This window comes from Thalassovita taeanensis, assembly GCF_900110775.1.
GTDB classification, from domain to species: Bacteria; Pseudomonadota; Alphaproteobacteria; order Rhodobacterales; family Rhodobacteraceae; genus Litorimicrobium; species Litorimicrobium taeanense.
This window is the reverse complement of record NZ_FOEP01000008.1, coordinates 1-112,253: the sequence shown is the minus strand read 5'-3', so window position 1 is coordinate 112,253 and position 112,253 is coordinate 1. Positions and strand designations below refer to the sequence as shown.

Below are 112,253 nucleotides of genomic sequence, written 5' to 3'. Positions count from 1 at the left end.
ACCTACCCAGCCTCACTGGCTGAGGACCTCAAGACCGAGCGAGCCATGGCGCTTGGGGCCGCGATGGCGCTGCATCCGGAGGCCACGCTCGATCTGACGCTCTTCAAGCTGGTCAGTGACGTTCTGGCCAGCGGCATGAGTGTCACGCAGGCGATCAAGATCGAGGCCCGCAAGGAATACCGCAGCCATGCCAAGATGGACGAGATCGACGAGACCTCGCTCGAGCAGGTGGCCGCGGCACATGATGCGCTTGATCTGTCCTGGCTTGACGACACCCACCCGCCCGCCGATCAGTTCGCGGCGTTTCGCGCGCTGGAGGCAGGGGAGAAGGCCAAACTCGTCGCCTATGCCACGGCCAGCACCACGCAGTCCTGCTTCGCGCGGGATCCTCGGCGCGACAGCCTGATGCATGATTTCGAGATCGAGATCATGCCCGACATTCGCGCGCATTGGACGCCGAACGCGGCGCTCTTCAACCGCTTCAAGAAGGCCTGGCTTCTGAAGATCCTCGGCGAGGATCTGGGTCTGGCCCAGGAGGCGGTGACGTTGGCCTCGTCGAGCAAGAAGGAGATCGTCGCCTTTTGTGACAAGCTCTTCGCCGAACCCTTCGCCACGCTCAAGGACGCGCAGCGCGCTGCCGTGGCCGCCTGGTGCCCGCCGATGATGCAGACCGCCGGTGTCGCCTGTGACGAGGCGGAGCCCGCTGCGGAAACCCCCGAGCCTGACAGCGAGGTCGCGCAAGCGGCCTGAGCCATCACGCGCCCCGCGCGAGGCATTCCCCGCGCGGGTCGACCCTTCCCAACCGAACAGAAAGACATCCCCATGGCTATTCTCAAGTTTTCTGCGTCCGCTGTTGCGGCGCAAATCGCACATGCGCGCGCCTGCAAAACCTTCCTGCCCAATTGGAACGGACCCGTGGGCGGGCCCGCCCTTATCCTCATCGTGGGCAACGGGGTGCATCTGCGCTCGAACGGCATCGATGGCACGACCACCCGCATCGTCACCACCGAGCAGGCCGATCCCTCCTTCGCCTTCGCCGATGGCATGAACCCGTTCCGGGATACCGACTGGATGGCGCAGCGCCGCATGGCGTTTCGCGACCTGACCGGTCAGTTCTACACCGACATCCTGGACGACGTGCAGGTGCTCATCGACCGGGGGCGGGGTGCGATCCGGCTCGCCACCGATGGCCACAGCATCCGCGTCTTCGTGCGCCGCGCCTCGGACTACCTCATCGGCGGAATCTACGAGGTGCCCTCGGGCCTCGGCGGCACCTTCCGTGTCATCCTCAAGGATGCCTGCGACACCTTCGCGATCGTGCAGAACTGCGGTAATTGCGAGGATTTCGACGCCATGCAGCCCTACCGCGTGCCGCTCGATGCCCTGATGGAAATCGATGACCGGAGGGCGGCATAATGGGATGGCTTTTCTACACCGACGGCCGCGTTAAAACCTACGTGGATGAGAGAGAGGAGATCACCCGGCTCTGCACTTTTGAGGGCGAAACGCGCAAAACCGAACTGGTCAAGGCCTGCAAGGTCGGCTCAACCTGGTATGCGGCGGCAAAGGTCACCAATCTCGACGGCACCCCTGTCGAAGACACGACCTATGTCACCGATGCGGATGGCTCCATCACTTTCGGGGCTGTCTTCCTCACCCGATACGATGACGGCTGCTGGGGCTACAAGGACATGGAGGAAAGTGCTGGCCCGAACGAATCTCGTGCTCCGCTTGGGCTGATCGAGCTTCTCTCCGACCTGAAAGACCCGGACAGCTACGCCCAGGACTGGCGTCAGCGCTGCCGGAATTGGACTGCGATCCCGGACTACGAGGAAGGCGACAAGATCAGGCTCGCCACGCCCGTGACGCTCACCGATGGCAGTACATGCCAGATCGTCACCGCGACGCACTACAAGCGGGGGCGGCAAAAACGCCGCTGCTACCGCATCGAGGAAACCGGTGGGCTCGTACGCCTGTCGAAGGCCTCGCTTGCGGGCTCGGAGCTGCTCAGCTCCGCAAAAGGCGAGGCCAGTCCTGTGCTGGCGGAGTTTCTGGCGGGGCGAGAATAAGTCAGCGCCGGACGGTTCATCGACCTGCCCGGTGACAGCAGATCCTGCGTCGAATCTTGACTAGGCAATGCAAATGCATTACCTATCGCAAGCAGCAAAGACCCCCATTCTTTCAGGAGACTGCCATGACAGCCCTCGCACAAGATGTCTCGAAACTCACGGATCGGTATCAGACGACCGTGCCGGCGAGTGTGCGCAAACAGCTCAAGCTGGGCAAGGGCGACCAGATTCGTTACTGCACCGAGCCGAGTGGCAGGGTCTATATCGAGCCCGTGCGCAGCGACGAGGAAGATCCTGTGCTCGGAGCCTTTCTCGATTTTGTCGAGGCCGATATCAAAGCGCATCCGGACCGCATTCGGGCGTTCGATGGGGCTTTGCATGACCGTCTTGCAGCACTGGTCGGAGACGTTGACGTCGATCTCGATGCGCCGCTATCGCTCGAGGATGAATGAGCGGCGATAGCGTGCCCGCCCAAGCGCCCCTTGTCGTAAACGGATGGTCGATTTATGCGCATCCGCTCTTTCTGGACCAGCTCGAAGGGCTGATCGAGGAAGTCGAGGCGCGTAAGGCACGCGATCCCAAGACCTGGCGCAAGAAGAATTCCACGAAACGGCTGGCCGCCATCTTCAAGCTGGTCACCGAGGCCATACCGGCAGATCCGGGTGCCGCCGCCTTCCGGCAAGGCGGCACACTCGGCGATCACCGCAAGCACTGGTTCCGGGCGAAATTCTTCCAACAGTATCGGTTGTTCTACCGGTTCAACAGCGATGCGAAGGTCATCGTGGTGGCCTGGGTGAACGACGACAAGACCCTGCGCGCCTATGGCAGCAAGACGGATGCCTATGCGACGTTCAAAGGGATGCTGGAAGATGGCAACCCACCTGACAATTTTGACGCGCTCCTGAAAGAAGCCGCGGCGGCGGACAAGCGGTTCGAAACTTCCCTTGAAGCGGCGCCCGATCGGTAAGTGGCCTAGGATGATTTTCTGCGACCCTAACGGCACCGCCGTTTACGATATCACGCAAGGTGATGTAACCTCACGCCTTAACACGGTTGGAGAAAACGCAATGGACGAAACGGGAAAGGAAGGGCCACTTCTTGGTCTCGATGAGCAATGCGCGTCCCAGATGAAGCGGGGCCGTTTGCCAGTCGCGGTGCACGTTGCAGACATGCCCCATGGCCTTGGCAAGCTTCTGGATAAAGCTCTCGAGGAGCATTTCCATGGCCGCTGAAGCGAATTCTTATGACGCCTGGTTTTGCGCGCAGGTGCAGGCCGCGCTGGAGGATGCACGCTCGGGAACATCTCAAGTTCAGGTGATGCAGGCCGCACAGGCATTGATTGATGCGAAGCGGCAGGTCGAACCCAAGTCCTGACCAAGCCTTGGGGGCAGCGCGGTCTGACCCCGCCATCCTGAAAAGCGAAAGCGGGCTTTTTGTCCTTTGGAACTCAGACCCTGATCCAAAGGAAAATCCCCATGTCCAGGCCCAAACCGGCAAACCCGGCTTTCCCAATCTCCGACGCTAACCTCACCTCTGCCCTCGCGCAGATCGGCGCGGAGGTCGACAACCAGCCCCTGCGCAGTTCAGCGCTCGCGCGTATCATGCGCGAGACGTTCCATGGCAGCGATGCCGGCGGTGCCTGGGACTGGCGCATGGCCTATGACCTGATGCAGGCCGCGGCCATCCAGGTTGTGCTGCGTGGGGACGGTGCAGCAGGTGACATCGCCGCTGCAAAGCTGCTTGCCTCACGGCTGCTGACGGAAACCCGCCGGTCAGAGCAGCAGATCCGGCTGCAGCAATTTTCCACGCCGTTGCCTTTCGCGGCAATGGTCGTGCGGGCGGCAGCCATTCGCAAGGGCGAGACTTTGCTGGAGCCCTCGGCTGGCACCGGTGCCCTGGCTACTTTCGCCGCCCGGGCCGGTGCCACGCTTTTGCTCAACGAGATCGACCCTTTTCGCCAGCGCCTCCTGCGCGCGGTTTTCGGCGGCGAGGTGACGGGCCATGACGGCGAGCATATCGACGATCTGCTGCAGACGCCGGTTCTACCCGACGTCGTGGTGATGAATCCGCCCTTCGCCTCCTCGGTCGATCGCTCCCGAGACAAGCACATCGCCGCCAAACATCTCATCGCGGCTGCCAAGCGTCTCGCGCCCGGTGGGCGGCTGGTGGCGATCATGCCGCCGGGATTCACGCCCGAACGCGATGCCGCGCATTGGTCCCGCGCCTGCGGTCTCCTGACGCCGCGATTGGCGCTGACGATGCCGGGACAGGTCTATCGCAAGCTCGGCACCTCTGTCGAAACCCAGCTCATGGTCTTCGACAAGGTGCAGGAGGGCGGCGAGATAATCCGCGCCACTTTGTGCGATCTGGATGAAGCCCTTCCATTTGTCGATGCCGTGGCCGCAACACGGACCGAGATGAGCCCGGCCCAACGGGTTGAAGCGATCCCTCATGCTCGGCCGAACGTTCGATCATCTGTCCCGCGCAAGACCGCTGCCGGTGTTATCACCGCCCCCACAGCCAGGGCCAATGCCGTCCGTCCGCTCAGCTTCACGAGCCTTCAGACCCCGCGCAACAACATGCCCATCTCGGACATCTATGCGCGCTACCGTCCGCAACGGATCGAGATTGCGGATGCGCAGGAACATCCCACGCCGCTCGTTGAAAGCATCGCCATGGCCTCGGTTGCCCCGCCCATGCCCTCAAATACGGGCCGTGATGACTTGCGCCTGCCCGCACGGTTGATCGAGGAGGGAGATCTCTCCGAGGCGCAGCTCGAGACCATCATCATGGCGCATGACGCCCATGGGCGCGACCTGCCGGGTCGGTTCGCGATCGATGACGACCAGACCAAGCTGACGCGCGCCGATGATGACCCGGATGCACGTGCCTATCGCCTTGGCTATTTCCTCGGCGACGGCACCGGTTGCGGCAAGGGGCGCGAATGCGCGGGGCTCATTCTCGTGAACTGGCTGGCCGGGCGCAGAAAGGCGATCTGGGTCTCCAAATCCGCCACGCTCATCGAGGACGCCATCCGCGACTGGACCGATCTCGGCGGCTCGCCAGCCGACATTCAGCCGCTTTCCAAATGGAAACCGGACCAGCCCGTCCCGATGGGCGACGGCATCCTCTTCGTCACCTACGCCACGCTGCGGTCCGCGGGCAAATGCGGCACCACGCGACTGAGCCAGATCCTCGCCTGGATGGGTGAAGACTTTGACGGCGTTCTTGCCTTCGATGAGGCCCATGCCATGCAGAACGCGGCAGGGTCTGAGCAGGGCAGGGGGGTCAAACCCTCCCAGCAGGGCCTTGCTGGCCTACGGCTGCAACTGGCAGCACCCCGCGCCCGCGTCTTCTACATCTCTGCCACGGGTGCCACGAGCGTGCACAACCTCGCCTATGCCGCGCGTCTCGGTCTCTGGGGGCAGGGCCCTGAATACCCCTTTCCAAGCCGCGAGAGTTTCGTTTCTGCGATGGAAGCCGGCGGTGTCGCCGCCATGGAGGTGGTCGCGCGCGATCTCAAGACGCTCGGGCTCTATACGGCCCGCGCCCTCAGCTTCGACGGCGTGGAGTATGACGTGCTCGAACACGCGCTCACCTCGGCCCAGATCGAGATCTACGACGCCTACGCTGGAGCGTTTCGCACCATCCACCACAATCTCGAAGCGGCGCTGACTGCGACCGGCGTCAACGACGCCTCGGGCGAGACCAATGCCTCGGCCGCACGCGCCTCGGCCAAATCTCGCTTCGAGAGCACGAAGCAGCGCTTCTTCAATCATCTGCTGATGGGCATGAAGGCCCCGACCATCATCCGCGCCATCGCGGACGATCTGGCGGCGGGCAAGGCTTGCGTCATTCAGGTGGTCTCTACAGGCGAAAGCCTGCTGAAACGTCGGCTTGAGACGATGGACCCGGAGGACGAGCTGGTCGAGGGCGCGCTAACGCCGCGCGACTACGTCCTGGGATACCTCGAACAGGCCTTCCCGATTCATGCGCAAAAGCTCGTGGAGATTGACGGCAACATGGTGGCGGAACCTTTGCGGGATGAGACCGGCGCGCTCGTTGTCTCGCGCGAGGCGCTCGCCCTGCGCGATGCGGCAATGATGGAGTTGATGACGCTGGCCCCGATCCCCTCGGCGCTCGATCAGATCCTCTGGGCCTTTGGCGACGAGGCTGTAGCAGAGGTCACGGGCCGGTCCATCCGGCCCCTCAAGGCCGAGGATGGCCACCTCTTCATCGAGAAACGCGCCGCCAGCAGCAATTCATCCGAGACCCAAGCCTTCATGGACGGCGAGAAGGATATCCTTATCTTTTCCGATGCGGGCGGGACGGGCCGGTCCTATCATGCGGCACAAACGGCGAAGAACCAGAAGCGGCGGCGGCACTATCTACTGGAGCCCGGCTGGCGCGCGGATGCGGCCATTCAGGGGCTTGGGCGCACCCATCGCTCAGCACAGGTCAGCGCGCCGTTCTTCCGGGTCTGCACCTCCGATGTGCATGGCGAGAAACGCTTCACGTCAACTATAGCCAAACGCCTCGACCAGCTGGGGGCCCTGACCAAGGGTCAGCGCGAGACCGGCTCGCAGGGCATGTTCCGCGAGGAGGACAATCTCGAAAGCCCGATCGCGCGGGCCGCGCTGCGTGGGTATTTCGCCGATCTTGCCGCCGGGCGCGCTGAGGCGATGAGCTACGAGAGCTTCACCGACTGGACGGCCCTGCGGCTGATCGACAAGGACGGGGTGCTCCTTGAGGAGCTTCCCCCGATCCAGCGGTTTCTCAACCGGGTGCTTGCCCTGCCCATCCACATGCAGAACGCGCTCTTTGCCGAGTTCATGCGCCGGATTGCCGATCAGACTGAACGGGCGCGCGCGGCGGGCACGCTCGATCTCGGCGTCGAAACCCTGCGTGGCGAAAGGATCGAACAGGTCTCCACAGAGGATCTCTGGACCTGCCCGAAATCCGGTGCCGTGACGCGGATCATCGGACTTGAGGTGACGGACCCAGTGTATGTCCTGGGCGCCGAAGAGGCCATATCGCGCAATCCCGACAAGCTGCCGATGGTTAACCGCGCCTCCGGTCGCGCGGCGCTCATCTCGGCGCGGCCCATGCAGATGTATGACGAGGACATCGTCACGCTGATGCGCAAGGCGGTGCGGCCAAACGGGTCGAGCTATCTCGAAGAGGCACGGTTTGAGTCCTCGGCTTGGGAAGAGATCGACAGGCCTGAGTTCGCACGTCTTTGGGATGCCGAGGCTGCGTCCCTGCCAAAAACCACCACGACCAAGCTCTACCTGCTGACCGGGCTGCTGCTGCCGATCTGGAAGGACATTCCGACCACCAATGAGCGCATCTACCGGGTCACGCCGGACGGGGCGACGGCGATGATTGGGCGCACTCTGAGCGAGGAAGGGGCGGCCGCGCTGCGCGCCCGCTTCCTCGTGTCCAACCCGCAAACACCGCAGGAGATGTTGACCGCCGCCCTCGGCACCACCGCGCCTGTGGATCTGGGCCAGGGTCTCACCCTGACCCGTCGCCGCGTCGCAGGCGAGATGCGCCTCGAGCTTGGCGGCGCGGACAAGGGCATGATCGAAGGCCTCAAGGTCATGGGGTGTTTCACGGAGATCATTGCTTTCCAGCTGCGGGTGTTCCTACCGCATGGGGACGGGATCGACACGGGGAGCATTCTGGCCCGGATCGTGAGGCAGGAAGCCGCCGTGACGTCAGAACAAGCCGCCTGAAAAGTTAAAGCGGGCTTTATGCCGGGCGTCGCGGATCGGGGTTTGCTCGGTCTGCGCTTTCCGGCCGCGCGCTGACCAATGCCACGCCCGGCCCCCCAAATTCAGACAAGAGGACGGACCCATGACCAATCCCCAGATCGATTACGCCGCGATTGCGGCTCAGTGGCGCGCGGAGCGCGAAACCACCTTGAAGGCATCCCGAGCGGAGCTGATCGCGCAATTGCGCGCGCTTGGCATCAGCGAGGTCACTGCCGAATACGAAGGTTATGGCGACTCCGGCAATGTTGAGGATGTGACTGTGCAGCCTGCGGAGGTCCAACTGCCGGAACCGCTTGCCACCGCCGTGGGCGATTTCGCCTGGTCGCTCGCCTATCACCATCACCCGGGGTTCGAAAACAACGAGGGCGGCTACGGCACGCTGACCTGGGACATAGCAGCCGACAGCATCACGCTCGATCATGCGGACCGCTACGTTGAATGCTCGCATAGCTATGACGAGGGGCTGTGAGATGGCGCATCCGCTTCATCATGCCGAAAGCTCGGCCCGGAAATTCGGCGGGGTGCCGTCTGACTATCAGGCTGTGCACGATTGGTTTGACGCCTCGAAAGAGCATCTCGCGCTCTTCACGCACCGAGCCATGCGCCACCACGCTCAAGGCCTGTTCGAGGCCGAACGTGTCTTCGGCCTGACCCTGACCAATAGCGCAGGTCGAGAGATCCCCGTGCGCTGGATCGGCGAGCAGCATGTCCGCGAAGACTGTCAGGGCCGCATTCCGAGCATGGCGGACTGGCTTCGACGGATCCAGCCCGAGCCATGGATGGCAAATGGCCACATCGACCGGCATGTCGGCAATGAGCCCTGCGGCGACCCAAGGGTTGCCTGGGCCTCCGAGGTCGCCGCCGGAAGAACGGTTCTTGGCCTGAAGGATTGGATGGCGTCGCGCGCGACGCAAGCCACGCAAAGCGCCTGACAGCTCTTGGCCGTTTGCCAAACGAATACTGCATGGAAGCCCGGTTGGAAGATCGGGCTTCTTGCGTCGTTTCCCCACCATTCTTCTTGAGGAGGATCGCATGACACTCGAAGCCATCAAGGCGGCCGTCGATGCCGGCCAGACCGTGCATTGGGCCAATACCGGCTACGTTGTCCACAAGGACCGGCTTGGGCAGTACCTGATCACCTATGTGCCGAACGGCAGCTGCATCGGTCTGACCGACCGGGGCGGGCACGGGTTGAACGGAAAAGAGGTGGAGTTCTTCATCGCGCGGTCGGAGGACAGCGTTGAAAATCCGAGCAGCCAATCAAGACCAGACGGACAGGGGAGGGGCGCAGCACCCGGAGGCGCGGGGGCATTCCCACTCGGACGGCAGCTCTGACCAGTGGGCGGGGCTGAAAGGAAAGCAGGCTTTCTGATTTGTGATCCCAAGAGGGGTCGAGAAAGCAATCCCGGATGCGTTGGCAAGAACGTCAGGCACCGGCCAATCCAAAAGGAACCATCCCATGTTCGCAGGAACCCTCACCCGCAATGTCGAGACCGCAGCCGCTCAGTACACCGGCATGATCCACTCGACGCGTTTTGACATCGCCATCCAGTTGGAGGCGCGGGCAAAGATGTCCGAACGCAGCCCGGATTTTGACGTGACGGCAGTCAACAAATCAGGCCGCAAGGTGCGCATCGGCACGGCCTGGAACGAGACCGGCAATACCAGCGGCAACCCCTACATCTCGATGCAGATCGATGTCGGCCTCGGCCCGTTCCGGGTCAACGCGGTGCAGACGAAAGAGGCGCGCGCCGCCCAGAGCGGCGCATTCGAGATCATCCCGCTGGTCTCGAACGGCCTGATGAAATCCGGCTCGATCTCGGGCGAGCTCACCGCCATGGACGCTGACAACGCCTTCACCGGCTACATCGCCAACATGATGTTCGATCTGGAGTTCATGCTGATCGAAAACAGCTACAAATCCGAGAAGACCCACCCCGATTACCGCATCGAGGTCAGCTCGCCCCGGGGCACACCGATCCGCGTCGGCTCGGCGTGGATGGCCAAAAGCAGCCGCACGGGCAATGACTACCTGTCGCTTCTGATCAACACGCCCGATGGCGACCTGCGCGTCAACGCCGTGCAGAACGAAGAACAGCGCGGCGGGCAGACCTTCTCGATCATCCCGTTCATCGACAGCGGTGAGCAGCCGCAGGACGCGGGCGCGGGGCTGTCGCTGGTCGCGTGACCAGTGCGTGAGAGAATACAATCTGAACCGAAAGGGGAGCCGTGGGACCACGGTTCCCCTTTTTCCATGTCCGTTTGCGTGAAGGACGTCACCCGCTTGCGATCTGGTGTAAATGCGATACAATAATATATTATCGCAATATCGAGGGCGGGCGCGTGGCGGCTAGATCAGGGACGGTTCCATGGTTCGAGAGCTTTGATGTTGAGGCAGAGGTTGCAGAACTCCTTGCTCATATCGAGCGCTGCACTGGATTTTCGCTACCCGCCCGAAAGCGTGAAGTCATCATGACCCATGCAAGGGCGAAGCTCGACAGGACAAGGCAGGCATATCTAGACGCCAAGGCGGCGGGAAAGTCGGTGTCCACGTCGCGCCGCGCTTATCTGACCGACTTGCAGGACACGGTCTTCATGGCGATCCCGGAAGAGAACCTTGCGCGGATGCCGCTGAGCGAGCAGGTCCTGAACGACCCTTCGTTTTACGCGGACGCCATGCATAACGCCGCTGCGATCAGCGAAGATGAGCTTTTCATGGCGCGGTCCTCTTCGCTGAAAGACATGACGGTCCAAGACGCCCGGGCCTTCGTCTCGAAGCTTTGGCACAACACGATCGATGACAATGCGCGCAAATACGCCGAAGCCCTGAAGCGTCCCGAGCGTGAAATCATGCCGCTGCGGCCGGGGAACACCGTGTAAGATCGAAGCCATTCTCTTGGCTTGAGCCGTACCGAGGTTGGCCGCCTCAAACCCCCCTTCCTGGAGGTGGCATCCTGTGCAGCGCGCGAAAGCCGTTGAAGGGCTTGCGGAGACGTCTACTGTCGCCGCCATGATGAACCGGGATCACATGCGCGCTTTTTTTCGGCGCGCTGCGGCGCTTGCCGCCTTTGTCGCCCTGCTCTGGGCGGTCCAGGTCATCAATTGGATCACCGGCTACGGCCTGAACCCGGCGTTCGGGCTGATCCCGCGGTATTTCGGTGGGTTGGATGGCATCATCGCGATGCCCCTCCTGCATGGGAGCTTCGCGCACCTGATGGCCAATACGCCGCCGCTGCTGGTGATGGGTGGACTGCTGGTGGCAACAACCACGCGAGTCTTGCTGCCGGTGAACGCCGTGGTGATCGGCTTCGGCGGCGGTCTCGTGTGGCTGTTCGGCAGCTCGGCCATTCATATCGGAGCGTCAGGGCTGGTCTTCGGCTGGTTCGGCTTCCTCGTGGTGCGCGGCCTCGTGGATCGCTCGCTGATCACGCTAGGCGCGGCACTGGTGGTCGGTGTCCTCTATGGCTCCATTCTCTGGGGCGTTCTTCCGGGCCAATCCGGCGTCTCGTGGGAGGCGCATCTCTTCGGCGCCATCGCGGGCGCGGCCGCTGCAGTCCTTGTCCGGACGCATGTCCATGCGCCACGCTTGGGCGACGTCGATCTGGAATGAAGCAGTACGCCCGACGTGGTCGGTCCGTAGCGGACTTTGCCGATTTAGTCAGGTGCTGCGACGCAGCTTCACCAGAGCGGACGCTGTGCAAAATTCGGTAATACTGACAATATCAAAAATTCAGGCGAACCCTAAAGGCCCACTCAATCCTTCGACACTATGTCAAACACAAGCTTGTTGTAGTTTGAAGCTTTGGCAAAGTAACCCAATCTGTGACGGCGGTCGATTCTATTCAATCCTCTGTGGCCGACCGCGCTAGACCAGGACAACCAATCGGATTGCCCAGCACCCAAATGGGCGTCGCGAAGCTCTACTAATCCGTACCTCAAGTCGGGTATTTCGAGGAGTTTAGCTCTGGAGATCGATGTGGCGTTTGGATGATTGTTCAGCCTGTCTATGATCTCTGCCGCTGAATTGGTGTTCAGAAGCCGATCTTCAAGAATGTGGGTCAGCCAAAAAAGCTGGAACTCGTAGATCATCGCGTCATTGTCACGAAGTAGTTCCAAGACGAATGCGGCTATGGCTTCCTCGTCTTCCGCCTCACGGCAAAATGAGTGAATATTCTTGAATAGGTGTGGGAAGCGACGCGCTATGTCTGCAAGACGTTCAATCGCTTCTTCGGCATGCTCTGCCATCAACGCCAGCACGAGCTCTGCGTCCTCTTCTTCGATATCATCTTGTTGTAGTAGGCCTCGCAGAAAACCCATTTCTTCATCCGACAAATCCTGCTCGACTTCGACCTCTTCATCGGGAATACCATCATAGTCGGTGATAACTACACGCCGTCTTTGGAGTAGCTGTATCCTTACGTCTTCGATCGCATCCTCAAGTTCAACGTTCTCCCGCACGCCGTCACTGGTTTTGTTTGGATTCAGTGAAAGGCCTTTCTCACCCAACAAGCGCTGGATCGTAATGAAGTCATGACGAAGATCACGCCGCGAGTCGGAGAAAAGTACAAAATCGTCCATAAATCTAACAACCGCATTGCTGCGCAATCCGTGAAACTGTTCGACAAAACGGAGAAAATCATTGCCTATCATTTTCGTTGGGTAAATGCCCTGTGGCAGACAATCGACTGACCGCCCCGTGTTTATTTCCCGAAGAAACTGACCAAACGCCTGGTAATCCTGTTCGGATGCTCCGGTTCTGGACAACCAAGAAACGAGGTCATGGTGGTAAACTGAGTTGAAATAAGCAGCGACATCGAAGCTCAAGCTGTATCTGAATTGATCTCGATACGCAGCAATGGCCCCCTTATATCCTCGATATGATCCCGAAGGATTGAGTGGCTCACCATCTTGAAAGCGGTAGCCAAAATGCTTCTTGTGCTCGTGGTAGGGCGCTCTGAAGCGGGTTCTATTTCGTAAGACGAGATCGTAAATAAAATACTCCGCCACAGGGTCCAGTTTAACGGTTCGCCTCAGGTGAAAACCGGGCTTGCCGGCATAAACCCTGGTTTGCGAACGGAATGAAAAAGATTCCTGATCGGGATCAAGGCAACGATTCAAAAACTCGGCAATCTCGGCTTGACCATTTTCGATCAAGTAGCGGTTTGTCGACATCGGGAAAAGCATTCGACGATAGTCAGCTGAGTAGAAATCGAACATCAATACTTCCTACTATTTTGATCAAAAATCTTCGGTCAATGGGGCTGCTTCGGTTTTGCCCCAAAATTTCTGATACTTCGGGCCGTGGCTTTCTGGTTGCTGACCTTTTTCGGGTTTGCTCATCATGATCGGCAACGGTGCGGGTAAATCGGGGCCGACAATGATCGCCTCGCCTTGTGATAGAGATGGGATAAAGGCGGCGGCGCTGCGATCAAGATCACCGCATGCCCTTTCAATGGTTTCCCGGTCTCGCTCATTGGTTAGCCGATGTACAAAGAGGGTTCCAAGTTGACTGAGAACATCCTGTGGCACATCTCTGGGACGCTGCGTCGCGACAACGGTGGTCAGTCCGTACTTCCTGCCTTCCTTGGCGATGAGGCCAAAGGCATCGAGGTTAACGCTATTCTGGTCATCGCCGACAGACCGGCCAATAAACTGGTGAGCTTCATCCAAGAAGCAAACAAGCGGATTTTGTCGAAAACGCCCCTGCCGTGCGATGCCAAGCAGATAGCGTCCAATAGCGTTCAGTAGCAACTCACGCGCATTGTGCTTAAAGCTCACGTTTTCGAATGAAAGCACCAAAGCCCTCGCATCTGGATCATCAAGAAACCCCTCGATTTCTTCGCATATATCCAAGCCTTCTTGAGAAAAAAAGCATGACATATCAGGAGAGTTCAAAAGCGTCTCGATCCGAATAACCAAGGTATTGTTGTAACCTACTTGCTTCGGGTCCACCCCGCCAAATGTGCCGTCCGTGTTAGCCGGGAACAAACACTCTTTGCCAATTTGGTTGGAAAGCACTTTGAGATCGAAGTCACAGTCATCTGCCGCCAACTGATCGGCTAGCATCAGCTGAGCGCGACCAAGCGGTTTCCTCTGTTGGTTTGCTTTCGAAACAGTTCTGTTCTCGTCAAGGTGGATGAAGCCGACTGTTTGGTCGTTGTGTTGAACTTCTATTCGAAGAGCATCGCTGCCTTCGACGGCATGCTGCGGAAACCGCACTGGGTCTGCCAACAGCAGTCGAGCCAGTCTCAAGCTGATAATCGCACTGCGAAGAGTGGGGCCTTGGCTTTGCCCGGTTGGTCTGAGCAGGGCGTTCAAGTCAAGCTCGGACAGCTTCTCACTCGGAAACCGCGCCAAGCGGCCTTCAGCGGCTTGGTCATTTGAGAACTCAAACTCCCGTGCGGTGGCTACCTTTCCTGCGAACTCTCCCGTTGGATCGAACAGAATACACTTGCCACCTATACGCACGATCTCATTGACGAGGCGGGACACTGTCCAGCTCTTCCCCCCGCCTGTCGCACCAAATACTCCGCAATGACGACCGAACAATTTCTCCGGCGGAATGCTGAGGGCGGCATCATCCAGCCCAGATAGGTTCCCCAGCTCGACGAGCAACGGTGCACTGTCTCCCTTCATATCGCCTTCCAAGGCATCCTTGATGGAATTGGACAACGCTCCGCCTTCTGCGAGGTAGACTCCATCACCGACCCTTGGCTGCGTGTTGATACCGCGCGTCACTTTCCGAGTGGTCTTGCTGACGGTCGCCAACAATTGAACACGCCCCTGCGGCTCTACCGTGGGATCGGTTTCGATCTGGTGCTCAAGGACGTTTCGTTGCCTGTCTGGAATGCCAACCTCCGTCACGCGTCCCAAGATCGCTGAGCGATCGCAATCGACAAACACGAAATCACCAACTGAACCCTTTGCCAGTCCACGCCGCCCGAGGGCTGCAAGTGCATTCGGCAAGGTGAGTTCTACAGCACTGGCCGTCACCCGTGTGACCGTTCCGATGCGCTTCGACGGGTCGATCAGGGAGGCAAGCTCGCTCATGCGCCATCGCCCTCGCGCAGCTTCTCAAGCCGATCCCGCAAGAGCTGGCGATCCGTCTTGCCCGATATCATTGGGAGAGCATCGGCAAGGTCTTCGAAACGACCGTTCAGCATAGTGATGCGCGTATCGCCCTGCTGCACAAGACGCGCAATCTTGCTTTGGTAGTGGCGTTGTCCACCTAGATCGAGGTCAATTTCCTGCACGTCTTCATCGAAGAGCTTTTGGTGCTCTACGAACCCACGATCACAAAGCACAAGGCGAAGCGACAGGTTCGTTTCGATGGCTGACCAGATCGGGGCGCTGATGTGATCATCAGCAAACCCGAAGCCTGAGACGATCAACGTTGTATCGGGTTCCCGCAACGCTGCCTGCAAGGCCGCGAACATGTCGAGATAGGGGCTTCCGAATGCTTCCTGATATTTCGAAGACCGAGGATAGATCAGGACTGGCTTGCGGTCCTCGCCGGGGGCATCGACGCTTCGGATAACGACTTCATCGGAACGTCGCCGCCAATCCACTGACCCGTGCAGCTTGTAGAGGTGAAACACGCCGTCGAGGTAGTCGGCCTTCGTGCCCGATGCGGCTCGCCGCACGATGTCATGGTCGAAGTGATCACGGTTGAACCGCTGTTCGGCACTGTGGGAAAAACCGTCGATCAGCACGACACCGAGACGTAGACCTGCCGTCTCAACACACAGATCGTAATTCGTGGTGAACAGCTTCACTCTGGGCTTTTCCGGAGATCGGCGGGCGAACTTCTTCAAGAATGCCAATTGCGCGGGCAAATCCGTGCCCGCGCCAACAAAACCTACCTTGCCCAAGATCGTGTTCTCAGCAACGCGAACAAACTCGATCAGCTCATCCAACCAAGGCCCATCAGCGAAATCAGGGTCGTTTTTCGCCCGAATATTGAGCAGCTCAATTTGCATTTTGCAGAGGCTCAACAGGCTTTCGATATCTCCGGCCTTCTGCTTCCCCTCGCTGTCGTTCTGCGGCAGGCCACCCATTACTTTCTTTGCGAGATCGTCAAACTCTTTGTGGTCGACCAAATTTCCTTCGGAAACGGCATCTCGCACAGCATGCCACAGATCGCCCATCCCCGGCGCATTCGGCCCGCCTTCGTTCTTGGCCGAGAAGGACGCCCCAGACCCCAACAGCACCACGACATTGGTTGAATGCAGCGCCGCCAACAGAGCCTCTTCGACCTGATCCTTGCATCCGGCCTTGGGTTTCTTGCTGGGGTCGTCCGGGTCTTCCTTCTCACCCTCCCAGCGCAGCCACTTGCCGTCGCGCGTCAACAGGCGCAGCAACTCCTTTTTTCCTACCAGCTCTCCATCCCAAAAGTTCTTCAAGTCTTCCACCTTAGAATGCAATTCTAGGGTGAAGCTAGATTAGTTGTTCAGCCGGGTAAATCATCCATGAATCATCGCTCACCAAGGTGTTCGGCGCATTAGGGCCGCAAGCGCACCAATGACGGCTTTTGAAGTGGAGCTTTTTCGGCTTGCACTAGCTGTGAATGACGACTTCCCGCCCATCACGTCGAATGCTTGGACAAGTAATCCGTATAGTCGGCAGCGGCGTCGCCAGCACATCAACCTTGGGCTAAGCCTTGCGGCCTCCCCAGCTCGGCTTCGCGTGTCGCAGGGGAGAACGGCCCTTCGGTCCGTCGCGCATTCGGCCATGCGGCCTCACCGCGGCGTCGCACCCGGCATCCCGGTTTGCCCGCCTCGCGAGCACGTCACTCCCCGGCCGCTCCGCCGGATTGCGCTCTGGTCTGTTTTGCGGGGCAAAACGATCCCGCCGCTTCATCCGTCTCCCGCGTCCGGTCAGGCCGTTTGCCTGCTCGGGTCGGGCAAACCTACCGTCAAAACACACACACATGAATGCGGAAGCATATCCTCCGGATGGCCCCCAAATCAGCCCGCGTCAAGGATCGCAAAACTTTTCGGCGAGGTTGGTGCCAGTGGCGCGGGGCGGTCCCGTGCGCGAGCGCGCGCATGTGTCGGGTGCTGCGCGCGGAAAACTTTTGCGCCCGGCAAGCCGGCGGCTGCGCCGTCCCTGACCCGGGCAGATTCGGAAACCAGGCATTCGGCCATGCCTCCACACTCACGTGGTGGCCTTGCAACCGAACACTGGAGACCAGACATGGCTTACGACACTGCAAACACCTACGAGACCATCGAGCTTTTCGGACTGACCGAAAGGGACGCGCAGTTGCCGATCCCGGAGGATCACGTCCTGACCGACCACATCATCCGCGAGAGCTTCGAGGCTTTGCTCGGGCAGTTGCGCGGGACCGGGCTTGAAGCAGAAATCGAACCGCTGGCCCATGGGCTCGCGACGATCCTGCAGCGCCGCAAGGTGGCGCTTGGCAAGGAGGTCGACCGCACCGCCGACAAGATCGGCGCGCTGGCAAAATCCCACGACGGATCAGAGATCGCCGAGACCGCGCTCGAGGAGGCGCAGGCGCGCTTTCTGCAACTGCGCGAAATTGTCAGCGCCATCGAGGTGATGAGCGAGGCAGCGGCGGAATGCTACGAGATCGAGACGGGCCACGCCTTCATTCCAGCAGCCGGGTCGCGCGCAAGCGTCCGGGCGCAGGAGACCGGGGCAGTCTTTGAGGCGCGGCAGCTCCTCGAGCGGCACGACCGCGAGACTGCCGAGAAGTCGAAAGTCGAGGGGGTTCCCCTGATCGTCTCAGGCGCCACCGACTGGACCGATGTCGATGTGATCTTCAAAACGCTCGACAAGGTTCGCGAACGGATCAAGCAGAACCGCAACCAGGAGATCTTCCTCTGCCACAAGGGTGGCAAGCATGGGGCGGAGATGATTGCGGCACGGTGGGCCCGGGCACGCGGCGTCGCGCAGGCGCGCTTCGATCCGCGCTGGTCCGCGCACGGGCGGGCGGCACCGTTCAAGTGCAACGACGAAATGCTGGACGACAAGTTCGCGGCGACGGGGGTTGTCCTCTTCGGCGGCAACGGGGTCGCGCTGAACCTCGGGCAGAAAGCGGAAGCGAAAGGCCTGACGGTCATGCGGGTTGCGGACCCGGTGAAGAAGGCGTCGCAGGAGTGAAGAGAGGGGGTCGCGCTTGGCGCGGCCCTTTCGTCATGTCTCACGGCGCGTGCGATCGGTCACGCGTGATCGGCAGTCTGCGGCGGCCAGCACCGTTACCCCTCTACCCAGTCCGTCAGAGTGCGGCCCATCCGCATCGGTATGGGTTCGGGATGGTGCGCACCTCATGCACATCGTCAGCGGGGCAAGACGCGAGGGGTCGAGACGTCCCACTTGAGGCTGAAGACCCGCACGTCCCTCGGGTGGTGTTTCGGAACATCGCACCCACGCGGGCGGACTTTGTCAGCACCCCGGCCAGGTTCGGCGGGACGCGGATGGTGGCGCCGGCGTGATGGCAGGGGTCATCCGGATCACTCCTTTTTGCTCATAGATGTGGATCGCACGGGGTCGGCCCAATCGTGCCCTCAGCTCACGCTTCGGCAAGCACAAATACGGCTTCCACGGCGGGCCGCGGACCCTCCGCATTTGCGCTTGCGGCTGGGCCTCTTGCCCCCGTGCCGGGTGATCCCCATCGCAACAAGGAGTAACCCAAATGACCAACCACTACGTCGCCACCGTCCCCGTCAAGTTCACCGACACCGATGGTCAGGAGCGCACCCGCTTCCAACGCGTGGGCGCCATGTTCCGCAACACCCGCAACGGGGATGGCTCGGAGTTCTTCAGCCTCAAGCTCGACTTTCCCGTCGCGGTCTCGGAGCTGGTGATGTTCCCGCCGAGCGCGAAGGATCCCCAGGACTGAATCCTCTGACGAGGATGGGCCGCCCCAGGACGATCCGGGAGCGGCCCGATCCCTGTTCCAGGGATGCCAGTTCCGGCGCGGGTGATCGCCGGCAGCGACCTCTCCTTGGTGCCGGTCGCTGCGCGATCAAGGGACCGACTCCCCCCGGAATGATCAGGCCGCGACAGACCGGCCAGTCAGCCTCAAGGGGGCCATCCACAAAAACCTATCGGCCAGGGCCTCCCGGTTTTTGCGGCAGAGATTTGGCAAGCCAAATCTGGCCCTCCTTGACCCTGCCTGTCCGCCCTGTCGGTGGGGTGTGCGCCCGCCCGCGGTTCCGTCCGAAAACATGCGTGTTCGGCCAGAGCCTCGGGCGGGGCTGGCGGACGGGACCCATAGGACAGGTGTCGCACGGTGGTGAGGGCGGCAGAGCCGCGTCCCTGCGGGCCGCGGCGTGAGGCGGACACCAAGGCTGCCTGAGCCTGAATGCGACGCAAGTATATAATTGACAGCTAGGTATATTATCGTAAGGTGGGAGCAGCCTTGGTGGAAGGTGGCAGGAAATAGGGGGTCTTTCTTCGCATGTCTCGCTCAAAACGCCTCACAGATGCGGACCGCATGGAGATCGTTCGCGAAGCTGCGGAAGGCGTTTCCACTTCAGTGCTGGCGGAACGCTTTGGCGTGTCGGTGCGGGCGATTCAGTACACGCTCAAAGCCGATGCCGAGCGCCAGACGGATGCCGCAATTCCGGTCTCAGCGGTCAGTGTGAAGGTCACGGCGGCGGAGCTGGCGGCGCTCGACGCGGTGTTGGAGAAGGCGGGGATCAAGAGCCGGGCCGAGGGGCTGCGGCGGCTCATTCAGGCGGCAGGCGGGGTGTTCGTTCCGGACGCGCAGATGGCGGCCGAGATGGCGCGCTACCGCGCTTCACTGCACGAGGTCGGCAATGGGGTCACGCAAATCGCCAAGCAGATGACGCAGGCCAACCGGCAAGGGCAGGGGGCCGGGGGAGGCACGAGTGCCGAGTTCACCGAATTGCGCCTTGCCCAGATGCGCGGGTTGGCGCGGTTCATCCTGGATTCCGCTGACGAGATCGATCTGCTCCTGCGCCGCCGTCGGGACGCGATGCAGCTGCAGGCCACAGCCGCCTTGAGGGAGTTTGCCCATGCGGCTGAATGATGCCGTCCATACCGTTACGGGCGAGGTCTTCCGGGACGGCTGGAGCCGCATCCGGGGCTCGATGCAGGGGCTACACGTGGCCAAGCAGACCCAGCTTGTGCGCGCGGCAGCAGGGCACCGGCCAGCGGTCTTCAAGGCGATCCGGGGCGGGGGCACTCACAACAAATCGCAGCTGATGAACCAGCTCGATTACCTTACAACCAAGTCCACCCATATCGTGGACTCGAGCGGGTTCTTGGATGGCAAGTCCAAGCTCGAGGCGGGTGACATCAAGGACCTGACCGAGCGCTTTGCCAAACGGTGGGATGCGGGCTTCAAGCCCAAGCTCGGACAGACCACCCACATGCTCATGTCCTTCCCCATCGGCACGCGCGGGGAGGATGTGCGCGACATCGCAACCGATGTGGCCGAGCGGTTCTTCCAGACTGACGCGGGGCATTTCGACTACATCATCGCGGTGCATGAGGACCGCGATCACCCGCATGCGCATCTGGTGCTGAACCGCCGCTCGCAGGAAGGCGAGTTCTTCTTTCTGGGGCGCAACCACCGCTTCAACTACGACGATTTCCGCCTCGCCATGGTCGAGGAGGCCGAGAAGTATGGCGTTCGGCTGGAGGCCACGCGCCGGGTGGATCGCGGGGTTGTGCATTACCCGGCCCGCACAAGCGAGGTTTATACGGCGAAAGAAGAGGGACGCGCACCCCACGAGCGCGAACGCGTGGGGGCCGACCTGACCCGGACGCTGGCGGAGATCGCCAACACCAGAACCGTCTACCATTCGCTTGCCGCAGAGGCCTCCCGGGAGGCCCGGGAAGACATCGCCGCGGCACTCTTCCGCGCGGGCGAGGTGCTGGCGCATGGCGGACAGATGGACCGAACAGGAGATGTGTATATGGCCGAGGATCAAAGCTTCGAGGATCTGAGAAGCCTCTATGCGGAAAAGCTCGCGCGAGTGCAGGGCATGATCGCCGAGAAGTCTGACGCGGAACGTCCCGTGCTGGAAAAACGTCTCATCGAGATCCAGACGCAGGTCCAGCACATGCAGCCCTTGGGGCTGCGCTCGGGCTCGCTGTCAGAGACCCCCTCGGAGGGCGGGATCTATTCCGAAGCCAATATCGACGCCAGCCAGCGCGAGCGTCTGGCAGAGCCCGATCTGAGATCGCGCATTGACGCGGCACTACACGGCACTGGGATCAGCACATCGGAAGTGGTGGCCCGGATCGAGACGGGCGCCTCAAATGCAGCGCTCGAGCATCAATGGATCGCCAATGATCTAACACGCGTGGCTGAGGCGCGGGATCTGAACCTCGAGCGCCGCGCCGATCTGGAACAGGCGCGCGACATTCTCAATGACGTGCATGTGGAACTTGGCACGCTGTTGGAGCGCGAGAACGTGCTGCGCCGGGATGGCGTCATGGAAGCGGAACCGATCAGTGAGCGGTTCCATTATCACCGGGACGCGGTCCGGGCGATGGAAGGGACAATCCGTCAGGAGATGCGCGCAGACGGCCTGACTGCGCAGCAGATCCAGGACCGGGACTGGGAGGTTGTCTCACGGGCGGAGCGCCGGATCGAGACGGAGCAGCGCACGTATCTCGAAGCACACCCGGACCTGCTCGCACGCCCCGGCGATGTGATCGACCGGTCTGAGCCCTATAGGGAGACCATCACCGATGCGGCCCGCGCCAGCGAGATCACCCGCGAGGTCGACCGGATCATGGAGGGACGCGACCTCCGCACGCCCGTTGCAGATGCTGTCACGGATGACTTGCGAGCGCGCTACCCGGACATGCCGTCCCACCTCGCCCGCGGGCTCGGCGCGACCTATGCGGCTGTCGTCGAGATACGCGACACGGAGGTCATCAATCAGGTCCGCCGCGAAAACGAGTTGCGCGAGGGGCTGGGGGTTGGCACGCGCGACGATGTCCTCGCTGCCCGCGGTGAAAGTTCAGCGCAGTTCGAACGTATCGACCGCCTTGCAGACGAGATTGCGCGTGTCCTGGACCATGAGCGGGCCGGGGAATTGTCCGCGCCCTTCGAGACCGAGGCGGAGCGGGACGCCTTTCGCGACGAGATCGCGCGGGTGCTGGACGTTCGCCAACTCGATCGGCTCACATCCGGCGATGCCAATGCGCTGGACAAGGTTCTCGAGGACCGCCTCGACCGGCTCTATGTCGCCAAGGTCTATCTGCAATCGGATGCAGCAACGGCCAACACGGAGGCCTTGCGCCAGGTGGTCGATGATCTTGCCGACACCGAATATGAAAAACACCGCACCACAGACGTGGATGGCGAGACCGAGCGGGGTCAGGTCCATTGAGCGCCTCCATGGGAAAAGCGCGGATCGCCACCGGGGTCCTGCTGGTGACTTTGGTGACCGGGGCCATGGGCTATACGATCGCCTCGGCGGTGCTCACCTACCAGGATCTCGGCTTCGGGGCCGAGATCGACTTCGCCTACATCGCGCAGAACTACATGGCGATCCTGGACCGCCGTCCGGAGGACGCGCAACTTATTCACCTGATCATCGGTAGCTTCGCCGCCGCCGGCCTGATGCTGAGCCTCGCCCTCTCAGGGTCCGCTCTGACACGCTTTGGCCAGACCCATTGGCAGACCGCGCGCGAGATGAAGGCCAATGGATTCTTCGGCGCACCCGGTACGGGGTTCATCCTCGGCAAGCTGGGGACGCCTGGCTCCCGCGCCAATTACATTTGCTCGAAGGTTTTCCCGCATGCGCTGATCGTGGCGCCCACGGGCCGCGGCAAGACCACGGGCTTTGTCATTCCGAACCTGCTGACCTGGCAAGGCTCCGCCGTGACGCTCGATGTGAAGGGCGAGTGTTTCGAGGCCACGGCCCGGCATCGTGCAACCCAAGGCGACAAGGTCTATCGCTTTGCCCCCACCGATTGGGAGGGCAAGCGCACGCATCGTTACAACCCGCTCCTGCGCATCTATCAACTGAAAGATCCCGCGCGCCAGCAGATGGAATTGCAGCTGCTGGCGACGCTCTTCCTGCAAAGCGACAATGACCGGGTGCAGGGTCTCCTCAAAGGCGGGATTGATCTCTTCGTGGCGGCAGGCCTGCTGGCGTTCCAGCGCAAGCGCCCCACCTTGGGCGAGATCTACCGCATCGCGGCCTCGGGTGGGAACAAGCAGAAGGAATACTTCGCGCGGGGGCACGAGGTCGACAACAGGGCCGCCAAACTGATCTTCACGCGGCTCGCTTCGACCAACAACGATACGCTGACCTCCTATGTCTCGCTCCTGATGACATCGGGGCTCGACCAATGGCAGAACCCTGCCATCGATGAGGCGACGGCGGTGTCGGACTTTGACTTCCGGACGATCCGCAAGAAGCCCTTTTCGGTCTATCTCGTCGTCCAGCCGCTGATGGTGAAGCCGCTCGCGCCGCTGATCCGGCTGTTTTTCTCCGACCTGCTCTCGGCCATGCAGGAAAAGGATCCCGGGCCAGACGAGCCCTGGCCAGTGATGATCATGCTCGACGAGTTCAATCGCCTAGGAAAAATGCCCATCGTGGTCGAGAGTATCGAGACCCTGCGGACCTATCGTGGTCACCTGGCCGTTGTCACGCAAACGATCCCCGCCCTCGATGAAATCTACGGCGAGAACACCCGCCGCGCCCTTCAGGGCAACGCGGGCGTGAAGCTATACCTCACGCCCTCGGATGAAAAAACCGTCGAAGAGCTGAGCAAGGCGGTTGGCAAGACCACGAAGACCGTCATCACGCGATCCCAGTCCATCGGCAAGAACCCCTTCGAGGGCCGTAGCCAGTCCACTCGGACTGAAGAGAGCTCGTTGTTGCCTGAAGATGAAGCGCGCCGCCTACCGCTCGATGAGATCGTCATGGTGATCGACGCGCAAATGCCGGTCCGAGCCAAACGGATCCAGTATTTTGACGACCGGCTCTTCAAGGCGATCCACGCGGCGCAATCAGGCGAGTTGCCGTTTCCGAAGCCGGGGGGAGGGGGATCGCAGGGCACGCTGCCGCTGAGTGTGCGCGCCATGCCGATGACTCCGCCTTCGAACGGACCAGGTGGGTCTGACGCCGTTGTGGAGACCGCACACCAAGATGCTGGCAGCCAAACGTCAAAGCAAACCGACGTCGCTCCAAAAAAGACCGCGCCTGTCGTTCAAACCGTTATCGCCGAGGAACAGCGCCAGATGGAGATGGATTTTGGAAGCCAGGTCGCCGATGCAGAGGCAGCGAGCGTAGCTGATGAGGCGCAGATGCGCTCTGCAGTCGATGGCTTGGAGGACATGGAAGCGATGCTGCGAGAGGAGGATGGTGAAAGGCTGGTTGCGCGATAGGGTGGCGGGCATGGCGACCTGCGCGTAGCTTCCGTAACGCTGAATGTCACAAACGATACTTTTTGACGCCGAAAAAAGGGGCTGGTTTGCATGACCGTTCGATCTTTCGCTCGGAACGTCGTGGGCAGGGTCCAGCCATCTCCACCTTGTTCAGATTATGCCCCGAGACGGCGCAGCCGCTTGTCGATCTCGGCGGGGGGTAGGAAGACCGCCTCATCCGCCCGCCAGATTTGCAGGGCGGAGACAAGAAGCCCGACATCGCAGGCTTCGGCGGCGTGCAGCTCGTCGATGATCCAGAGGACGCCATGAACGCGCACCGCGCGAGCGGTGGCGACCTTGCGTAGAAGGTTGTCGCCGGTCAGGAGGATGCCGTTTTCCTGGCAGGTTGTCGTCACGAGGGCGAAGCAATCATTGGCCGACAGGCGGCTATGTTCCCGCTTTAGAGCGAAAACCCGCGCGACTTCTTCCCCCGGCAGATCGTAGGTGGCGAGGCCACCGTCTTCGAGCATCCGCCATTCCTGCGCCGTGAAATCGAGCAGCTCCTCCTCACGGATGGGCAGGGGCACGATGAAGCGATAGGGCAGCCGCAGCAGGACGTGCAGCAACTCTCCCTTCTTCAAGTCGATCAGACAGGACGCATCATTGACGACAACACAGGTCACTGGTCACGAGGCCCCCTGATGTCGCGTTCGACAACGCTCAAGGGGAGCCCGAGCATCTGCGCCGCCCGCACGGGGGAAATCATCTCCTCGCCGAGCGCGCGCCAGACGAGGCGCTCGAAGCGCTGCGGCTTCTCGAAGGCCGCAAAGCCCTCGCCTGGACCGATAGGCTCCGGCTCCTCGCGCCGCCAGCTTCGCGCATAGGTCTTGAACGCATATTCCACAGCGCTCTTCGACAGGATGCCCACCTGGCCGAGCCGCACGAGCATCGCGGCGGCGGAGACGCCATAGGTGCGCTTGAGCCGCATGATCTCTATCCAGGTCATGCCGTGACGGTTTCGGCCAGCTTCCTCTTCCAGATGCTCACGCGGAATGAGGAACGCCCCCGCGAAGCGGTGCATCGAGGGCTCCTTTTTCAGTGCGGCATTGCCGGTTTCGGTGATGATCCGGTGCGCGAGTTCGTGGGCGAGGTTGAAGCGCGTGCGTTCGACATTGGTGTGCCGCGAGACGACGATCACCTCAGTCGGTGCGCCCTCCGCCCGTTCGACATGACAGGCCAGCCCGTTGATGCGTTCCGGGAGATCGGCCTCGATGACCTTGAGTCCCTTGTCTTCGAGCAGGGCGGTCATACTCGGGATCGGGTCGATCCCAAGCTGCCACTCGCGCCGCACGTCCCGCGCCTTGGAGTCGATGGCCTCTTCATCGGCCACCATGTCCACGCGCAGCGCGGCGAAGGGGTCTTCAGCGGGGTGCATATCGAGGATGTCCTCGATGGCGAGATAGTCTTCGAGCTTCTCGATGACGATGGATTCCGCCATCGCGCGATCCTGCGCCGAGGCGGTCGAGTTCTTTCGCCACTCGACGCTTTCCAGAGCTTCGACCTGACCGCCGAGCAGGAAGTCCAGTGACACGCCGAGCGCCTTGCCGAGGCCGACCAGCACCGACGAGGACGGCATCATCTTGTCCGCCTCGTATTTGCTGATGGCCTGCGCTGACACGCTTGGGGTTACGCGCTCCGCGAGCGCTTGCATGGATAGACCCGCCCGCTTGCGGGCAAGCCTGAGTCTTTGTCCGAACATGATCCTCTCCCGGCGGTTATTGTTGTGGTTGATAAACGCCATTTCTTCCTGTATATTTAAATACAAGGTTGTCGCATCGTCAACCGAAATCGACACGTGAGGCTTGAAATGTCTAAGAAAAATCAGCATGTTGTGCCGCATGAAAGCGGTTGGGCAGTGAAGGGGGCGGGTAACTCCCGCGCGTCTTCCGTCCACGGCACGCAGCGCGAGGCCATCACGGCCGCGCGGGAATCCGCCATTCGTCAGGGCAGCGAGATGCTGATCCACGGCGAGAACGGTCGCATCCGCGAGCGCAACACCTATGGCAAGGACCCGTATCCGCCGAAAGGCTGAAGAGCATAAGCGGAATGGATGTCAGGATGAGCAACGGTGGGAACAACAGGCAGATACGTCGCATCCTCTCCATCGACGGGGGCGGGATTAAGGGCACGATGCCCGCTGCATTCCTCGCGGGGCTCGAGGAAGATCTGGGCCAGCCCATTGGGCGCTATTTCGATCTCATCGCGGGCACATCGACGGGTGGCATCATCGCACTCGGCCTTGGCCTCGGCCGCACGGCAAAGGAACTGCTCGAGCTTTACGAGCGTCGCGGGCCTGTCATCTTCGGTCAGGACAATGCGGATGATGAACCGCTGGGGAGGATACGGCAGGCATGGCGCACCCTCACCGCCACAGGTCGGCACGTAGTCGGTCCAAAGCACGATGCGGCAATTCTTGCCCGTGAACTCAAGGCCGTTCTCAACAACGATCTGATCGGGCAATCACAGACCCGGTTGGTGATCCCGGCGTGGGATGCCGATCTCCGCAGCCCTTATATCTACAAGACCGCGCATCACACACGCCTGCAAACCGATTATCGCAAGACTGCGCTTGATGCCGCCCTGGCTACGGCAGCGGCACCTACGTATTTCAAGCGACATCGCACTGCTGATGATATTGGCCTGACCGATGGCGGGACATGGGCCAACAATCCCACAGCCATTGCTGTCGTCGAAGCCATCACTCTTCTGGGGTGGCATCCGTCAGACCTGCGCATTCTGAGCCTGGGGTGTCTGGACGAAGTCTACATGCTGCCCGAAAGTCCAGGGTTTGCCGGACTCGGCCTCAAAGTCCTCAACCTTTACGCGGATGGGCAATCACATGGCGCCCTCGGCATGGCAAAACTTCTGACGGGACACCCTTACGATGGGGATCGCATCTACCGCATTTCGCCGTCTGTCCCGAGCGGGTTTTTTACCTTGGATGACACCACGAAGATCGGCCGCCTCAAGGGCCTCGGTATGTCAGAAGCCCGAAAAGCAAAGCCCCACCTGACCCCGATCTTTTTCACCCAGCCTGCCGATACCTTCGTGCCGGTCTATCAACTCAAGGAGAAAGCGGCATGAATCAGATGTTGCGACAGCCGCTGACCGACAGTGATATTCGGCGGCGCACGCAGATATTCACCATCCTGGACGAGATAGGCGAGGATCTGGACCTCACCGAAACCCAGTTTGATCGTGCGCGCCAGAGCTATGGTGCCGTCGGAGACTGGCTGTCCGGTTCAACTGATCCCCTACTCGTCAGTGTTCTGGTCTATCTCCAAGGGTCCAGTGCGCTTGGAACGGCCGTGAAGCCAATCGGGCGGCGGGAATTCGATGTCGATCTGATCTGCTTTTGTGCAGGTATCGCGTCCGGCATCTCACCAGCGACCCTGAAGGCGGCGGTTGGAAACCGGCTCAAGGAACACGCCACCTATGTGCGCCTTCTCGAAGAAAAAAAGCGTTGTTGGCGTCTCAACTATGCGGGGGACTTCCACCTCGACCTATCCCCGACGATAGCAAACCCGGTCTGCGGCAACCGGGGCGAATTGGTGCCCGACCGGGCTCTGAAGGAATGGCATCCGACAAACCCGCGGGCCTACAAGACCCTGTTCGATGAGCGCGCCGCACTCCGGCCTACCTTTGTGGGCAAGTTTATCGCCATGCAGCGGGACGAGGCGACGGTGGAGCCGTTCCCCGTCCGAGAAGCAGTGAAAGGCATCCTGCGCCGCATCGTGCAATTGCTCAAACGGCACCGCGACGTTTTTTATCAGAACAACACGCAAGACGTGGCCCCGATTTCCGTTATCATTACCACCCTTGCGATGCAGTCCTATGCCTATTGCGTGCGCAACCACGTCTTCCATGACGAAATGGATCTGTTGGTCGAAACGATCCGGATGATGCCGCACTTCATCGACCGCCCCATTCTGGACGGACGGCGGGGCTATGCCATCCTGAACGAGACAACCAACGGGGAAAACTTCGCCGACAATTGGAACAAGGATGAACGCCGGGCACCAGCATTCTATGCGTGGCACGCACAAGCTCTGTCCGACTTTGAAGTCCTTCGCGATGCTGTTGGTCAGGACCGTGTGTCATTGAACATGGAGCGTTCGTTCGGTTCCGGTGTCACCGGACGGGTTCTCGGCAACCGCGTCAATGCGGTGTCGGATGGTCGCAAATCGGGTCTGCTTTCTGTCGCACCTGTGGTCGGGCTGACGACATCGAAGGTCGCAGCATCAACGACCGTGCCCACAAATACGTTCTTCGGTGATTGATGATAGGACGAGGCGGGCAATACGACCTGACCCTGTCGCAGCAGCTGCTGTTCCTGAAGGCAAGCCCGGCTATCAGTGGTGTGGGGCAGGTCCGCGCAAACAAATTGACATGGCAAGAGCCTATACAACCGACCGCCTTGGCGCGCTCCTACCTTGCCACTATCACGCTTCAGCTGGGTCAAACGCCCGGTGTTCAGATAGACGACCCGGATCTGGAGTTGCTGGCGGCAGGGCGTCCTTTGCCTCACGTCTACAGAGATCCGCTGCGCCTTTGTCTTTATCTTCCAGGTGCCAGGGAATGGGACGCGCGGAAGCGGATCGACCAAACCATCATTCCGTGGACTTACCTTTGGCTCTATTATTTCGAAGATTGGCTTTGGTCAGACGACTGGAAAGGTGAAGGGCAACACCCCGGCGAAGAGCCTGAGCCAGTTGGCAATCGGGCGATGCGCAGGGCCGTGGCACGGTGCTAAAATTGTCGATTCCGCCTGTGGCAGAAACGGTCGTGTTTGGCCACGTGCCTTGTGTCGCGAGGGATCAACCGTTTAGCAATGACAAAAACCCGCGGCGAAACCTTTGCAGTTTTGGCAAGTTTTTGGCACCTGGCTGTCACCGCCTGCCCAACCTACCAAGTCTCGAAAGCTGTGCCAGCATTCGGGCGCCTGTTCCGGTTGCGTCACCCGGACGAGCCGCAGTTGGCCCTCCAGCAGTATTTGGCCGGCTCGGCAAGGCTTGCACGCCGAAGAATTGGCGCGCGCGCAGGGCTGCGTATTCCGCCCCCGTCGCACCACCGATGGCGTAACGGTTGTAAACCTGTTGGCTACCTGCCAGCCCTCGGGCAAATGCATAGCTGCCACCGAACCCGGCAGAGAGCGCTGGCATCATGATGTTTCCGGAAATCGCACGAACCAAGAAAGGCGTTGCTATGATGAAACCCTTTGCCATCAGCACCATCATGAAAAATGGGATAAGGGCCCCTATGTTCGAGGCTCCCTCCGGGTCGCCAAGCTCGGCAAGAAGCGCCCGAGAGACCCCCGTGATCGTCGCGAACACTCCGGCGACGACGATCGGATACATCGCGAATGAAATGAACGCGGATAACCAGCGCGCGAAATAATCCTTGGTCACCTCGAACAGGGTCAAGAAAATCATCACTGGCGCAATGCCAATTAGCAGAGCGATCATGAGCCGGGACGCCACAACAATGAACGCCGCCAACCCGCCAAGAATCGAGAGCAGCAGAACCCCGAGTGTGTCCAACAAGGCACCGGCCATCCAGTTCAGCTCGGACCCCGCAGCATTCAGATAGTCCCCGAGCGCTGCAATCAATTCGTCAAATTCCTCTGCAAAGGTACCGGACGGGCCAGGTGATCCGCCGCCGACAGAAGCCACAAGGGCCCCGGCAATGCTGTCGATTCCGTTCAGTATTGCTGAGGCAAGCGCATTGAACTGGACCCAGTTGGCCGCGAAGACCCCTATCAGTCCGACCTTTACGGCCAGCCAAAAGGCAGTTCGGCCGTCCATGGCGCGATACTGGTAGATCATGTTGATGAAGACCAGAATGACAACTAGTGTTGTGCCCAGAACCAGCAACGTACCGACCGTTGCTGCGACCGCACCAAACTGAGTTTCGGCAGCGGTATCTAGATACCCTTCGGACGTTTCCACGAAGTAGGTGACGACACTCATGGATTGCTACCAGTTGCCAGCTGCTACGCAGATTGGCATGGCGGCGCGGCGCAGTTCATTTGCCTGCCGTCGGTATTCGGACGTCGCTTCGACAACGTCCCAGTATTTAGATGAAGCATAGCGCTCTGTGTAGAAGCGTACGGCGTCCTCCCAAGTTGGATACCGTGTGGGACAGTCGCAGTTTTGCGAGTCTACGACGCGCTCCATGCTTTGAGCCCGATATATCTGTTGGATCAAAAGGCGCTTATAGGATTCGCGCACATTGATGTTCTGCATCCACTTCGGCTCAGGTGGCTGGTCTGGGCAAACATTTGGGTGGTTGTCGAGCGTCGGGATCAGGTTCCGCTCGGCTACGCCAGCAGTTGTGCCAAAGATCAAGAGCAGGCCAGCGACTGCAATAGCCCGTGTCATTCCGATGCCGTCTTCATTGTACCAGTCTCACGCTTCAAGAAAGTGGTGTAGCCGTAGTCGCCGGCTTCGGCGGTAATAACCTCCCACCCTTCCGCGCCGCGCTCATTCAAAGCACGTCGCACCTCGTCGTAGTCCTTTTGCTTCTTCACCGGAAAGAACAGGATGTCATATTCAAAGGTTTTCATGGGGAAGTTCCAATCTCAGTTGCGCCGGGGAGGTAGAATTCGGTGATGCCGCGTTTGCCGTCATGGCGACCGGCCTGGATGATCACGTCAATGGAATTTTCGATGTACTGGATCATGTCGGCATAGGTCATCGGGATTTCGGTCTTGAGTGCCGCGATCGCGAGCCGCTGCACGGCCAATTGCGGGGTTTCGGCATGCAGCGTGGTCATGGAGCCGCCATGGCCGGTGTTGATGGCTTCCAGAAAGGTCATGGCCTCCTTGCCGCGCACCTCGCCCAGGATGATCCGGTCGGGGCGCATGCGCAGCGTCGCGGTGAGGAGCACGTCGGCCGACTGGAATTCCGCATCACGATTGGCGATGAGGGTCACGGCATTGGGCTGGGTCGGCAGAAGCTCGGCGGCTTCTTCGATGGTCACGATGCGTTCCTCGGCCGGTACGTGAGAGAGGATCTTGCGTGCGGCGACGGTCTTGCCGGTGGAGGTGCCACCCGAGACGATCATGTTGAGTTTGTTCTCGACGCAGAAGGCCAGCGCATCATCGATCAAACCCGCGGCCACCACTTCGCGCAAGGCGCGCTTTTTTTCGACGCGCAGGTCTTCGAGCTTGCGCTCTTTGCCATAGAGAAAATCGAGTGCGATGCCTTCGAGAGGCAGGCTCGAGAAAAACCGAAGGCTGATGGACATGGCGTTTAGAACGGCAGGCGGGGTGATGACCTGTGCGCGGATCGGGCGACCCTTGTAGGTGATCGAAACCGAGACGATGGGCCGGTCCTTGCTCATGGTGGTGTTGGCGGAGGAGGCGATCTGGTTGCCGAGGTCCCTGACCAGAACGTCCGTCAGCCTCTGGTCCAACGCCCGCATGAAATGATCGCCCTGGAATTCGCCCCAGCAGGTCCCGTCGGGGTTGATGCAGATCTCGATGACATCGTTGCGTGCGGCGGCGTCGATCCGGTCGAGCGAGGTTTCAAGATAGCTCAGCGACATGGGCTCAGAATATCTCCAGATCGCGGTCGACCATGACCGTGACGCGGGCGCCCTGGTCGACATAGATGACGGGGCCGATGGAGAGGTAATCACCGATGACGCTGTCCGTCGCATCTGCCAGATCATCCCCCACTTCTTCGAGAACGTCGGCGGCAGTCTCATCCTGGACCTCGGAGGCGGCGGCACTTGGTGCGGCGGAAATCAGCGAAATCAGGGCGGCCGACCCGAAACGCTCGGCAAAGCGCGTGTCTATGAGCCCCGTGACGCCGGAGCGACCCAGTTCATCACCGCCGAAGGAGCTGATCTGGACGGTCTGGCCCGCGGGCAGGATGATCCGGTCCCAAGCGATCGTCACGCGGCGCTGCGCGATATCGACGCCGGCGCGGTAGCGCCCGATGAGACGGGATCCGCGGGGGATCAAGAGGCGCGCGCCATCGACGCTGTAGACATCCTCGGATACTACGGCACGGGTCTGGCCGGGCAGGGAGCTGTCGAGGGCAGTTTCCATGACGGCCTGGATCATGGTGCCCTGTAGAATCGTGTTGGAGGGATTGGCGATCACCTCGGCCTGCGTCACGGTGGAGGGCAACGCACCGTTCAGCACGAAATCCGTCACCTCGCCAAAAGTGCGTTCGGTCAGAGCCGTTTCATTCGCTCCGGAGGCACCGCCAAAAGCGATGGTGGGCGAGGCGATACGCCGCTCCTGGAAGGCGCGTTCCTCCGCGGCGCGGCGCTCCAGCTCGGCCATGCGCCGGGCTTCTTCCTCGCGGCGCAGTCGCTCTTGCTCGCGTGCGCGCAGCTCGTCTTCCGAGGGCCCGGCTGGGGCGGGTTGCGGGCGATTGGCTTCGAGTTGGACCAGCTCCAGATCCATGCGCAATTGCTCGAGGCTGCGATCCCGCGCCGTCAGTTCATCCTGGAAGCGCTGCTGTGCGGCTTCCGATGCAGCTTGCAGCGCAGCGATCTGAGCGGTCAGCGCGTCGATCGCCTCTGCGGCGGCGGTGTCTTCCTCGACGACCGGTTCAGGGGCGTTGCGCAATTCCTCGATCTGGGCCTGCAGGGCGGTGATCTGCGCCAGAAGCTCCGCGTTGGGCTCGACTGGATCCGGTTCGACAAACACAACCTCGGGCTCGGGCGGGGGCAAGGTCTCGATAGCGCCAAAGCCGTCCCCTTCGTTTTGGAAGACGTCCGGAGTGGCCGTCGGCAAGGCTTCCTCTTCGTCGGGCTGTGAGAGGAGATAGAGCAGGGCACCACCTGCGCCGATGACGAGGACCACGATCAGCGCGAGAAGGGGCGACCGGCGCTGCGCCGCTATGGGCGCGCGGGCACTGCCTTTCTCCAGGGCGGCGAGGCGCTTTTCCAGCTCGGTGTTCCCGGTATCGCTCATGAGCCTACCCCCGCAGGCGGCGTTGCTTCAATGCAGACCACCTCTTCGCCAAGGCGCAAGACCCATTGGCGGTTCACGCCGCTGACGCGGATCACGCCGTCCTCAGGGGTTTGCGTGTTGACCGTGCGCTCGCGGCCGCCCGCGTAGCGGAAGATCGCGGGCACAGGGGCGTTTCTTGGAAAGGCGAAATACGTGAACGTCCCGTCATCCCAGATGCGGGTTGGCGTGAACTCGGTCCGCGCGCTGGCGCCGTAATTGTAGTTCGGTGCTTGGGCGGCGATGGCCCGGGTCGGGCGCGCAGCGTCGTCCGGATAGCGGAACTGCACCACGTAGAAGGTCGGGCTGCGGACCTCCTCGATGTTGAAATAGTAGCTGCGCCTATTCGTGTAGACGGTCACATTGGTATGGACACCGCGCGCGACGGGCTTGATTGCGAAGGCCTGCCCGCCCGGCACGCCATCGATCTCGAAGCCTTCCGTGTCGCCCGCAATGATCGACCGGATGCTTTCGCCCTCTCCAAACTCGATGGTGGTGACATGGGTGAGCGAGACGCTGATGCGGTAGACCTGACCTTCTTGATATGTTGCGAGCCGCACACGGCTGTCATTTGGGCCACCGCGCGGGATGGCTTCGGCAAAGGTAAGGCCGGGCAGCAAAACAAATAGGGCAGCAACAAAGAGCTTATTGATCAACCATGCGTTTCCGGAACGAGGAGCGTCGCCAATACCCGCGCGGCTCAAGCGCTCTGGGGACATTGGCGACAAGGTATTTTGATTTGAATTCGAGAAACGCATTAATTCTCCAATCTGTCGGAGCGGATGGAATATTCGAGCACGGTGAACCCAAACGGATTGGTCCAGACCTCATCGATGGAGCGGCGGGTCTCCGGGCGGAACTCGAAGAGAAGCGTCGCAGTGAAGAGGCCGGTCTGGGTGCCGCCCAATGATGTCAGACGCTTGCGCAGGCGCACCGTGGCGCGGTTGGTGCCGATCCGGTTGATGCTGAGGATTTCCACGTCGAGCCGGGCATTGGGGCCATAGACGGTCGGCGGATAGTTCTCATTTGCGCTGTTCCAGATCTGGCGCAGCCCGCTCTCGGCGGCCCCGTCCGAGCGGCGCAGCACATTGCGGATGCGCAGATCGTTATCGAGCTGATTGTAGACCTCACGATCGGTCACATAGCGGAACACCTCCGCCTCGATGATCGCCTGGTTGGCGGTGACGGATGTGGCCCCAACGGACGCCTCGGGCAGGGCAAAACCAGTGGCGGGATCATAAGGGACAACGACGGGGGGCGGGTCGACATCGAGGATCGAGACAGCCGCGGCACTCAGACAGCCGATGATACCGAAGACAAGGCCCATCAGGCCAAGGCGTTGCCAGAGCCGTTCGCGGCGCAGGGCACCGTAGACCAATTCTTCTTCAATGATTTCTTGTTCACTCGCCACCATTCATGCCCCCGCGATCACTCGGCCCGCAGGTCCGGCAAGGTGAAATCCATGAAGCGCTGTTCTTCGGCGATGGTGGCGGCATCGATCACGCCGCCCGTGCCGTCGCCCACGGTCTGCACCGCTTCGAGCTGCCACATGGCGACCAGCGCAATGGCGAGCTCCGCGGTCACGCGCGTGTTGAGATCGATGCTTTCCTTGAGTTCGTCCATGTCGTTGATGAGCCCGACAAGGCGGTCTACCCGCTCGAGCGATTGGCCGGCATCCTCATAGCTGTTCTGGGCCGCCGCCGAGACAAGGGCACCGGTGGTGGCCTGCGTCGCCACGCGGTTAGCCCCGGGATTGCCGCTCGTGGCCATTTCCGAGAGGGTGTCGTCGTCAAATCCGAGATCGGCCAGCACCCGGTCCATCTGGGTTTCGATCTCGCCTGCGCCAGAACCGGACAGGCCGGAGAAATCCCCAGTCTTGATCGCCTCAATCGTGGCGAGGATGTCGCCGAACTCCTGGTCGAGTAGGCCATTGAGTTCGTCTTCCATCTCGGTGCGGATGATTTCGGGAAGCTCGGCAAGTCGGGTGAGCGCTTCATAGGTTCTTTGCAGCTCCGCGAGTTGATCCGTGAGTGTGGCAAGCTGTTCGCGGAGCTGCGTCAGCTGCTCGTTTTGCAGGATCTCGTCTTCGATCATCTGCCGCAGCTGCTGGATGTTTTGCGCGATGTTCTGGGTGTCGACGACCGGTACACCTTGTGCTGCGGCAGGGGGTAGGGCGCTGAACTGCAAGCCAACGCCAAGTGTCGTGGCCAAAGCTGTCCTCAAGAGCAGATGTCCCATCATTCAATCTCCCTGATCGTAAAATCCATGAACGCGCCTTCGGACATGCGGGCGCTGGCCTGAGCCAACTCCTCGGCAGAAAGAACGCGGGTGCGTGCCGCCTGAAGCCGGATGCGCGCAGCGACGAGACGCACGAGTTCCGCGCGGGCATAGGTGTTGAGCGCGATGCTTTCCTGCACGTCCTCGGTTTCGGAAATCCGCGTGACGATGTCGGAAATGCGCAGGGCGGCTTGGCGGATCGCGGCCGGGGAATTGCTGCCGTAGAAGGCGGCACCGTGCCCGGTGATTGAGAGGTTGGCATTGGCCAGAAGCGCGGGGTCGATCGTGCCAAGCGCTTCGATCCCGCCGATACGGCTTAGATAGAGATTGTAGCGTTCAGGGATGACCGACACGTAGTGCTGGGTCTCGCGGAAGGGTGGCACGCCGCCATACTCGAAAACCCGGCCGGGTCCGGCGTTATAGGCCGCGAGGGCGTTGATGATGTTGCCATCGAATGTGTTGAGCTGGGTCGCGAGATAGCGCGCGCCGCCATGCACCTGAAGGTAGGGGCTGTCGAAATATTCCGGGTTTATGCCCAGATCGCTGGCCGTGCCCGGCATGATCTGGGTGAGGCCATAGGCGCCGACGGGAGACCGTGCCCCAATCGTAAACCGGCTTTCCTGCCAGATCAGCGCTTGCAGCAGCGCGCGCCATTGGACGGGTGAGAGCCCTGCGCGTCCAACACCCGCAAAGCCGCTGGTCTCCTGGGCGACGCGGATGATGAGCTGCTCGATGTTCTCGGTGGCGTCGCCGAACATCTGCGCACCGCCGGGATTGGGGTCGATGTCGGCATTGCCATAGACCGCCTCGACTGACCGGGCCGGATCCCCGCTGCCGCTTTCCAGCCCCAAGACCATAGCCGGCAAGCCCTGACCGCCGAAGCTGGTCTGGGCATCGAGGATGCGTTGCAGGGTTTCCAGCTGCTCCCGTTCGATCTCGGCAATGAGTTCGCGCACGGCAAGCTTGTCGGCCTGAACAGCCAAGTCTGCTTCGCGGTCGCCGGTCTCGACGATGTCGCGCGCGGTCAGCCCACTGTCATTGGTCGGCACGCCTTGGGCGATGCCGAGACCGGGCAGCAGGCAAAGTGCCAGGATATGAGGCAGGCTAGACTTCAATGTCGCCCTCCGGCGCATCTAGAGGCGTAAAGGTGCAATCAGGCGCGTCGGGTGCCGTGGACGCGAGGAATGTGAAGCAGTTCGCCTGCGGTTCCTGGTACTGGGCGCAGGAGGCCAGCGCGCCGAGCGCAGCCAAAGCCAACAATTTGGCGTTTCGAGATTGTCTTGAATCGTTTGTTCGCTGCCTCTCGCTTCGCTCGAACGCGAAAAACGATGCAGGATTTATTGGTGAAATCTCGAAACGCCATATACGGATCATGAAAGCCTCCAGAAGTCCGGGCGGTCGCGGTAATCGGCGCCGACGAGCGCCTCGCCTTTATCCATGCCGCCGAGGATGGTGAGTGTGGGACCAAGGGCGCTCAGATCGGCATCGACGACGATCGAGCCCTGATCGTCACGGATCAGCGACAAGCGGCTGTTGCTGCCCGTGTTGAGAAGGACATCGAGCTCCTTCTCTGTGAGGTTCAGCATGGCGTAATCCGCAGGCTGCGCGCGGATGTTGGGCAGCAGGATCTGCGTTGGCACGGCCTCGACGATGGTCTTGCCGGTCCGGGTGCGCTCGAGCTGGCTTGCGTATTGCGTCATCATCACAGCGACGGTGTTTTGCTTGCGCGCGGTCACCAGCCAGTTCGACAGCCGCTCTGCGAAATACGCATTGTCGAGCGCCTTCCAGGCCTCGTCGATCACGATGATGGTGGGGCGGCGATCCTCGATCTCGCGCTCGACCCGGCGGAAAAGATAGGAGAGGACTGCCATCCGCTCCTTGTCGGCCTCGCTGTCGAGAATGCCGGTCAGATCGAAACCCACCACATCGCCTTTGAGCGAGAAGGTGTCCGCAAGGCTCTGGCCGAAGATCCAGCCATAGCGGCCGTCTTCGGTCCACTCGAGCAGGCGCTGGTGCAGATCGCCGCCATCATCGGTGGACACAAAAAGCGATGCGAAATCCTGCCAGTTCCGCAGGGCCGGATTGGAGGCCTGCGCGTTCTGGCGCACGACTTCCTGGATGCGGTTGGTCTGTGCCGGCGTCAGGGGCTTGTCGGCTCGGTAGAGCAGTGTGGTGAGCCAGTCCGAGAGCCAGGCGGTGCCCCGCGCATCGGTCTCTGTCCAGAGCGGGTTGAGGCCCGTGGGCTGACCGGCGTTCAGGGAAGCGTAGCGCCCGCCATTGGCGCGGACCGCCATCTCCATACCAAGACGGTAATCGAAGACGAAGATCCGCGCCCCAGCGCGACGGGCTTGCGTCATCAGAAAGGCCGAAAGCACCGATTTGCCCGACCCGGGCCGTCCCATGATCAGGGTATGGCCGCTTGTCGGTTCTTTGTCCGGGCTGCCCTGCTCGTGATAGGAAAACTGGTAGGCGCTTTGCTCGGGCGTAGGGAGATAGGTGATGACCCGGCCCCAGGGGGTAAGTGCTGCAGGTTTGCCGAGCTGTGTCCGGTGGAAGGCCGCAAAATCCGCGAAGTTGCGGTTGGTGACGGCGCTGGCGCGGACGCGCTTGGGCTGGTTGCCGGGATGCTGGCTGAGGTAATGCGCCTTGGCAGCGACCCGCTCGCCGATCATCTTCACGCCTTCGGTCGCGGCGGCATTCACGATCTCCGCGCTGAGCGACTGCAGCTCTTCGAGCGTTTCGCAAAAGAGCGTCACGACCATATGATGCTCGCCGAAGCTTTGGCGCTTGGCCTCGAGATCATCGGCGGCGATGTCGAGGGCTTCCAGGAGCGAGAGGGCCGCGTCCTGGCTCGCCTGCATCTGCCGCTTTTGCCGCTTGATCCGGCCCGCCATGAGGTTCGAATTGATCGGCGTAAAGGAGTGGGTGACGATCATGTCGACCGGCAGGTTCAGCATGTCGAACATGGTGCAGGAGGTGCCTTCCGAGTATTCTCCGATGGTGAAACTCTTGCCGTAGCGATGTCCCACGACGCCTTCGGAAAGCTCGAAATGGTCTCCGTGAAAAGTCACCCGGGTATTGGCGACGTTGAAGGACAGAAAGCCGAAGGTGTTTGCCGGATAGAGCGGCAGCTCGGTTCCTGTGTTGAGCGCGCCCAGAAACCCGACCAACTCCCCCGATGCGGCCGAGAGCAGTCGCGGCTTGAGCTCGGTGAGGCCGGACAGAAAGACGTTCACGGCCTCACCGAGACGCTGCAGGCGTTTGCGGGTCTCCTCCTTCAGGCGGTCCGGTGCGCTGCGGCTGAGGAACGGCAGGAGGCTTTTCGGGGGTGGGCGGTGAATGACGGTGAGCGTCAGCGTCTTGTCGCGCAGCCCGCTGGTCTCGAGTTGCGCGCGCCAGCGCCGGTCCACCTCGCCCGCGAAGCTGTCCTCACGGATGGGGTCGAGATCAGGTTTGATGGCCTTGGAGACCTTGTGGACGTAATAGCTGAATTCCGGCCCAAGCTGCGCGATGATGCGGGCAAAAAGCGCTGTCACCTTGTCGAGATAGGCGTCATCGGTCGTGTAGCTGTTGATCCCCTCGAGCCTGATGCATCGGAAGAGTTCGTTCACCCGGGTCCGCACGGTCTGGTCGTCAACGAGGCTCACATAGGGCAGCATATGCGCGAGGCGGGTCTCGCGCGCATACCAGTCTGGCGTCATTGTGCGGGCATCGAGCGCAGCATCACGGGTGTCATCACGGGGCATAGCTGTCCCCGCCATGGATGCTGCGGTTGCGCGTGGGCGGTGTCTCCTGCAGCGCCGTCATCATCACGTCGATGAAACGCGGGTCCCAATCTGCGGCCTTCCACAGCACCGGATAGAGAACGGCGGACACGCCCAGCACCGCGATGTGCTGGACCCAGACGAAGAGAAGCACCGAACCGAAGAGCCAGACCATCGCGTACATGATGGGCAGGCCCAGAAGCTTCGGCGGGCGCACGAGGCCGAGAAAGAGAGGCGAGCGCTCAGCCACCGGCAAAGACCGCGGCAACGATCGTCGGGGCAGCCGCGACACCGGCGATGCCGACAAGCACCCAAAGCGCTTGGCGCAGGTCGATGATGTTGAAGAACCAGCTCAAGAAAACGCCGAGGACCGCGAGTGTGGCAATCACGACGCCGAGCGGGCCGGTCAGCGCATCGACAATGCCCTGCAACAGGCTTTGGATCGGGGAGAGATCGATGCTCTGTGCAAGGGCGGGCTCGGCAATGAGCAGGAATAGCGCCAGCGAGGCGACAAAGAGGTTTGAAATCCAACTTGTTTGGAAAAAGCGGTATCGCCAATGCACTGCCGCGCTGCGCGCTCTCGTGACATTGCCGATAAGTTTTTTGAGGAATGATTTCCAAAAAGGTTGGGACATCATGAATTTGATCCTTCCAATCGGGCCACAACGGCCATGACGCGGGCCACGTGGTTCTGGGTTTCTCTGTAAGGGGGAATGCCACCGTACTGGCGTACGGCGTCCGGCCCGGCGTTGTAGGCTGCCAGCGCCAAATGCGGATCGCCGAAGCTTTCCAGCATCATTGTCAGGTAGCGGGCGGAGCCGTCGAGGTTCTGCAGCGCGTCATGAGGATCCACACCGAGATCTCGGGCAGTAGCAGGCATCAATTGGCCCAGACCAATGGCGCCCGCGCTCGAGACGGCATTCTGCCTGTAGGCGCTTTCCACCTCGATATTGGCCCGGTAGAGAGCCAGCCAATCCGTGACGGACAGTCCCGCGCGGCGCAGGCCGGGATGGCCGACATAGCGCAGGGCTGTTGCCTCGATGCCCAAGAGAACGTCTGCGCGGGGCAGGGGTGCTGGCTGGGCGAGTGCCGCAAGCCTCAGCGAGTCAAGTTCGGAAGCTGCTTCAGTCTCACCAAGAATGGCCAAACCATCGGACGCCGATCCCAGACCAACGCCGTCATTGTAGTTTCGAGCAAAACCGCTCTGAGACCGCGACGGGGTCAGAGAGCCGTCGCTCTCCATGATCAGGACCATTTGCGCTGAGGCAGGTGCTGCGACCAGCCAGAGACAGACGAGGTTAGTTGCCAGTGCCCAAGTCTGATGGGGCTTTGTCTGACGGGGCGAGTTTATGCGTGCGGCTTGTACCCGCCTCAAGCGGCAGGTCGACATGCGTAAAGCCAAGGCCAATGAAGAAAGACACCACGCCGGAGATCGTCTTGAACTCGCGGATCTTGATATCGTTGTAGGTCGTCCGCGTGCGGGCGGTGACGAGGAGCTTTTCCACGCCGTCATCAGAGACAACGCGCATGATCCAGACCCCGTAATAGCTGGGGCCTTTCTTATGTGCCGACTCCTGGCACAGGATTTCTGCGCTATAGCCGCTTTCCACGAGCTCGCGGAACCTGGCTTCCGTAACCACATTTGGTGCTTCGATGTCCCAGTTCATGGCCCGGCTCACGCTTTCTCCAATGGCGCGACCCTAGGCATTCCCACTTGAAGCCCAGAGTTACGATAGTATAATAACAACCGCAAGATGTAATATCGTGCTTTAGCTGTAGTTTGGTCACGCAAACACTAGTCACGGCCAGTGTCTGCGATCAAGGAGATAACAGGTTTGAGAAACCCAAGGTTGAGAGGCCAACACCTATTGCGGGCTGTATCGATACTCCTGGTTGTCCCTGGCGCGGGTTTCGCAGAATCCTGCTTCGCCCCGGCCCGTCCTTTTCTGCCAAGCGATTCGCAGGCAGCGCGGGACTATGCAGACATCATCCGTGGCGATTTCGAAGATTACATCCAGGATATCCAGAGCTACTTCCGTTGCCTCGACGGTGAACGGGCCCGTGCTTTCGAGGAAGCGCGCGAAGTCAGTGAAGACTATGGCCGATTTCTGCAATTGGTAGGGGATTGATGGGCAACCTCGGGAGCATCAGACTTGCAGCCCATGGAAACCAGACGCCGATAACACCCTCAAATATCTACTTTTTAGATAACAGATTTCATCCGCTAGCGACGTCACAAAAGGTATGTGACGCGTGGCAAAAACAATCAGAAGCAAAGGGCAGGTGGCACTCTGCCAGGCGTTGGTCGACGCTCGGATCAAGGCAGGCCTTGGCCAAGATGAATTGGCGACCAAGCTCAGATGCCACCAATCCCTCATTGCCCGCCTTGAAAGCGGTCAGCGCCGGGTCGACGTTGTCGAGCTGGTCGTTCTGGCGCGCGCCATCGGCTTTGACCCGTTCGAGGTTCTGGCGATCGTTGAAGCCGCCACGGAGCCCGACCACAGGATTTAAAGCCAATGAATTGTTGAGAAAACCGGAACCCATTTTCCCGGTCTGATGATCATTCCCTCATCGAGGACCAGGTAGCCAAAATCAACGAAGGCTGGTGCATGGTCGTAGTGAACACTCTGCAACCACACGCCGCATTTCGCAGCGCCACAGTGCAGGAAGTCAGTAAACAGTGAACGATGATAAGGGTGAGGGCGTCGCGATCGCCAATCTGATCGGGACCGATGGGTGCAGTGTTGTTGGTTGGGTTTATCGCTGGAGTACAGGCTCACATGCGGTGATGTGGGACGTCCAAGGGCCCCAGCCGGTATCGGAAACCCGGCCGGATATAAGTGACGAACAGAAGCAAGAAATCGACTTCGATGCGCTGACGAGGATCGGAAGAAGCGACGACAGGTGAACAGAGCGAACCCGCAGTGTTTGCCGAAACGCCAAACAGCATGTGGACCGCGACGCGTATGCGGTGCGGTCGTACACGCCAAAGAAGCCGTCTTCCGAGACAAATCTACGTGGCGGCAGGTCAGTAGTTCACCTGCTCGAACCCGTAGTTGCCCTCATAGTCACGCCAATCGACGAAGACGGATCGGTGATAAATGCCAGGGCAATGCTCGCCCCAGCGTTCAAGACCTACGTGAGCCGAAGGAAGGGCAGTGACGGAAGACCTTTGCCACGCGAAGTCACCTTGGGTCCCATATGTGCCGAGGACCACGGTCGCACTTCGGTTGCAATCCCCATCTCGCCCGGATTCGTGCTGGCGGGCATAGCGAACGTCAAAGACGCGGATGGACCGCACAAAATTGAACTCCGGACCGCTGATATCGATATCAGCACGATCCTGAACAAGGCGAAGCACGAAGTCTGCTGGAATGCCGCCCGTTCCGGTTTCTGGAGAGCGCCAAACGGCATTTGTTGATTTTGTTTGGACGGCAACATCATTGCCTGGAAACGATTGGTGGGGCGAATAGTCCTTGGCGTGAAACAAGGTTTCGAAGATCCGGCCTACATTGCTCGGATGCCGTTCGGTCTCATAAGATGCGCCCATAGGACAGCGCCAAATCTGCAGTGGTGGTTCTACAGGCCATGGCGTGATGCGACGAATAAACTCGGCGCGGGCACGGCTGCAAGGCACGGAAGCGGGCCAACCCCCGGACAGACAGAGGAGGATTGCGCAGTCGATTGGGTAGGTTTGAGCCTTTGTGATGCTCGGCAGCCAACCAGCCGCTAAAGTGATTGCTGCGGTTAGGCATAGCGACAGTCTCTTGAGTTGAAAGCGCATGGTAGGGGCCCCTTTGTCGGACACCATCTTACCTTCAATAATATACTAACGCAACATTAAGTATATTTCACCCATAATCAGGGTTATGTAAAAACACGACTGTAATTTAGATTAAGTGCTCGAATAATCGCCATCGACCACGCGACAAGATGTAGAAGCCGAGCAATCAATCTGTGTCAAAAGAAACTCCTTGAAGCTCTAGTTGGTAGAGGTTCTATGGTACATTAAACGCCGTTTCTCGTGTCACGGCATTCGCCAGACAAAGCTGGAAGAGTATAGTATGCTGACTAGACGACATTTCGTGATGACCACCGCCGCCCTCTTTTCTGCCCCGGTTGCCAGCCCGGTGCTGGCAAATACCTGGCCGACCGAATCGCAGAAGGTTGCCTGGGACGCACAGGTGACGCCGCCCGGCTTTGACCCGGCAACCTCGAACCCCTGGGGCTTACATCCGCGGTTTCTCCCGACCCGGGTGGCCGCGAAAGACGGGCTGACACCGGGCGACATTCATGTCGATGCGGTTGCGCGCTACCTTTATCACATCGAGGAGGGCGGGACTGCCATGCGCTATGGCGTCGCCATTGCTCGTGGTGATCTGTACGAACCAGGTACATACACGATCAAGCGTAAAGTCAGATGGCCGCATTGGCAGCCGACGCAGAACATGATCGACCGCGACCCAGAACTCTACGCTGATATCGCCGACGGTATGGAGCCCGGACCTAAGAATGCGCTTGGGTCGCGAGCTCTCTATCTCTTTCTCGGCGACCGGGACACTTATCTCCGCATTCACGGTACGCCACAGCCGAGAAGCATTGGCGGTCGTGCAAGTTCCGGCTGCGTCAGAATGGTCATGGCGCACATAAACGAGCTTTATCCCAACGTCGATATTGGTTCGACGGCTTTCCTCTACTCGGCCGAGGACAGTGTCACTGCGGGAAGCTGAGGCCGTGTACCAAAGCACCATCGGTCAGGGAAAGTGACGGGAGTTTATCCTAGCCGGGGAGCACTTCGGATTACTGAACCCCGCTAGGCCGCCGGCGCGGTACAAATCGGATTTCCGCGAGGGGTTCGGAGCGGCACCAGGGTAACTTCCACGGGACCGTTGTGCAGATACCAGTAGCAGCCGTCTTCCGGCAAAAGGCGCGCGGACTGAAGATCCTGACCCGTTGCGGCCATAGCGACGACTGCCTCCGGCAGTGGTCTGTTTTGTGCAGTGTCGGGCCCGCCAGGAATAGAAGCGGAACACGCTCCCAACAAAAACGCTGCTGGGAGAAGTAAGCCAAGATGAATTCGCATATTTAAAATTTCCGCCCTTAGAACAACTTAACCTGAGTACCAACCTCGGCTAATCCAAACAACTCTTCGATATGTTCGTTGTAGAGGCCGATGCAGCCGTTCGACGATTGTCGACCGATCTTGCGCGTGTCACCTGTGCCGTGAACGCGGTAGTACTGCCATGACAGATAAAGGGCGTGTGTTCCAAGGGGATTGTCGGGGCCAGGGCCAACGAAATCCGGCCATTCGGGATTGCGCTCCTTCATCGACGGCGTAGGTCGCCAGCTCGGGCCATCCACCTTGCGAACGATTTCGGTGTAACCGCGCCGCGTCAACTCCTCCGTAAGAGGGACGCTGGAGGGGTAAAGCTTGTAGACGTTTTCGTCTTCCGACCAGAACTGCACCGCGCGGGAGTCAATGTCGCAGAGAATCGCGCCATTCCGCAGGTTGTCAAAATGATCTTGCCAGGACGCAACCCTAAACCCGGAAATATTGCTTCGCACCGCCGGTGTCGCCAGACCCTCGTTTGTCTGTGCCACTCCCCTGCCGGTTCCGAGAACCAAGCCGCTTGCGGCGGCCCCCAGGAGCGCAGCCCTGCGCGTGACTGACATGTCGTTTGCTCGTTTCATCATGAAAACCTCAAATTTTATCTGTTTGGACTATTCTCGGACCTCCACCCACTAGAGCTTCAACAGGCTGCCACTCACAAAGCCGTGAGATCAGCTGTCCTTATGCTGTCAGAGAAACCTGCGGGTTGTGCGGAGGTAGCCTCGGTATGGGTCCCCGTAGCGATCAATCAACCAGCGCTCTTCAGCGAAGGGCGCGAGTGCCAATGCAGTAACGCCGGTGATAATCACTGGCCACGCGAGGATCGAGGCGGAGAGCAGTCCGATCCCGATGAGGATCGCCATGTCAGCCACATACTGAGGATTGCGGGAGAACCGGTAAAGGCCACGGGTCCGCAGAACGCCTTCATCACCACTCGTCGCCGCCATCCCAAGTTGCATCACACCGGACCAGACAACGGCATTGCCCAGAACGATCAGACAAAGCCCTAAACCCCAACGTATGATCCATGGGAAGTCGAGCTCACCCCATTCTAGCAGAGCCAAAACGATGGCAGATCCGAAGCCGACGCACGTAAGTCCCCAGACGACAATCTTGTGGGCTCCTGTAGAGTGAATCGGCGGCCAGACTCGTCGCTCCGGTTGGAACATGGACCAGAGTATACCCGCGACCAGCAACAGATTGGCCGCACAACCCAGCACGAGAACCACGGTTTTGAGGTCACCCATGACCATACCTGTCTGCGTCCCGATGTTTGGTCGCTGAGCGTTCAAACTCCAGCGTTGAGTGGTCGATCCCGAATTCCTCGTCGAGGCGGGTCTTGATTGCCGTCTTGATGTTTTCGAGGTCATCCCAGCGGTCCTCGGCGATTACGACGTGGGTATCGAGCGCCGCACGATGCTCCTGCATCTGCCAGAAATGTGCGTGATGAACTTCCTCGACTCCGTCCACGTCCTCCACGGCCGCGATAACCTTGTCCGTGTCGATATCGGGCGGGCTTCCCAACATCAGGGTGCGGATCGGGCCACCGATCTCGCTGAAGGCGAGCCAGAGGATATAGGCGGCAATCCCGATGGTGATCGCCGGATCAACCCAGCGGACATCGTAGAGAAGGATGAGAACGCCACCGACGATCACGGCCACAGACGCCAGCGCATCGCTGAGGTTGTGGAGGAACAGCGCCCGGATGTTCACGCTGCCTTTCTGCATCGAATAGGTCAGCCACGCGGTGAGGGTATCGATGAACAGCGCCACACTGCCCAGGATGACCACGGTCCAACCCGCGACTTCGGGCGGATCAACAAACCGCATCGCGCCCTCATAGACCAGATAAAGGCCGATGATGATCAGCGAGGTATAATTGATAAGCGCGGCGACGATCTCGACCCTGCCATATCCGAAGGTCATTTTCGCATCGGCCGGGCGGCGCGCGATCTTGCGCGCGCCGAATGCGATGACGAGCGACGCCATGTCGGAGAAGTTGTGGATGGCATCCGCGATCAGCGCGAGGCTGCCGGATAGTATCCCGCCGACAATCTGCGCGACCGTCAGGAGGCCGTTTGCCCAGATGGCAATGGCAACCCGCCGGTCGCCTTCTTTAGGCTCCATATGGGCATGATCATGCGGCACGAGAAGCCTCCTCATGGCCGTGGTTTGGCGGGCTGAGCCCTGGAACGCTTGGCAAACGACCAGCGCGGATCGCCCTGCCGCGGGCATTCATCCAATGGCGAATGAGGTGCCGATAGATCCAGTCGCGCAGGGGGCCAAACGCCTGACGATGGTGCTCATAAAACATGTCAGGATTATCGAATGTTCCAAAATCGCGGGCGATGCCGGTCTTCTGGATATATGTACTCTCCCCCGTCCATCCGACTGGCGGTGCGCTCAAGCAGTCGGTCCCGGCACCGTAGCCGCATAGGGACCGTGTCTCGGGAAACGACCGCTGCAGGGCCAACAGGAAGGGTGTGTCGAGGATGAAGCCCTCAAGATCGACCCATCCTGCCTCGGTCTCGACCTCGATCCATGAGTGGAGGATTTCTGCGGGTGCGATCGGATAGATCAGTTCAGGCACGACGCCCCGTTGCAACGCTTTGTGGATTGTGAAGCCGTGCAAGCGGCATCTTACGCCGACAGCGCGTAGAAGCGCCATCAGCAGCGTTCCCTTCGTGTTGCATTGTCCATACCTGTCGTCGAGTACTTCAGAGGCAGGAATGTCGTCGGCGCGGTTATAGCCAAAGTCGATCTCGTTTAGCACGAAGTCGTAGATTGCACCAATTCGATCATGCAACGGCAAGGTTCCCCACCCCCGGTCGGCGATCAGAGCGGCAAGTGAAGGATGCCTGAAATCCAAGAGTGGCGTGGACGAAAGCAGCGGGTCAACAGGGGTCATGAGCGTTTCCTAGAATCAACTATACAGAGATGATAGTTTCTACAGTCACTGTAGCTTCAACCTTTATCTTGTCGCGACGCGAGAGACTATTCTGGTTGGTGATTGTGAACTGCCTTGTGATGCTCGTCATGCGCGTCCCGCAGGATGCCTATGCCGCCCCACGCCGCGATGCCAGCCACCGCGACCCCGACAACGAGGTCGGGCCAGTTGCTGCCCAACCACCAAACGAGACTGCCCGCGATCAGGATGCCGCCGTTCGATGCGAAATCGTTGAGGCTGAAGGTGTTGGCGGCCCGGATGTTCACGTCCGGTTCCTTCAGTCGCCCGAGCAGCCAGATGCAGGCGAGGTTGACGACCGCAGCTATCAGCGACATTGCGATCATCAGAGTTCCGAGCGGTTCGGAACCGCCGACATAGCGCCGCCAAGCGTCAATCAGAATGCCAACCGCAAAGATCAGAAGCAATCCGCCGGATACGTTCGCGGCACCCCGCTTCCACTTCGACGACCGGGACAAGGCCAGAAGGCTGATGCCATAGACGAGGCTGTCGGATGTGTTGTCGAGACCATTGGCGATCAGGGCGCTGGAATCGCCGATAGCTCCCGTGGCGAAGAACCCCGCAGCGATTGCGAGATTGAGACCGAGAACAATCCAGAGCGTCTGGCGCTCTTTTTCATTCTTCCCGCTGAATTCGCTTTCGACCATCGAACTGGCAAACCTTCCGATTTCTAAGAAAGGGGGCAGAAACGCCCTCTTCGGATGCAGCTGTCAATAAGATATATAGAACCTCTAGCGACTGTAGATCCAAAATAGCTTATTTACGTCCCTCTGGGCACCGAAAGAATAATCGCGGCACCGATCAAACAGATGGACGTCCCTATGAAGTCCCATCTGTCAGGTCGCTCGCCCTCGACGAACCACATCCAGAGCATGGAGGCCCCGATGTAGATGCCGCCATAGGCTGCGAAAGCGCGGCCCGCTGCGCTGGTTTCGACCTGCGCCAGCAACCAGCCGAAAAGCGCGAGCGCGATTATGCCGGGTGCGAGCCAGAGCGGTGATGCCCCAAGACGCCACCACGCCCAGATGGCGAAACACCCGCTGATCTCCGCGACAGCAGCCAGCGGATAGGCAATTGCGGCGTTCAAGCCCCAATCCCGTCGTGCTCGGTGAGACATTCCGCATGGTCTCGAAGGACCTCCAGAACCTTGCACTCCGCAACGCTGTCACCGTCGCACTCGGCGACCATGCGTTTCAATTCCTTCTTAAGCGCTTGCAGACGCTTGATCCGCTGTTCGACTTGGTGGAGTTGCCGACGCGCGATCGAATCCGCCTCCGCGCAGGATTGGGACGGGTTGTCCGAGAGGTCCAGCAGCTCCCGGATGGAGTCGAGCGAAAATCCGAGCTGGCGTGAGTGCCGGATGAAAGCCAGCCGGTCGAGATCCTTTTCAAAGTACCGGCGCTGGCCGCCTGCGGTCCTTCCGGCCTCGTTCATCAAACCGATTTCTTCGTAGTAGCGGATCGTCTGAACCTTGGTTCCGGTTCTCCGCGAGAGTGTTCCAATTGCCAGCATGTGCGATCCTTCAATCTACAAAGACTGTAGCTTACTGAAGAGCCAACTCCATTGAAAAGACAAAGGTTTCACTTTGGTGTGACTTCGGACAACAAAAAGTAACTTTTCGCTTGAACCTCTATCTGCTGTAGCTTGTATCCCGCGCACAGACAAACTGAACAGGTGGGTAGCGCAAGCAATGAAGAAGGTCCGGATAGTTCTCTGGTCGGCAGTGGTTGTCGCTGCGGCGGTGTCAGCCACGCTTTGGATGACTGAACGCAATCAGGGACCGGTCGCCGCGCGTGTTGATCCTGAGGCCGAGAGTTTCACTGCGGATTTTGAGCTGACGGACCATACCGGTATGGTGCAGACCGACGAGGATTTCCGAGGGCGCTGGATGCTCGTCTTTTTCGGATTTGCGAACTGCCCCGACGTGTGTCCCATGGGGCTCGCAACCATCGCGGAGGTCATGGACGAGCTCGGCACCCAAGGTTCCGCCGTCCAGCCCCTGTTCATCACGGTCGACCCTGAAAGGGATACGCCAAGCGCTCTGGCCAACTACGTTCCCCAGTTTGGTCAGGGAATCCTTGGGTTGAGCGGACCGCCGGACCAAATCGAACGCACTGCCGAGACCTTCAAGATCTACTACCAGAAGATCGAGGAAGCCTCGGCGCCCGACGGCTATGCGATGGGGCATACGTCGTCCTTCCTCCTGTTCGATCCGGAAGGCGAATTTGTCCGCATCTACGAATACGACGAGGAACCCAGACTGATCGTTACTGATCTTCGCGAAAGGATCGGCGCGTGACAGCTGGCCCAGACGCAACGCCACGCGCCGCGAGCCCGGTAGCTTTCCTCTTCGCGGCATGGTTCGTCGCCTTGTCCGCGTCGCTTGCCGTGCTCTTCATCGGAGAGGTTCTGGGGCAGACCCCCTGCAATCTGTGCTGGTTCCAGCGTGCCTTCATGTTCCCGCTCGCGGTCATCCTCGGGGTGGCGGCTTGGCGCGCCGACCTCTCGATCTGGCGCTATGCCGCGCCGCTCGCGGTTCTGGGTGGTGCCGTCGCCCTTTACCATTCCCTGCTTTACGCAGGGATCGTGTCGGCGCCGATCGTCCCCTGCACGGCGTCCGGGCCATCCTGCACCGATGACGCGATGCTGATCCTTGGCCTGCCAATCCCTCTGCTCTCCCTGCTGACGTTCGGGGCGATCCTTGTCCTTCTCATTCAACTTCGACGGATATCAATATGAACCGAAAGACACTTCTGCTCGCGATACTCACTCTGGTACTGGCCGTTTTCGTGGCTGGTGCCTGGTTCGTATCGCGCCCCGATCCGACCCCGGTGGCGACAGCCGCTCCGCTGGAACAACAGAATCGTCTTGTTCGGTCCTATTCTCCCATACTCGGGCGCGAGGATGCGCCAGTGACCATCGTGGAGTTCTTCGACCCAGCCTGCGAGGCCTGCCGCGCCTTCCATCCCATCGTGAAGCAGATACTGGCGCAACACCCCGACGATGTGCGCGTCGTCATGCGCTACACGCCGTTCCACGGCGAGGGGTCCGAGCTGGCAATCAAGGTGCTGGAAGCGGCTCGGTTGCAGGACGTTTTTGTTCCCGTGCTGGAAGCGCTGCTTGAAAATCAGCCCGCCTGGGCCTCTCACGGCGCTCCGGCAGCTGAGCGCATCATGGAGATCGCCGGAGCGGCGGGCTTGGACACAGACGCCGCCGCAAATCAGATCATGTCACCCAGCATCGTCGGCGTCCTCAATCAAGACCGGGCAGACGTCGAAGCTGTCGGAATCCAAGGCACACCGACGTTCTTCGTCAACGGTAAGCCTTTGCCAGAGTTCGGTGCGGAGCAGCTCTTGTCGCTCGTCCAAGCCGAAGTCGAGGCTGCGGCAACAAACTAGAACGAACAGGAGACCCAACGTGTTCAAAACCTTCGCAAAGGCAATCCAGAGCCTGTCTGTCGCTCTTCTGATGGGCTTGCCAATGGCATCCTCAGCGCAGCAGTTGTCAGAGAACGCATCGATTGTGGTCGAGAGCCCCTGGGCGCGCGCGAGCCTTGGAATGTCGCGGCCCGGCGGGGCCTATCTGACCGTTCGGAACGAGGGCAGCGAGCCGATCTCCCTTATCGGTCTTCGCGCGGAGATCTCCGGCATGGCTTCGATCCACGAAACCAGAACCAATTCTGACGGCGTCAGCATCATGGCTCCGGCGGACAATATCGTGATCCCGCCCGGGGGTATGTTCGCCCTTGAACCCGGCGGATATCACGCCATGCTGATGCAACTGCAATCTCCGCTCGTCGAGGGGGAGACCTTTCCGCTGACCCTGCTCTTTTCCGATAGAACAGAGCTTGAAATCACCGTCCCGGTCCTTGGCATCGGCGCACGCGGCCCCGAAGGCTGATCCGGCTGATGATGAGGGTGGCCAAAATCGCAGCGATCGGAGCGACGGCGGTCTTTGCCGCCCTGTTTGTCGGCTGGTGGCAGGTAGATGGGCCTGGCGCTGACTCCGCGCCGGGCAAGCGGTCTCTACCGCTGACTGCTATGGAATTCAGCCTGACGGATCAGGATGGTCGGGATGTCGGCCCGGAAACCCTCATCGGCGAGCCGAGTCTGGTCTTCTTCGGATTCACCTATTGCCCCGACGTTTGCCCGACGACCCTTTCGGACATTTCCGGATGGCTCGACGAGATTGGGCCGGACGCCGAAGACCTGAATACCGTTTTCATCACCGTAGATCCGGACCGCGACACGGTCGAGACCATGGCCGAGTATGTCTCGTATTTCCATCCGCAGATACAAGGATGGACGGGCTTGCCAGACCAGATCGCGGCCATCGCCGATAGTTTCCGTGCCACCTATGAGAAGGTTGAGGGGGAAAACGGCGAATATACGATGAACCACACGGCGGGTGTTTTCTTGTTCGATGCGACAGGTCGCTTCGTCACCACCATCGACTATCACGAACCACGCGAATTCGCCGTGCCGAAGATAAGGCGCGCGATGCAGAACAGAACCGAGAGGGCAGAATCTTGAAACTGAGACATATCGTTCTGGGAACGACAATGGCCGCGGCAGCGGTCAGCACGATAGCGAGCCGGGCTTTGATCCTGGAGGCGCCGCCCGAGTACATCTTTTCCGAGGCTCCGGAAGCCTTGGACAGTCCACCCGAACCTCTCGATGGACCAGGCGTCAACGCATCTGGCGAGACGATGCCGAATATGCTTCCGGCCGCTTTTCAGCCGCCTGAGTTTCCCGCACTCGAACGGGCCGAGCCAGATAATCTGATGGCGCTTGTTCAGGCCCTCGCCACGCCGCCTTGGGAGGCGACGGTCGAGGCGGGTGACACATTGGACGTGCTTCTCTCTCTCGCGGACATGGATGCGCAAACTCGGACCGAAGTCGCACTGGCACTGACGGTTGAATACGACCTGCGCCGCCTTCGACCGGGCCATCGTCTCAGCGTCGACTTTCGCCCGGACGGAACGCCATCCGTTGTGACGTTGGCTGTCGATGACGGTGTGCGGATCGAAGTCACCCTGGACGACACCATTGCGAGTCGGACGGTAACGCCGAGCGCGTTGACAGTCGAGCGTGCGAGCCAGCTGCTGGTAAACGGGTCGATCTACGCTTCGCTGGATCGAGCAGGCGTCCCGGCCCGTTTTGCCGTCGATCTCGCACAAATCCTCGGGGAAACGGTCGACTTTCGCAGGGATCTTCAAGGCGGAGAGACCCTGAATATCCTTTGGGGTCAGACCGTCCTTCGCGATGGTTCAGAGGTCGGTCAACCGTCAATCTCCTATGCGGCCCTCGATCTGGCCGACGACCGCTTCGAAATCCTCTGGTCAGCCGAAGACAGCGGGCGGGCAACGGTCTATTTGAATGGTGAAATCCTGCGGACGGTCGCGCCGCCGGTGGAAGGCGCACGACTGTCGTCGGTCTTCGGGCAGCGCAAGCATCCGATCTACGGCAATATGCGGATGCACACAGGTGTCGATTATGCCGCCGCTGCGGGGACACCGATTGCAGCGACCGCACCCGGACGGGTCTCCTTCATCGGATGGCGGAGCGGGTATGGCCGGGTGGTCGAGATCGCGCACGGGTCAGACACAATGACCCGCTATGCGCACCTCAGCGCTGTGCCGGAGGGTCTGGCCGTCGGAAACCGCGTGGTCGCGGGCGAAACGATTGGCCAGGTCGGTGAGACAGGCACGGCGACAGCTCCGAACCTTCACTACGAAGTGCGCGTGGACGGCCGACCTATCGATCCGCTCGGGGAGGAATTGCTCGCCTCTGCGGAAAATTTCGACACTGCGGATGCCACTGAAATCCTTGAAGAGACGCGCACACGGTTCGCGACCTTTCTTCGCGAAGACACATGACTGATTTGAAAGGAATTCCGATGAAAAACAGGTTTCAAACCTTGGCCGCTGCGACCCTCATGATTGCTGCCGCGACGGCAGTAACCGCCCAGACCGCTATCCACGTCGGAAAGACGCGCGGCTGCGGTTGTTGCCTTGCCTGGATGGAAAAGCTGTCCGATGCCGGGTTCGCTCCTGAAGGTGAGAATATGGGCGGGGCGTTGATCCGTCTGAAAATGGATCGCGGTATTCCCGTCGATATGTTCTCCTGTCACACGGCGACCGTCGAAGGCTACACCATCGAGGGTCACGTTCCGCCAGCCGATATTACTCGACTGCTTGAAGAACGTCCCGATGCCATAGGCCTGGCCGTGCCCGGCATGCCCATCGGCTCGCCCGGCATGGATTTCGGCGACGATGCCGAAGCCTACGATGTCTTTCTGGTGAAATCCGACGGCTCCACTGAGATCTTTTCGTCCTATCCGGCGAGTTAAAGTGGAGCAAATCACAACACTCTCACCAGTCGCACTGGGCTTTCTAGGCAGCCTGGCCGCCGGTCTCATGACCGCCGTCGGGGCGACGCCCGTGCTTCTCGGCAAGACCCCGTCACGCAAATGGCGCGATATTTCGCTCGGCTTTGCCGCCGGGGTCATGCTTGCCGCGTCTTTCTTTTCTCTCATTATACCGGCACTCGACGCAGCGGAGGGCCGATACGGGGATGGCGCGATACCGGCGCTGATCGTCTGTGCTGCGATCCTGATGGGCATGGGCGCGGTCGCCATGATGAACGAAATGATACCGCACGAGCATTTCAGCAGCGGTCGTGAGGGCCCGGAGGCCGTCTCGCTACGACGTGTGTGGCTCTTCATCATTGCCATCACGATCCACAATGCGCCGGAGGGTCTGGCCGTCGGCGTCGCGTTCGGTGCCGACGGTTTTACAGGCGGATTTCCCGTCGCTCTCGGGATCGGATTGCAGAACGCGCCTGAAGGGCTGGCTGTTGCAGTCGCCCTACTGGGCGAGCGATACTCGGCGGGCCGTGCGTTCGGCATCGCAGCACTGACTGGTTTGGTCGAACCCGTCACGGGCTTTCTTGGTGCCGCGGTGATCGTCGTGGCGCAGCCTCTCTTGCCCTGGGGTCTGGCTTTTGCGGCGGGCGCGATGCTCTATGTCATCAGCCACGAGATCATCCCGGAAACCCATCGCAGCGGCCACCAGAAGCAGGCGACGACCGGGCTCGCGATCGGCCTCGTCGTCATGCTGTTCCTAGATGTCTGGTTGGGGTGATTCATGGCAATTCGCTCCATTGGCATTTGCACAGCTGTCGCGGCGCTCGCCGCCGATCAGGCATCGAAGGCGTTCGTGCTCGCGAATGCGGAAACGCTCGCCCCCGGCGTCGCTGTGCTCCCCGGCTTCAACCTGATCTTCCACCGCAACTACGGCGTGACCTTCGGGTTCTTTCAGAATGTGCCGTGGTGGCTCCTTGCATTGGTCGCCACCACCATCGTCCTGTTTCTTGCCGTCTCGCTAATCCGGGCAACGCGGGCAGCCGAGGCGGTTGCCTACGGCATGGTGATCGGCGGCGCTCTTGGGAATGTCGTGGATCGTTTTCGCTTTGGCGGTGTGACCGACTTTCTGGATTTCTATCTCGGAACGGCGCATTGGCCAGCGTTCAACCTCGCGGATGTCTTAGTGGTCTGCGGCGTCGGGATTTTGCTGATCTTCTCGGGGCGCGAAAAGGTCGCTGCGTCCGAAACCTCAAGATAGATCTCGGTGATTTCAATCGGCATCACTGTTCTCCGCATTTCCAGAATGTCAGGTATCATCCTCACATTCTGTGCATTCGGTCTCGGCGCTTTGGCGGTTCTCGCTCTGCCACCATTCTCGATGCCGGTGCTTTTGCCCGTCGCGTTTGGCGCGCTGTATCTCCTCACGGTCGGAGAGAGCCGCATGCGGGCCGGACTTGCCGGATGGGCGTTCGGCGTTGGCTTCTTCCTGTTCGGATTGTCCTGGATCGCGGAGAGCTTTTTCGTCGACGCGGAGCGGTTCGGCTGGATGGCCGTTCCTGCGGTGGCTGGACTGGCCGCCGGCCTTGCGCTGTTCCCGGCGGCGGCAATGGCAGCGTTCGCATGGAGCAGGACGAAAGGTGTCTCCGGCGCATTGATCTTCGCGGTCTGCTGGTCGGTTTCTGAATGGCTGCGCGGCACCATGCTGACAGGCTTCCCCTGGAACCTGATTGCCTATGCATGGGCCGACTACGATATTCCACGCCAAATGGCCGCATGGGTTGGCAGCTACGGACTTGGCCTCCTCACAGTTCTGCTGTCGGTCCTGCCCGTAACGCTCCTCATGCGGAATCGTCGGCAAAATGCGTTCGCCGCATTTGTTTTCATGTCGGTGGTGGGGGGTGCCGGAACCCTCGGTACGGTTCGCCTTATGGCCACCACACCGCCAACAGACACAACCGTCAGGATCGTTCAGGGAAACATTCCTCAGACGGAGAAATGGGACCCCGCGTTCCGCGAACGGAACATATCCCGCTATCTGGACCTGTCTGCGCAGTCTGGCAGCTTCGACGTCCTTCTCTGGCCTGAAAGTGCATTTCCCGGTTATCTTGATGAGAATCCTGAAATGTTGGGTCGAATTGCAGAACGTCTGCCTGAGGGCCGCGTTCTTCTGACCGGTGCACAGACGCGCGAGTCGGACGGCACTGGCACACGCTACAGAAATTCGATCCTCGCAGTCGATCAGACCGGACAGATCGTCACGCGATACGCCAAGCATCACCTCGTGCCGTTCGGGGAATACGTTCCCCTGCGGAGTTTTCTTCCGATCCAGCGATTGACCGCAGGGCTTGGGGACTTCACGCCCGGTACCGGCCCCCAGACCGTTGAGCTACCCGGTTTATCTCCGGTCGGCCTTTCGATCTGCTACGAGGCCATTTTTCCGGGACGTGTCGTAGACGCCGCTTCGCGTCCGGACTGGATATTCAACGCCACCAATGACGCTTGGTTCGGTGCGTCTCTCGGTCCCCGGCAACATCTGGCCTCTGCCAGGATGCGCGCGGTCGAAGAGGGGCTGCCTTTGGTTCGCGCGGCCAACACGGGCATTTCAGCAGTTATCGATGGGTACGGCCGGATCGTCGCCCGCCTCGGGCTCGATGAGACCGGCGTGCTGGACGCCCGCTTGCCAGCTGCGCTCCCGGCCACGCCATTCGCGAAATACGGGCAGATGATGTTCCTGCTCGTTTTGGCAGCGTGCATCGCGGGTGCCATTGGGTTGACTATTGGAAAGGAAAAGGCACCATGATCGTGATCTTCGGAGCATTGGTCGGCGCCGCATGGGGCGGATATCTCGCCAAGAAGCGTGGCGGCAACAGGCTGGACATCGCCCAGTACGCGGCAAGTTCCGCGATCGCATTCGGACTCCTGGCGTTGTTCGCCTCGATCGTTCTTGCACGGGTTCTATGAACCGCCGTCCAAGGCCGGATAGGCGCTAGGCGAATATGTCGATCGGCGTCCCGTCCCGCACCATCGCGTAGATATCCTCAATTTCGCGGTCCGACACCGCGATGCAACCCGCCGTCCAGTCTGGCTTGATCGCGTCGATCCCGGGTCGTGGCCCGCCATGGATGAAAATGTCGCCGCCTGGCTCACGTCCCTGTGCAGCGGCGAAGGCGATATCGGCCTCGTTCGGATAAGAGATTCCGATGGAGAGATGGAACAGACTGTCGGGATTGCGTCGGTCGACGGTATAAGCCCCTTCGGGCGTTTTCCCGTCACCCTCGAACTGCTTGGGCCCCTCGGGCGCGAAACCGAGGTCTATCCTGTAGGCTTTCAGGACCGAGGTATTGTCGAACAGGAACAGGTTCCGGTCACCTTTGAACATCTGCAACCGGGTGACCTCGGGCCCATCGTAGGTTCGGAATTTGCTGGCGCACCCTGCAAGGCCAAGTGCAAGTCCGCCCAAGAGTGCCGTTCGTCGTGTCGTTTTCATCATGTCGTCCGCTCGATCTTTTTACCTGTCCACTCATATCGGTATCGGTATGCCTGATCAATCAATGGCCGTGGGCCAGGGCTCCCTGCGCCATCTTCTCTCCCACTTGCTCTCCCCCGGACCCGTCCGGCCGGTCCTTCTTGGCCCGGAGCAGCCTGAGCGCGTTGGCGACTACCAGTAGCGAAACGCCGACATCCGCAGCGATGGCACCCCACATTGTTGCCATGCCGAACGCTGTCAGCCCGACGAACAGCGCCTTCGTCGCAAGCGCAATAGCGATGTTCTGATGGATGACGTTCATGGTGCGGCGGGAATGGCCTATCAGCCATGGCACCTTGGCGATGTCGTCCGTCATCAGGGCGATATCGGCGGTCTCAATGGCGGCATCCGATCCGACCGCACCCATGGCGATGGCGAAATGCGCCCGCGCCATGGCTGGGGCGTCATTCACACCATCTCCGATCATTGCCACGACATCGTAACTGGCAACCAGTTCTTCGATTGCCGCCACCTTGTCTTCTGGCAGGAGTTCTGCGCGAACCTCATCGATGCCGACTTCCGCCGCCACGGCGCGCGCCGTGCGTTCATTGTCGCCGGTCAGCATGATGATCTTTTGCACGCCTTGGGCATGCAGACGCGCCACGACCCCCTTCGCATCCGGGCGGATACGGTCGCGCAGTTCGATCAGGCCCAGCAGGCGGCTTCCGGAGCCCACGGCCACGAGCGTGCTGCCAGCCCCCTCAATCCGCTCCAGCAGATCGCGGGGGATTGCGTCACCGAGACCTTTCTCGGTCGCAAAGCGATCCGAACCGAGCCAGACGGGCTGGCCCTCCCATGTTCCTTCGACGCCGCGGCCCGGCACCGTTTGGGTGTCGGTAGCCGCCGACTGCTTCAGCCCATCGCGTTCGCCGCGCGCCAGGATGGCCCGCGCGAGAGGATGCGAAGAGCGGGCTTCCAGCGCGACAGCGGCACTCAGAAGGTCGCGCTCGGCCGTGCCGCCCAAGGGATGCAGACCCGCGACCTCCGGCTCGCCCATGGTGATCGTTCCGGTCTTGTCCATTGCCAGGGCGGTCATACGCGAGGGGGCCTCGACATAGGCACCGCCCTTGATCAGCACGCCGTTGCGCGCAGATGCCGCGAGCGAGGCAACGATGGAAACGGGTGTGGAGATAACCAGCGCACAGGGGCAAGCGATTACCAGAAGAACCAGTGCATTGTAGAACCAATAATTCCATGCCCCCGCGAACAGCAGCGGTGGAACGACGGCGATTAGAACCGCCAGCACCATGACAATAGGCGTGTAGATGCGGGCGAACTTTGTGACCCACTGTTCAACCTCGGCGCGGCGCGAATGAGCGTCGCCTACCATACGGATGATTTTCGAGAGCACGGTATCGCCTGCGGCCTTGGTGGCCCTGACCGTCAGTGTGCCGTCGCCGTTGATCGTTCCGGCATACACTTCATCGCCAGTTTCCTTTGCCACAAGAGCACTTTCCCCGGTAATCGGAGCCTGATCAACATCGCCGCGACCCTCGGTCACCTCTCCGTCGAGCGGGATACGGTCTCCGCCGCGCACCACGAAGCGGTCACCGATCGCAACCTGAGCCGCAGGAACATCGGTCTCCGATCCGTCGTCACGAATGACGCGCGCCGTGGGTGGTGCTAGGTCCAACAGGGCCGAGACCGCGTTGCGCGCACGCCCCACGCTCCAGGATTCGAGAGCGAGGGACAGAGCAAAGAAGAATGCGACCGTTGCCGCCTCGAAAAACTCGCCCAGACCGATCGCCCCGGCCACGGCGACGATCATCAGCAAATTCATGTCAGGCGAAAATCTACGCGCGGCGGACCATGCTTTGGGGGCGACCAGCCAGGCTCCGAACACCACCGCCAGCATGAACAGCCCCATCTCGACCAGAGGCATAGACGTCTCGCCATGACCGGAGAAGAGCCGCAGCGCGCCGCCCGCCCCCGTCTCGACGATGTGGTAAAGGAACCCCGCGGCCCAGAAGCCGCCGCTGAGCCCGGTGAAGAGGCGTTGACGTGCGAAATGGGCCGCCTGGTCCGCTTCGGCGCTTTCAGCATCCCACATCTTCGCGCTCATCCCAGTCGACCCGACGATCTTGATGATCTTATCGTCGCTGAGCGGTTTGGCGCTTTTGAGGATGGTCATGCGCCCGTTGATCACATCGAAGGCCAGATGCTCGCTGCCGCCGACTTCCGGCCCGACGACCTTGTTCAGGATCGCGACCTCTTCCGCACAATCCAGCCCGTTAACGCGAAAACTGCGTCCGGAGGATGGTGGAGGTGCTGCCACCTGCGCGGTGTCTTCGGCCGTCTGGCCGCAGCAAGCCTTTGTGTCTTTGCGATCATCCTGATGACCGTGCGGATGCGTGTCTGGACCGTGGTGGGACATGGGAAACCTCTGAGAATAAGCGTTGAGCCAAAGATAGGAGCTTCAGTTGCTAGAGGTTCAAGAAGTTTCTTGGGATGTTCTGTGCTTAAGGCCATCACAATCAGCACTGTACCTCCTCTGAACTGTTCGGGCGCGACAGCGAGGCGATTGGACTTGACCTTCCATCTACGGGAAGCACTATTTGCGGACCCAGTGTAGTTTTTGAAAGGCTGGGAAATGGATCAGATAGTAGGCAAGGATGCGTCAGAGCGGTCGTCGGATCATGCCGTGGATCCGGTGTGCGGCATGTCCGTCACAATTTCTCCGGACGCACGCCGTGCAGACTATGACGGTGAAATTTTCTATTTCTGCTCCGACAGGTGCCACACCAAGTTCAAGGCTGATCCAGTTTACTACGCCTCTGGCAAGGCATCGGATCGTCGCATGACCTCACAAGCAGGCGCGCAGTATACATGCCCGATGCACCCTGAAATCGTACGTGATGAACCCGGATCTTGCCCGATCTGTGGCATGGCGCTTGAACCGATGTTACCGTCGGATGAACCCAGTGAGGAACTGACCGACTTCACCCGCCGCATGTGGATCAGTGCCGCCGCGGCCGTTCCCCTGGTCATCCTAACCATGGGTGAGTTGGTCGGTCTGCCCGTCCGAGACTGGATCGGGCATCAACTGGCGACCTATGTCGAGTTCGCGTTGGCGACACCAATCGTCCTATGGGCGGCGAAACCCTTCTTCGAGCGGGGATGGGCGTCGATCGTGAACCGCTCGCCCAACATGTGGACACTGATCTCCATCGGTGTCGGTGCGGCCTACATCTATTCGCTGGTGGCTACGTTCCTTCCGGGCGTGTTTCCGGAGGTCTACCGGATGGGCGCGGGGGTCGGCACCTACTTTGAGGCCGCCGTTGTCATCATCACCCTGATTTTTGTTGGGCAGGTTCTGGAGCTGAGGGCGCGGGAACGGACCGGCGATGCCATTCGGGCACTACTCGACCTGGCCCCGAAAACTGCGCGACGTATCCTGCCCGACGGCACAGAGTATGACGCGCCGCTGGAAAACATCGTTGAGGGGGATCGTCTGCGGGTCCGCCCAGGCGACGCGATCCCCGTCGACGCCACGGTCATGGACGGTACGTCGTCCATCGACGAGAGCATGATCACCGGCGAACCCCTGCCGGTCGAAAAAGGTCCCGGCGATACCGTCACCGGCGGCACGATCAACAAGAACGGATCCCTTGTCATCGAGGCCGCGCGCGTGGGTGCCGACACGATGCTGAGCCAGATCGTCGAGATGGTTTCGAACGCGCGTAGGTCCCGCGCGCCGATTCAGGGTCTTGCCGACAAGGTCTCATCCTACTTCGTGCCGACCGTTGTCCTGATCGCGCTGCTCGCATTCGTCGCGTGGCTGAGCTTCGGACCCGAACCTGCTCTGGTCTTTGCCATTGCCTCGGCGGTGTCGGTGCTGATCATCGCCTGCCCCTGTGCTCTGGGTCTGGCGACCCCGATTTCGATCACGACGGCCGCGGGGCGCGGTGCACAGGCGGGTGTGCTGATCAAGGACGCCGAAGCTCTGGAACGCATGGCCAAGGTCGATACGCTGATCGTGGACAAGACGGGTACCCTGACCGAGGGGAAGCCGAAGCTGACCGATGTGGCCGCTCTGGGCGACGAAAGCGAGGAAACCATTCTAACCCTAGCTGCCGCCCTGGAAAAAGGCTCGGAGCACCCGTTGGCGGAGGCCATCGTGGAGGGTGCGATGGAGAAGGGCATCAAGGTCGGCAATGCCGAAAACTTCGAGGCGGTGACCGGAAAAGGCGTGCGCGGAACTGTCTTGGGGCGGGCTGTCGCACTTGGAAATACCGCAATGATGCGCGACATGTCTCTCGACACATCTACGGCGGAGGAAGCGGCAGATGTTCTACGGGCCGAGGGTAAGACCGCCATGTTCGTAGCCATTGAAGGTAAGCTGTCCGGCATCGTCGCAGTGGCCGACCCGATCAAGGAGTCGACTGCCGAAGCCATCAAGGTACTGCACGAGGCAGGTCTGCGGATCATCATGGCGACAGGTGACAACGAACGCACCGCCAGCGCCGTGGCGCAGCGGCTTGGAATCGACGAGGTTCGGGCCGGCGTTCTGCCGGAAGATAAGAAGGCGCTGGTCGACGAGCTGCACGCCGAAGGCAGAAAGGTCGCGATGGCGGGTGATGGTGTCAACGACGCGCCAGCCCTGGCCGCAGCGGACGTCGGCCTTGCCATGGGTACGGGCGCGGACGTGGCGGTTGAAAGTGCGGGCATCACGCTGTTGCGCGGGGATCTGAACGGCATCGTCAAGGCGCGGACACTGGCGGTGGCGACGATCCGCAACATTCGCCAGAACCTGTTCTGGGCGTTTGCCTATAACACGCTCGGTGTTCCAATCGCGGCAGGGGTCCTCTACCCGGTCTTCGGCCTATTAATGTCACCAATGATCGCCGCAGCCGCGATGAGCCTTTCTTCAGTCTCGGTCATCGCAAACGCTCTCAGGCTGAGGCGATTGAAGCTTTAGCGGGTCCGCGTTTTGAACGTGAAGTAGGTCAATTATCCATTTCAGCAAAACGTGTATTGCTGGTCTGTCAGAAATCCAACATAGCTGACCGATGATACTCAAAACGCGCCTTTTTGTGCTTACTCTTTTGATTGGCGTTGTTCTGGCGCAAATCAGTCATGCGTCCATTTCAAGCGTGGATTCAGGGTCTTCGATGGTCATGCAAAGCGATTGCTGTCCAGATGACTGCCCGGACATGCCGGAATGCGATGCTGCTTGCATTTCGACGATGCAATGTCGGGTAGCCCCGATTGTGCTGGGGCTGGAACGAGCAACTCTAGCGAGCTTGCCGAGCCCCGGAAACGCAGAGTTCTCACGGGCCGAGGCGGCAGCGCACCGACAACATGCGGACATTGAGCTTCAAAGACCGCCCAAGGCATGACGGGTCAGGTGTCTTTCGCACCAAAATCCACGCGCCGATGTAACGTATAGACTCAGGGTCGATACGATGGCTGGCGTTCCCGTTGCCCGTCAAAATAGGCGTATCATGCTCCGTTATATCCCCACCTTTCTTGCGACCCTCGTGGTTGCGACCCAGCTCTCCGTGCCGATAGCACAGGCGGCTGCATCTGATTACAACCTTGTTCTCGTCGAAACGACCTATCCCTTCGGAGACGGCGCGGTTCTGGAGCTTCGTCTGATTGATACCCGCACCAATGCGCCCGTCGAAGGCGCCGTCATCTTTGCCACAAGGCTGGATATGGAGCCGGACGGCATGGAGACGATGACTTCGACGGTCTTGGCGTTGCCCGGCGAAGAGCCGGGTCTCTATCGCTTTTCCGCCGATCTGACGATGGACGGAAACTGGCGGTTTTCCGTTGCGGCCAAGGTGCAGGGCGAACCTGAAACTGTTCAGGCGCAAATCGTGCTCGAGGTGCTGCCATGAGCGTCTTTGGCAAATTGGTGCTTATCGGCGTGGTTGGCGGCGCGGCTGGATGGGCGGGCCTCGCGGCAGGCGTCAAGGGTTGGACGCCTGCTATGCTGGCAAATGTGGCGCAGACGCAATTCCCCGCGCTGATGGGACGGCAAGCTGAAGCAATGCCAGCCGCAACCCGAACGCCGACAGGCCCGGTCATCTACTACCGACACCCTGACGGTCTCGCCGAATGGTCCGCCGCGTCGACCGAGACTGCCGATGGAAAGTCCTTTTTGCCGGTCCTGGCGAACGAAGACGTATCGTTTGATCCAGAGGCGATCACGCCTCTAGAGGCAGAGAGTGGCGAACGAACCCTACTCTACTACCGCCACCCGATGGGCCTGCCTGATACGTCGCCGGTGCCAAAGCTGGATTCCATGGGGATGGACTACCTGCCCGTCTATGCCGACGAGGTAAGCGATGCCGGATCAGTGACCGTATCGCCCGGCAAGCTGCAACGCACGGGCGTGCGTACGTCAATTGCAGTGTTTGATCCCATGGCAACAACAGTGCGTGCGCCGGGGATCGTCGCGCTGGACGACCGTAGAGTCAGCGTCATTTCATTGCGTGCGGATGCGTTCATCGAAGAAGTTGAGGATGTAACGACCGGATCAATCGTTGAAGCGGGCGAACCGCTGGCGATGCTCTATTCCCCAGAGGTCGTCGCCGCTGCGGCGCAATATGTTTCCGACCTTCGGGGCGGTGAAGGGAGGGTCGAAGGCAGCCGCCAAAGGCTGGCAAATCTGGGCGTCCCAGCAGCCGTCATCGACAAGATCGCGGCGGAAAGGCGTACGCCGGTGCAAATCACTCTGATGGCACCGCGGTCGGGCGTGGTACTCGAACGGATGGCCGTCGAAGGCATGATGTCCGAGGCCGGAGAAACGCTGTTTCGTATTGCCGATACATCGGTTGTCTGGGTCATGGCGGACGTGCCGGAATCTGCGCTCGCGGGCCTTTCGGATGGAAACGCTGCGACGATCACCTTCCCAGGCCTGCCGGGCGAGACCTTCAGCGGCTTGATCGACAAGATATACCCTGAAGTCGATATGCAGACCCGGACTGCACGCGTCCGCATCGATCTGTCCAACCCCGAGGGTCGCTTGCTGGTCAACATGTTCGCGGATGTGGTTTTGGCGACGGGCGACGGTGCGCCCGTGGTGCAGGTGCCGGAAACGGCGGTGATCGACACCGGCGATCGCCAGGTGGTGATCCGCGATATGGGAGAGGGGAAATTTGTGCCGCAGGATGTGGTGCTGGGGCGGCAGGCCGCCGGGATGGTGGAAATCCTTGAAGGCATTGTGGAGGGCGACCGGATCGTCACCACCTCGACCTTTCTGATCGACGCGGAGAGCAACCTGAACGCAGCCCTGGCTGCGCTGACCGCCCCGGAGGCAGTCGAATGATCGCGCGTGTCATCGAATGGTCCGCCCGCAACCTTGTTCTGGTGTTCTTTGCCACGGCCCTGATCATCGCCGCAGGGGTCTGGTCACTGCGCAACTTGCCGATCGACGCTATTCCCGACCTGTCTGACGTGCAGGTGATCGTGCTGACCGATTATCCGGGCCAGGCTCCGCAGGTCGTCGAGGATCAGGTCACCTATCCGCTGACTTCGGCGATGCTGACGGTGCCGCGATCCCGCGTCGTGCGGGGGTTTTCGTTCTTCGGCATTTCCTTTGTCTACATTATCTTCGAGGACGGCGTAGACCCCTATTGGGCACGGTCTCGCGTTCTGGAATACCTGAACGCCGCGGCAGCCCGCCTGCCGGACGGCGTGACGCCCACGCTCGGTCCCGATGCGACCGGGGTCGGATGGGTTTACCAATACGCGATCACCGGAGAAAATCTGTCGCTGGCCGAATTGCGGTCGTTGCAGGATTGGGTCGTCCGCTTTGGTGCAAGCCGTGCCGAGGGCGTGTCCGAAGTGGCCAGCGTCGGCGGCTTCGTCAAGCAATACTCGGTCACGGTGGATCCGGTGCGGATGCGGGCGCAGGGGTTCACGCTGTCCGACATCGGCAAGGCCATCTCTGAAAGCAACATGGACACCGGCGGGCGCACGGTAGAGCTTTCCGAGTTCGAATTCATGGTACGCGGACGGGGCTATCTGTCGGGGACCGAGGATATCGGCAACATCACCCTGCGCAGTATCGGCGGCGTCCCGATCAGCCTGCGCGACGTGGCGCGGGTCGAAATCGTCCCCAATGAACGCCGCGGCATCGCCGAGTTGAACGGTGAGGGCGAGGTGGCCAGCGGCATCGTGCTGCAACGGGTGGGCGCCAATGCACTGGACGTGATCGAAAACGCCAAGTCAGAACTGGATGTGGTTGCTCAAAGCTTGCCGGACGGGGTCGACATCGTGCCGGTCTATGACAGGTCCAACCTGATCCTGTCGGCAATAGAGACGCTGAAAACAACGCTTCTCGAAGAAAGTCTCGTTGTGGCCGGGGTCACGATCATTTTTCTGTTGCACGTCCGGTCGGCCCTCGTAGCGATCATCATGCTGCCTATCGGATTGCTCATGGCGTTCACCGCGATGAAATTCCTCGGGATCGGGGCCAATATCATGAGCCTCGGCGGCATTGCCATCGCCATCGGCGCGATGATCGACGCCGCCATCGTGATGATCGAGAACGCGCACAAGCATTTGGAACGTGCTGCCCCCGATAAGCCCCGCATCGAGGTGCTGATCGAAGCCGCAAGCGAGGTCGGCCCGGCACTGTTCTTCAGCCTGCTGATCATCACCGTATCGTTCCTGCCGATCTTTGCACTGGAAGGACAGGAGGGACGCATGTTCGGCCCGCTGGCCTATACCAAGACGTTTTCGATGGCGGCGGCGGCGTTCCTGTCGGTGACGCTGGTGCCTGCGCTGATGGTGGTCTTCGTGCGCGGCCGGATCATCCCTGAACACAGGAATCCGGTGAATCGGGCACTCATCGCCGTTTACCGCCCAATCATCCGCGCCGTGCTGAAGGCCAAAAGTCTCACGATCATAGTGGCTCTCGCCGCACTGGTGGTCACGATCTGGCCCGCGCGGCAGTTGGGGTCAGAGTTCATGCCCGTCCTGAACGAGGGCACGCTGATGTATATGCCGACCACTTTGCCCGGTCTGTCAGTCACCAAGGCCGCAGAGTTGATGCAGACGCAAGACCGCATCATCAAGACCTTTCCCGAGGTCCTGACCGTCTTCGGCAAGGCGGGCCGCGCCCTGACCGCGACCGATCCCGCGCCGACCGAGATGTTTGAGACGATCATCCAGCTCCGCCCGGAAGACGAATGGCGGCCCGGTGTGACGACCGAAAGCCTGCGGCAGGAAATGGATGCCGCCCTGCAATTTCCCGGCGTATCGAACGCCTGGACGATGCCGATCCGGGCGCGCATCGACATGCTGTCCACCGGAATCCGCACGCCTGTGGGGATCAAGGTCTTCGGCACCAGCCTGACCGAGATGGAAAAGGTCGCCCGTGAGGTCGAAGCCGTGGTACGAACGGTGCCCGGAACGACCAGCGCCTATGCCGAACGGGTGATCGGCGGCTATTACCTCGACATCACCCCGGACCGTACAGCGCTTGGCCGCTACGGTCTGTCGGTGCAGGATGTGCAAGAGGTAATCGGCATGGCGTTGGGGGCCAAGGCCATCACGCAGACCGTCGAGGGGCGCGAGCGCTACGACGTCGCAGTGCGCTATCCGGCGACACTGCGGTCTGATCCGGAGGCGATTGGGCGCGAGGTTCAGGTTGCACTGCCGGGCGGTGGCACCATTCCGCTGGGGGACGTGGCCACCATTGAACGCACCCGCGGAGCTACGTCGATCCGCACCGAGAACGGACAGCTTGCCGTATATATCTTTGTCGATATCGTCGGACGCGATCTTGGCGGCTATGTGGCCGAAGCTCAGGCGGCGGTCGCGGCCTCCGTCACTCTGCCACCCGGCTATTCTTTGGGCTGGAGCGGTCAGTTCGAATACCTTGAACGCGCGAAACAGCGGCTGGCCACTGTTGTGCCGCTGACGCTGGCGCTGATCTTTCTGCTGCTTTACCTAAACTTCCGCCGCCTGACGGAAACCTTGATCGTGATGCTGTCGCTGCCTTTCGCTCTGGTCGGTGGCATTTGGCTCATGTGGTTCATGGGCTTCAACATGTCGGTTGCGGTGGCCGTCGGGTTTATCGCGCTGGCCGGGGTGGCGGCTGAAACCGGAGTGATCATGTTGATCTATCTCGATCAGGCGTTGAATGAAGCGCGTGCCCGCGCGGGCGACAGGGACCTGACCCGCGACGAGCTCTACGCCGCGATCATGGTGGGTGCAGTAGACCGCGTGCGCCCCAAGATGATGACAGTTGTCGCAATCATGGCCGGCCTGATGCCGATCCTTTGGGCGCATGGCACCGGGTCCGAGATCATGCAGCGCATCGCAGTGCCCATGATCGGGGGAATGGTGTCGTCAACCTTGCTGACCCTGATCGTCATTCCGGCGGTTTATGCCATCATCAAAGGGTGGAGCCTGAAGCAAGCCGGTACAGTGCCTGATTTGGCCCTCGGGCGGGCCGCAGAATAAGGGCAACGGCGTCAAGCAAGCAATAGGATATTGAGATGTATGCTCGAAACCTATGGAGTCACCGCGACTTCGACCATGCGGATTGTAGTGTCCCCATCCCCGCCGCCGGTCGGCTGCGTCCAGGCCACAAACGTATTGGCGTCTCCGCGCGCCATTCGGGGAAAACCGATCGATCCGCCGCCCCGATTGATATGGAGCGCCTGAGGCGCTGCGCATCCGGTACTTCGCGATATGTGGCACATGACGATCGCTTCACCGCCTCCCACATATTCAATCCAGAGCGCCAATGCGCTTCCATCCGGCATTTGCAGAACATCCACCCGTCCCGCGGCTGTGCCGAGGTCAATGCGGAGCGGTTCGTCAAACTGCGCGCCGCCATCGTCCGAAAACGCGATATAAACCTCCGGTTTATTCTCAGCTGCAGTGAACCAGATGACGGACACCTTGTCGTCCATCTTATCAACAGCTGGGCCATTTACGGGGCAGCCGGCAATTTCCCATCCGTCGTCGTGAACAGTGAGGGGTTGCGTCCAGTCCCCTCCGGTAGATCGAACAATCGAAATGTCGCGGATTTCATCGGCGGTTCGATCACGATAGACCGCCACGATATCGCCCGAAGCGGTCCGCGCTGCGGACGTCTGACAACAAGTACAAGCGCGCGCGTCCAACAGGCTTTCTGGCTTCATCGTTCCGTCAGAGTTGATCTGTCGTGCGCGCAGCTGCATCGCATTCTCGAAGTTTTCGCCTTCTGTTTGACTGTCATACTCCCGGCCATCCAGCCACAGCGCCGTCAACCCGCCAAACTGATCGGGAACCAACGAAACAAAACCGTGCTCGCGTTGTGATCTGTCATCATGGGGAACAAGCGGTTCCGTCCAGCTTCTGCCTTCATCTTTAGAAAAAGCGATATTGACGTCATATTGGTAATCACCCTCCCCATTCAGTTTAAGCCATTGTGCCGCCAGGCCGCCATCAGCCAGCACCGCTACCGATGGAAAATCGGCCCAGTTGATGTAAATCTTTGACGATTTATGAATTGTGCGAGCGTCCGACCACTCGCTGCCATCAAGGATGGCCATGCGAACTTCCGCTTCGGCTCCGTTTTCTTCTGTCCAACTCAATACGACCCGGCCATCCGGCAAGGTTGCAAGTGATGGCTCACGGGCACCGATGCCGACCGGGGCTGCGCGGTCGGTCAATCTGAAGAGGTCGGTTTCCTCGGCATATGTTGCGGTGAAAGAACTGAAAAATGCACCAATACTCAATATGGACGCAAAAAGACATTTACTCATGAAAACGTTCTTCCGCCAGTTGTGGCCATGTCGCGGCGAACCTAGTAGTCGTTGACCGCGAACCAAACTCCACCCTCTTATCTGTCGAAACGGCTTAATTGATCCCATTGGCACGCTGCAATGCTCGAATATACGTCACGATAGCAAGGATCTCTGATCGCGTCACGCCTTCAACCGCTGGCATGTTTCCAAATTTCCAATGATGCGCCCGCACTCCATTTTGCGCCGCGAGGACAAACGCCATGTCGCTGTGATGGCTCGGTTCGTAAATCTTGTGAACAAGCGGTGGAGCAACGCCATCCCGGCCTTGCCCGTTCAGGCCGTGGCACACGGCACAGACCGCATCATAAGCGCCTGCGCCGATTTGCTCCTGCTCTGTAAAACTTGCTGGTAGCGTGACAGTTACAAGCGCGCCTGCGGGAAGCGCGACGCCCTCATCCGTCTGCGTACCCGTTTGAGAGTAATCCGGCTGCATGATGTACCAGCCTGCTGAAGCAACGGCGATCAAAGCAAAGAATATCGCTGCCCATTTCATCCCATCAAACTCCTTCATGATGTTGCTATGGCCCCCTGCCCTACCAAAGAAAGAGCTGGGTATCTCTGCTTGGATCGCTCGAATTGGCCAGCCTCTTGTGGCGCAGTGTTGTCTGGCTGAGCATGCCCCAATGGCTGAATCGATTTGTTTAAAAAGGCCATGATTTCCTGATACCGGATCCGCGTGTCTTCCAGCGTCTGATAGTAATTGAAGAGCTCTTTCAGCGGTGCCGAGAAGTCCTTGTGTGCTGCCAGGACGGCCACCAGCGCGCCGAGTGTAATGCGACCTTCGATGACAAAATATCCACCCAAAGAGTAGAACAGGAAGGGCGTCAGCGCGGTCAGAAAATTGTTGAGGGCCTTGATGAAGAACTTCAGACGGAAAATCTTCCTGCGCACGCGCTCAAGCTCTCTAAAACTTGTACTCACTGGCAGCAGCCCGGCCGGATTGACCTGTCGTTCGCGCAACTGATCGCTGAGCTGCCTGCCAAGTTGTCGGACTTCCCTGATCCTTGTGCGTGAAAGGGCGTTGACCCGGCGTTGTAGCTTGGGCAGCAGCACGAGTTGAATTGGCAGCACCGTCAGTGCGGCGGCACCCAACACAGGGTCCTGAACGAACATGAAAGACAGGATCGTCAGAAGCGTACCGCCTTGCAGGATTGGTAGCGCAAGGACATCTGCAGCAAAGCCACCTATGGGCTCAACTTCCTGTGCGAGAATAGGGATGATTTCGCTCTGGTTTCGAGCGTCTGGATCGCTGCGCCAGTGCCGATAGACCAGCAGGCGGAAGCGCCGCAGAAAACGCTCAGCGACATACCCTTTGAAGACATTAAGGCCATATTTGTTTAGCCCGTTCAGGATGATCGCCAGAAGGTAAAGACCGCAAAGCAGCATGAGGAAAACGACCTGATCGAGGTCTTGTCCCAAAATGGCAATCGGGAAACGGCCTGAATCCAGAGCGTTGTTTACGATCTGTTTTGGCAGTTCTAAAGTCAGATAGAGTATAGGCATTGCGATGAGGCTAACCAATATCATCAATGCCTGCTGACTTCTGGAGTAGCGCAAGACAGTCTTGAAAAGACTTTTTTCAAGCCCTCGTATGGGCTCTGTGTGTAACGCCGGCGTGCTGCGGTACTTCCAAAGCTTCAGAATGCCGCGAATAGCAAGATATGAGCCAACGGTGATCAGCAGCGCGGGGGCCAAGACCAGTATGAGATGAATGAACGGATGCACCCAGTCTGGCGTGGCATCGTTGTAGTCGTACCCAAAGGCGGCAGCTACGTCGTGTACAAGCAGGTGATACCTGTCCAAGAGTGACATTGAAAAGTCTAGCCCTTGGATTTCGGCGCAAGGTGATCGTGCACGATGATGACGCCCCACATGCCCGCTTCCCGGTGGCCGGGGATCAAGCATACGAACTCCAGGTTGGTCATATCGGAGAACTCCCAGATCAACTCGGCATTTTGTCCACTAGGGATCGAAACTGAATTGGCGTTGTCATGTTGCATATCGGGATGTTCGCGCATCCACTGCTGGTGTTCTGCAACCTCGTTAAAGGAGCCGAGAAAAAACTCGTGATCCAGTCCGCCCAGATTGCTGATCAAAAAGCGGATAACTGAACCGCTCTCGATGTGGAGTGCGTCCGGCTCGAAAAGCATGTAGCCGCTTTCTGTCTCCCTGATGGACAATTCAATCGTCGTGTCGATTGAGGAGCCATCACCGGGTTTCCCGATCGGATCATGGCCAGGCACTTCGAATGCACGCGCGTGAGGCTGCTGGCCCTTGCCACTGGAAGCGCCCACTGAAAAAGCCGGAAGGACGAGCGCAAGGGCGATGGTGCAGGTTCTCAGGAAATTCGTCATGCTCGGCTACCTCCGTAGCGCTTGATTTTTTGGGATCTTCTTGCTTGCTCGGGCCAAGCCTCAAAGCGATGGGGCCAAGGCGTTTGCCCTGGCCCCATGGATTTTCATCACTTGATCTGTGTGACAGTGAGTTTGCCCTTGACCCGGTCAGCGACGAATTCGATGTCCTGACCTTCCGACATGTTCGCGATCATCGTCTCGTCCGCGCGAAACACCATGGTCATGGCGGGCATGTCGAGTGTGACCAACGGCCCGTGGATGATTGTAACCTTGCCGGCCTTGGCGTCGATTTTCTTGATGGTGCCGCTCGTGTATTCCACGTCAGCCTGAGCCATCTGGTCACCTACTGCGACCTCACGGTGCATGCCGGATTCGTAGTGGCCGGCGATCAAGCATGCCGCTTCGAATCTGCCAGAATTTGCGAAAGTCCAGACAACCTCGCCCGAAGCGCCCGCATCGAGACGGATACGGTTCGGATCGTCATGTTCCATGTCCATCTTGGCCATTTCGATCTTATGCTCGGCATTACGCTCTACCGTGTCGAGGACAAATTCATGCTCCAGCTCGCCCTTGTTGGTGATGTTGAAGCGGATGGTTTCGCCCTCTTTGATATCCATCGGCTCACTCTCGATCAGCATCTGGCCATCATCGTTTTCGAGCAAAGTGACGTCGATTGTGCGGTCAACCTTGGCGGCGTCACCCGGCATGCCGACCATCATTGCGGCTGGCTTGGTCTCCCCATGTCCGCCGTCGTGTGTACCTGCAGCAAAGGCCGGTGCTGATAGCGCGATCGCGAAGCTTGTCGTCAAAAGAAGATTTCTCATTTTATTGTCCTGTAGGTTGGTTTGGTTGGAGATGACGAAGGGCCGCTCAGCCCTTCGAGGTTGGTTTCGGTGTGAGAATGGTCTTGGGGCTGTTGTTGGAGGCAAAGTCGGGTAATTCGCCAGTCCATTCGTAGGCCATCTCGCCCGGAGGGTTCTCGTACCAGCCGGGATCGGAGTAATCGTCCGCGTCGATACCGTCCCGCACCTTCACGACCGAAAACATGCCGCCCATCTCGATGGGTCCGTACGGGCCCCAACCCGTCATCATCGGGATGGTATTGTCGGGTAGCGGCATTTCCATTTTTGCCATGTCCCCCATGCCGGACATGCCCATCGGCATGTATTCCGGCTGGAATTGACGGATCTTCTGGGTCAGCGGCTTCTTGTTCACCCCGATGAACGTCGGCACGTCATGGCCCATGGCGTTCATCGTATGGTGCGATTTGTGGCAATGGATCGCCCAATCTCCCAGATGATCGGCGACGAATTCGTAGGCGCGCATCGCACCTACGGGAATGTCGATGCTGACCTCCGGCCACTGTGCTTCAGGCGGCACCCAGCCGCCATCCGTGCAGGTGACCTTGAAGTCATAGCCGTGCATATGGATCGGGTGGTTCGTCATCGTAAGGTTCCCAACCCGTACTCGCACCCGGTCGCCCTTGTTCACGACCAGCGGATCGATGTCGGGGAAGATCCGGCTGTTCCAGGTCCAAAGGTTGAAATCCGTCATCGTCATGATGCGGGGTACATAGGTACCCGGATCGATGTCGAAAGCATTCAGCATGATCAGGAAATCACGATCCACCGGCATGAATGTGGGATCCTTGGGGTGGACAACGAACATGCCCATCATCCCCATCGCCATCTGGGTCATTTCATCGCCGTGGGGGTGGTACATGAACGTTCCGGACTTCACCAAGTCGAATTCGTAGACGAAGGTTTTGCCCGGCGGGATGCTTGGATGGCTCAATCCGGAGACCCCATCCATGCCTGAAGGAAGAATGAGCCCGTGCCAGTGCACCGTTGTGCCTTCCGGCAGCTTATTGGTGACGTAGATGCGCACCCGGTCGCCTTCGACTGCTTCGATCGTCGGGCCGGTGGATTGGCCGTTGTAGCCCCACAAATGCGCGATCATGCCGTCGGCAAGCTCGCGTTCTACCGGTTCGGCCACGAGGTGAAATTCTTTCACCCCGTTGTTCATCCGGTGCGGCAGGGTCCACCCGTTCAATGTGACCACAGGTGTGTAGTCCGGCCCGGAATTGGGACGCGCCGTGATCGCCGTTGCTGCGCTATCCATTTGGGCAGCTTCGGGCAGGCCCATGTTCAGGGTTTGACCCCAGGCTTTCGAAGATACCAGCGTTGCACCTGCCGCACCGGCTCCGAGTAATTGACGTCTATTTAGCATGTCAGTTCCTTTCAGTGTCCTGCGCCGCCACCGGCGGCAAGTGTCGCGCCTTCTCCACCAGCACCGCCACCGCCTTCGCCGCCGCCATAGATCGCAGCGGTCAGATCAGCCTGTGCCATGTAGAATTCGCGTTTTGCGTTTGCCGCTTCAAGTGATGCGCCCAGTTTCTCGCGCACGTCTGTCAGCAGCTCGAAAGTGTTGGTGATCATGCCGTTATAAGACAGCAGCCCCTCTTCTTCGACGGTCGTGCGTAGCGGCACCAGAACGTCGCGATAGTGGCGGGCGATCTTATACGCGGCGTGATAGGAGGCTTCAGCACCACGCGCTTCGGACCGCACGTTGACGGCTCTTTCTGCCAGCACGTTAGCTGCTTGCAGGTACGACAATTCCGCCTTGCGCATCCGTGCCTTCCCGGTGTCGTAAATCGGGATTGCGAACTCCACCTCCACCTGAGGGGTGGTCACGGTCTCCGTTTCTCCGTCCTCAATTTCCCGCTCCGCTTCGAACCCGGCAATGAATTCGAGATCGCTGATAATGCGAGTCTGATCAGTCAGACCAAACGCCTTGGCCTGTGCTTCCAGGCCAAGTTTGGCAACGCGCAGATCAACCCGATTTCGCAATGCTTTCGCTTCGATGTCAGTCACACGGCCGACGGAACGCGGCAGCGCAGGAAGGGCATCGGGCACATAATAGTCGACTTCGGTGCCCCACAGCCCCATGAGCCTGGTCAGCTGCTCTTTGGACCGGGTAGCATTCAAGCGTGCCTGGGCAAGTTGTCCGGCGAGTTCGGCATTGAATGCCTGTTCACGGGCCTGCCCGGCTGTGTTGAGCGCGCCGGTCTCACCCAGCCTCATAGCCAATTCCGATCCGGCGTCAGACGTCGCTTTCGCACGGCGGAGATAACTCACAGCCTCGAAGGCGGCTACGGCATCGACCCATGCCTTCCGCGTCTGATTGGCCAGTGCGAGTGTGTCGTTCACGGCGCTCAGTTGAGCCTGCCGGAAGTTTGCGTCTGCAATGGCCGTACGCTGCTTGCGAGTGGTGGCATCGAGCACGTTCGACCGGATCAGTCCCTCGATCGCCCTGTAGGCACCCAGTTCGGGCGCACCGATGCCCAGTATACCAATCGACACGATCGGGTTTTCCGGCGTCGATTGCTGCCAGGCCTCTGCGGCCGATAGGCCAACGTTCGCATAGGACGCCTGCAACCCTTTGTTGTTCAGAAGCGCGACCTGAACGGCGGTGTCCGCCGAAATGGTCTTGCGGTGCACCATTGCGTGCACCTGCTTCTTCAAGGCCTCGTTTTCGGCCTGGGTTTCGGCGAAGGCTGTCCGTTTGCCGATGGCTGGTGTGACCTGGCTGGAAATGTTGGCGAAGCCAGCTTTTGGTTCCGTGTAGATGCCCGGTACAGCTGCAGCACAGGCACCCAAGATTAGCGGAAAGCCGAAAACCAGCGGAAACTTCGATACTCGCATCAGTTGCCCTCCGTCTGTTCTTGATTGACGGAACGCCAGTCGCGGGGACCTGTAGGGCCGCGATAGGTGTAGCCCGCCAAGGGGTCCTGATAGCTGATCGGCGATGAAACTGCCGTGTTGACGACGGCCTGTTGGGTCGCGACGGACGGCAACGGGGTGGGCTCATAGGCGCATGCGCCAAGCCCGAGGGCCGAAGCCCCCATAAGTAGATGAATTTTCATGAAAGTAACCTGATTGGTGAACGTTGTCTCACGCAGAATCTGCGCAAGGCTCACACCCGATTTGGGCGCCGGTTCAGATCAGGAATCGAGGGGGCCGAAGAAACCCTGCTGTTTCTACCGAATACGTTTGACCGTCCAGAATGACATATTCACTTGTACCAACCGGCTCTGCTCTGATCTTGGTGTCTTCGATGAAGACGACAGAAATACAGATGCCGTTGCAACACTCTTGGGTTTGTTGCTCTTTGCCATCCTTGTCTGACGCTGCCATGCCGATGTCGCTTGCGACCTTAAGCGTCTCATGCGCGTGATGCGCACCGCTTCCAGTGTGATGGGCCTCTGCAGCACCAACGACACCAACAGACTTGGCTTGATGTCCGTCATGCATGCCGGACGCCGCGTGAGCGGCAGAAGGTGGTGACAATACCAATGCCAGCGCAAACGCAATGCACGTAAACGCCCTTGACCAGCTTGATATGAAAACTCGAAAGCTCATGCCGCGAACATCGGATACCTGTGCAGTATAGTCAATCCGTCCTGCGCAGGAAGGTTTGTCGCTTTTTTTGAAACAGGCGAGATACGGCCACTGCAGTCAGAAAATGTTGCATATCAGAAACATATGAACAGCCAATACCTCGCTCCCGCTCAGCGCAGCGTTGCTGACGCGTCTTGTGCTACCGAACTTCAGCCAGTTTCTCGGAGACATAGCCCGCGTCGCTGATCGCTACGGCCAATGCAGTTTCATCCAGAGTGCTGTCGACGCCGACGATAGGTGCAGTCAGATCGCACGAAACTTTTGCATCTGGGTCGGCAGCCATGATGGGCTTTTGCATGGAAGCGGCACGATGGCCGCGATCTCCGCGCAGATTGCAATAGACCCTGAAAGGAGTCCGCCCACTCGGATAGGAATATTCCGTTCTGAAAATTACCGCCAGCGTAAGACATGCAGAAAAGCTACTTTCCAATGCTATCAACATTTCCGCAACTAGGTCCGGCAGTAACCTACCATTTGTTATGTCGCTCGGCCTGCAGTTGAGACATGGACGCGGTTCAGGAGATTTCGAAACTTAAATTTCATTCGTCCCAAAGACCTGGAGCGAATGCTTGGTTCCCAAACGCAGGTTCAACATCCTCGATCTCAAGCCGTATATGTGCCAACGTTCTAACATGCAGAGGTTTTTCTCCGTCGACATGCCCGGTGTTCAGTTTGTGAGCATTGTCTTGGCATTCAGCCTCGAAGCGTTACTGCCGGTCCTCTGCCTTTATATCTTGCTTTCGCCGGGCTTTGCAGCGGCTCTTGCCGCCGGCGGGCCATCGCTGGCCCGCTTTCTGAGGCAAGTTACGACCAACGGTCTGCCCGTAGTTTTTGCCATAAACTATGTCAGTTTTTTTCTTTTCGCGGTGATACAGAAACCAAAGGTCGCCCGCCGAGATACGGCGTTTTTCGTGCTGGTGGATATCTTGCTCAGAGCCATTCTCTTTCCAAGCCTCCACGCACTGATCTACGTTTTGTCTGCCGACTGGTTCGAGTCATTCGGGGGCAGTCGTGCAACCGCGTTGTCGGTCGTTGCCCCAACCCTTGCGCGTTCGGCGTTTTTTGAGAACATCTCCGGAGTTTATCTTTATGCGACAATGATCAGCGCGCTGCCGCTATATGTTTCAGCTTTCGGGCAGTCGGAATTTCTTGGACCGACCGTTCGTCGCTTGCCAATAAAAGCGGGCTTGATGCTGCTCGCCTTGTTTGCGTTTGCCCTGTCGGTCGGATTGATCGCAATCGGTGCACAAGGCATCGCATTCCTTCAGGGCTAGATGATGGCTGGCTATTCACCGTGGGAATGCGCGGCCTGAGGTGCCAACCATCGCGACAAGTAAACGCGCTCGAAAGCGAAGACAGCGATCATTCCGACAGCCGCATACAGAACGATCATTGGATCACTTTGAAGCTTCATTACGGTGAAAGCTGCCAATACAATTGCATCGAGAGAGAGCGCAGACAAAAGCACGATACTGGAGGCGCCAACTTCGGTTCGACGATAGCGGAACACGCCCCAATGTATGATCATGTCCATGACGAGGTAAAAGAAGGCACCAAGGGATGCGATCCGTCCCAAATCAAAGAGCACGGCCAGCGTCGAGGCGATAACGACTGTATAGACCAGCATATGCCGCTGGACAGCCCCGGACATGCCAAAATGGCTGTGCGGGATCATTTTCATCTCCGTCAGCATGGTCAGCATCCGCGACACTGCGAAAACGCTGGCCAGCACGCCGGATGCCGTGGCCACGGCCGCCAACACGACCGTCAAGTAAAAGCCGACCTGCCCGAGTGCGGGCTCAGCCGCCTGGGCCAGCGAATAGTCGCGCGCGGCGATGATTTCGTCGATTGTCAGGCTCGCGCCCACGCCAAAGGCCACAAGCAGGTAGACCACCACGCAGATCGCGATGGACAGCATGATAGTGCGGCCCACATTGCGGTGGGGATCGGTGATTTCGCCGCCGCTGTTGGTGATCGTGGTAAAGCCCTTGAAGGCAAGGATCGCCAGCGCAACGGACGCGATGAAGCCTGTCACTCCAAAGGTCTCGGCCGTTTCTGACGCGGCTGCGAACTGAAACCCGCTTGACCAGAGTGCTGCGATACCGAACAGCGCGATGCCTCCGATCTTGATCGCCGCCATGATTAGAGAGAATAGCCCGACGGAGCGGTTTCCTGCGATGTTGACCAAGAATGCGAACACGATCACGGCAACCGCCAGAACGGGCACAAGTGGCCCGCCCGTGATATCGAGAGGCCGCAAGACATAAGTGGCGAATGTCCGTGCGACGAGGCTTTCCGCGATCACCATGCTGAGCGCCATCAAAAGCGCCGCTCCCGCCGCGACCGCCCCCGATCCATAGCATTTCTGAAGGATCATCGCGATGCCCCCTGCCGAGGGCCAGGCGTTCGACATCTTGATGTAGCTGTAAGCGCTGAAGCTGGTCACGATGGCACCAGCGATGAACGCGAGTGGAAATAGTGGTCCAGCCAGCTGGGCGATTTGTCCGGTCAGGGCAAAGATGCCCGCACCGATCATCACGCCCGTGCCCATGGCAACAGCTCCGCCAAGGCTGATCGAGCCTTCACGGTAGCCGTCGTTCCCATCGTGGTTTTTATTGTGTTTCTGCATTTCGATCTGCCTTGCTTGCTTTTTAGGTCGTTACGCCTCTGCGCATGCCCACCCGATAGGTTTCAGGCCGCCAGAAGTCCCGACCCTGGGCGTCTGATGAAATCGCGACTACTCCCGTTGCGAGGGTGCGCCGTAGATCCGCCGGGAAGTTTGCGAACGCCATGTGACTACAACGGCGGCCCCTTGCAGAGCGATAACTGACGCCACAAGGGCAACGAACGGCCATCGCGCCCAGTTCGGCTCAGGCATTTGGCGGTGAAAATCAAGAAAATGAAAGAACAAGAAATAGGCCGTGTGCAGCACTGCCAGCCACCACAGAACATAAGCGCCCTGCTGGATGTATTTCCACACGGACGTGCCAAGTACCCTTTGGCTGAAATTATTCGACGTACCGGCAAGCACAAAGCCGTAGAGCAGTGCCGCGATCCCAACCACATTGGCCAGCGCAAACCCGTGCTGAAGCATCACGTAGCGTTGCAGCTGGGGGTGATACTCAAAACCGAACAGCCGTGCAAAATCAAGCTCGACCCAGCCGATCAGTATGATGATGGTATGCACCGTCGCCGCCAGAACCGCATAAATACCGAGCTCGCGTCGGTACGGCATGAGCTTCCGTAAAAAGGGCGCAGACGACAAGCGTGCGAGCGGCCCAATCGCCATTGCAGCAACGATGAGCAGCAGTGAAAGATCCCCCAGCGCTCGGTTGTAGCGGTGCATCTCCGACCACTCGGCACGCGAAGCAAGCAGCAGGTATCCCGTCAGCACGGACGTTCCTATGATTAGTACGTGCCGCAGAAGGGCGGGTTTTTTCATCATGGTTTCAGATACCGTATGTTTGCAGTCTTCCAAAGATGTTTTAGGCAGGCAAATAACACATCAGATCGGCTTTCGCTTCCAATCAGCGTTCAACATTCTGCAGAGTGTTAACGTTTGGTATGAAAGCGGGAACCCGGCTGGCATACCTGTCCCAGCCAGCGCCGAACCGTTCTCGGCTGTCCTTCTCCTCGCCGCGGGCCAGCCGTGCGTACATCCAGACCAGTACCGGAAACATGGCCAGCGTCAGGAGGGTCGGCCATTGCACGAGAAAGCCCAGCATGATCAGCACGAACCCCACATACTGGGGATGACGAATGCGGGCATAGGGGCCTGTCGTCGCAAGCAACCCCTGACGCTGCGCATTCCACAGATGGTGCCATGCCACGGATATGAGCCAGAAGCCGCCGCCGATAAAGACGAAGCTCAGGAGGTGGAACGGCCCGAAATGCGGGTTCGATTGCCAGCCGAACATCATTTCGGGGAGATGTCCGCTGTCGTGGGCAAACCAGTCTACCTCCGGCCAGGTCGATTGCAGCCAGCCGGAAAGAAAGAAGATGGTCAACGGGAACCCGTACATCTCGGTGAAGAGAGCTACGACAAAAGCGCTGAACGCTCCAAAACTGCGCCAGTCGCGTTTTGTCTGCGGCTTGAAGAAACTGAAGGCGAAAATGATGAATACCGCCGAATTGATAAATACCAGCAGCCAAAGTCCATAGGAAGCACCTGCATCGGTCATTACTGGTCGTCTCCCTTGCCGTGCCCGCCGTGGCCTCCATGACCGCCATGCATGAAGAAGTGCATGCCGACGCAGAGCAGCAAGGGCAGCCAGATCAGCAATCCGCTGCTCAGGATGTGCACCCGGTGCTCGTAACCCAGAAGAAGGCCGCCAACTGCCAGCGCAACGATCAGATAGATGCCGGCGCGTGATCGCCAGAATGAGGGCGGGCGGTGGGCATGCTCCGATTGACTTTGATTAACATGTGATGGATCAGGTTGATGGGTCACGTTGTGGCTTCCTTTCTAGATCTTTGCGCCGCGAAGGCGCAGCGAATTGAGCACCACCGATATCGACGAGGCGCTCATGGCGAAGGCGGCAAACATCGGGCTGATGAGGATGCCGAAGAACGGAAACAGCACCCCCGCCGCGACAGGCACGCCAGAGGCGTTGTAGATCAGTGCGAAGAACAGGTTCTGCCGGATATTACGCATGGTGGCCCGTGCGAGCCGCCGTGCGCGCACGATACCGTCGAGGTTGCCCTTGACCAGCGTGATGCCCGCGCTTTCGATGGCCACATCGGCCCCGGTGCCCATGGCGATTCCGACATCGGCCTGGGCCAGGGCCGGCGCGTCGTTGACGCCATCGCCGGCCATCGCCACCTTGCGGCCCTGCTGCTGCAATTCCTTGATGATCCGCGCCTTGTCCTCGGGCAGCACGTCGGCCCGGATCTCGTCAATGCCGAGACGTGCGCCGATCGCCTTGGCCGTGCGCTCGTTGTCACCGGTGGCCATGATGACGCGGAATCCCAGTGCATGCAGGTCCTTGATGGCGGCGGGCGTGGTCTCCTTCACCGGATCGGCGACAGCGACGAGACCCGCGATCTCGCCATCCAGCACCACGAACATCACCGTCTCGCCCTCGTCGCGACGGGCATTTGCCTTGGCGGTCAGGTCGCCGGCCTCAAGGCCAAGGTCCCGGATCATCGCCAGGTTGCCTAATGCGACCGCCTTGCCGCCCACGACGCCCTTCACGCCCTTTCCTGTGACCGCCTCGAAGTCGTCCGCGTCCGCCATATTCACATCGCGCTCTTCGGCGCCGCGCACGATGGCCTCGGCGAGGGGGTGTTCCGACCCGCGCTCCAGCGATGCGGCGAGACGCAGGACCTCGGCCTCGTCGTGACCGGGTTGCGGCAGGACGGCGACAAGCTGCGGCTTGCCCATCGTCAACGTGCCGGTCTTGTCGACGATCAAGGTATCGACCTTCTCGAACCGCTCCAGCGCCTCGGCGTTCTTGATCAGCACCCCGGCCTGGGCCCCCCGCCCCGTTGCCGTCATGATCGACATCGGTGTCGCCAGGCCAAGCGCACAGGGACAGGCGATGATCAACACGGCGACAGCCGAGATCAATGCGTAGGACAGCGCCGGGGATGGCCCCCAGACCGCCCACGCGATGAAGGACAGGACCGCGATACCGATCACGGCCGGAACGAAATATCCCGCCACCTTGTCGGCATACTTCTGGATCGGTGCGCGCGAGCGTTGCGCGTTCGACACCATCTCGACGATCTGCGCGAGCATCGTGTCGGACCCGACACGCGTCGCCTCCATCACCAGAGAACCGGTGCCATTGATCGTCGCGCCGGTCAGCGGGTCGCCCTCGGTCTTCTCCACCGGCACAGGTTCACCTGAGATCATGCTTTCATCGACCGAGGACCGGCCGTCCAGCACAACGCCATCGACCGGCACCTTGTCACCGGGACGCACGCGCAGCCGGTCCCCGACCTGTACGTCCTCCAGCGGAATCTCCTCTTCGGACCCGTCGTCTCGGATGACCCTCGCGGTCTTGGCCGCCATGTCGAGAAGCGCGCGGATCGCCTTGCCGGTGCCTTCACGGGCGCGCAATTCCATCACCTGGCCAAGCAGCACGAGCGTCACGATCACCGCCGCCGCCTCGAAATAGACGCCGACATGACCTTCGGCGTCGCGAAATCCGTCCGGGAATATGCCGGGTGCCAGAACGGCGACGACGCTGAAGAGCCAGGCCGCGATTACCCCCATACCGATGAGGGAGAACATGTTGAGATTCATCGTCCGGAACGAATTCCAGCCCCGAACCAGAAACGGCCAGCCGCACCAAAGAACCACCGGGGTCCCGAAAACCAACTCGATCCAGAGGGTTGCGCGCTCGCCGAAAATCTCGCGCACTCCCGGAAAGCCGAGATAGGGACCCATGGTGAGGATCAGAAGCGGAATGGTCAGTACCGTGCCAACCCAGAAACGCCGGGTGAAATCCACCAGTTCGGGGTTCGGGCCGTCGTCCATCGGGACCCCGGACTCAAGCTCCAACCCCATTCCGCAGATCGGGCAGGAGCCGTGCTCGACCTGGCGAACCTGCGGGTGCATCGGACAGGTGTAGACAGCGCCGTCATAGCCCTCCGGGACGGTATCATATCTGCCGTCCGCCGGGGCGGCACCAGCGTGATGGTCATGACCGTGGTGATCATGCCCGGCATGGTTGTCGAGCTCCGCCTCGGGCACAAGATGCATCCCGCATTTCGGGCAATCGCCCGGACCGTTCTGCCGTACCTCAGGGTGCATCGGGCAGACGTAAATGTTGGATTCGGTTTCATGTGCAGCATGGCTTACTTGGTCGTTCATTCGGTTGTCCTCTCGGCGGGATTCGGGTCCAGCCTAATTGTTCCAGCAACTGGAAGGTCAAGGGCTGTCACGACCGAAAGGATCGGTTCGGCCAATAGACCGGCAATTCCGATCGCATTCGTTGGATGGGGTATGGTGTCGGTGGTGATGATTCTTGCCGCACCAGCCGACAGAATGGCGTCCTGAGCGCCGTGCGCAAAGACCGCATGGATAGCCAGGCAGACAGGCGCGGCGGTTCCAGCCGCAAGCAATCTTTCGACGGCGCGTGCCATCGTGACGCCGGAAGATGCGATGTCGTCGAGGATCACTGGCGTGCCTTCGCGCAGCGCCGCGCTTTCCGGCACACTGACATCGACACTGCGGTCACCGGATCTCACCTTGCGCAAGACCTCATAGGGCCGTCCGGCCAGCCGGGCCACCTCGGCGACCCATTGCTGGCTTTCGCTGTCAGGGCCCAGAAGAACGGCGTCTGGCAGGTTCGTGCTGATCCAGGTCGCAAGCAGCGGGGCGGATACGGCGCGAATGGCAGGCATCGGGAAGACATCCTGCAGCCGGGCGATGCGGTGCAGATGCGGATCGACACTCACCAGCCAATCGAAGCTTTCCCCCAGGAATTGCGCAAAGAGCGGCGCGCTGACCGCCTGCCCGCGCTCGAAGCGGCGGTCCTGCCGCATGTAGCCAAGATAAGGCGCGATCAATCCGACGCGACGCGCGCCCATCTCGCGCGCCGTCGCCGCGGCGAAGCGCAAGGGCAGGGCTAGGCGGTCGGGATCGCGCAAAGTCGCCAGAAATGCCACATCGGCCCCGTCCAGATCGCCGGGCAGCGAGATCAGGCTTTCGCCATCGGGGAAGTGGTGCCAGTCGAGAGTGAGCAGGTCCGCCCCAAGCGCGGGTGCCAGGTCTTCGGCAAGCGGCCTCATCTCGGGAAACGCGACAAGGATCATGACACTGCCTCGGACAGCGTGAGCACGCCGGTCTGGGACTCGGCATAGGCCAGGGCATAGGCCAGTTCGCCTGGTGTCTCGGCATGAAGCTCATAAAGCGGCTGGCCCTTGTCCACCCAATCCCCGATCCGCACCAGAAGGCGGATGCCTGCGCTCTTCTGACGCGGGGCACCGGCCAGTTTGGCGATGCGGGCAATCCGGCGGTTGTCCACGGCCGTCAGTTCGCCCGCATGCCGGGCAAGTATCTCGATGCGTTGCGCGGCGGTGCCGGGTTCGTGGAAACCGCCCTGTGCCGCGCAAATTGCCATGAACTTTGCCTCCGCTGCACCACTATCGAGAAGCGCCTGCGCGCGGTCCCGCCCCCGCCCAGCAACGGCGTGCGGTGCGAGGTCCAGAAGATGCCCGGCCAGATCCAGCGCCCGCGCACGCAGGTCGCCAGGTACATCCGGCGCGCGCCGCAAAACCGCGAGCACGTCGTGCGCCTCCAGCGCCGGGCCCATGCCACGTCCCACCGGGGCCACGCCATCGCTGATATGTAGCGCCAGGTTCAGACCCAACGCCTTGCCCACCGAAGACAGCCGTATCCCGAGAGCGTCCGCCGCTCCGGCAGACCGCACCTTGGCCGTTGGTCCGACCGGCATGTCGATCAGAACATGGGTGGCACCGGCGGCCGCCTTTTTCGACAGTACGCTCGCTACGAGTTGACCGGTGGAGTCGAAATCGAGGGGGCGTTCGACACGGATAAAATGATCGTCGGCAGGACTGAGGGCGAGCCCGCCACCCCAGACGAGGCAACCGCCCTCGGCTTCGACCACCCGGCGCAGCGCGGCGGCGTCAAGCGCGACGGGCGCCATTACCTCCATGGTGTCGGCGGTTCCGGCAGGCGATGTGATCGCACGGCTCGACGTCTTGGGGATCAGATGCCCCGCCGCCGCGACGATGGCGACGACGATGGGTGTCGTGCGGTTGCCCGGCAATCCGCCGACGCAATGCTTATCGAGGACAGTGTGCTGCCCCCAGTCGAGCGTCTGCCCTGCTTCCTTCATGGCGCGGGTCAGCGCCACGGTTTCGGCCTCGTTCAGCCTGTCGCCGGCGCAGGCGGTCACGAAGGCGGCAAGGTCGAGGTCCGATAACCGGCTGTCGAGCGTGTCGTGCACGATCGTCGCGAACCCGGCCCGGTCCAGCCTCTCGCCATAGGCTTTCGCCCGGATCATAGACGCCGAAGCGGGCGGTTCAGGGTGCGAGAAAGCGGCTTCGTCTCCAATCTCAGCGCCAAGCGCGGCCCACGCGGAAACGGACAATGCCGCCTGGTCCACGGCAAGCCATGCTCCGCGGCCGACGACATTCAGGGTCGCGATGATCCAGCGGTCCTTCAGGTCGATCCGTATGCGTGTCTGGGCAGCAAACCCCTCGGAACGGCAAACGTGACAGTCTTCATGCATGTAGACGACCGGCTGCCGGTAGGTGTCGATGCGGGAAGAGACCAGGGCAAGCGTTTCGGTCATCGCGGCCTGTCCAGGTAGACGGATTCGAGATGTTCGGGCACGCGCGCGGATCGCCCTAGCTCGTGTTCGACGCGGAATCGCAGGGTATCGGCGGCGACAGGTTCCCCATGGGTGAGATAGGTCATCTCGGGGGCGGGACCGGCGGACATCCAGCGCAGGATCTCATCGGCATCGGCATGTCCGGAAAAGGACTGGAGCTGAACCACTTCGGCCTCGATCGGGAACTCCCGTCCGAACATGCGCAATGTCCGCGCGCCTCCGGCCAGCGCCGCGCCGCGCGTGCCACCGGCCTGGAAACCGGAGAGCAAGATCGCGTTCCGCCGATCGCCGCCGAAGCTGGCCAGATGGTGCAGGATACGCCCGCCGGTCAGCATTCCGCTGGCGGAGACGATGATCATCGGGCCCTGGCGCGTGTTCAGCTCCTTGGATTGCTCGACCGTGTTTACCCTCTTGGCGATCTCGAACATCGCAATGCAGTCTTCGCGGCTGACGTGGTGCTCGGCGTGATGACGGTGATAGATCTCGGTCGCATTCACCGCCATCGGGCTGTTGAGGAACACCGGGACATAGGGAATATCGCAGCGCTCCATCAATCGCGCAATGTGCAGCATCAGCCCCTGCGCCCGTCCGACGGCAAAGGACGGGATCAGCACCGTGCCGCCGCGGGCAAAGGTGCGTTTGAGGATCGGAGCCAGTTCGGCTTCTGGGTCCACGTCGGAATGGGACCGGTTGCCATAGGTGGACTCGCAGACCAGAACATCTGCTCCGCCGAATGGCTGGGGCGGTCGCATCAGCGGATCGGGATCATGGCCCAGATCGCCGCTGAAATGGACAACCCTGCCGCCGACCTCAAGCCGGATCTGCGCCGCCCCGAGCAGATGCCCCGCCGGAATGAAACGGGCCGCGATGCCGTCGCCTAAATCTATTCGCCGGTCGAACGGTTGAAGATCAAAGCGGTCCAGCGCGGCCTTTGCATCCTTGAGCGTATAGAGCGGTTTTGGCTTCTTGTGTTTGGAATATCCCTTCCGCGCGGCAAAGCGCGCCTCTTCTTCCTGGATATGGCCGCTGTCGGGCAGAATAAGCCCGCACAGATCTGCCGTTGCCTCTGTGCAAAGAACCCGCCCGCGAAACCCCGCCCGGATTAGTGCCGGCAGATATCCCGAATGGTCCAGATGGGCATGGGTGAGCAGCACAGTGTCGATGGTGTTGACGCGCACAGGGAACGGTTTGCGATTGCGCGCACGCAACTGCTTGAAGCCCTGGAACAGGCCGCAATCGATCAGGATGCGCCGCCCCAGGGCTTCGATCAGATAGCGCGATCCTGTCACCGTCCCGGCGGCGCCGAGAAAGCGCAGTTTCGGACGTTCGGTCGGAATCATGTTGCTGCTCCTCTTGCCGCGATGGCGTTGTAAAGGCCGCCGAAGATCAGCGCGGCGTACCAACCGTAGAGGAAGCTCTCGACCAGCCCGATGATGAAGCCCACCGGGGTCAGCCAGACGAAACCGGGCAGCAGACCGGACCAGGTTTCATACATTGCATAGGCGGGAAAGATCAGATCGAATGCGATGCACACAAGGTAGGTCAGCGCCAGGAACAGGCTCAGCGCCCAACCAAGCGGCACAACCGGCAGACGCACACGCCCTGCCCCGGCAGGCCCGCCCATGACGCAGGCCCCGCACGTCATGCGCAGGGCCAGGAAAAGGATCACCGCGACTGCGGTGAAATAGAAAATGGGCATCATGGCTTTCTCCCTTCTTGTCGTGGATTCGGACGGAGCGCGAACACATCCGCTGGACGGCGCCGGTTCAGGATGGGCGCACCAAGCGCCAGACGCCCATCCTGCGGTGGCTTTGCCTCGGCCCTAGCCGCAGCAGCAGCCGGATTTGGCCGGTTTTGCCTTTGCGGGTTCCGCGACCTGCGGTTCGACATTTGCTTTCGGCTGCGCATCGGTCTTGCCACCGCAACATCCGCCCTGTTTTTGCTGTGCTGTGTCTTGCGTCTGAGAAGTTGATCGGTCGTCCATCTGGACCTCCTTTTGTTTGGTTTCGTTCTATAGACGCGCCCCGACCGGAAGCATTACAGAAATTGGCAACCTGTCGGTCTTCGTTAGTACAGGAGCAAGTGTATCGCTCTGCCGTAGGAAGGCGTCGATATTGCAGACAGAGTTACTGCATCCCGGCAGGCTGTCGGCTGACCGGTGCCATAGGTTACAGCAGCCGCCGCGCGGCCCATCCGATCACCTCGAAACCTCGCGCGCGCCAGCCGCGGGAATGCCAAGCCCGAAGAGTGACTTCGCGGGCATCCGAAAGATCTTGCAGATATTGGGCCTGCAACTGCCCTGCCAGCACGCGGTCATGTGCGACCAGAACCAGCTCCTGATTGACGAACAGGCTTCGGTAGTCGAGGTTAGCTGACCCGATGATCGACCAGCCTGTATCGACGACCGACGTCTTGGCATGCAATGGACGGGGCAGATACTCGTAGACCCTCACGCCCGCCGAGAGAAGCTGCGCATATGCCGCCCGCGTCGCCCAGCCAGCGACCATAGGATCGCTCGTGCGAGGCACCAGCAGACGGACGTCCACGCCGCGACGCGCGGCATCCTGCAGCGCCCGGTCGACCACGGTGCCCGGACCGAAATAGGGCGACGTCAGATAAACGCAGGTCTGTGCCATCCCGATCAGTCCGCGTGCAGACAGGCAAGCCTCTTTTGACACTTGCGCGAATAGCTCGGCACCAGCAGTCCTTCGCTTGCGTCGGCCTCTTCGGGAATGGCGTTTGCCGGAAGCGGGCGGGCGTCCCGCCAGAGCCGGTCGAAGTGGCTTTCGGCAAGCGTCGCCAACGGCCCCGGGACACGCACATGTGTATCGCGCTGGCGAGTCTCGCCGTGAAGCCGGCGCGAGTTCAACCGTCGGATGTTGAAACCGCCAAGGAACGCTTCCCGGCCGTCCAATATGAGAAGCTTGCGGTGGTTGCGTTGAAAATATCGCAGCGGGTGTCGGAGATCAAAGGGACGAAACCAGCGAAACCGCACGCCGCTGCGTTCCAGTTCCCGCCGAAACTTGTCGAAATTCCGCTGGCCGGCACCGAAAGCGTCGAGATGCAACCGCACGTCAAGCCCGGTTCGCGCTTTGGCTGCGAGCAAGGCGACAAAACGCGCCCCGACTTCGTCGGCGGCAAAGATGTAGGATTCCATCCAGATCGTTTCGGTCGCGCCCTCTATCGCCGCGAGCATCGCATCGAAAAGAGCATCTCCCTCGACGAACAGCTGGAAAGCGCCCCGCCCTTCGCCCAGATTTGGCACACAGATCGCTTGCCGGGCCTGCGGCAACGTCACGGAATTTTGACGAGGTGCGTGCGAGCTGCTCATGATCGCGGCTTACCGCCCCACCGGTCCAGTCGCAACATCGGCGTCACGAAGCCGACGCTATGCTTGGAACGCGAATTCGCAGGGAGGCACATCCGTCAGGTGTCCGCTACTTCATGCGCGCCGTACTGGCACCAGACACAAATGCAGTTGTTGTGGCTGCAACTTCGATCCTGCAAAGGGTTGCGATAGCGAAATCGGGCGAGCGGCAGCAGCAGGCGCTTAGGCAATGACAGCCGGTAGGCCTGGCCCAAGGCGTCGTTCGTGTCGTTTGATCCCAGCTTTCCGACCAGGTAGTCGATCCCGCGAGGCCCGCGTGTTCGCCGATCACCGGGTTTCTGCCCTGCATCGCGGTGCGCGGCAATCGGACATTCCCGAAACCCCCGAAGCCTCTCGGTCTTTGCATTTGCAGCCCGGCGTGACGTTCGAAATATGCCACCGTCGCGGCAAGATATTTTGCCTGATCGCGAAAGCCCGAGAACATGCAACTGGCCACCGTGCCGCGCCCCTGACGCACGAGCAGATAGGCGTAGCCTTTCGGGGCAATCTCCGCCCCGAACGCCAGCCACGTGCCATCGGCCATGGTCGTGTCAAAGACGTAGCCCACGGCGATGATATCGGCCCGCCGCGGCCCGCCTGCCAGGATCATATTGCCGGCGGTTCTCTTCACGCGATCATTGAATCGCACCTCTACCCCCGCCGTACGCGCCTGATCCAGCAAGGCCCTGTCGAGCGTTCCCGCTGCATTGCCGCACCGCAACAGGTAGAACAGGGGTTTCGATCCATGCACCCGGTGCGCTGTGGCGCGGCTATCAAAGACGACGCCTTCCGTCACGCCAAGATGATCGAAATCCGCGGCGACCCCTGCCTCCGCCAACTCGCCCAGAACGTTCCCGGCGGCGGTCCAGTTTTCAAGGCCTTGAAAGTCGTCGTGGAACCGATGGCCGACATCTTCGTGCCACTCTCGCACCACGACCCGACGATTGGCCTTGGCCAAAACGATTGCACAGACCAGACCTGCGGGACCGGCCCCGACGATTTCAATCGTTTTGTCTTCAGGGTCGGCGGCACCTGGCGTTAGCGCCATCATACGAACCCTCCTCGATGCGATCGACGTCCTGACAGGCCGGGTTTATCTGCGCAATGTGAGTCAGATCCCGTAAGCCCAGGCCGGCAGTCGTCCCATATGGACCTCAACCATCCTGACACCGGGCACGTTTTCGACGGCAACCCGGATCGCATTCTCCTCGAAATCGCTGTCGGCGACACCCCAGACGGCGACATTCCCCTTGTCCACCGTGTAGTTGATGAGGTTGACCGCTGCACCGGGCACTTCTTTCAGAGCCTCTTCAATCTTCGCACGCAGCACGCGGTCGTCCTCCGACGGCTCCGGCAGCGCCCCATCCTGAAGCGCCGACAAGGCGTGGAGCAGGTTCGCACGGCTGACGATGCCGACCACTTTGTCGGATCTCACCACCGGCACGCGCTTGATCCGGTGCTTTTCCAGAAGACGCGCGATTTCCGCGACATTCGTATCCTCTTCTACCGAAACCACATCCCTTGTCATCACGTCTTCGACCCGGTGGCTTTTGAACTTCACGAAATCCTGTGCGGATTCGCTTGCCCCGCCAAGCACCTCGAGCCACCATGACCGGCGTGGTCCGTCTGTTTCGCGGACACGCCGCATGAGGTCGCCTTCGCTGACAAGTCCCTTGAGGTCGCCCTCGGCGTCAACGACGGGCAGCGCGCTGATATTGTGGTCGAGCATCAAGCGTACCGCGTCCTCGATTTGTCCCTCCAGCGGGACCGAGATCACCGATGTTGTCATGATATCCCTGGCTTGCATGTCATAGTCTCCTTCTTGAATTTTGGCTGGTTCAGCACGTCAGGTGCCGATAACGAGTTGCAGGTCGTCGCCCAGATCGTAAGGTGGGATGTCGAGGTTGCGTGGGGCCGGCCCCTTCCGGATCCGGCCCGAGGTATCGTAATGCGATCCGTGGCACGGGCAGAACCAACCGCCGAACTCGCCCACCGCCGACCCATCCTGCCCCAGCGGAATGCACCCCAGATGGGTGCAGACACCGATGACGATCAGCCATTCGCCATCCTCGCCCGCCGCGCGGTTTTCATCCAGCGCTGGCTCTTCACTACTTGCGTTCGGATTCTCGACTGCTTCGTCAACAGGATCGGGAAGCTGGTCGAGATCGACGGCTCGTGCAGCCTCAATTGCGGCTGGTGACCGGCGCCAGACGAAGACCGGGCGCCCCTGCCATTTCACGGTAATACGTTGACCCGGTTCGACGCCGGAAAGATCAACCCTGACCGTGCCGGACGCGGTCACGTCGGCCGAGGGGTTCATCGAATTGATCAACGGCCAGACCGCCGCGCCTGCGGCAACCGCGCCGGTTGAGGCCGTTGCATAATACAGGAAATCGCGGCGCTCTGTTGCGGGTAATTGATCGGTTTCGTCACTGGTCTGGCGCATCATGATTCCTCCGATTTAGAGTTCATCTCGGCTGCGGCGACAGGGCTTTCGACGTGAACACCCGCATCGACATGCAGCACCTCGCCCGTGATGCCGCCGGTATAGTCGCTGGCGAACAGCAGGGCGGCGCGGCCCACCTCGTCGGCCGTGACGTTGCGCCGCAATGGGGCAACTCGCGCGGTCGCGTCCAGAAGACCCGCAAAGCCGGTCAACCCGGACGCCGCGCGGGTCATCACGGGTCCCGCCGAAATGGCGTTGACGCGGATGTTCGATGGCCCGAGTTCGTGGGCCAGATAGCGCACCGTGGCCTCAAGCGCCGCCTTCACCGGCCCCATCACGTTGTAATTCTCCACCACACGTTCGCCGCCGAGATAACTGAGCGTGATGAGGCTGCCGCTGCCTCTCATCAGGGGCTCAGCCAGATGCGCCATGCGGATCAGCGAATGGACGGACACATGCATCGCTTGGGAAAATCCTGCAGCCGAACAGTCAGTCAGGCGGCCATGAAGGTCGCGGGGCGGCACGCTGCCCACGGCATGAAGGATGAAATCCAATTTTCCCCAGCGGTCCGTGATGGCGTCGAAGACAGCGTCGAGATCGTGCGGCGCATTCACGTCACAGGGCAGCAGGATCGGCGCTTCGAGACGTGCAGCTAATGGCACCACATGAGGTTTGGTGCGCTCATCGACATAGGTGATGGCGAGCTCGGCACCCGCTTGACGGAAATGCAGGGCAGCAGGCCACGCCAGACTGCGATCATTGGCGATGCCGACAACCAGACCTTTCCGGCCGGACAGATCAAGCAGTTCCGCAGGATCGCAGCATTCGGCGAAGTCAGGCATCTTTGGACGTTGCCTCGGTATCGGCGGAAGCTTCGGTCTTCTTGTCGTGCGCACCATGACGCTTGGTCGACTTGCCATGTTCGTGTCCGCCATGTCCGTGCCCGAAAAGGTGCATTGCGGCCATTCCGCCGAAGACGAGAACCAAAACCCAGTTTTCAAAAAGCCATTCCATAATTGTTCATTCCTTTTTTGATGAGGCCGACGGTTTTTCCGCCTGTGTGGTTGCTGCGGCGAACGGGAAATTGCCGAACATCGCGCCAAAGACATGGGTGATCCAGGCATCGCGTCCCTTGCGCCATGCGCCTATACCCTCGCCGGTGCGCGCCGACAGCGCACGCTCGGCCACGATCGCGGGGTGGTCGTCCGGCAATGGTGAGCGCGTCTCGCGCAGCGTTTCGGCGGTGGACTTGATCAGGGCCATCCACGGGTTCACCTGTTCGGAGAACATCGTTCTGGTCCAGCGCATGGGGTGCAGCGCACGGAGCGCCTCAGCGCTGGCCGGGGTCGTCGCGGCGCGGATCCAAGGACTGACGAAAGTCGAATAGACCGCCTCGTTGATCCGCGATATCTGCGCCACTTGTTTCAAGGCCGCATCGTCCGATGCAATGCCCAGATCATCGACCTCGCGCGGTTCGAATCGCACCTCAAAATCGCCGGTCTCGCAGTCCGGGTCACCCGACGGGTTGTCGATCACCATCTCGTAGAGACCCGGGGAAAGGGCCTCGACATCGTCCAGGCTTTCCAGAATCGCACGATGCTGGAGCCGCGCGACGGAGCCGGAGACGAAGATGCCCAGATGCCCGACACGCGGATGCGTCATATAGACGATGCGCTGCCCGGCTGCCTTGAGCGCATCGGTATCGGGATAAAGCTTGCCAATCCACCCCATTGCCTGTTCGGGCGGCGTGATGTTGTCACCGTCCGAGGCGAAGATGATCAGCGGATTGCTGATGCGCTTAAGATCGACGGTGCAATGCGCATCCAGCTGCATCTCGCCCTGTTCCAGCCGGTTGCCGATGAACAGGTTCTGCGTGATGCCGAGGATTTCCTCGCGGCTGAGCGTGTAGTAGCCATTCCACCAGCGTTCGAACTCAAGGAACCGCTCGCGTTCGGTGTCGGCATGGGCAAAGAGGTTCGCGTATTTGTCCCAGATCGCCTTTTCGGGTTGCAAGGTCTCAAAATTCTGTGCCAGCCAGGCACCGTCGAACCGCCCGTCCCCCAGATCGGAGATCATATGGGCGGCCCATGCCCCGCCCGACAGTGCGCCCATCATCCGCATCGGGCTGCTTGCCGCCTCGCCCGACCAGTAGCTGAGCGGCGAGCCGTTCAGTACAATCGGACCGGTCAGACCGTCGCAATCCGCCGCCAGCAGCGTGGCCGCCCAACCGGCCTGGCAATTGCCGTAGAGCACGGGGCCTGTGTCCGGGTGACGGCGAGCGACCTCGGAGACGAAGTCGCGCAAGGCATAATGCACATCCGACAGCGTCTGACCTGGCATGGGCTCGGGGTAGAAGATCACGAAATAGACCGGATGGCCCTCGTGCATCGCCATGCCGACCTCGCTGTCGCGCTTGAAGCCGCCGATACCGGGCCCGTGCCCGGCGCGCGGATCAATGACGATCACGGGCGGCTTGGCCTCGTCCACGCAATCGTCCCAGCAATCGTCGCCGACCCGCGTGATCCTGAGCAGCGCGTAGTTGGCCGACCGCTCAAAGGTGCGTGCGTCCAGCAGCAGTTCGTAATCGAAATCCAGTAGCGGCGGCATGCCCTGCCGCTCATGCGCGATCATGTTGTCGGCGCGTTCACCCAGCGTGTCGAGAAACAGCATCCAGCGTTCAAAGGCGTCTTGAGCATAGGAAACGTGAGTGCCTATCTTCGCGTCATCGGAGGCAGCTGCGGGGGGGTGCTCCGGCGCCACAGTTGCAAGGCGCAAGCTCTTATTCATCGCTGATTTCCTTCTCATAGTTGGTCTTTGCGGGCGGTCTCTTCGCATCCAGCAGACGCACGCAATCCTTCGCCCCATCCTCGCGCAGACCGGGAAGGAGATAGGTCGCATCGCCAGGTGCAATGCCCAGTGCGATTGCCGCAAGTGTCCGGGGTTGTTTCATCACTTCCACACGGTTGAACAACGCGCGCGCCATCGGGGCATCTGCGTACGCGGAGGTCTCGGCACATGCGCAGGTCATCCGGGAAAAAAAGACGCGAAGATCGTCATCGGATGATGGTTGACGGGGTACTCCCGAGTTCCAATCCGACGTGATACGTGGCATGTTCAATTTCTCCTGCGGTTGTGCCTTCGGGCAGACTCACAGAAGAAGACGCTGGATCATGGAAATCGTTACAGACCCGACTTCGCTGCGATCAGGATAGTTGTCCCTCTTCTTCGCAATCAGTCTCGTGTTTGTCGTTCTCGCAGCCCTCCGGCGGACAGTAACAATCGTCCCGGTCCTCTTGGCAGCACTTGCCGCAATGCGTTGTAAGCGCCTCGCGCAAAGCAGTGCGTGCCCGGTGTAGCCGGACACCAAGTGCGTTGCGGTTAAGCCGCAGATCGGCTGCCACGCTTTCGCGATCTTCTTCGCCGAAATCGATGCGCCGGATCAGTTCGGCATCCGCCGGGCGCAGTTCGGAAATCAGCCCGCCATGGCAGGTGCACAGCCGCGCCATCTGTGAGGGCGCATCGGCAATCCATTCCTCTGGTTCACGCGCCGCCGCCGCCGCCAGCCGACTACGCCGGGTCCCTTTGCGGTAGTGATCGTTCAAAGTGGACCGCAGGATTGTGTAGAGCCACGGATCCATTCGTTCGACCTCTCGGAGCTGATCCTTGCGTGACAGCACGCGGATGCAGAAGTCTTGCAGGACATCCTCTGCATCTGCGCGGTTGCCAAGCCGTTTGACCAGAAATCCCATAAACGCTCCGCGCCCGTCCAACAGGGCGCGCTCCGGCGAAGCGTCGGGCACATCGGGCTTGCCACTGTCTTGCGATGCCATGATGTCTCTGCCCTTTCCAAGAGGTTTGCGAAGGTGCGATCAGCGCCGATACAGCGCTGATTCGAGCATTGTCTCTCTAACGTACAATGCGCGCAGTCATTCTAAGAACAATTTGCCTCTCCGCGCGTCACTCTGAATAAGCAACACACATTCGTATCGAAGCGAACAGGCTTTCGACGAAGACAATAGCCAAAACGACCGTTAGAAAACAGGTTAACAGGTTGTCCTGTATTATCGACCTTGAGACCGCCGTGCTCCCTTAAGATTGACGAACACGATCCCCAAAATGACCAGCGCAATACCGGAAAATTGAATCCCGGACAGGCGTTCCCCGAAAAACAAGGCACCAATTGAAAGACCGAAGATTGGAACAAGAAAGCTGAACACAATCGCCCGGTTCAGCTCAACTGCCTCCAGCACGGAAAACCAGAGCCAATACACCAGCGCTGAGCCGAACAGGGCCAGCCCCAAAAGCGATGCCGTGAAGACCGCGTTCCATTGAATGGCGTTTTGATCTTCCAGCGCGAGGGCTGCCAACCCAAGTGGCACGCTGCCGATGAGCAACTGTAACCCCATTGCGAAAAGCCCGTCCACTTTGCCGGCGACGGACTTGATGGCCACGTTGCTGATGGTCACCCCAACCGCGGCCAAAACGATATAGGCGAAACCGATGGCCGACCCCTCTTGACCTCCATCGAGCAAATGCGGCAGCGCGATCACGAGGATTCCCATGAATCCGATCGAAAGGCCGACCCTACCGACCTTGGGCAGCCTCTCGCCAAGCCATGCAACACCCAGTATCGTGGCCAGCAGCGGCTGCGCGTTTGCGATGACCGTGGCGAGGCCCGGAGACACGAATTCTGCTGCATGAAACATGCCCAGAAATCCCAAACTTGTCGCACCAATCCCGACGATCCCCAAGGTCAACCACGTGCGCCAACCGCGCGGGAATGGTCTACGCAAAATCATGGCCAGCCCCACTAGAGTTGCTCCGGCCAGAACTGCGCGCATTGTCGCAAAAGTCAGATGCGGCGAGTATTGCAGCCCTGCCGTGATCAAAGGAAAGCACGCCGCCCACAGGAACATGGCCAAAACGATTTTGGTTATGACAGTCGGCGACATCGAGATTTCCTTTCCAAGTCAGACGTGGCAGGAATTGGAGAAATTTTCCGATGTGCCAACTCAGGGGCGAAGTAAGAAGACGCTGCGGCAGCCGAAACCTTACGCATTCCTGGGCATACGCGTGTTGGCCCGGGTTCCAAAAGACCGCGCCTGTGCATACCCAACAGCAAAACCACCAACAATCAGGTCACCCGAAGCACCCGAAAAAGTGTAACGTTCTCGATGGTTCGGCGTCTTACTTTTCAGAGGTGTATCATGAATCACGACCCGAATGATCGGTTATCCACAGCAGATCAGCCCAACACAGCCGCCAAGGATGCGGACATCGCTGTCCGTCGCTCGCTGGTGGAAGGTCGGCAGCATATCCTGAATTTCCTGCGTCGGCGACTGGGAGATCCGGAGGCAGCCGAGGATGTCCTGCAAACGTTCATGCTGCGCGCCATTGACCGCTCCGAGCAACTTCGCGATGTGCGCGCCGTTCGTGGCTGGCTCGGCCAGATTCTGGCGTCGTCCATCGCCGACTACGGTCGCAAGGTTTCGCGAAGGCGCCAGAGGGAGGTAGTCATGGCCCCAACCGACCTGGACAGCGTCCAAAACGGGTTCGACGAAGAACTCGACGAGGCGATATGCAATTGTCTGTACAAGCTGTTGCCGACGCTCAGACCGGAATATGCCGAAGTAATCTGGCGCGTCGATCTTCAGGAGCAGCCGCGCGATGCTGTCGCCAAAGACCTTGGCATCACCTTGAACAACATCACGGTCCGCCTTCACCGGGGTCGGCAGGCGTTGAAGACAAGGTTGGAACAGATGTGCCTGACCTGCCCGGTTCATGGCTTTCTCGATTGCGATTGCGACGCAGCGGAAAAGGCCCGCGCTCGTTTTCAAGCGATGAAGGACGACGCCGGAGCGAAAACGACGGACTGAGCCCCGATGTGCTGGCCCTCTCTCACCGGCGTGTCTGCAATTCACGGATCGCGTTCTATTGTCCGCCAGCGAGGACACGCCGATCCGTTTTCCAAGGGTTCCGCCTACGCACGCCTGTGCACCGCGGGCACCGTGTCGGCAGGCCGCTGCGCTGTAATGAACCTTGTCATCTTTCGTCTGTTTTATCAGAAAGCGGCGGTTGACGCCGCCTGCCGACAAAAAACAAGACGGAGCAAGCGATCATGTCCAATAGCGAAACCTCTCCCGACGAACGCTTTGAACAAGAAGGTAGCCGGATTGAAACCGGACGTCTCGCACCGGGACGGGCGGCCATGTGGTTGCTCGCCAAATCGCTGCGACGCCTCGTTCAAAACGGACGCCTCACCATCTACGATCCCTGCGGCCAGACGTGGCATTTCGGCCCCGGCGGCGAACCCGCCGTTTCCGTCCGTTTGACCGAAAAGGTGCTGCCTGTGCAACTTCTGGTGAACCCCAGCATTGCACTTGGCGAGGCTTATATGGACGGGACGCTGCGCATTGAAACTGGCAGCCTGCGCGACCTCCTCTCGATCTGCATGACCGACATAGATACTATCGACGCATTGCCTGGCAGACGATTGACCCGCTGGCTGGACGCATTCCTGAGCCGCAGGCTGCATCATAATCCGATCAGCCGGTCTCACGCGAACGTGGCGCATCACTACGATATCTCGACCGAACTCTACGACCTTTTTCTGGATGCGGATCGACAATACTCCTGCGCCTACTTCCCGACCGGGACCGAAACGTTGGACGAGGCCCAGGCCTTTAAGAAAAAGCACATCGCGGCAAAGCTGTTGATGCGACCTGGTCTGGAGGTTCTCGACATCGGCTCGGGCTGGGGCGGGCTGGCGATGGAGCTTGCCCAGCAACACGAGGCGCGCGTGACCGGGCTCAGCCTCTCGGCCGAACAGATTGCCGCTGCCCGCGAACGTGCCCAGCAAACCGGCCTGTTTGATCGGGTGGCCTTTGAACGGCGCGATTACCGCGAAGAGCATGGGCTATACGATCGCGTCGTGTCCGTAGGTATGTTCGAGCATGTGGGCCGCAGCGGATTCGATGCGTTTTTTACCACCCTTCAGCGCGTTCTCAGGCCCGATGGGGTCGCTCTTGTTCATGCGATCGGCAGGATGGCGCCCAAAGGCGGGAGCGATCCCTGGCTCCGCAAATACATCTTCCCCGGGGGCTATCTGCCCACGCTGTCCGAAACCATCGCGGCAGCAGAGCGTGCGGGGATGTGGGTCACGGATGTTGAGGTCCTGCGGTTGCATTACGCCGAGACGCTGCGACACTGGTCCGAACGGTTCGCCGCCGAGCGCGAGACTGCGCGCATGATTTACGACGAGCGGTTCTGCCGTATGTGGGAATTCTATCTGGCTGTCTGCGAAATGGCGTTCCGGAACGGGCGGTTGATGGTCTTCCAGATCCAGCTTGCCAAGCGCCGTGATGCGGTCCCGCTGACCCGCGACTATATTGCCAAGGTCGAGGCAGGCGAAACCGCCTGGGATATTTCGACCGGCACAGAATTCACGAGAGCGGGATGACTGACATGAAACCTATCAGAGTTGCCGTAAACGGATACGGCGTGATCGGCAAACGTGTGGCAGACGCAGTGGTCGCACAAGAGGACATGGACCTCGTTGGCGTGGCGGACGTCACCTCCGACTGGCGCGCCCGCATGGCGCGCGCGAAGGGTTTCGCGCTTTATGCCGCCGACCCGGATCGCGCCCTGGCCATGCGAGAGGCCGGCCTGGACGTGGCCGGAGCGCTCAACGACATGCTTGCTACCGCCGACATCGTGGTGGACTGCACGCCAAAAAAAGTAGCCGCGCGCAATGTGGAAACCTACCGCGAAAGAGGCATCCGCTTCATCGTTCATGGCGGCGAAAAACACGAGGTGACCGGCCATTCCTTTGTTGCCGAAGCGAACTATGCAAGCGCGCTTGGCCGCGACAGCACCCGCGTGGTGTCCTGCAACACGACGTCGATCGTCCGCACCCTCACAGCGCTGAACGTTGCGGGGCTTCTTGGCTCAGCGCGCGGAACGCTCCTGCGGCGCGCCACCGACCCGTGGGAAAGCCATCTGGGTGGAATCATGAACACGCTTGTGCCCGAACCCGATATTCCCAGCCATCAGGGCCCGGATGCACAAAGCGTCGATCCCGATCTCGACGTGATCACGATGGCCGTGAAGGTGCCGCAGACCCTTGCCCATCTGCATTATTGGTCGGTCAGGATGCCGCGCAAGGCGTCCAAAGACGAGGTACTGGAAGCGTTCCGCGCCTCCTCCCGCATCGCGTTGATCCGGATGGCGGACGGGCTGGGCGCACTTAACGCGGTCAAGGAGATGATGGCCGATTTCGGGCGTCCCAACGACAGCCTCTATGAGGTGGCTCTGTGGGAGGACATGCTCAAGGTCGAGGGCGACGAATTGTTCTATGCCTACATGGTCGACAACCAGGCCATCGTGATCCCCGAAACCATCGACGCGATCCGTGCCCTGACGGAAGCCGAGCGAGACGGATCGGCGTCGATTGCGCGTACGAACGCGGCGCTTGGGGTCGGGACATTTACGGCGACCTGACAGCCCCCTAGCAACAGGTTCCAAACCCATACGGGCAGAGACCCGATCAGCCCGCCGACATGCCCCCGTCGATGGGATACTGCGCTCCCGTGATGAAGGCGGACTCGTCGGAGGCGAGGAACAGGACCAGATTGGCGATTTCTATGCTTTCACCATAGCGACCCAGCGGAATCGTGCCGGCAAGCTGTTGCTTCACTTCGTCGCCGTGGCCGGGATTGAACCCTTCCTCCAGCGACCGCATCATCCGCGTGTTGACCGGCGAGGGATGCACCGAGTTGACACGCACGTTGTGGCCTGCGACCTCTATCGCGGCGGCGCGCGTCAAACCGACAACGGCATGTTTCGACGTGATATAGGGCGCGACGTTCGGGCTGCCCTTGAGGCCCGCGATCGACGACATGTTGATCACGCTGCCCGATTGCTGCCCAGTCATCACGGGCAAGACATGCTGCAACCCAAGGAAAGCGCCGCGCACATTAACCGCCATCACGCGGTCGAAATCCTCGATCTTCTGATCGACCAGCGGAGCGACCATGCCTTCGACTCCGGCGTTGTTGAAGAACACGTCGATGCGCCCGAACTTCTCGACGGTCTGCGCGACGTATCTTTTGCAATCTTCGACCGATGAGACGTCGGCGGCGATTGTCAGCAGGTCATCCGGATTGCCCAGATCCCCCGCAGCATCCGACAGGTCGTCAACGTGGAGGTCCACAAGCGCGACCTTGGCCCCCTCACTCAAGAAAAGCCGGGCGGTTTCCAGACCGATGCCTGCCGCACCGCCGGTGATCAGGGCGACTTTATCTTCCAGACGTTTCATGGATCGTCCTCCTTGGTTTCATGTGTTTGCGATCATCGTCCCTGCGCGACCTTCCAGCATGGCCAGCGCATCTTCCAGCCGACCTACGCAGGCGAAACGGTCGCGATCGGATACGAAAGTCGCGGCGGCGGCCACCTTCGGCGCCATCGACCCGTCCGGCAGGTCCAGACGCACTGCGTCCTCCGGCGACACCTGCCTTATAGCCGATTGCGCGTCGGTGCCGAAGTCGCGGAACACGGCCTCGACGTCAGTCAGCAGCAACAGCGCGTCGGCGTTCAGCTTGTGTGCCAGAAGCGCCGTCGCGTGATCCTTGTCGATCACCGCCTCGACCCCGATCAGCGAACCGTCGGCACGCCGGACGACCGGAATGCCACCGCCGCCTGCGCAGATCAGCGTCACGTCCTGCTCGAGCAGCAGTTCCAGCACCTTCAGGTCGGGAATGCCACTCGGCATCGGCGACGGCACCACGCGGCGCCAATGCGCGCCATCCGCAGCAATGCTCCACCCCCGCGCCTGCGCGAGCCGTTCGGCTTCCGCCTTGTCATAGACCGGGCCGATGAACTTGGTGGGCTTGGCGAAGGCCGGGTCTTTGGGATCGACCTCGATCTGGGTCAGCAGGGTCGCGACCGGGCGGTCATGGCCCAGGGCGTTTTCAAGCGCCTGCTCGATCATGTAACCGATCATGCCATCGGTTTCCGCCCCCAGCACATCCAGCGGGAACACTGCATCGGGTTTGTAGGCCGCACCCTGCAATGCAAGCAGGCCGATTTGCGGCCCGTTGCCGTGGGTGACGACCAGCCGGTGTCCGGCCTTGATGATCTGCGCCAGCGAGGCAGCCGCGGTGGCGACGTTCTCGCGCTGCGCCTTGGCGGTCAGCGGCTCGCCACGGCGCAACAATGCATTGCCCCCCAATGCGGCGACAACCAGCACCGCTAGTTGCCCAGCGTGGCGACGAGCACCGCCTTAATCGTGTGCAGCCGGTTCTCGGCCTGATCGAACACGATGGAGGCCGGGCTTTCGAACACCTCTTCGGTGACTTCCATCGCCGTGATGCCGAATTCCTCTTCGATACCGGCGCCGACTTCGGTCTCGGCATTGTGGAAGGCGGGCAGGCAATGCATGAACTTGGCCCTCGGATTGCCGGTTTTGGCCATCACATCGGAATTCACCTGATAGGGCGTCAGCAGCTCGATCCGTTCCGCCCATTTTTCCTTGGGCTCACCCATCGACACCCAGACATCGGTATAGACGAAATCGACGTCTTTCACCGCGGCGTCCACATCCTCGGTGATCGTGATCCGCGCGCCGGTCTGCACGGCGACGTCATCGGCCTCGTCGCGGATCGCCTGGCCCGGCCACAGGCTTTCGGGCGCGCACAGGCGCACATCCATGCCCATCTTCGCCCCGCCGATCAGCAGGCTGTCACCCATGTTGTTGCCCGCATCGCCCATGAAGCAATAGGCGATCTCGCGCAGCGGCTTGTCGGAATGTTCCTGCATGGTCAGGAAGTCGGCAAGGATCTGCGTCGGGTGGAATTCGTCCGTCAGCCCGTTATAGACGGGCACGCCAGCGTATTGCGCCAGCGTCTCGACGATAGGGTGACCAAATCCGCGATATTCGATCGCGTCATAGACCCGGCCTAGCACGCGCGCGGTGTCCTTGACGGTTTCCTTCTTGCCCAGATGCGACCCCGAGGGGCCAAGATAGGTCACATGCGCGCCCTGATCGTGGGCCGCCACCTCAAAGCCGACGCGGGTGCGGGTGCTGTCCTTCTCGAAGATCAGGGCGATTTCCTTGCCGGTCAGGCGCGGAATTTCGGTGCCGGCGTATTTCGCCGCCTTCAGGTCGGCGGAGAGTTTCAGCAAGAAGCTGATTTCCTGCGGCGTGAAGTCGCGCAGGGCCAGGAAATGGCGGTTTCTCAGATTGTAGGACATGGGATTTCCTTATCGTCGGTGGTTCAGATTGCGTCGCGGATCGTCGGGCAACTCATGCAGTGGCTGCCGCCCCTGCCCCGGCCCAGTTCGGCACCGGGGATGGCCAGCACCTCGATCCCGGCCTCCTTCAGTGCGGCGTTGGTGTCGTCGTTGCGGTCATAGCCGATGACGACGCCGGGGCGCAGCGCCAGCACGTTGTTGCCATCATTCCACTGTTCGCGCGATTGCTCCGCGGCGTCGGCCCCGCCGGTGGGCACTAGATGCAGTTTCTTGTGGCCCAGAATTTCAGCGGTGATCTCGAATATGTGGCGCGCATCCCGGCGGATATCGAGCGCGGCCTTGCCCTGACCAGGGCGCAGGTCATAGCAGGTGATCGCATCCGCCACCTCCTTGAAAGTGGTCACCACATCGCCCCCGCAATGGGTGAAAACGGTGTCCAGATGCATCGCCGCGCGCGAACTGGGCATCTGGCAGGCGATCACCCGCGTCACGTCGCCACCCTCGAACAGCGCCTCGGCCAGTTGGCCCACCGCCTGCGGGGTCGATCGTTCGCCCATGCCGACCATGACGACACCGTGCCCGATGGGCATGATGTCGCCGCCTTCCACCGTAGCAGTCCCGAATTCCCGCGTCGGATCGCCGAACCAGACCCGCACTCGATCCGCGAATGTCGGATAAAACCGGTAGACTGCTGCCATCAGCAGCGTTTCGGGCCGCCGTGCCGCGAAATGCATCGGGTTCAGGCTCACGCCGCCATAGACCCAAGCTGAATTGTCGCGGGTAAAGATGAAATTTGGCAGCGGCGGCAGCACGAAACCGTGCGGGCCAAGGTAGCTGCCGAACATGCCGGAGGGCGTGAAGGGCAGATCGTCCACCCGGATGCCGCCGACCAGCAAACGGGCCAGTTCCGTGCCGGGCAGACCCTCCATCCAGGCACGCAAGTCGTCCCGCATCCCCACGCCGACGTCATTTCGGGTGATGCGGTGGTCGAGAACCCAGGCGCGCGCGTCGGAAATGTCCAGCGTCTCACCCAGCAGCGCCATCGCATCCAACACCTCGACCCCTTCGCCGCGCATGATATCGGCAAAGACGGCGTGATCCTTGATCGCCTGTTTGACCCAGAACACATCGTCGAACAGCAGGTCTTCGCGGTTGTCCGGTGTCAGACGGCGATGCGCCAGGCCGGGTGGCGATACGATCACCTGCCGCAATGTGCCGGCTTCGGAATGAACGCCCAATTTCGGTTCAGACATCTGGAATGCCTCCTTCTTTCTAATCAGAGAATGGCGGCCAGGCTGATCCCGGCCGAGATGAAGACGACGAGGATCAGCAGCAGGGGCCAGACGAAGACGACCCAGCGGTCGAACGACACGCGCCCGATGGCCAGACCGCCGATCACAACCGCAGAGGTGGGCGTGATCAGATTCACGAGCCCGCTCGCCGATTGATAGGCCGTCACCACGAGGTCACGGCCGACCCCCGCGAAATCCCCCAAAGGGGCAAGGATCGGCATCGACAGGACGGCCAGGCCGGACGACGACGGCACGAGAAAGCTCATCCCGATCTCGATCCAAAGCATCAGGTTGATGAACGCGACTTCCGGCAGGCCGCCGAGGGTATCGGCGGCACTATTCAGGATCGTGTCGGCAATCAGGCCCTGCTCCATGATCACCACGATGCCGCGCGCCAGACCGATCACCAGCGCAACTCCCAGAAGATCCTTCGCTCCGTCGACAAAGGACGACGTTAGCTTCTTCTCCCCCATGCGGGCGACCAGCCCGACGACGATGGCCATGCCGAAGAACAGCGCGCCCATCCGAGCCATCCACCATCCCTGGCTCGAGACACCCCAAATCATTACCGCAAAGGTCGCAAAAAACAGGATCAGGACCAGCTTCTGAGTTCCGCTCAGCTTCGGCTCCTCGAACGTTGCATCCGTCTCGTTCAGAAAAAACTGCCGGTCGCTGTCGCGTTGCGCAGCGACGACGGACCGGGCCGGGTCGGCCTTAACCTTCGAGGCATAGCGCATGACGTAGGCCACGCAGATCGCGAGGCCGCCCAACAGAAGGACCAGCCGCAGCGCAATACCATCCGTGAACGGGATGCCTGCCGCGTTAGACGCGATCACCGTGGCGAAGGGGTTGATTGTCGATCCCAGCGTGCCGATCCCGGCACCGATCAGGATGATCGCCACGCCGGTCACGGAATCGTAGCCCGCCGCGATCACCACCGGGATCAGAAGCGCGTAAAAGGCCAGCGTTTCCTCGGCCATGCCATAGGTCGTGCCGCCCAGGGCAAAGAGCGACATCAGGATCGGGATCATCCAGATCTCGCGCCCCTTCAGCCGCACCATCGCCGTCTGGATGCCGGTGTCGATGGCATTCGTGGCATTCACCACGCCCAGAAAGCCGCCCAAAAGCAGTACGAACAGCGCCACGTCGATGGCATTTGCGGCATAGCTGTCGGGATCATAAAACCCCGCCACCGGTGCCAGCATGACGTCGATGACCCCCTGTGGATTGGGCTCGACCGTTTGATACGTACCCGGCACGGCGATCTCGCGCCCGACCTCTTCGTTCATGGCGCGGTCATATTGGCCCGCAGGAATAATCCAGGTCAGCGCCGCGACAACAATGATGAGCCCGAACAGGATGGAATAGGCGGTGGGAAACCGCGCCGCCATGCCCTGCCCGTCCGGTGTCTTGGTCGATGATGTGTCAGACATCTCAAGTCCCCCTTCTTCAATGTGATTTCTGCGAGTTTCCGGCGTGAAGCGGCACCTGGCCTGCCTGCGCATCGCCCTGACCGCCGCCGCTGGCGGACCCACTCTTGCCCGCACCAATACCTTCCAGCCGCGTTCGTTTCAGCAGCAGCGCGTTGACCGCCACCAGCGCGGAGCTGCCCGACATGGCAAGTGCTGCCACGGCGGGGCTGATGATCAACGGATAGAACACCCCTGCCGCCATCGGAAAGGCGACCACGTTGTAAGCCACGGCCCAGAACAGGTTCTGGTGCATCTTGCGCAAGGTGGCGCGCGACAACTCGATGGCCCCCACGACATCGTAGGGATCGCTTTTCATCAGCACGACATCGGCGCTTTCCATCGCCACATCCGTACCCGCACCGATGGCAAATCCGACATCGGCCTGGGTCAGCGCGGGTGCGTCGTTGACGCCGTCGCCGACCATGCCGACCTTCTTGCCCTGGGCCTGAAGCTCTTTCACCTTCTCGGCCTTCTGGCCCGGCAGCACGTCGGCCAGCACCATGTCGATGCCCAGCTCGCCCGCGATGCGGCGCGCCGTGCCTTCGTTGTCGCCGGTCAGCATCGCCACCTCGACGCCGCGTTCGCGCAGCTTGGCCACGGCGGCCATCGCACTTGGACGCGGCGCATCAGCGATGGCGATCAGGCCCAGCATCCGTCCGCCCTGCGCCACATGCACAACCGTGCGGCCCTCGCCCTTCAGGCGCTCGGCCTCCGCCGTCAGGGTGCCGACGTCGATACCCTCCTCGTCCATCAGGCGCCGATTGCCTACCAGCACGGTCTTGCCTGCGACTTCGGCGCGCGCGCCGCGGCCTTCGAGGTTGAGAAACTCGGCCATCTGCGGGACGTCGAGGTCCGCAGCGCGTTCGACAATGGCGAGCGCCAGCGGGTGGTCCGAGCCGCGATCGACGGCCGCCGCAGCCCGCAGCGCGCCATCCTCCGCGCCGCCTTCGGCGGCAACGACCTCGACCACGCGCGGTTCGCCCATGGTCAACGTGCCGGTCTTGTCGAAGATGATCACGTCAAGCTTGGTCGCGTCTTCCAGCGCACCGGCATTCTTGAACAGGATACCGTGCTGCGCCCCTAACCCTGTGCCCACCATCACCGCCATCGGCGTAGCAAGCCCAAGCGCGTCCGGGCAGGCGATGACGAAGACGGTGATCGTCAGCGTCAGCGCGAACAAAAGTGGAGAGCCGATCCACCAGAACCAGACCGCGAAGGTTGCAAGCCCGATCACGATGGCGATCAGCACCAGCCATTGTGAGGCTTTGTCGGCCAGAAGCTGGGCGGGTGCCTTGGAGTTCTGCGCCTCCTGCACCAGCTTGACGATCTGCGCCAGCGCGGTGTCGGCCCCGACCTTGGTGGCGCGGTACCGGAAACTGCCGCTCTTGTTAATGGTGGCGCCGATCACGGTGTCGCCGACGGCCTTGTTGACCGGCATGGACTCGCCTGTCAGCATGGATTCGTCGACCAGCGACGCGCCTTCGACAACCTCGCCATCCACCGGGATCTTGTTGCCGGGCCGGATCAGCACGATCTCGCCCTCAAGGACTTCGGAGGTAGGCACCTCGACGTCTTGCCCATCGCGGATAACGGTCGCCATCGGCGGTGCAAGATCGAGCAGTGCGCGGATTGCAGCAGACGCCCCGGCCCGCGCGCGCATCTCCAGCCAGTGACCCAACAGGATGAACACCAGCAGCACCGCCACCGCCTCGTAGAATTGCACGCCCGGAAAGAAGAAGGTAGACCCGACACTGAACACATAACCGGTGCCAACCGACAGCACGACCAGCACCGCCATGTTCAGGATGCCGTTGCGCAAGGCGCGCCAGGCGGCGACGAAGAACGGCCAGCTCGGCCAGATTATCGCGGCACTACCCAAGAAGAACAGCCACAGATCCAGTTCCAGACCGAAGGGCGGCGCGGGTGGCGTGAACAGGCCACCCATTGGCGAATAAGTGAAGATCGGGATGGTGAACAGCAGCGCCACCCAGAAGCGATTGCGCATGTCGCGGACCATGCTGGCCATGTCCATGCCACCGCCGTGGCCCATCTCGTGCGCCATCGCGTCGTGGCCAGCCGGGGCCTCCGCGCCAGACATTTGATGGTCGGCGTGGCAGACATGGTTCGGAACCCGCTCCCCGGCGCAGTGGAATCCGCAGGCCTCAACCGTGTTGCGCAGCTCTTCCTCGCCCACTGCCGTCTCATCGTAGTGGACTGTCACGCTTGCCGATGCCGGGTTCGCTTCGGCGCTGTGCACGCCGCCGAGAGCTGACAAATGGCGTTCGACCGCGAGATGATCGAGTTCCTCGAACAGCCCGCGGACCTCAAGGGTCAATGATTTCATGTTGGCTCCTGTTCACTTTCCTTGCGATCGAGAACGACCGTTTGGTGAATAGACGTTGCCGGTCTCCAAACCTTACAGTTCCATCCGAAAGGCATTGATTTGCATGAAAGCCACTGGCGATTCCTCAACTCGGCAATTCGAATACTTTGCCGACGGGGCGCGCCAAGTCTCCGCAGAGGCCTCGTGCTCAGGGAGGTAATCGCGACTGAGCTGCGCCCGCGACCGTCCCATCGCAATGGGTGGTCAGCGGCGCCGATAGGACTCCCATAATGAGCCGGTTGCTTTTCAACGCCCAGTTTGTGCCTTAGGTTTGCACTTTGGGCCGTCCCAAAAAAAATTGTCGGAGAAAGAATTCCATGTGCTTGTCCGCGCAAGTCAGCTTTGCCGCCAGCGTTTTTCTTGTTGGCGGCGGCACGGCCATTTCAATTGTGGCGTGGCGGCGAAACAAACGGTATCTTCCGCTTGCCCTGATGCCGCTTTTTGCCGGACTGCAACAGCTTACCGAGGGTTTTGTCTGGGTCGGCATGAACGGAAACGATCCCCTGACGGTCTTATGGGGAGCTATGGGGTTCATTTTTTTCACCTGGTTCATGTGGCCGATCTGGGTGCCATACTCGGTCTACGTTCTGGAACCGGACGACAGCCCTCGGAAGCGGTTGTTCCGCCTCATGGCGTTGATCGGACTGGCCTTCGGTCTTTTGCTTTACATCCCGCACGGGCTGAACAGCAGCATGGTCGTGGTCGAGATCAACAACCAGTCGCTGGCCTATGAAAAATCAATGTGGCTTGATTACATGATGCCACGCTGGCTGACCAATACGATCTATGTGACCCTTATCACCCTGCCGCCAGCGCTGTCGCATTACAAACATATGCGCCATTTCGCCCTGACGCTGGTGGCGGTGATCGTGATCGATATCGCCTTTCTGCAGTTTGCCTACATTTCGTTTTTCTGCCTGCTGGCGGGGCTCGCAACGCTGCATCTGGTGTACATCATTTTGACCAACAAATGCGCCCGTGAATGCCCTGAATTGTTCGCCTGATTCCGTCGCCTAGCTTTGCTTGTCGCAGTAGGGGATCGCTTCGGCGCTAGACTGGGCAGTAGCAATCATCGGGATCCTCCAGGCAGCAGGCTCCACAATGGTATTGGATCGCCTCGCGCAGAGCAGCGCGCGCCCTGTGCAGCCGAACGCCAAGGGCATTGCGGTTCAACCCCATATCGGCGGCCACGATTTTCCGGTCCTCTTCACCGAAATCGATCCGCCGGATCAATTTGGCATCAACGGTACGAAGCTCGGTAAGCAGCCTGCTCGGACAAGTGCAGGGCCGCGCCATCTGCACCGGCGCATCGGCAACCAACTGATGTGGGTCTCGTGCGACAGCTACGGCCAAGCGGCTGCGCCGAGTGGCTTTGCGAAAATGATCGTTCATGGTGGACCGGAGGATCGCGTATAGCCATGCATCCATGCGTTCCACGTCGCGAAGCTGATCCTTGCGAGTCAGCACCCGAATGCAGAACTCTTGGAAAACGTCCTCGGAATCCGCGCGGTTGCCGAGCCGTTTCGCGAGGAAGCCGAGAAACGCTTTTCGGCCTTCGACCAGTGCGTTCTCGGTCGCTGTTCCACTGTATTGTTCTTCCACATTGCTGTTCATTCGAGTTCCTCCTTTTCTTGGCTCCACTTAATCACACGACGGTATTTGGCCTCTGGTCGGCTGCGCTTCCGAAGTGACTGAAGGAGTAAAAAATCAGAGCCAGTCCTGTCACGATCATCGGCGCGGAAAGCACTTGACCCATCGTCAGCCCCCATTCGCCGAAATGAAGCGCGTGACCGATCGGATTCTCGGCGGTCACGAACTGCATGTCCGGCTGCCGGAACAGTTCCACGAAGCTTCTGGCAAGGCCGTACCCAGTAAGGAAAACCCCGGTCAGAGCACCGGGAGCCTTCAGCCAGCTGCGGCGCCAGGCGAGATAGAGCAGGAGTGTTCCGAGCAGCAGCCCTTCCAGAAGCGCCTCGTATAGCTGCGAAGGGTGTCGGGCGCAGAGCCCGGTGATGCCGTCACAGACTTGCGCCGCCTCGCCCGGAAAGATTATCGCCCAAGGAACGTCCGTAGGCCGCCCCCAAAGCTCGTTGTTGGTGAAATTCGCCAGCCGTCCCAGAAACAGCCCCGGCGGAGTTGCCAGCGCAAGCAGGTCTGCGGTGCTGAGCAGGGATCTTTTCTGACGAAGACAGAATATCAGCGCCGCAATCCCTGCACCCGCAAAACCGCCGTGGAACGACATGCCGCCCTGCCACACCTTGAGGATTTCCAGCGGGTTGGCCAGGTAATAGCCGGGCTGATAAAACAGCACGAAACCCAGGCGCCCACCCACGATCACGCCCAGTATGATCCATGTCAGAAGGTTCTCGATCTGCTCGCGATCAAGTGGCGGACCGGCCGGGGGCCAGAGTGCCGGGCGGTTGACGGCGGCCAAACAGATGCGCCATCCGATGAGGATTCCGATGATATAGGCCAGCGCGTACCAGCGCAGCGCGAATGTGAAACTGCCGATTTCGATCGAGAACAGATCGGTTCCGATGTCCGGAAATGGTATCGCTGCGGTCAACATTGAGGGAGTCCCTGTTCTTTGCTTTGGAACCGAAAACCGAAATTCCCCTGGCGCTCATTCCATGGTGCTAGTTTCAGAAGATGGTGTGCGTCATGATCAGTCATGGCGTAATCTACATCTTTGCCAGTCCCTGACGCCGATGAAGACGAGCGGGGTCAGGGTCAGAGCGCCCAGTCCGATTGCAGCCCAGGCAGCACGGGAGGTGTCTCCGCTGACGGCTTCGTTGCCGAAATGCGCGAGTACGAAACTGGCAGGAATAATTCCGGCTAACGTGGCCAGTCCGAAGCGCCAGAAATGCAGTCGGCTGAGCCCCGCTGCATAGCTGACGATATCGAACGAAACGAACGGTAACAGCCGACTGATAAAAACCGTGAATGTCAGCGCGTTCTGAGAGCCAAGCCAGCCAGCATCGACCTTATCGCCAAACCATTGCCGCAATACGTCCCGACCCAAAAACCGGGCGAGAACGAAGGCTGCAAGAGCGCCGAATTCGGCACCGAGAACGATGTAAACTGTTCCGACGGTGTGGCCGTAGGCCGCGCCTGCAGCCAGTGCGATGGGTGCACTTGGGATCGGCGTGGCCACGATCGCTATCGTCATCAGTCCGACGACTAAAATTGGCCCCCAGATACCTGCAGCCATGACCCAAGCAGAGATCCTGTCGCCGTTCAGGCGGGTCAGGGTGTCGGGCAGCGGTCCGAACGCAAGGACCAGCAAGGCCGCCGCGAATGCCAGCGCGATGGCGGTCTTGACGGTTGGTGTGAGCGTATTGTTACGGTTCATCTGCGCCTCATGTCAGGTCAAGGGCATCGAGAGAGACTTCAGGCCGCGTCCAAAGCGGCCCGGAGCAAATCGCGGACTTGACCGGCGACCGAGTGCAACTCGGCGTTCTCTACCGCTTGCATCGACGCCACCGGGTCAATGGCGCTGATTTCGGTGCCTCCGTTTACCTGGCGCAAAATGACGTTGCAGGGCAGCATCGCGCCGATGCGCGGCTCGATTTCGATGGCCTTGTGGGCCATGCCCGGATTGCAGGCACCAAGAATGCGATAGGGCGGCATCTCCACACCCAGTTTCTCGTGCATGGTCGCCTTCACGTCGATTTCGGTCAGCACACCGAAACCCTTTTCTGCCAATGCGTCGCGAACAAGCATTTCGGCGTCGTCCACCGCGACATCTTTCAAAACGCGATCATAGGTATAGGCCATTTGGATTTTCTCCCTTTCGGTTTTTCTGTGGTTGCTAGTCATTGCCTGGATTTGGCAAATCCGGCTGCGGTCTGACGTTGGCGTCAGGATGTCTTGCGGATCCGACGCTTGGGAAGGCGGCGCCAGTCAGAACTGGCGCCGAACCTCTCAATTGTTGTTCATCATGTCTCCGTCGCCCATGACCTGGCCATTGCCGGGCTGACCCTGCGACTGCGCCATGTTCGACCGCATCATCTGCATCCGTTCCATCATTTCGGCAGGCGCCACCATCTCTTCCGCCGTCACCGCGCCGTCACCGTCGGCATCGAGGTGCTGGAATCGGTCCACCATCATCTCGCGGATCATCGCGCTGTGAAGCGTTTCGAACTCTGCAATCGAGAGGGAGCCGTCGCCATCGCTGTCATGTTCGGCAAGCTTGGCCTGCAGCTGCGTGCGCATCTCTTCAGGAGTGACCTTGCCGTCGCCATCAGCGTCCAGCATCTTCATCATGCCTCCGCCCATCGGGCCCATACCGCCCATCATGCCGCCGCCCATCATGTTGCCATGCATGCGCTGCATCATATCCATCATTCCATCCATGCCCTCCATCATGCCCATCATGCCGGGGGCACCTCCTTGCGCGGCACCGGGTCCGGATTTTCCGCCATGTCCGTGGTGGGACTCCGCGAATGCTGCACCGCCAAGGACGGTTGCAGTGAGGGTCATTGCAGCGAGTAGAGTATTGCGTTTCATTTAGGTCACCTCGTGTCAGTGTTGCGATACAGAACATATGGCAGATATCTCTCGCTACGGAATGCCGACAACCCAGTCGTTTTGTATCGGCAGGTCACAATCGCGGTGCCTGTTACAATTCGTGACAAATCTCTTGGGAAGAACACGCGGCATTCATCTAAAGGAAGGGTCATGAACGAACCGCCACACATTCTTGTCGTCGATGACCACCGCGAAATCCGCGATGCCGTGACGCGCTACCTGGAAAAGAACGGGATGCGCGCAACGTCCGCGCGCGACGCGGTCGACATGGATGCGAAGCTTGCGAACGGCAAGTACGACCTCATCGTCCTCGATGTCATGATGCCGGGGGAAGATGGTCTTTCCGTGTGCCGCCGACTTTCGGCAAGTGGATCCGTTCCGATCCTGATGTTGACCGCGCTCGGGGAGGAAACCGACCGGATTGTT

120 protein-coding genes (1 of these 120 running past the window's edge) are annotated in these 112,253 nt (G+C 60.5%); 48 read left to right on the top strand and 72 right to left on the bottom strand.

Translation table 11 applies throughout. The features are described from left to right. The 5 genes from BSF79_RS12395 to BSF79_RS12375 form a co-directional block, all read left to right on the top strand. A protein-coding gene (locus tag BSF79_RS12395; RefSeq protein ID WP_090270157.1) for a ParB/RepB/Spo0J family partition protein crosses the window boundary here: on the top strand, positions 1-750 show its final stretch. Its footprint begins 1,233 nt before the window's first position; the window shows 750 of its 1,983 coding nt (coding positions 1,234-1,983); its start codon lies off the left edge, out of view; the stop codon is at positions 748-750. Between the two features lie 72 nt (positions 751-822). Then, complete coding sequence (locus BSF79_RS12390) at positions 823-1,416, top strand: regulator (RefSeq protein ID WP_090270156.1); 594 nt, start codon at positions 823-825, stop codon at positions 1,414-1,416. Beyond that, positions 1,416-2,069, top strand: coding sequence for a DUF6927 domain-containing protein (locus BSF79_RS12385; protein WP_090270155.1), 654 nt, complete (start codon positions 1,416-1,418; stop codon positions 2,067-2,069). The genes BSF79_RS12390 and BSF79_RS12385 overlap by 1 nt, the downstream gene beginning before the upstream one ends. Before the next feature lie 125 nt (positions 2,070-2,194). After that, complete coding sequence (locus tag BSF79_RS12380) at positions 2,195-2,521, top strand: type II toxin-antitoxin system PrlF family antitoxin (RefSeq protein ID WP_090270154.1); 327 nt, start codon at positions 2,195-2,197, stop codon at positions 2,519-2,521. Further along, positions 2,518-3,036: a type II toxin-antitoxin system YhaV family toxin gene (locus BSF79_RS12375; RefSeq protein WP_090270153.1), complete on the top strand. Its 519-nt coding sequence runs from the start codon at positions 2,518-2,520 to the stop codon at positions 3,034-3,036. Before BSF79_RS12380 ends, BSF79_RS12375 begins: the two co-directional genes overlap by 4 nt. 70 nt (positions 3,037-3,106) lie before the next feature. On the opposite strand, the gene BSF79_RS19795 is transcribed toward BSF79_RS12375, so the two are convergent. After that, positions 3,107-3,292: a hypothetical protein gene (locus BSF79_RS19795; RefSeq protein ID WP_009807952.1), complete on the bottom strand. Its 186-nt coding sequence runs from the start codon at positions 3,290-3,292 to the stop codon at positions 3,107-3,109. Here BSF79_RS19795 and BSF79_RS12365 point away from each other — a divergent pair. The 8 genes from BSF79_RS12365 (at position 3,291) to BSF79_RS12330 (ending at position 11,456) form a co-directional block, all read left to right on the top strand. After that, complete coding sequence (locus tag BSF79_RS12365; RefSeq protein WP_009819682.1) at positions 3,291-3,443, top strand: antitoxin PaaA2 family protein; 153 nt, start codon at positions 3,291-3,293, stop codon at positions 3,441-3,443. The two genes, BSF79_RS19795 and BSF79_RS12365, sit on opposite strands and share 2 nt — an antisense overlap. Positions 3,444-3,544: 101 nt before the next feature. Continuing rightward, the gene (locus tag BSF79_RS12360; RefSeq protein WP_090270151.1) at positions 3,545-7,807 is read left to right on the top strand and encodes a strawberry notch family protein; all 4,263 of its coding nucleotides are present in this window, start codon (positions 3,545-3,547) and stop codon (positions 7,805-7,807) included. A 121-nt stretch (positions 7,808-7,928) separates the two neighbouring features. Further along, positions 7,929-8,315, top strand: a complete 387-nt coding sequence (locus tag BSF79_RS12355; protein ID WP_090270150.1) for a DUF6878 family protein — start codon at positions 7,929-7,931, stop codon at positions 8,313-8,315. 1 nt (position 8,316) lies between these two features. Then, positions 8,317-8,778 carry a DUF6915 family protein gene (locus BSF79_RS12350; RefSeq protein ID WP_090270149.1) on the top strand — a complete coding sequence of 154 codons (462 nt, stop codon included), beginning with the start codon at positions 8,317-8,319 and terminating at the stop codon, positions 8,776-8,778. A gap of 100 nt (positions 8,779-8,878) precedes the next feature. Beyond that, positions 8,879-9,181: a hypothetical protein gene (locus BSF79_RS12345; RefSeq protein WP_090270148.1), complete on the top strand. Its 303-nt coding sequence runs from the start codon at positions 8,879-8,881 to the stop codon at positions 9,179-9,181. Between the two features lie 124 nt (positions 9,182-9,305). Continuing rightward, positions 9,306-10,034, top strand: coding sequence for a DUF736 family protein (locus BSF79_RS12340; protein ID WP_090270147.1), 729 nt, complete (start codon positions 9,306-9,308; stop codon positions 10,032-10,034). A gap of 155 nt (positions 10,035-10,189) precedes the next feature. Next, positions 10,190-10,726, top strand: coding sequence for a hypothetical protein (locus BSF79_RS12335; RefSeq protein WP_245776399.1), 537 nt, complete (start codon positions 10,190-10,192; stop codon positions 10,724-10,726). Between the two features lie 148 nt (positions 10,727-10,874). Next, positions 10,875-11,456 carry a rhomboid family intramembrane serine protease gene (locus BSF79_RS12330; RefSeq protein WP_090270179.1) on the top strand — a complete coding sequence of 194 codons (582 nt, stop codon included), beginning with the start codon at positions 10,875-10,877 and terminating at the stop codon, positions 11,454-11,456. Positions 11,457-11,599: 143 nt separating this feature from the next. On the opposite strand, the gene drt5 is transcribed toward BSF79_RS12330, so the two are convergent. The 3 genes from drt5 to BSF79_RS12315 are packed head-to-tail and all read right to left on the bottom strand — an operon-like array spanning position 11,600 to position 16,257. Further along, complete coding sequence (gene drt5, locus BSF79_RS12325) at positions 11,600-13,063, bottom strand: antiviral reverse transcriptase Drt5 (RefSeq protein WP_090270145.1); 1,464 nt, start codon at positions 13,061-13,063, stop codon at positions 11,600-11,602. Positions 13,064-13,084: 21 nt separating this feature from the next. After that, positions 13,085-14,896, bottom strand: a complete 1,812-nt coding sequence (locus tag BSF79_RS12320) for an ATP-binding protein (protein ID WP_090270144.1) — start codon at positions 14,894-14,896, stop codon at positions 13,085-13,087. After that, positions 14,893-16,257 carry an SIR2 family protein gene (locus tag BSF79_RS12315; protein ID WP_217650063.1) on the bottom strand — a complete coding sequence of 455 codons (1,365 nt, stop codon included), beginning with the start codon at positions 16,255-16,257 and terminating at the stop codon, positions 14,893-14,895. The genes BSF79_RS12320 and BSF79_RS12315 overlap by 4 nt, the downstream gene beginning before the upstream one ends. 784 nt (positions 16,258-17,041) lie before the next feature. On the opposite strand from BSF79_RS12315, the gene BSF79_RS12305 reads away from it, so the two are divergent. The 5 genes from BSF79_RS12305 (at position 17,042) to BSF79_RS12280 (ending at position 24,194) form a co-directional block, all read left to right on the top strand. Continuing rightward, a complete protein-coding gene (locus tag BSF79_RS12305; protein WP_090270142.1) occupies positions 17,042-17,971 on the top strand; it encodes a DUF2493 domain-containing protein in 930 nt (309 codons plus the stop codon). A gap of 532 nt (positions 17,972-18,503) precedes the next feature. After that, entirely contained in the window at positions 18,504-18,710 is a 207-nt protein-coding gene (locus BSF79_RS12295; protein ID WP_007120662.1) for a hypothetical protein, read from the top strand. A 561-nt stretch (positions 18,711-19,271) separates the two neighbouring features. Continuing rightward, entirely contained in the window at positions 19,272-19,865 is a 594-nt protein-coding gene (locus tag BSF79_RS12290) for a helix-turn-helix domain-containing protein (RefSeq protein ID WP_090270140.1), read from the top strand. Continuing rightward, complete coding sequence (locus BSF79_RS12285) at positions 19,852-22,185, top strand: relaxase/mobilization nuclease domain-containing protein (RefSeq protein ID WP_090270139.1); 2,334 nt, start codon at positions 19,852-19,854, stop codon at positions 22,183-22,185. Before BSF79_RS12290 ends, BSF79_RS12285 begins: the two co-directional genes overlap by 14 nt. An 8-nt stretch (positions 22,186-22,193) precedes the next feature. Continuing rightward, positions 22,194-24,194, top strand: a complete 2,001-nt coding sequence (locus BSF79_RS12280) for a type IV secretory system conjugative DNA transfer family protein (protein ID WP_090270138.1) — start codon at positions 22,194-22,196, stop codon at positions 24,192-24,194. Positions 24,195-24,349: 155 nt separating this feature from the next. Here the strand turns inward: BSF79_RS12280 and BSF79_RS12275 are convergent, their stop codons facing one another. Together BSF79_RS12275 and BSF79_RS12270 are read right to left on the bottom strand one after the other, a co-directional pair. Further along, entirely contained in the window at positions 24,350-24,856 is a 507-nt protein-coding gene (locus tag BSF79_RS12275; protein ID WP_009815557.1) for a PIN domain-containing protein, read from the bottom strand. Beyond that, positions 24,853-26,061: an XRE family transcriptional regulator gene (locus BSF79_RS12270; RefSeq protein ID WP_245776398.1), complete on the bottom strand. Its 1,209-nt coding sequence runs from the start codon at positions 26,059-26,061 to the stop codon at positions 24,853-24,855. Before BSF79_RS12270 ends, BSF79_RS12275 begins: the two co-directional genes overlap by 4 nt. On the opposite strand from BSF79_RS12270, the gene BSF79_RS12265 reads away from it, so the two are divergent. Genes BSF79_RS12265 through BSF79_RS12250 form a run of 4 tightly spaced genes read left to right on the top strand, consistent with a single transcriptional unit; the run spans position 26,041 to position 28,986 of the window. Next, positions 26,041-26,265 carry a DUF2188 domain-containing protein gene (locus BSF79_RS12265; RefSeq protein ID WP_009815559.1) on the top strand — a complete coding sequence of 75 codons (225 nt, stop codon included), beginning with the start codon at positions 26,041-26,043 and terminating at the stop codon, positions 26,263-26,265. The genes BSF79_RS12270 and BSF79_RS12265 overlap by 21 nt on opposite strands. 26 nt (positions 26,266-26,291) lie before the next feature. Further along, the gene (locus BSF79_RS12260; RefSeq protein ID WP_233486458.1) at positions 26,292-27,317 is read left to right on the top strand and encodes a CBASS cGAMP-activated phospholipase; all 1,026 of its coding nucleotides are present in this window, start codon (positions 26,292-26,294) and stop codon (positions 27,315-27,317) included. Next, the gene (locus tag BSF79_RS12255; RefSeq protein ID WP_009815561.1) at positions 27,314-28,513 is read left to right on the top strand and encodes a nucleotidyltransferase domain-containing protein; all 1,200 of its coding nucleotides are present in this window, start codon (positions 27,314-27,316) and stop codon (positions 28,511-28,513) included. The genes BSF79_RS12260 and BSF79_RS12255 overlap by 4 nt, the downstream gene beginning before the upstream one ends. Further along, a complete protein-coding gene (locus tag BSF79_RS12250; protein ID WP_090270137.1) occupies positions 28,513-28,986 on the top strand; it encodes a type II CBASS E2 protein in 474 nt (157 codons plus the stop codon). Before BSF79_RS12255 ends, BSF79_RS12250 begins: the two co-directional genes overlap by 1 nt. 136 nt (positions 28,987-29,122) lie before the next feature. Here the strand turns inward: BSF79_RS12250 and BSF79_RS12245 are convergent, their stop codons facing one another. From BSF79_RS12245 to BSF79_RS12175, 15 genes are all read right to left on the bottom strand, one after another. Further along, positions 29,123-30,202 (bottom strand): TrbL/VirB6 family protein, encoded by a 1,080-nt coding sequence (locus BSF79_RS12245; protein WP_090270136.1) that lies wholly within the window; start codon positions 30,200-30,202, stop codon positions 29,123-29,125. 6 nt (positions 30,203-30,208) lie between these two features. Further along, positions 30,209-30,613, bottom strand: a complete 405-nt coding sequence (locus tag BSF79_RS12240) for a hypothetical protein (RefSeq protein WP_009820226.1) — start codon at positions 30,611-30,613, stop codon at positions 30,209-30,211. Next, on the bottom strand, positions 30,610-30,798 hold the full coding sequence (locus tag BSF79_RS12235) for a hypothetical protein (RefSeq protein ID WP_036562870.1): 189 nt from the start codon (positions 30,796-30,798) through the stop codon (positions 30,610-30,612). The genes BSF79_RS12240 and BSF79_RS12235 overlap by 4 nt, the downstream gene beginning before the upstream one ends. Then, on the bottom strand, positions 30,795-31,781 hold the full coding sequence (locus BSF79_RS12230) for an ATPase, T2SS/T4P/T4SS family (RefSeq protein WP_090270135.1): 987 nt from the start codon (positions 31,779-31,781) through the stop codon (positions 30,795-30,797). Before BSF79_RS12230 ends, BSF79_RS12235 begins: the two co-directional genes overlap by 4 nt. 4 nt (positions 31,782-31,785) lie before the next feature. Continuing rightward, complete coding sequence (locus BSF79_RS12225; protein ID WP_090270134.1) at positions 31,786-33,165, bottom strand: TraB/TrbI/VirB10 family type IV secretion system protein; 1,380 nt, start codon at positions 33,163-33,165, stop codon at positions 31,786-31,788. Continuing rightward, positions 33,162-33,857: a TrbG/VirB9 family P-type conjugative transfer protein gene (locus tag BSF79_RS12220; RefSeq protein WP_090270133.1), complete on the bottom strand. Its 696-nt coding sequence runs from the start codon at positions 33,855-33,857 to the stop codon at positions 33,162-33,164. The genes BSF79_RS12225 and BSF79_RS12220 overlap by 4 nt, the downstream gene beginning before the upstream one ends. Before the next feature lie 101 nt (positions 33,858-33,958). Continuing rightward, a complete protein-coding gene (locus BSF79_RS12215) occupies positions 33,959-34,615 on the bottom strand; it encodes a VirB8 family type IV secretion system protein (RefSeq protein WP_090270132.1) in 657 nt (218 codons plus the stop codon). 14 nt (positions 34,616-34,629) lie between these two features. After that, the gene (locus BSF79_RS12210; RefSeq protein WP_090270176.1) at positions 34,630-35,439 is read right to left on the bottom strand and encodes a type IV secretion system protein; all 810 of its coding nucleotides are present in this window, start codon (positions 35,437-35,439) and stop codon (positions 34,630-34,632) included. Beyond that, positions 35,439-36,527 carry a lytic transglycosylase domain-containing protein gene (locus BSF79_RS12205; RefSeq protein ID WP_090270131.1) on the bottom strand — a complete coding sequence of 363 codons (1,089 nt, stop codon included), beginning with the start codon at positions 36,525-36,527 and terminating at the stop codon, positions 35,439-35,441. Before BSF79_RS12205 ends, BSF79_RS12210 begins: the two co-directional genes overlap by 1 nt. Positions 36,528-36,582: 55 nt before the next feature. Next, on the bottom strand, positions 36,583-36,852 hold the full coding sequence (locus BSF79_RS12200; RefSeq protein WP_083781623.1) for a hypothetical protein: 270 nt from the start codon (positions 36,850-36,852) through the stop codon (positions 36,583-36,585). Further along, on the bottom strand, positions 36,849-39,224 hold the full coding sequence (locus tag BSF79_RS12195; protein ID WP_090270130.1) for a VirB4 family type IV secretion/conjugal transfer ATPase: 2,376 nt from the start codon (positions 39,222-39,224) through the stop codon (positions 36,849-36,851). The genes BSF79_RS12200 and BSF79_RS12195 overlap by 4 nt, the downstream gene beginning before the upstream one ends. Continuing rightward, positions 39,214-39,492, bottom strand: a complete 279-nt coding sequence (locus tag BSF79_RS12190; RefSeq protein WP_090270129.1) for a VirB3 family type IV secretion system protein — start codon at positions 39,490-39,492, stop codon at positions 39,214-39,216. Before BSF79_RS12190 ends, BSF79_RS12195 begins: the two co-directional genes overlap by 11 nt. Next, positions 39,485-39,769: a TrbC/VirB2 family protein gene (locus BSF79_RS12185; protein ID WP_027246639.1), complete on the bottom strand. Its 285-nt coding sequence runs from the start codon at positions 39,767-39,769 to the stop codon at positions 39,485-39,487. Before BSF79_RS12185 ends, BSF79_RS12190 begins: the two co-directional genes overlap by 8 nt. 107 nt (positions 39,770-39,876) lie before the next feature. Continuing rightward, a complete protein-coding gene (locus BSF79_RS12180) occupies positions 39,877-40,497 on the bottom strand; it encodes a lytic transglycosylase domain-containing protein (RefSeq protein ID WP_090270128.1) in 621 nt (206 codons plus the stop codon). Positions 40,498-40,540: 43 nt separating this feature from the next. Beyond that, positions 40,541-40,909 carry a hypothetical protein gene (locus tag BSF79_RS12175; RefSeq protein WP_090270127.1) on the bottom strand — a complete coding sequence of 123 codons (369 nt, stop codon included), beginning with the start codon at positions 40,907-40,909 and terminating at the stop codon, positions 40,541-40,543. A 201-nt stretch (positions 40,910-41,110) separates the two neighbouring features. On the opposite strand from BSF79_RS12175, the gene BSF79_RS20270 reads away from it, so the two are divergent. The 3 genes from BSF79_RS20270 to BSF79_RS19995 all read left to right on the top strand — a co-directional run bounded on the left by BSF79_RS20270 (position 41,111) and on the right by BSF79_RS19995 (position 42,150). After that, the gene (locus BSF79_RS20270; RefSeq protein ID WP_009820239.1) at positions 41,111-41,371 is read left to right on the top strand and encodes a hypothetical protein; all 261 of its coding nucleotides are present in this window, start codon (positions 41,111-41,113) and stop codon (positions 41,369-41,371) included. 124 nt (positions 41,372-41,495) lie between these two features. Beyond that, entirely contained in the window at positions 41,496-41,753 is a 258-nt protein-coding gene (locus BSF79_RS12165) for a helix-turn-helix domain-containing protein (RefSeq protein ID WP_009820240.1), read from the top strand. Positions 41,754-41,922: 169 nt separating this feature from the next. After that, positions 41,923-42,150: a hypothetical protein gene (locus BSF79_RS19995; protein ID WP_007120687.1), complete on the top strand. Its 228-nt coding sequence runs from the start codon at positions 41,923-41,925 to the stop codon at positions 42,148-42,150. 120 nt (positions 42,151-42,270) lie between these two features. Here BSF79_RS19995 and BSF79_RS12155 read toward each other — a convergent pair whose 3' ends face one another. Then, positions 42,271-43,026, bottom strand: a complete 756-nt coding sequence (locus BSF79_RS12155; RefSeq protein ID WP_237279982.1) for a hypothetical protein — start codon at positions 43,024-43,026, stop codon at positions 42,271-42,273. Positions 43,027-43,306: 280 nt separating this feature from the next. Between BSF79_RS12155 and BSF79_RS12150 the strand changes: the two genes are divergently transcribed. Further along, complete coding sequence (locus tag BSF79_RS12150; protein WP_040652264.1) at positions 43,307-43,972, top strand: L,D-transpeptidase; 666 nt, start codon at positions 43,307-43,309, stop codon at positions 43,970-43,972. A 370-nt stretch (positions 43,973-44,342) separates the two neighbouring features. On the opposite strand, the gene BSF79_RS12140 is transcribed toward BSF79_RS12150, so the two are convergent. From BSF79_RS12140 to BSF79_RS12110, 7 genes are all read right to left on the bottom strand, one after another. After that, positions 44,343-44,933: a L,D-transpeptidase gene (locus BSF79_RS12140; RefSeq protein ID WP_067293148.1), complete on the bottom strand. Its 591-nt coding sequence runs from the start codon at positions 44,931-44,933 to the stop codon at positions 44,343-44,345. A 108-nt stretch (positions 44,934-45,041) separates the two neighbouring features. Continuing rightward, positions 45,042-45,599: a methyltransferase family protein gene (locus BSF79_RS12135; protein WP_237273224.1), complete on the bottom strand. Its 558-nt coding sequence runs from the start codon at positions 45,597-45,599 to the stop codon at positions 45,042-45,044. After that, positions 45,592-46,500, bottom strand: coding sequence for a cation diffusion facilitator family transporter (locus BSF79_RS12130; RefSeq protein WP_007121394.1), 909 nt, complete (start codon positions 46,498-46,500; stop codon positions 45,592-45,594). The genes BSF79_RS12135 and BSF79_RS12130 overlap by 8 nt, the downstream gene beginning before the upstream one ends. Then, a complete protein-coding gene (locus BSF79_RS12125; RefSeq protein WP_090270125.1) occupies positions 46,490-47,260 on the bottom strand; it encodes a transglutaminase-like domain-containing protein in 771 nt (256 codons plus the stop codon). The genes BSF79_RS12130 and BSF79_RS12125 overlap by 11 nt, the downstream gene beginning before the upstream one ends. 86 nt (positions 47,261-47,346) lie before the next feature. Continuing rightward, positions 47,347-47,964 (bottom strand): cation efflux transmembrane domain-containing protein, encoded by a 618-nt coding sequence (locus BSF79_RS12120; protein WP_047997968.1) that lies wholly within the window; start codon positions 47,962-47,964, stop codon positions 47,347-47,349. A 113-nt stretch (positions 47,965-48,077) separates the two neighbouring features. Then, on the bottom strand, positions 48,078-48,434 hold the full coding sequence (locus tag BSF79_RS12115; RefSeq protein ID WP_208596091.1) for a YnfA family protein: 357 nt from the start codon (positions 48,432-48,434) through the stop codon (positions 48,078-48,080). After that, the gene (locus BSF79_RS12110) at positions 48,401-48,829 is read right to left on the bottom strand and encodes a MerR family transcriptional regulator (protein WP_090270123.1); all 429 of its coding nucleotides are present in this window, start codon (positions 48,827-48,829) and stop codon (positions 48,401-48,403) included. Before BSF79_RS12110 ends, BSF79_RS12115 begins: the two co-directional genes overlap by 34 nt. A gap of 247 nt (positions 48,830-49,076) precedes the next feature. Between BSF79_RS12110 and BSF79_RS12105 the strand changes: the two genes are divergently transcribed. From BSF79_RS12105 to BSF79_RS19790, 11 genes are all read left to right on the top strand, one after another. After that, on the top strand, positions 49,077-49,616 hold the full coding sequence (locus BSF79_RS12105; RefSeq protein ID WP_245776397.1) for an SCO family protein: 540 nt from the start codon (positions 49,077-49,079) through the stop codon (positions 49,614-49,616). Then, the gene (locus BSF79_RS12100) at positions 49,613-50,056 is read left to right on the top strand and encodes a disulfide bond formation protein B (RefSeq protein WP_090270122.1); all 444 of its coding nucleotides are present in this window, start codon (positions 49,613-49,615) and stop codon (positions 50,054-50,056) included. Before BSF79_RS12105 ends, BSF79_RS12100 begins: the two co-directional genes overlap by 4 nt. Further along, positions 50,053-50,715, top strand: a complete 663-nt coding sequence (locus BSF79_RS12095) for a DsbA family protein (protein WP_090270121.1) — start codon at positions 50,053-50,055, stop codon at positions 50,713-50,715. Before BSF79_RS12100 ends, BSF79_RS12095 begins: the two co-directional genes overlap by 4 nt. Positions 50,716-50,785: 70 nt before the next feature. Beyond that, a complete protein-coding gene (locus tag BSF79_RS12090; RefSeq protein WP_090270174.1) occupies positions 50,786-51,217 on the top strand; it encodes a copper chaperone PCu(A)C in 432 nt (143 codons plus the stop codon). Positions 51,218-51,225: 8 nt separating this feature from the next. Continuing rightward, positions 51,226-51,849: an SCO family protein gene (locus tag BSF79_RS12085; protein ID WP_090270120.1), complete on the top strand. Its 624-nt coding sequence runs from the start codon at positions 51,226-51,228 to the stop codon at positions 51,847-51,849. A 29-nt stretch (positions 51,850-51,878) separates the two neighbouring features. Beyond that, positions 51,879-53,195, top strand: a complete 1,317-nt coding sequence (locus tag BSF79_RS12080) for a M23 family metallopeptidase (protein ID WP_090270119.1) — start codon at positions 51,879-51,881, stop codon at positions 53,193-53,195. A gap of 20 nt (positions 53,196-53,215) precedes the next feature. Next, entirely contained in the window at positions 53,216-53,668 is a 453-nt protein-coding gene (locus BSF79_RS12075; RefSeq protein ID WP_069301625.1) for a DUF411 domain-containing protein, read from the top strand. A 10-nt stretch (positions 53,669-53,678) separates the two neighbouring features. Next, positions 53,679-54,461, top strand: a complete 783-nt coding sequence (locus BSF79_RS12070) for a ZIP family metal transporter (RefSeq protein ID WP_090270173.1) — start codon at positions 53,679-53,681, stop codon at positions 54,459-54,461. Between the two features lie 3 nt (positions 54,462-54,464). Continuing rightward, a complete protein-coding gene (gene lspA / locus BSF79_RS12065) occupies positions 54,465-54,941 on the top strand; it encodes a signal peptidase II (RefSeq protein WP_090270118.1) in 477 nt (158 codons plus the stop codon). A 45-nt stretch (positions 54,942-54,986) separates the two neighbouring features. Beyond that, on the top strand, positions 54,987-56,483 hold the full coding sequence (lnt, locus tag BSF79_RS12060) for an apolipoprotein N-acyltransferase (protein ID WP_245776396.1): 1,497 nt from the start codon (positions 54,987-54,989) through the stop codon (positions 56,481-56,483). Then, a complete protein-coding gene (locus BSF79_RS19790; protein WP_047997977.1) occupies positions 56,480-56,644 on the top strand; it encodes a hypothetical protein in 165 nt (54 codons plus the stop codon). Before lnt ends, BSF79_RS19790 begins: the two co-directional genes overlap by 4 nt. Before the next feature lie 25 nt (positions 56,645-56,669). On the opposite strand, the gene BSF79_RS12050 is transcribed toward BSF79_RS19790, so the two are convergent. Both BSF79_RS12050 and BSF79_RS12045 read right to left on the bottom strand, forming a co-directional pair. After that, positions 56,670-57,170 (bottom strand): L,D-transpeptidase family protein, encoded by a 501-nt coding sequence (locus tag BSF79_RS12050; RefSeq protein WP_090270172.1) that lies wholly within the window; start codon positions 57,168-57,170, stop codon positions 56,670-56,672. Positions 57,171-57,231: 61 nt separating this feature from the next. After that, the gene (locus BSF79_RS12045; protein ID WP_245776395.1) at positions 57,232-59,583 is read right to left on the bottom strand and encodes a heavy metal translocating P-type ATPase; all 2,352 of its coding nucleotides are present in this window, start codon (positions 59,581-59,583) and stop codon (positions 57,232-57,234) included. 216 nt (positions 59,584-59,799) lie between these two features. On the opposite strand from BSF79_RS12045, the gene BSF79_RS12040 reads away from it, so the two are divergent. The 4 genes from BSF79_RS12040 to BSF79_RS12025 all read left to right on the top strand — a co-directional run bounded on the left by BSF79_RS12040 (position 59,800) and on the right by BSF79_RS12025 (position 67,631). Beyond that, positions 59,800-62,127, top strand: a complete 2,328-nt coding sequence (locus tag BSF79_RS12040; protein ID WP_047997978.1) for a heavy metal translocating P-type ATPase — start codon at positions 59,800-59,802, stop codon at positions 62,125-62,127. Positions 62,128-62,653: 526 nt separating this feature from the next. Further along, positions 62,654-63,052, top strand: coding sequence for a FixH family protein (locus BSF79_RS12035; RefSeq protein WP_007120878.1), 399 nt, complete (start codon positions 62,654-62,656; stop codon positions 63,050-63,052). Further along, positions 63,049-64,485, top strand: coding sequence for an efflux RND transporter periplasmic adaptor subunit (locus tag BSF79_RS12030; protein WP_090270116.1), 1,437 nt, complete (start codon positions 63,049-63,051; stop codon positions 64,483-64,485). Before BSF79_RS12035 ends, BSF79_RS12030 begins: the two co-directional genes overlap by 4 nt. Then, positions 64,482-67,631 carry an efflux RND transporter permease subunit gene (locus BSF79_RS12025; RefSeq protein ID WP_090270115.1) on the top strand — a complete coding sequence of 1,050 codons (3,150 nt, stop codon included), beginning with the start codon at positions 64,482-64,484 and terminating at the stop codon, positions 67,629-67,631. The genes BSF79_RS12030 and BSF79_RS12025 overlap by 4 nt, the downstream gene beginning before the upstream one ends. Positions 67,632-67,681: 50 nt before the next feature. Here BSF79_RS12025 and BSF79_RS12020 read toward each other — a convergent pair whose 3' ends face one another. The 10 genes from BSF79_RS12020 to BSF79_RS19785 form a co-directional block, all read right to left on the bottom strand. Then, the gene (locus BSF79_RS12020; protein ID WP_245776394.1) at positions 67,682-68,923 is read right to left on the bottom strand and encodes a sialidase family protein; all 1,242 of its coding nucleotides are present in this window, start codon (positions 68,921-68,923) and stop codon (positions 67,682-67,684) included. Between the two features lie 94 nt (positions 68,924-69,017). Continuing rightward, positions 69,018-69,476: a c-type cytochrome gene (locus tag BSF79_RS12015; RefSeq protein WP_008282869.1), complete on the bottom strand. Its 459-nt coding sequence runs from the start codon at positions 69,474-69,476 to the stop codon at positions 69,018-69,020. Beyond that, positions 69,473-70,777, bottom strand: a complete 1,305-nt coding sequence (locus BSF79_RS12010) for an ABC transporter transmembrane domain-containing protein (RefSeq protein WP_007120883.1) — start codon at positions 70,775-70,777, stop codon at positions 69,473-69,475. The genes BSF79_RS12015 and BSF79_RS12010 overlap by 4 nt, the downstream gene beginning before the upstream one ends. Before the next feature lie 8 nt (positions 70,778-70,785). Then, a complete protein-coding gene (locus BSF79_RS12005) occupies positions 70,786-71,319 on the bottom strand; it encodes a cupredoxin domain-containing protein (protein WP_008282871.1) in 534 nt (177 codons plus the stop codon). Positions 71,320-71,426: 107 nt separating this feature from the next. After that, positions 71,427-72,143: a copper-binding protein gene (locus tag BSF79_RS12000; RefSeq protein ID WP_090270114.1), complete on the bottom strand. Its 717-nt coding sequence runs from the start codon at positions 72,141-72,143 to the stop codon at positions 71,427-71,429. A 46-nt stretch (positions 72,144-72,189) separates the two neighbouring features. Further along, positions 72,190-73,548 carry a multicopper oxidase family protein gene (locus BSF79_RS11995; protein ID WP_111550018.1) on the bottom strand — a complete coding sequence of 453 codons (1,359 nt, stop codon included), beginning with the start codon at positions 73,546-73,548 and terminating at the stop codon, positions 72,190-72,192. Positions 73,549-73,559: 11 nt separating this feature from the next. Further along, complete coding sequence (locus BSF79_RS11990; RefSeq protein ID WP_009820147.1) at positions 73,560-75,023, bottom strand: TolC family protein; 1,464 nt, start codon at positions 75,021-75,023, stop codon at positions 73,560-73,562. After that, complete coding sequence (locus BSF79_RS11985; protein ID WP_009820148.1) at positions 75,023-75,298, bottom strand: hypothetical protein; 276 nt, start codon at positions 75,296-75,298, stop codon at positions 75,023-75,025. The genes BSF79_RS11990 and BSF79_RS11985 overlap by 1 nt, the downstream gene beginning before the upstream one ends. A gap of 19 nt (positions 75,299-75,317) precedes the next feature. Continuing rightward, the gene (locus BSF79_RS11980) at positions 75,318-75,740 is read right to left on the bottom strand and encodes a hypothetical protein (RefSeq protein ID WP_040652280.1); all 423 of its coding nucleotides are present in this window, start codon (positions 75,738-75,740) and stop codon (positions 75,318-75,320) included. Between the two features lie 178 nt (positions 75,741-75,918). Next, a complete protein-coding gene (locus tag BSF79_RS19785) occupies positions 75,919-76,062 on the bottom strand; it encodes a hypothetical protein (RefSeq protein ID WP_175545318.1) in 144 nt (47 codons plus the stop codon). Positions 76,063-76,348: 286 nt separating this feature from the next. On the opposite strand from BSF79_RS19785, the gene BSF79_RS11975 reads away from it, so the two are divergent. Continuing rightward, on the top strand, positions 76,349-77,053 hold the full coding sequence (locus tag BSF79_RS11975; protein WP_245776393.1) for a hypothetical protein: 705 nt from the start codon (positions 76,349-76,351) through the stop codon (positions 77,051-77,053). 11 nt (positions 77,054-77,064) lie between these two features. Here the strand turns inward: BSF79_RS11975 and BSF79_RS11970 are convergent, their stop codons facing one another. The 20 genes from BSF79_RS11970 to BSF79_RS11875 form a co-directional block, all read right to left on the bottom strand. Further along, a complete protein-coding gene (locus tag BSF79_RS11970) occupies positions 77,065-78,408 on the bottom strand; it encodes an APC family permease (protein ID WP_009820152.1) in 1,344 nt (447 codons plus the stop codon). A gap of 108 nt (positions 78,409-78,516) precedes the next feature. Continuing rightward, positions 78,517-79,221, bottom strand: coding sequence for a ferric reductase-like transmembrane domain-containing protein (locus tag BSF79_RS11965; protein ID WP_009820153.1), 705 nt, complete (start codon positions 79,219-79,221; stop codon positions 78,517-78,519). Between the two features lie 85 nt (positions 79,222-79,306). After that, complete coding sequence (locus BSF79_RS11960) at positions 79,307-79,960, bottom strand: methyltransferase family protein (RefSeq protein WP_009820154.1); 654 nt, start codon at positions 79,958-79,960, stop codon at positions 79,307-79,309. Next, entirely contained in the window at positions 79,960-80,229 is a 270-nt protein-coding gene (locus BSF79_RS11955) for a DUF2933 domain-containing protein (RefSeq protein ID WP_009820155.1), read from the bottom strand. Before BSF79_RS11955 ends, BSF79_RS11960 begins: the two co-directional genes overlap by 1 nt. Positions 80,230-80,244: 15 nt before the next feature. Further along, complete coding sequence (locus BSF79_RS11950; protein WP_175545319.1) at positions 80,245-82,599, bottom strand: copper-transporting P-type ATPase; 2,355 nt, start codon at positions 82,597-82,599, stop codon at positions 80,245-80,247. Continuing rightward, on the bottom strand, positions 82,596-83,543 hold the full coding sequence (locus BSF79_RS11945) for a ribose-phosphate diphosphokinase (RefSeq protein WP_009820157.1): 948 nt from the start codon (positions 83,541-83,543) through the stop codon (positions 82,596-82,598). The genes BSF79_RS11950 and BSF79_RS11945 overlap by 4 nt, the downstream gene beginning before the upstream one ends. Beyond that, positions 83,540-85,048 (bottom strand): thymidine phosphorylase family protein, encoded by a 1,509-nt coding sequence (locus tag BSF79_RS11940; RefSeq protein WP_090270112.1) that lies wholly within the window; start codon positions 85,046-85,048, stop codon positions 83,540-83,542. The genes BSF79_RS11945 and BSF79_RS11940 overlap by 4 nt, the downstream gene beginning before the upstream one ends. Further along, positions 85,045-86,427: an MBL fold metallo-hydrolase RNA specificity domain-containing protein gene (locus tag BSF79_RS11935; protein WP_009820159.1), complete on the bottom strand. Its 1,383-nt coding sequence runs from the start codon at positions 86,425-86,427 to the stop codon at positions 85,045-85,047. The genes BSF79_RS11940 and BSF79_RS11935 overlap by 4 nt, the downstream gene beginning before the upstream one ends. Further along, positions 86,424-86,789 (bottom strand): DUF5676 family membrane protein, encoded by a 366-nt coding sequence (locus tag BSF79_RS11930; RefSeq protein WP_009820160.1) that lies wholly within the window; start codon positions 86,787-86,789, stop codon positions 86,424-86,426. Before BSF79_RS11930 ends, BSF79_RS11935 begins: the two co-directional genes overlap by 4 nt. 466 nt (positions 86,790-87,255) lie before the next feature. Next, positions 87,256-87,723: a phospholipase D-like domain-containing protein gene (locus BSF79_RS11925; protein ID WP_090270111.1), complete on the bottom strand. Its 468-nt coding sequence runs from the start codon at positions 87,721-87,723 to the stop codon at positions 87,256-87,258. 5 nt (positions 87,724-87,728) lie between these two features. Continuing rightward, complete coding sequence (locus BSF79_RS11920) at positions 87,729-88,418, bottom strand: phospholipase D-like domain-containing protein (RefSeq protein WP_090270110.1); 690 nt, start codon at positions 88,416-88,418, stop codon at positions 87,729-87,731. 106 nt (positions 88,419-88,524) lie between these two features. Next, on the bottom strand, positions 88,525-89,505 hold the full coding sequence (locus BSF79_RS11915) for an NAD(P)/FAD-dependent oxidoreductase (protein WP_009820162.1): 981 nt from the start codon (positions 89,503-89,505) through the stop codon (positions 88,525-88,527). 60 nt (positions 89,506-89,565) lie between these two features. Beyond that, positions 89,566-90,243, bottom strand: coding sequence for a CBS domain-containing protein (locus BSF79_RS11910; protein WP_245776391.1), 678 nt, complete (start codon positions 90,241-90,243; stop codon positions 89,566-89,568). 57 nt (positions 90,244-90,300) lie between these two features. Continuing rightward, entirely contained in the window at positions 90,301-90,903 is a 603-nt protein-coding gene (petA, locus tag BSF79_RS11905) for a ubiquinol-cytochrome c reductase iron-sulfur subunit (RefSeq protein WP_009820164.1), read from the bottom strand. Continuing rightward, the gene (gene fabI, locus BSF79_RS11900) at positions 90,900-91,742 is read right to left on the bottom strand and encodes an enoyl-ACP reductase FabI (RefSeq protein ID WP_009820165.1); all 843 of its coding nucleotides are present in this window, start codon (positions 91,740-91,742) and stop codon (positions 90,900-90,902) included. The genes petA and fabI overlap by 4 nt, the downstream gene beginning before the upstream one ends. Beyond that, complete coding sequence (locus tag BSF79_RS11895; protein ID WP_040652282.1) at positions 91,735-91,914, bottom strand: hypothetical protein; 180 nt, start codon at positions 91,912-91,914, stop codon at positions 91,735-91,737. The genes fabI and BSF79_RS11895 overlap by 8 nt, the downstream gene beginning before the upstream one ends. A 6-nt stretch (positions 91,915-91,920) precedes the next feature. After that, positions 91,921-93,687, bottom strand: a complete 1,767-nt coding sequence (locus BSF79_RS11890; protein ID WP_090270109.1) for a DUF3141 domain-containing protein — start codon at positions 93,685-93,687, stop codon at positions 91,921-91,923. Further along, positions 93,680-94,012 (bottom strand): hypothetical protein, encoded by a 333-nt coding sequence (locus BSF79_RS11885; RefSeq protein WP_040652284.1) that lies wholly within the window; start codon positions 94,010-94,012, stop codon positions 93,680-93,682. The genes BSF79_RS11890 and BSF79_RS11885 overlap by 8 nt, the downstream gene beginning before the upstream one ends. Before the next feature lie 91 nt (positions 94,013-94,103). Further along, positions 94,104-94,730: an RNA polymerase sigma factor gene (locus BSF79_RS11880; protein WP_009820168.1), complete on the bottom strand. Its 627-nt coding sequence runs from the start codon at positions 94,728-94,730 to the stop codon at positions 94,104-94,106. 231 nt (positions 94,731-94,961) lie between these two features. Continuing rightward, positions 94,962-95,816 carry a DMT family transporter gene (locus BSF79_RS11875; protein ID WP_245776390.1) on the bottom strand — a complete coding sequence of 285 codons (855 nt, stop codon included), beginning with the start codon at positions 95,814-95,816 and terminating at the stop codon, positions 94,962-94,964. On the opposite strand from BSF79_RS11875, the gene BSF79_RS19780 reads away from it, so the two are divergent. From BSF79_RS19780 to BSF79_RS11860, 4 genes are all read left to right on the top strand, one after another. Further along, complete coding sequence (locus BSF79_RS19780) at positions 95,815-96,066, top strand: hypothetical protein (protein WP_175545317.1); 252 nt, start codon at positions 95,815-95,817, stop codon at positions 96,064-96,066. The two genes, BSF79_RS11875 and BSF79_RS19780, sit on opposite strands and share 2 nt — an antisense overlap. A 41-nt stretch (positions 96,067-96,107) precedes the next feature. After that, positions 96,108-96,776 (top strand): RNA polymerase sigma factor, encoded by a 669-nt coding sequence (locus tag BSF79_RS11870; RefSeq protein WP_008282897.1) that lies wholly within the window; start codon positions 96,108-96,110, stop codon positions 96,774-96,776. Positions 96,777-97,018: 242 nt separating this feature from the next. Continuing rightward, on the top strand, positions 97,019-98,359 hold the full coding sequence (locus BSF79_RS11865) for an SAM-dependent methyltransferase (RefSeq protein WP_245776389.1): 1,341 nt from the start codon (positions 97,019-97,021) through the stop codon (positions 98,357-98,359). 5 nt (positions 98,360-98,364) lie between these two features. Beyond that, entirely contained in the window at positions 98,365-99,399 is a 1,035-nt protein-coding gene (locus BSF79_RS11860) for a type II glyceraldehyde-3-phosphate dehydrogenase (protein WP_198134965.1), read from the top strand. Between the two features lie 46 nt (positions 99,400-99,445). On the opposite strand, the gene BSF79_RS11855 is transcribed toward BSF79_RS11860, so the two are convergent. Genes BSF79_RS11855 through BSF79_RS11830 form a run of 6 tightly spaced genes read right to left on the bottom strand, consistent with a single transcriptional unit; the run spans position 99,446 to position 107,258 of the window. After that, on the bottom strand, positions 99,446-100,216 hold the full coding sequence (locus BSF79_RS11855; RefSeq protein ID WP_009820173.1) for an SDR family NAD(P)-dependent oxidoreductase: 771 nt from the start codon (positions 100,214-100,216) through the stop codon (positions 99,446-99,448). Positions 100,217-100,234: 18 nt separating this feature from the next. Then, a complete protein-coding gene (arcC, locus tag BSF79_RS11850; RefSeq protein WP_009820174.1) occupies positions 100,235-101,146 on the bottom strand; it encodes a carbamate kinase in 912 nt (303 codons plus the stop codon). 2 nt (positions 101,147-101,148) lie between these two features. Then, on the bottom strand, positions 101,149-102,150 hold the full coding sequence (gene argF / locus BSF79_RS11845) for an ornithine carbamoyltransferase (RefSeq protein ID WP_009820175.1): 1,002 nt from the start codon (positions 102,148-102,150) through the stop codon (positions 101,149-101,151). Between the two features lie 23 nt (positions 102,151-102,173). Next, positions 102,174-103,403 (bottom strand): arginine deiminase, encoded by a 1,230-nt coding sequence (locus BSF79_RS11840; protein WP_009820176.1) that lies wholly within the window; start codon positions 103,401-103,403, stop codon positions 102,174-102,176. A 23-nt stretch (positions 103,404-103,426) separates the two neighbouring features. Beyond that, entirely contained in the window at positions 103,427-104,875 is a 1,449-nt protein-coding gene (locus tag BSF79_RS11835; protein ID WP_009820177.1) for a YfcC family protein, read from the bottom strand. Positions 104,876-104,891: 16 nt separating this feature from the next. Then, a complete protein-coding gene (locus BSF79_RS11830) occupies positions 104,892-107,258 on the bottom strand; it encodes a heavy metal translocating P-type ATPase (RefSeq protein ID WP_009820178.1) in 2,367 nt (788 codons plus the stop codon). 356 nt (positions 107,259-107,614) lie between these two features. Between BSF79_RS11830 and BSF79_RS11825 the strand changes: the two genes are divergently transcribed. Next, the gene (locus tag BSF79_RS11825) at positions 107,615-108,301 is read left to right on the top strand and encodes a DUF6629 family protein (RefSeq protein WP_009820179.1); all 687 of its coding nucleotides are present in this window, start codon (positions 107,615-107,617) and stop codon (positions 108,299-108,301) included. 46 nt (positions 108,302-108,347) lie between these two features. Here the strand turns inward: BSF79_RS11825 and BSF79_RS11820 are convergent, their stop codons facing one another. The 5 genes from BSF79_RS11820 to BSF79_RS11800 form a co-directional block, all read right to left on the bottom strand. Next, positions 108,348-108,911 (bottom strand): RNA polymerase sigma factor, encoded by a 564-nt coding sequence (locus tag BSF79_RS11820; RefSeq protein ID WP_009820180.1) that lies wholly within the window; start codon positions 108,909-108,911, stop codon positions 108,348-108,350. 31 nt (positions 108,912-108,942) lie between these two features. Next, entirely contained in the window at positions 108,943-109,866 is a 924-nt protein-coding gene (gene lgt, locus BSF79_RS11815) for a prolipoprotein diacylglyceryl transferase (protein WP_090270106.1), read from the bottom strand. Between the two features lie 96 nt (positions 109,867-109,962). Next, positions 109,963-110,649: a TVP38/TMEM64 family protein gene (locus BSF79_RS11810; protein ID WP_009820182.1), complete on the bottom strand. Its 687-nt coding sequence runs from the start codon at positions 110,647-110,649 to the stop codon at positions 109,963-109,965. Positions 110,650-110,687: 38 nt separating this feature from the next. Next, complete coding sequence (locus BSF79_RS11805; protein ID WP_009820183.1) at positions 110,688-111,074, bottom strand: DUF302 domain-containing protein; 387 nt, start codon at positions 111,072-111,074, stop codon at positions 110,688-110,690. 147 nt (positions 111,075-111,221) lie between these two features. After that, positions 111,222-111,779 (bottom strand): EF-hand domain-containing protein, encoded by a 558-nt coding sequence (locus BSF79_RS11800; protein ID WP_245776388.1) that lies wholly within the window; start codon positions 111,777-111,779, stop codon positions 111,222-111,224. Positions 111,780-111,977: 198 nt separating this feature from the next. Between BSF79_RS11800 and BSF79_RS11795 the strand changes: the two genes are divergently transcribed. Continuing rightward, positions 111,978-112,253 (top strand): response regulator (locus tag BSF79_RS11795; RefSeq protein WP_139246434.1); only part of this gene is annotated, 276 nt, incomplete at its 3' end.

Bases quoted from the DNA above. Each gene is read 5' to 3' on its own strand.
- BSF79_RS12390 (WP_090270156.1), top strand. From the start codon at position 823: ATGGCTATTCTCAAGTTTTCTGCGTCCGCTGTTGCGGCGCAAATCGCA.
- BSF79_RS12385 (WP_090270155.1), top strand. From the start codon at position 1,416: ATGGGATGGCTTTTCTACACCGACGGCCGCGTTAAAACCTACGTGGAT.
- BSF79_RS12380 (WP_090270154.1), top strand. From the start codon at position 2,195: ATGACAGCCCTCGCACAAGATGTCTCGAAACTCACGGATCGGTATCAG.
- BSF79_RS12375 (WP_090270153.1), top strand. From the start codon at position 2,518: ATGAGCGGCGATAGCGTGCCCGCCCAAGCGCCCCTTGTCGTAAACGGA.
- BSF79_RS12365 (WP_009819682.1), top strand. From the start codon at position 3,291: ATGGCCGCTGAAGCGAATTCTTATGACGCCTGGTTTTGCGCGCAGGTG.
- BSF79_RS19795 (WP_009807952.1), bottom strand. From the start codon at position 3,292: ATGGAAATGCTCCTCGAGAGCTTTATCCAGAAGCTTGCCAAGGCCATG.
- BSF79_RS12360 (WP_090270151.1), top strand. From the start codon at position 3,545: ATGTCCAGGCCCAAACCGGCAAACCCGGCTTTCCCAATCTCCGACGCT.
- BSF79_RS12355 (WP_090270150.1), top strand. From the start codon at position 7,929: ATGACCAATCCCCAGATCGATTACGCCGCGATTGCGGCTCAGTGGCGC.
- BSF79_RS12350 (WP_090270149.1), top strand. From the start codon at position 8,317: ATGGCGCATCCGCTTCATCATGCCGAAAGCTCGGCCCGGAAATTCGGC.
- BSF79_RS12345 (WP_090270148.1), top strand. From the start codon at position 8,879: ATGACACTCGAAGCCATCAAGGCGGCCGTCGATGCCGGCCAGACCGTG.
- BSF79_RS12340 (WP_090270147.1), top strand. From the start codon at position 9,306: ATGTTCGCAGGAACCCTCACCCGCAATGTCGAGACCGCAGCCGCTCAG.
- BSF79_RS12330 (WP_090270179.1), top strand. From the start codon at position 10,875: ATGCGCGCTTTTTTTCGGCGCGCTGCGGCGCTTGCCGCCTTTGTCGCC.
- drt5 (WP_090270145.1), bottom strand. From the start codon at position 13,063: ATGTTCGATTTCTACTCAGCTGACTATCGTCGAATGCTTTTCCCGATG.
- BSF79_RS12320 (WP_090270144.1), bottom strand. From the start codon at position 14,896: ATGAGCGAGCTTGCCTCCCTGATCGACCCGTCGAAGCGCATCGGAACG.
- BSF79_RS12305 (WP_090270142.1), top strand. From the start codon at position 17,042: ATGGCTTACGACACTGCAAACACCTACGAGACCATCGAGCTTTTCGGA.
- BSF79_RS12295 (WP_007120662.1), top strand. From the start codon at position 18,504: ATGACCAACCACTACGTCGCCACCGTCCCCGTCAAGTTCACCGACACC.
- BSF79_RS12290 (WP_090270140.1), top strand. From the start codon at position 19,272: ATGTCTCGCTCAAAACGCCTCACAGATGCGGACCGCATGGAGATCGTT.
- BSF79_RS12285 (WP_090270139.1), top strand. From the start codon at position 19,852: ATGCGGCTGAATGATGCCGTCCATACCGTTACGGGCGAGGTCTTCCGG.
- BSF79_RS12280 (WP_090270138.1), top strand. From the start codon at position 22,194: ATGGGAAAAGCGCGGATCGCCACCGGGGTCCTGCTGGTGACTTTGGTG.
- BSF79_RS12265 (WP_009815559.1), top strand. From the start codon at position 26,041: ATGTCTAAGAAAAATCAGCATGTTGTGCCGCATGAAAGCGGTTGGGCA.
- BSF79_RS12270 (WP_245776398.1), bottom strand. From the start codon at position 26,061: ATGCTGATTTTTCTTAGACATTTCAAGCCTCACGTGTCGATTTCGGTT.
- BSF79_RS12260 (WP_233486458.1), top strand. From the start codon at position 26,292: ATGAGCAACGGTGGGAACAACAGGCAGATACGTCGCATCCTCTCCATC.
- BSF79_RS12255 (WP_009815561.1), top strand. From the start codon at position 27,314: ATGAATCAGATGTTGCGACAGCCGCTGACCGACAGTGATATTCGGCGG.
- BSF79_RS12250 (WP_090270137.1), top strand. From the start codon at position 28,513: ATGATAGGACGAGGCGGGCAATACGACCTGACCCTGTCGCAGCAGCTG.
- BSF79_RS12245 (WP_090270136.1), bottom strand. From the start codon at position 30,202: ATGAGTGTCGTCACCTACTTCGTGGAAACGTCCGAAGGGTATCTAGAT.
- BSF79_RS12240 (WP_009820226.1), bottom strand. From the start codon at position 30,613: ATGACACGGGCTATTGCAGTCGCTGGCCTGCTCTTGATCTTTGGCACA.
- BSF79_RS12235 (WP_036562870.1), bottom strand. From the start codon at position 30,798: ATGAAAACCTTTGAATATGACATCCTGTTCTTTCCGGTGAAGAAGCAA.
- BSF79_RS12230 (WP_090270135.1), bottom strand. From the start codon at position 31,781: ATGTCGCTGAGCTATCTTGAAACCTCGCTCGACCGGATCGACGCCGCC.
- BSF79_RS12225 (WP_090270134.1), bottom strand. From the start codon at position 33,165: ATGAGCGATACCGGGAACACCGAGCTGGAAAAGCGCCTCGCCGCCCTG.
- BSF79_RS12215 (WP_090270132.1), bottom strand. From the start codon at position 34,615: ATGGTGGCGAGTGAACAAGAAATCATTGAAGAAGAATTGGTCTACGGT.
- BSF79_RS12210 (WP_090270176.1), bottom strand. From the start codon at position 35,439: ATGGGACATCTGCTCTTGAGGACAGCTTTGGCCACGACACTTGGCGTT.
- BSF79_RS12200 (WP_083781623.1), bottom strand. From the start codon at position 36,852: ATGATCCGTATATGGCGTTTCGAGATTTCACCAATAAATCCTGCATCG.
- BSF79_RS12195 (WP_090270130.1), bottom strand. From the start codon at position 39,224: ATGCCCCGTGATGACACCCGTGATGCTGCGCTCGATGCCCGCACAATG.
- BSF79_RS12180 (WP_090270128.1), bottom strand. From the start codon at position 40,497: ATGGTCCTGATCATGGAGAGCGACGGCTCTCTGACCCCGTCGCGGTCT.
- BSF79_RS12175 (WP_090270127.1), bottom strand. From the start codon at position 40,909: ATGAACTGGGACATCGAAGCACCAAATGTGGTTACGGAAGCCAGGTTC.
- BSF79_RS12155 (WP_237279982.1), bottom strand. From the start codon at position 43,026: ATGCGCTTTCAACTCAAGAGACTGTCGCTATGCCTAACCGCAGCAATC.
- BSF79_RS12150 (WP_040652264.1), top strand. From the start codon at position 43,307: ATGCTGACTAGACGACATTTCGTGATGACCACCGCCGCCCTCTTTTCT.
- BSF79_RS12140 (WP_067293148.1), bottom strand. From the start codon at position 44,933: ATGAAACGAGCAAACGACATGTCAGTCACGCGCAGGGCTGCGCTCCTG.
- BSF79_RS12135 (WP_237273224.1), bottom strand. From the start codon at position 45,599: ATGGGTGACCTCAAAACCGTGGTTCTCGTGCTGGGTTGTGCGGCCAAT.
- BSF79_RS12125 (WP_090270125.1), bottom strand. From the start codon at position 47,260: ATGACCCCTGTTGACCCGCTGCTTTCGTCCACGCCACTCTTGGATTTC.
- BSF79_RS12120 (WP_047997968.1), bottom strand. From the start codon at position 47,964: ATGGTCGAAAGCGAATTCAGCGGGAAGAATGAAAAAGAGCGCCAGACG.
- BSF79_RS12115 (WP_208596091.1), bottom strand. From the start codon at position 48,434: ATGTCTCACCGAGCACGACGGGATTGGGGCTTGAACGCCGCAATTGCC.
- BSF79_RS12110 (WP_090270123.1), bottom strand. From the start codon at position 48,829: ATGCTGGCAATTGGAACACTCTCGCGGAGAACCGGAACCAAGGTTCAG.
- BSF79_RS12105 (WP_245776397.1), top strand. From the start codon at position 49,077: ATGACTGAACGCAATCAGGGACCGGTCGCCGCGCGTGTTGATCCTGAG.
- BSF79_RS12095 (WP_090270121.1), top strand. From the start codon at position 50,053: ATGAACCGAAAGACACTTCTGCTCGCGATACTCACTCTGGTACTGGCC.
- BSF79_RS12090 (WP_090270174.1), top strand. From the start codon at position 50,786: ATGGGCTTGCCAATGGCATCCTCAGCGCAGCAGTTGTCAGAGAACGCA.
- BSF79_RS12085 (WP_090270120.1), top strand. From the start codon at position 51,226: ATGATGAGGGTGGCCAAAATCGCAGCGATCGGAGCGACGGCGGTCTTT.
- BSF79_RS12080 (WP_090270119.1), top strand. From the start codon at position 51,879: ATGGCCGCGGCAGCGGTCAGCACGATAGCGAGCCGGGCTTTGATCCTG.
- BSF79_RS12075 (WP_069301625.1), top strand. From the start codon at position 53,216: ATGAAAAACAGGTTTCAAACCTTGGCCGCTGCGACCCTCATGATTGCT.
- lspA (WP_090270118.1), top strand. From the start codon at position 54,465: ATGGCAATTCGCTCCATTGGCATTTGCACAGCTGTCGCGGCGCTCGCC.
- lnt (WP_245776396.1), top strand. From the start codon at position 54,987: ATGTCAGGTATCATCCTCACATTCTGTGCATTCGGTCTCGGCGCTTTG.
- BSF79_RS19790 (WP_047997977.1), top strand. From the start codon at position 56,480: ATGATCGTGATCTTCGGAGCATTGGTCGGCGCCGCATGGGGCGGATAT.
- BSF79_RS12050 (WP_090270172.1), bottom strand. From the start codon at position 57,170: ATGAAAACGACACGACGAACGGCACTCTTGGGCGGACTTGCACTTGGC.
- BSF79_RS12045 (WP_245776395.1), bottom strand. From the start codon at position 59,583: ATGTCCCACCACGGTCCAGACACGCATCCGCACGGTCATCAGGATGAT.
- BSF79_RS12040 (WP_047997978.1), top strand. From the start codon at position 59,800: ATGGATCAGATAGTAGGCAAGGATGCGTCAGAGCGGTCGTCGGATCAT.
- BSF79_RS12035 (WP_007120878.1), top strand. From the start codon at position 62,654: ATGCTCCGTTATATCCCCACCTTTCTTGCGACCCTCGTGGTTGCGACC.
- BSF79_RS12030 (WP_090270116.1), top strand. From the start codon at position 63,049: ATGAGCGTCTTTGGCAAATTGGTGCTTATCGGCGTGGTTGGCGGCGCG.
- BSF79_RS12025 (WP_090270115.1), top strand. From the start codon at position 64,482: ATGATCGCGCGTGTCATCGAATGGTCCGCCCGCAACCTTGTTCTGGTG.
- BSF79_RS12020 (WP_245776394.1), bottom strand. From the start codon at position 68,923: ATGAGTAAATGTCTTTTTGCGTCCATATTGAGTATTGGTGCATTTTTC.
- BSF79_RS12015 (WP_008282869.1), bottom strand. From the start codon at position 69,476: ATGAAGGAGTTTGATGGGATGAAATGGGCAGCGATATTCTTTGCTTTG.
- BSF79_RS12010 (WP_007120883.1), bottom strand. From the start codon at position 70,777: ATGTCACTCTTGGACAGGTATCACCTGCTTGTACACGACGTAGCTGCC.
- BSF79_RS12005 (WP_008282871.1), bottom strand. From the start codon at position 71,319: ATGACGAATTTCCTGAGAACCTGCACCATCGCCCTTGCGCTCGTCCTT.
- BSF79_RS12000 (WP_090270114.1), bottom strand. From the start codon at position 72,143: ATGAGAAATCTTCTTTTGACGACAAGCTTCGCGATCGCGCTATCAGCA.
- BSF79_RS11995 (WP_111550018.1), bottom strand. From the start codon at position 73,548: ATGCTAAATAGACGTCAATTACTCGGAGCCGGTGCGGCAGGTGCAACG.
- BSF79_RS11990 (WP_009820147.1), bottom strand. From the start codon at position 75,023: ATGCGAGTATCGAAGTTTCCGCTGGTTTTCGGCTTTCCGCTAATCTTG.
- BSF79_RS11980 (WP_040652280.1), bottom strand. From the start codon at position 75,740: ATGAGCTTTCGAGTTTTCATATCAAGCTGGTCAAGGGCGTTTACGTGC.
- BSF79_RS19785 (WP_175545318.1), bottom strand. From the start codon at position 76,062: ATGGCTGCCGACCCAGATGCAAAAGTTTCGTGCGATCTGACTGCACCT.
- BSF79_RS11970 (WP_009820152.1), bottom strand. From the start codon at position 78,408: ATGCAGAAACACAATAAAAACCACGATGGGAACGACGGCTACCGTGAA.
- BSF79_RS11965 (WP_009820153.1), bottom strand. From the start codon at position 79,221: ATGAAAAAACCCGCCCTTCTGCGGCACGTACTAATCATAGGAACGTCC.
- BSF79_RS11960 (WP_009820154.1), bottom strand. From the start codon at position 79,960: ATGACCGATGCAGGTGCTTCCTATGGACTTTGGCTGCTGGTATTTATC.
- BSF79_RS11950 (WP_175545319.1), bottom strand. From the start codon at position 82,599: ATGAACGACCAAGTAAGCCATGCTGCACATGAAACCGAATCCAACATT.
- BSF79_RS11945 (WP_009820157.1), bottom strand. From the start codon at position 83,543: ATGATCCTTGTCGCGTTTCCCGAGATGAGGCCGCTTGCCGAAGACCTG.
- BSF79_RS11940 (WP_090270112.1), bottom strand. From the start codon at position 85,048: ATGACCGAAACGCTTGCCCTGGTCTCTTCCCGCATCGACACCTACCGG.
- BSF79_RS11935 (WP_009820159.1), bottom strand. From the start codon at position 86,427: ATGATTCCGACCGAACGTCCGAAACTGCGCTTTCTCGGCGCCGCCGGG.
- BSF79_RS11930 (WP_009820160.1), bottom strand. From the start codon at position 86,789: ATGATGCCCATTTTCTATTTCACCGCAGTCGCGGTGATCCTTTTCCTG.
- BSF79_RS11925 (WP_090270111.1), bottom strand. From the start codon at position 87,723: ATGGCACAGACCTGCGTTTATCTGACGTCGCCCTATTTCGGTCCGGGC.
- BSF79_RS11920 (WP_090270110.1), bottom strand. From the start codon at position 88,418: ATGAGCAGCTCGCACGCACCTCGTCAAAATTCCGTGACGTTGCCGCAG.
- BSF79_RS11915 (WP_009820162.1), bottom strand. From the start codon at position 89,505: ATGATGGCGCTAACGCCAGGTGCCGCCGACCCTGAAGACAAAACGATT.
- BSF79_RS11910 (WP_245776391.1), bottom strand. From the start codon at position 90,243: ATGACAACATCGGTGATCTCGGTCCCGCTGGAGGGACAAATCGAGGAC.
- petA (WP_009820164.1), bottom strand. From the start codon at position 90,903: ATGATGCGCCAGACCAGTGACGAAACCGATCAATTACCCGCAACAGAG.
- fabI (WP_009820165.1), bottom strand. From the start codon at position 91,742: ATGCCTGACTTCGCCGAATGCTGCGATCCTGCGGAACTGCTTGATCTG.
- BSF79_RS11895 (WP_040652282.1), bottom strand. From the start codon at position 91,914: ATGGAATGGCTTTTTGAAAACTGGGTTTTGGTTCTCGTCTTCGGCGGA.
- BSF79_RS11890 (WP_090270109.1), bottom strand. From the start codon at position 93,687: ATGAATAAGAGCTTGCGCCTTGCAACTGTGGCGCCGGAGCACCCCCCC.
- BSF79_RS11885 (WP_040652284.1), bottom strand. From the start codon at position 94,012: ATGCCACGTATCACGTCGGATTGGAACTCGGGAGTACCCCGTCAACCA.
- BSF79_RS11880 (WP_009820168.1), bottom strand. From the start codon at position 94,730: ATGGCATCGCAAGACAGTGGCAAGCCCGATGTGCCCGACGCTTCGCCG.
- BSF79_RS19780 (WP_175545317.1), top strand. From the start codon at position 95,815: ATGGCCAAAACGATTTTGGTTATGACAGTCGGCGACATCGAGATTTCC.
- BSF79_RS11875 (WP_245776390.1), bottom strand. From the start codon at position 95,816: ATGTTCCTGTGGGCGGCGTGCTTTCCTTTGATCACGGCAGGGCTGCAA.
- BSF79_RS11870 (WP_008282897.1), top strand. From the start codon at position 96,108: ATGAATCACGACCCGAATGATCGGTTATCCACAGCAGATCAGCCCAAC.
- BSF79_RS11865 (WP_245776389.1), top strand. From the start codon at position 97,019: ATGTCCAATAGCGAAACCTCTCCCGACGAACGCTTTGAACAAGAAGGT.
- BSF79_RS11860 (WP_198134965.1), top strand. From the start codon at position 98,365: ATGAAACCTATCAGAGTTGCCGTAAACGGATACGGCGTGATCGGCAAA.
- BSF79_RS11855 (WP_009820173.1), bottom strand. From the start codon at position 100,216: ATGAAACGTCTGGAAGATAAAGTCGCCCTGATCACCGGCGGTGCGGCA.
- argF (WP_009820175.1), bottom strand. From the start codon at position 102,150: ATGTCCTACAATCTGAGAAACCGCCATTTCCTGGCCCTGCGCGACTTC.
- BSF79_RS11840 (WP_009820176.1), bottom strand. From the start codon at position 103,403: ATGTCTGAACCGAAATTGGGCGTTCATTCCGAAGCCGGCACATTGCGG.
- BSF79_RS11835 (WP_009820177.1), bottom strand. From the start codon at position 104,875: ATGTCTGACACATCATCGACCAAGACACCGGACGGGCAGGGCATGGCG.
- BSF79_RS11830 (WP_009820178.1), bottom strand. From the start codon at position 107,258: ATGAAATCATTGACCCTTGAGGTCCGCGGGCTGTTCGAGGAACTCGAT.
- BSF79_RS11825 (WP_009820179.1), top strand. From the start codon at position 107,615: ATGTGCTTGTCCGCGCAAGTCAGCTTTGCCGCCAGCGTTTTTCTTGTT.
- BSF79_RS11820 (WP_009820180.1), bottom strand. From the start codon at position 108,911: ATGAACAGCAATGTGGAAGAACAATACAGTGGAACAGCGACCGAGAAC.
- lgt (WP_090270106.1), bottom strand. From the start codon at position 109,866: ATGTTGACCGCAGCGATACCATTTCCGGACATCGGAACCGATCTGTTC.
- BSF79_RS11810 (WP_009820182.1), bottom strand. From the start codon at position 110,649: ATGAACCGTAACAATACGCTCACACCAACCGTCAAGACCGCCATCGCG.
- BSF79_RS11805 (WP_009820183.1), bottom strand. From the start codon at position 111,074: ATGGCCTATACCTATGATCGCGTTTTGAAAGATGTCGCGGTGGACGAC.
- BSF79_RS11800 (WP_245776388.1), bottom strand. From the start codon at position 111,779: ATGACCCTCACTGCAACCGTCCTTGGCGGTGCAGCATTCGCGGAGTCC.